A 115,343-nucleotide genomic window follows, 5' to 3' on the forward strand; every position below is an offset into this window, starting at 1 on the left:
AGTGTCGCCGTCCTCGCCGAGTGTATAGCCGCAGGGGAACACCACGCGCCCCACATCGCCATGAAGCTCGTACGGCTGCTCCGGGCCAAAGAGCCAAGAGTCGCCGCGAAGCTTGCAGATGTTTGGATGCTCGAGGTCGAACAGCGCTAACCCTACTCGATAGAGGACGCCAGCTCCGTTGAATCGAACACCGTGGTAAAACACGAGCCAGCCCTTATCGGTTTCGATGGGTGGACAAGCGAGGCCAATGCGGTTCGCATCCCACCAGGCACCTCGCCTCGCGGGAAGCAAAATCTCGTGCGAACCCCAGTTGGTGAGGTCAGGCGATCGAGCAAGCCAAATTCCCGCTGGGCCATCGGAGATGGGACGATGGAGGAGAACGTAGTTCCCGTCAAAGCTGCGCGGGAAAAGGGCGGCGTTCTTGTCTTCCGGCTGCATGATCAGGCCGCCGTATTCAAAAGATTCGAAGTCCTTGGTCCAGGCGATGGCCACGCCGGGGCCGCTACGGGTGTAAGCCGTATAGGTGATGAAGTAAAGGTCATGCTCTGGCATGAACACGATCCTCGGATCCTCCAATCCCCAAAGTTCTTCTGGTCGCTTGTCCGGGTCGGGGTACAAGGTCGGCTCGGGGGCAATCTCCCAGCCGTCGATGCCATTCTTCGACTTGGCCACGACTAGATGCGAAATGCCGCGGAAGTCCTCGGCGCGGCACAAAAGAAGGGTCGTTCCGTCTTTGAGAGTCGTCGCGGCAGGATTGAACACCGTGTGGACAGGATAGGGCCAATCGCGCGCCGTCAAAATCGGGTTCTTCTCGCAACGTTCGACAAGACTAAAACGTGATGCCATTACATCAGCCTCACAGTGGCGGGATCAAGTTGGGCGATGGGTTGATGAATTCCAGCCAGTTTCATCTCCTCGCAGGCCGTAAGGTAGGCCAGTGTGGACTCCGCACCCTGATTCAGATTGACCGAACTGGGCTGCAAGCCGTCATAGCAAGCGCCGGTCTGTTGATCGCAAAGAGGAATTCCCAGACGGTTCTCCCCAAAAAACCAGTCGAAACACTTCCAGGCGCGATTGCGCCAGATTTCGTCTCTCGTGGCTCGAAAGGCAGCTAGACAGGCCGATATCATGCTTCCTACCTCAACCGGCTGCTGGTCGAACTCCGGTCGCTCTCCGTCCCGTTGGTAGACCTGGTCGCACCCGATAGGATCAAAGAATGTGCCGCCATCCTGTATGTTCCAAAGCCATTCGAGGCTCTCGATCGCATCGTCTTGCATCTGCCGGAGCCCAAGGATTCGGCTGGCGGCCAGATAGCCATTGGCTAGGGTCGCGTTGCAATAGCTCAGGTAGGGTTCAAACCACGGCCAGTCTCGCCTGTAATGCTCCTTTCGACTGTTGGAGAGCCGCTCAGCTCCCGTTTCTGCGAGGAGTTGTAGATTGGAAGTGAATTCTTCTCGACCGAAAAGCTGCTCGATTCCGAGCAAGCCAAAGGCGAGCGACCGCGGGCTAAGCCAAGATTCCATCGATGAAACGGTCTCCCCAAATAGCTTCATCGCGCACTCCCGATGGCTGCGTTGACTACATCGAGCGGCGAAACCAGCTAGGCACCAGAGGGCTCGACCTTGGCTGTCCTCCGAACCCTCCTGCTCGACCCATTGAGACTCGTACGAAAAGAAGTTTCGAAACTTTCCGGTCTGTGGACTCAGTGCGTAAGCAACGAACGCCAAATAGGTGCACGCGAGATCGGCGAGACCGATTGGCGGCAGATCGTTAGCCTCGACGATGAGTCCCGTAAGAAGTAGGGCCCGGCAGTTATCGTCGAGGCAGTAGCCTTCGGAGTACCGCGGCACCGAGAAATAGGCGTGTTGAATCAGGCCGGTGTCATCGGTCATCCGCCGCAGGTGGATCAGACTTAGTTCGGGAATGGTTTCCTTAATCATCGGAGTCATGTCTCTGATCCGCCGGACGGGTCTTGGCTGTGGCACCTCGATTTTGTCGAGAATGGTGTGGTACTTCGCTCCCACGGCCGGCCAATGCATCGAACGTCCAAAGGCGAGCGCCCTCTGTTGGATTTCAATTCGCCTTTCGTCGTTGCAAATGAGATCGGAAATGGCTTCCGCAATAGCCTCCGAGTTCTCCCAGGGAATGAGGATGCCCCTTCCCTCGGACAATATCTCCTCGGCATACCAATAGGGCGTCGAAACGATCGCCTTTCCGGCCGTCAAAGCGTAGGCTAGCGTGCCCGACGTAATTTGCTCGCGCCTTGTATAAGGAGTCACATAGATATCGGCTCGACGTAAGTAGTCAATCAATTCGCCGTGTGTTAGAAAACGATCGACGAATTCCACTGCGTGACCAATTTCCAGTTCATCGACCAGGCTGTGCAAGCCACGTCGATAGGCTTCGCCTTGTTGAGCCTTGACTTGCGGATGGGTGGCACCAACAATGAGATATCGAGTCTTTGGCGATCGGCGCAGGATGTCAGGCATTGCTCGAATCACGTGCTCGATGCCTTTGTCCGGCGAAAGCAGCCCGAAGGTCATCAGGCAGGGCTCTTCCAGGGTCGGGGAAAGAGCCTCAGTGGCTTCCGGTGCGCCGTGGTGGATCATGGCAATCTTTTGTTTGTCTACACCGTAGACTTCCGCAAGCATTTGGATCGCTCGCTTGCTCATCACGACAAGCTTGGCGGCACGGCGAACCAGAGACTGCATAACGATCCTTTGTTCGCTGGTTGGGCTGTCCAAGACCGTATGAAGAGTCACCACGATTGGCTTTTCGACTCCGTCCAACGCGTCTAGTAAGTAACTTCCTGCCGGCCCCCCGTAAATTCCGAACTCATGTTGAACGCATATTTTGTCAACTTCGCTTGAGCCAAGGTAGCTCGCTGCTTTGCAGTAATCACCCTGCTCATGTTTCCGAATTGTCTGAAAAACCTCGGGAGGAAACCCCACTGGATTTGCGCCGTCGTCAACGGCCAGTACCTTAAGTCGGACGTCGCTGCGCTGAGGCTCCATTGCGTCGAATAGGTTCTTCGCGAAGGTCGAAATTCCACACTGAATGGGCACATAGTTGCTCAGAAAGGCAATTGTTTGTTGAGTAGGACATTTAATCATCGTGACTTCCAATCAGGTGCCTTCGCGGCGTGGTCCGTACCCTTGAGGACGTCCTTCAGTGTGGAGAGATCACTTCTCTAGGTCTTGGGCCCGACCTTACAGGCTGTGAAGAGCTAGGTCCAAAGGAGCTTGATTCCGTAGCTGGAAGACCTCTTCGTTGGTCCCAATGGACCCATTTTTCAGAATGCCACAACGGGGGGCAAGTCGAAGACGCCCTGAATAGTACGGACGATCAATCGTCCAGGAGACCTTGAAATGCATGCGATTCAAGACATGAATTCCCTTTACGTAGAGAGCATTCGGGACCTCTACAACGCCGAAAACCAACTCGTGCGCGCCCTTCCAAAGATGGAGGATGCCGCAACCGACCCCCACCTGAAAGAAGGTTTCCGCAACCATCTGCACGAAACCCGAAATCAAATGACAAGGCTCGAATCGATCTGTCGCGACCTTGGCGTCCGTCCGGGAGGTCACGTTTGTCGGGCAATGGACGGGCTAATCCGAGAATGTGACGAACTCATCGACACCGTCACCGAGCCTTCGGTCCTTGACGCCGGTCTCGTGGGTGCGGCCCAGAAGGTCGAACACTACGAAATATCTGGCTATGGAACCGCGCGCGAGTTCGCTCGCCTCCTCGGTTACAACGAGCATATTGGCATGCTCCAAGAGACCCTCGACGAGGAATCGTCAACCGACTCGAAGCTAACCCAGATCGCCGAAAACTATGTCAATCGGCAGGCGGCAACGACCGCCGGATCGCGTTAGCCTCAACCCCCCGAGCCCCGTTTGCCCCGGGGCTCACCCAGATCACATTAGACGCAACGATAATAATCTATCGGTGCCGCTTCATTTTGTCCACCCTTCCTTGGGCCCAGCTAGACACATCCTCAATGGAGACAAACTGATCGTCTTTGCCCAACGCCATACCTTTAACGCCCATTTCACTTAGATCGTGCGCCATCGCTGGAGCCATTTGCGCGAGCCGAATCGTGACATCGTATTTTGAGACACCTTGTGCACCCAATCCAGCTTTGTGCATGATCATGGTATGAAGCCACGGGGATAGGACCTTTTTATGAGTCATCTGATCGTCAAGGCATGTACCCAAAAAGCGGCGTGTTTGGGCTGGGGCCGAATAAGTGAACGCCGCTACTGAAAGGGAGGGCGAAGTATCAGCGCCTTCAGACGATATGCCAACGAGGTGTGTCTGATCCCCCAAAAAATAGGAGCGAACTCTTAGGATATTTGACGTGTCAATGCCAGATTGCAATTGCTCTTCTCGAGGAATCGTTGAAAGAACCTTCGAAGGATCATTAGAGAATAATCGGTCACCAATATCACTGCTCAAGCTTGGCTTATGACGGATCAGGACAACGAGTAGTGAGATAACCGATAGAGATGCAATTGAAATGATGAGAGTTCGTTTCATGATAGGGCTTGAAGGTCCACCAAAATTGGCGGACCGATGATGCGTTAGTAGCAACCTGCGCCTGAATCGCAGTTGTAACCGACGTAGGGTCCCCACGAAAGGGCATAGTTTCGGTACCTTCCTGTGCCACCGGCGGCACATTGCCATTCTTCTACCGAATAGTCGGCACACGATGTAGTTGACGAATTTTCGGAACAACACTCGGGATCAATGGTCTTGATCTTTGTGCCGTAAACGCTACAGGCCAAGAGAGCTTGGCAGTTGTTATAGTTGTGGCCAGCAACAATAGGGGCCGAGATATAGGGGGCCGCCATAGCATATCCCGCCAATAATCCCCCCACAATCGATAGGATTAGATGTTTCTTTTTCATGTTGGTACTAATTTTGGGGCATTACTCACCCCAAAAGCGAGGAGTATTTGGGTTGCCTGTGTTGATCTTTGTCAGAAGGCTACCACCTAAGGAAACCGCTAGGCCACGATGCATAGCGTATATATCATTGGTTTCGGTTCCAGGGAAATCGCAGTTCGTGTCGTAAACTAGCGGAATATTCTGTCCGAGATTCTGTAGTCCTTTCAACCAAGTATCTTCGTCATAGGGTCGGTATGTAAGCCACCAAACCGTCGGGACTCCATCATGAATCCTCTCTCCGCAAGGGCTGTTCTTGCTTGAAGGAGGCAGAGAACGGACTGCGAAGTCAAGGGAATTAGTTGCGGACAAACACGGCAACCCCATTTGGCAAGGCATTCCTTCGGTCACGGAAGCATCTTGGTCAGCCTGGTAAAGCGAAATAGCAATATAGTGTTGATGAAGATTTTGTCCGGCCGCACTTACTTTTGAACTGATCATAGCTGACTTGAAGACCGGATATGAAATAGCAGAAATTACGGATACGATGCTTAAGCATACGAGTAGCTCTACGAGAGTCATCCCCTTGTGGATAAGTCTCATTTTGATCCTCCAAAACCATTTATGGGAATAGCACCTATCAGATGTTCTGTAACGATACCCTTGGAATTCACTAAAAACAGTTGTGGCGACGCGAAAAGTAGATTGGGTGTATTGCTTGCGTCTGAGGCAAAATATGAAGGTGTAATATCGGCCTTAGCGAAGTCACGAAATGAAGACAAGTCAATACTGGAAGGAGCCAAGAGAAGTTTCGCGTAGCCATATTCTCTGGATACTTTCGACAAATGATGAAGGTCAACTTTGTTGCAAGCTGAGCAACCTGTTGAGTAAAGAATAGCCAAACCATTACTTTGTTTCAAAAGGTCTTGCATCTGAGGGGACAATGAAAGCCGCTTGTTGACGATGTTTGGCATCTTTGTAGCTAACGCCGGAGTGGATATACATTGGTCGGTGTTACATCCGCTCCATACACGTCGAGAAATAAGCGCCCCAATGGGCAGAAGCGATACAAATGCAATAATACAGATAACCCCAAGTGCATCGGAAAAGCCTCGACTCTCGTACTTCATGACGTCATTATACAATGATGGATACAAAAGTGGTGATATTTGTATCACATCCTATGAAAAACTTGATGCAATTATGAATTCAGGCCGAAATGCCGGTCATCAAACATAATAATGGGACAATGCTTTAGAGAAATCACGTTAAGGAATTAGCCTCAGCCTTATACTGATTTTCGAAGAAGTGGTGCGAGTGTGGGCGATGGGTCGTTTGGTAAATTGTCAGGCGATGATTAGAGTCGCGCCTTTAATTGGCCCACCAGCGTTGGCTCTTGTTCGATGCTCTTCGTCGCCTGGATCGCTTGCAGGCAAGCCAGAAGCAGAACGAGTCCGACCCATTGCCCGATCTGAAGCGTCGAAGGACTGCTGATCAGCCCCAAAACAAGAGCGGTGACCGGAAAGGCTAGCTCGGCCAAGGCGGCTAAGGACGCCGGTGTTCGCTTAAGGCCCAAATAATACAGTGTCATCCCCAACGCGTCGGGCAGGAGGACGATCAGCGCGATCGGCCACAAACCGTCCACCGAGACATGCGCCCCTGCCGGGGCCGGAACCCCGAAGTTCGCCAGCACGAGGAACGGCAATGCGATGATGAATCGCCAGCCCGCCATGACCGGCGGAGAAAGGTCCTTGATCGCGGCTCGGCCGACGACCGTACAGGTCCCCCAGATCGTCGCCGCGCCAAGTGCAAGCAAAATCGAAGCAAGCTGAGGCGACTCAAACGCCGATTCAATCCCGGCAAACCCAAATGCCAGCAGGTACGTCGCCACCAAAGCCAAGACAAACAGAGGCCAAAACAACGGCTTGCGCTTCTCCTTCAGCGCCACTCCCGCCAGCGCGACGGCCACGACTGGTTGCACCTTCTGAAGCAGGATCGTCAGGAGTGGCGATCCCAAACGGTACGCCTCGGTCAGCATGATGGTGGCGAGCGCCGAGCCGAAGACGGCAATGAAAAGGATTCCAAGCCAATTCTTGAACGAGAGCCCCGTCCATTCTGCCCTTCTTAGAGCGAGAAACGGGATGAAGATGATGGCCAGAGCAAGGTGCTCGAAGAGGACGATCTGGATCGAAGAGATTCCCGCCGCATGCGCCTTCGGCCGCAAGACCAAATCCGACGCCCACAACATGGCCGCCAGCGAGACGAGCGGCCACCCAGTTCGTCTCGCATCGGAATCCATCTTCTTCAATTATGAATCAGGACCTATCGTGAGGGGCAGAGTAAAGATCAAACCCGCCGATAGATCGCTTCGACCGCCCATTCTCTCTGCCCCGACGGTTCGATATTCACCATCCGTAGAACCAAATTCCCGTCCTCCGAAGTCAACTCGATCTCCCACCCGAATGGCTCCGAATCCTCCCAAGTGTAGTGCCCAAGGCACGTGACCTTGGCGTCCGAAACCATGCCCGTTAGGTGCAGAACGCTCGAATTCTGGTGCCAAGAATCGCTCCATCCCATCGACGCCGTCCCCTTCTCCCCGTCGCAGGTGAGAAGAATGAACCCGCTCTGCGCCTCGCCTTCATATGTCCACGAATAGTCGATCTTGGCGTAAGCCTCGCTCGTTCCCAACGTCAATTCCAGCGTGGACTCGCAAGACAGCAATCGCGGATTCTCTGGTGGCCACGGCAGATTCAATCGCGACGAACCGTTCCACATTCCCACCAACGGCTGAACAAAACTTGGAAGCGACATGTCAGCACTATACTCCGACCCCAGTTGCTGCCTCCAAACATCGGCAAGATTTAACTCAAGCCGGGGGTATCTTGTCGATTGTGGATTCCACGCGGTTCGAGAAACTGGTGAATGAGCACAAGGACGCCGTCTACCGGCAGATGGTACGCGTCTGCAACCACCGCGAAGACGCTGAAGACGCTCTCGCGACTGCTCTCATGCAGGCGTTTCGAGCTTACGACAAGCTCGAATCCGATGAAGCATTCCGAACCTGGCTCGCCACCATCGGCCGACGCGTCTGCTCACGAATGCGCTCTCATTCTGGCATCCAAACCGCCTTCGAATACGCCGAGGAGCACGACTTGGTCGCTGACAATAAGTCCGAATTCGAGCTCGCCGTCCTCAAAGGGTGCGTGAAGGACGCCGTCAACGAACTCCCCGAGATCTACAAGGACATCTACCAAAAGTGCGAGATTGAGGAAAAAACCGTTATTGAAGCCGCCGAGGAACTGGGAATCACCCACAACGCCGCCAAATCCCGCCTGCTAAGGGCCCGGGTCATCGTTCGCGAGAAGCTCGACCAGTCCGTCTGCGCCGCCTGAATCGAAACCGACGAAACACGTCTCTTATCCAATAATGGGTTGGCTCGCAACACTTTTCATGGGATTCGTTCTCGGTCTCCTCGGCGGAGGCGGAGGAATCCTCACCGTACCAATTCTCGTCGGCTTTTTCGGCCTTACCGCCACTGAAGCGACCGGCAGTTCGCTCTTCGTGGTCGGCCTCACCAGCACCATCGGCGCGGGCATGGGCGTCGCCAAAAAGCAGACCGAAGTCGGACCCGCCATTCTCCTCGCGATTCCGTCGATGATCGGCGCGTTAGCGTCCCGGCGGTTCCTGGTGCCCATGATTCCCAATCCCATCCTGGGTGTCACCAAAGATCAATTTCTGCTCGGCGCGTTCTCGGTCCTCATGATCGTCGTGGGTATCCGCATGTTCATGAAGAAGAAGGAAGGTCACGAGCCCAAACACAACCCGATCCTCGTGGTCATCTACGGTCTGATGATCGGCGTCCTCAGCGGCACGCTAGGCGCAGGTGGCGGCTTCCTCATCCTGCCCGTCCTCACCCTCCTGCTGGGTGTCGAAATGGAAAAAGCCATCCCAACCTCGCTCCTTGTCATCTGCATCCAGTCTCTCGGTGGCTTTTTGGGCGAACTCGGCAAGCCCATCGATTGGAAGCTCCTGCTGTCCATCGCGTTCGTCGCGCTCTTCGGTATGGGCATCGGCCTCACGCTTCGCGAGCGCGCCCCGCGCAAGACCCTCCAGCTTGCCTTCGCCTACATGGTTTTCGCCGTCGCGGCCTGGATGATCTTTCGCACGGTTTCCATGAATCATTCCCCCGCCGGAGTGGCTCTCCATAGGTAATGATGAACAAATCCATCAACGTAAAGGAGCTTAACGACATGATTCAAAGTCGAGAGCCGATTCAACTCGTCGATGTCCGATCGCCGGGAGAATATGCCTCGGGCCACGTGCCCCACGCGATCAACATTCCGTTGGAACAGTTGGAGGCTCGCTTCGGCGACTTCACCACCGGCCAGGTCGCCGTGCTGTGCCAAAGTGGCCGACGGGCGGGAATGGCTTGCGAAATCCTTGAGAGCCACCACGATGGACTTCTGCTCGTCGAAGGCGGAACTCAGGCCTGGATGGATGCCGGCCTTCCGACCGTCTGCTCGGTTTCGAACAAGTGGTCGTTGGAGCGTCAAGTCCGCCTTGGCGCGGGCCTCATGGTCCTCGTCGGCACCATTCTCGCAACCCTCGGCTACTCCGCGTGGATCTATCTCGCGATGTTCGTTGGCGCCGGCCTCACCTTCGCTGGCCTCACCAACATTTGCGGAATGGCTCTGCTTCTGGCAAAACTGCCATGGAATCGTCCCTCGCGAAAGCCCCTACAACCCACCCAAAAGTCATACTAACAACAAAAGGACACCATGATTATTCGAAATTTCTACGATGAAAAGCTGGCCCAGGCGAGTTATCTGGTCGGCTGTGCGGCGACCGGCGAAGCGATCGTGATCGACCCGCTCCGCGACATCGAGCAATATATCGCGATGGCTAATGCGCAGAACCTGCGCATCACTGCCGTCACCGAAACGCATATCCACGCCGACTTTCTCTCCGGCACCCGCGAACTCTCGGCCGCGACTGGCGCAACCATGTACCTCAGCGACGAAGGCGACGACCTCTGGAAGTACGCCTTTGCCGACGACCCCAAGGCAGTCCTCATGAAGGATGGCTTTGTCATCAAAGTCGGCAATCTGACCCTGAAGGCCATCCATACGCCCGGTCATACCCCGGAGCACATGTCCTATCTCCTCACCGACCATCCGGCGGGCGAGACGCCGCACTCTTTCTTCACCGGCGACTTCGTCTTCATCGGCGATGTCGGACGTCCCGACCTCCTTGAGCGAGCCGCGAACTTCGTGGGCACCATGGAGAAGGGCGCACGGGTCCTATACGGTTCGTTGCAAAAGATCAAAGACCTGCCCGACTCCCTGCTGGTTTGGCCCGCCCACGGTGCCGGATCGGCGTGCGGAAAGTCGCTTGGTGGCAGTCCGGTTTCCTCGCTCGGCTACGAGCGAAAGACCAACTGGGCCTTCCAAATCAATAGCGAAGAGAAGTTCGTCGACGAAGTCCTCAGCGGCCAGCCCGAGCCTCCTTACTACTTCAAAGAGATGAAGCGGCTCAACAAGATCGGCCCGACTGTCCTCGGCTCCATGCCGAACGTACCCGCCAAGCAGGTCGCCGAAGGTCCACTCATCGACGTACGCAGCGCGGCTACCGTGCGCGGCAACTACTACCAAGGTTCCCTCGCCATCCCCAGCGGCAAAGGCCTCACCAACTGGGCCGGTTGGTTGCTCAAGTACGACGAACCGGTCACGCTGATTGCCGATTCCCAAGCGCAAGCTAACCAAGCTGCCCGCGACATGGCCACGATCGGCCTCGACGTTGTCGCCGGATGGATCGACCCAGTCGATCTCGATGCGTCGAAGTTTGCGCCGTTCGAAGAAACCACTTGCCAATCGCTCGATGGAACCGAAATCGTGCTCGACGTCCGCGGCATCAACGAGTGGCGCAACGGCCACGTCAACAGTTCAATGCACATTCCGCTTGGCTACCTTCGCGAGCGGCTGAACGAGTTGCCGCGCGATCGCAAGATCGTCGTCCACTGTGCCTCTGGCGGACGCTCGCCCATCGGCGTCTCTATCCTCAAGCAGGCCGGGTTCGAGCATGTCGCCGAAATCGCCGGTGGCATCACCGATATCACGCTCCGCTGTCCCACGTCCGTGGTTACCGCGTAGCGCTCCTCGGAACCTCTCCAAAAGGGCCGGATAACCTCCGGCCCTCCCTTTTTGTCGCATTTGGGACCTTGGTCCATTTCCGAACGCCCACTGCGTGTATCGGCGTGGAAGGTATTGTCGCCCACCAAAAGTCGGCGGCAATTTGCAAAGGAGAGTTCAAATGCTACATTACGCAGTCGTGTTTTTCATCATCGCGGTCATCGCGGCGATCTTCGGCTTTGGCGGCATCGCCGGTGCTGCGACCTCCATGGCGCAGCTTCTATTCGTGATCTTCTTGATCGGATTCGTGATCTCGCTTCTTCTCGGCCGACGCCGAACCATCTAAGTGGTGCAACCCTACTTACCCTCTCCTAATTTTCATCAGGAAATTGGGAGAGGGTGGCTCCTGACTTAAGTCAGGAGCCGGGTGAGGGTTATCCGCTAGAGCCCAAGGGATCCCCATGATTTTTCGGACACCTCGTAGGTTAAACTCACATCCATATGAAAGTTGGCGTGATCATGGGAAGCAAGAGCGACTGGCCGACCATGGTCGCCGCCGTCGAAATCCTCGACGAGTTCGGCATTGAGAACGAATCAGAGGTCGTTTCCGCCCACCGCACGCCCGAGCGCATGGTCGAATACGCCAAAACCGCTCGTGACCGAGGCATCTCGGTCATCATCGCCGGTGCGGGCGGCGCGGCCCACCTTCCTGGCATGATCGCCAGTCTCACCACGCTCCCCGTCATCGGCGTTCCCGTGCAGTCCAAAGCCCTCAGCGGCGTGGACTCCCTCTACTCCATCGTCCAAATGCCCGCCGGAATCCCCGTCGCGACCGTCGCCATCGGCAACGCCAAAAACGCCGGACTCCTCGCCATCCAAATCCTGGGCGCGACCGACCCCAAAATCGCCGAAAAGCTCGAAAAGTATCGCGAGGACCTGAAGTCAGACGTCCATCAAATGAACCAAGAACTCAAAGGTGAGATATGATCGCAACGTTAGCCATCGCCCTCTGCCAACCCCAACTCGCCAACTATCGCCTGATCGGCCGCTTTTGGCCAGAAGACGGAAGCTACACCTGCGAGTGGCCCGGCTCGGCTGTGCAATTTGCCACGGAATCCTCGAAAGTAACGGTTCATCTAAAGGCTTCGACCCCGAACGACCGTTGGCAGGTCCAGGTCGACGGCAAGCCCACCGAGGTTCTCAAACTCGACCCCAAGCTGGAGGACTACACGATCAATCTCCCCTCGTCGTCCAAGCATCTGGTAACCCTCGTCCGCCGCACCGAGTGCTTCTCGGGCGAGACCACTTGGAAGGGCGTCGATAACAACAACGTTCCCGCCCCGCACGGCCCAAGTCGTAAGATCGAGATCATAGGCGACTCAATTTCCGCTGGCTACGGCGTTGATGGCAAGAACCACGACGAACATTACAGTTTCGACACCGCCAATGCCTACCTCGCCTATGGCTGGGTAGCGGCCCGCATGGTCAAAGCCGACTGCACCATTGTCGCCTGGTCTGGCCGCAAAATGTGGCCAGACAATACCATTCCGTCCATCTACGACTACGTCTTGCCCAACGCCAAGAAGGGCATGACCGACCACCCCGACGACACCTCGACTCAAGCCGTTTTGATCAATTTGGCTACCAACGACTTTGGCCCAGGCATCCCCGACAAGACTAAATGGTGTGGCGCTTATGTCGATTTCACGCGCAAGGTCCGCTCTCGCTTCCCCAAGGCGCACATCTACCTCGCTACCGGAAGCATGATGACCGACACTTGGCCACCCAACGCCAAACACCTGACGACGCTTAAGGAATACCTCGACTCGATCAAAGCGACGCTCAATGACTCCAAGGTGCACCGAATCGATTTCGATCCCCAAAATGAACAAGTCGACGGCATCGGCGCTGACTGGCATCCGAACCAAAACACCCAAAGAAAGATGGGTGAACGCTTCGCCGCCGCGCTGAAGAAAGACTTGGGCTGGTAGGGCAAACTCCGCAACCCAATCCCAAATTCCGACCCACCAAGATGCCCCGTGAGGGTCCGAGTAATCCCTTGCTTGAGGCGAGAAGCTCGACTAGCGCTACATTCCCATCTCACATCTCCGATCTGCCGACAAACAAGGATGCCCCTTGGGGAAGGGCCCGGTGAGGAACGAACCGGGGCATTGCCTTAAGCCAGAGCCTCAAGCCGAAACCCTCAAACTCGAATCCAAAAACCTAATCCTCTACTTCGCCCGAGGCTCAACTCAATACGCCGACAAACAAGGATGCCCCTTGGAGAAGGGGCCGGTGAACAACGTGAACCGGGGGATAGCCTTAGGCCGGAGCCTCAAGCCTAAATCCCGAAGCCCGAACCCTAAAACCCATTTCTCTACTTCGCCCGAGGCTCAACTCAATACGCCGACAAACAAGGATGCCCCTTGGAGAAGGGAGGGTCCACGGAGTGGAGGGTGAACAACGTGAACCGGGGGATAGCCTTAAGCCGGAGCCTCAAGCCGAAACCCTCAAACTCGAATCCAAAAACCTAATCCTCTACTTCGCCCGAGGCTCAACACCCAACAAATTCTTCACCATAAAGTCCCAGAACCGCCGCCGCGCATACGGGCTTCCGACCGCCCCGTGCCCGTTGTTCATCACCGGCACGAACTCGAAGTCCTTGCCTGCCTTCTCCAACGCATCGATGACCTGATACGTGCTCGCCGGATCAACGTTCGTATCTTCCTCGCCAACCATCATCAACAATTTGCCTGTCAGGTTCTTCGCCAGCGTCCGGCCCGACTGCGCTTCGTATTCCGGCCCGATCGGCCAGCCCATCCACTGCTCGTTCCACCACAGCTTGTCCATCCGGTTGTCGTAGCATCCGCAGTCTGTCATCGCCGCCTTGTAAAATTCGCCGTGCGTCAGTATCGCGTCCAGCGCATTCTGGCCACCCGCCGACGTCCCATAGATGCCAACTCGGGTTAGATCCATCTGCGTCCACTTCTTTGCCGCCGCCTGCATCCACAGAATTCGGTCCGGCAGTCCCGCGTCCACCAGGTTCTTATAACAAACATCATGGAAGGCTTTACCGCGGTTATTGGTTCCCATTCCGTCTATGCGAACCACGATGAATCCCAGCTCGGCAACTGCCATTCCACCGGCGTACGTGTGGAACGTTTTCGGCACGAACGAGCCTTGCGGACCCGCGTAGATGTCCTCAATCACCGGATATTTCTTGCTCGGATCGAAGTTTGTCGGAAGGTACACGAGCCCCCAGATATCCGTCTTGCCGTCTCGCGCCTTCGCCACAAACCGTTGAGGAATCTTAAAGCCCGCCTTTGTCAGCGCTGAAATATCAGCCTGCTCGACATCGACCAATTTCTTGCCTGTCGAGGCATCTCGAACCTCAAAGGTCGGTGCCAGATCGACCCGCGAATACGTGTCGAAAATCACCCGATGATCTGGCGAAAACTCGACCGAGTGCGTCCCATCCGCCGCCGTCAAACGCACAAATCCCGTTCCGTCGAAGTTCACTCGGCAGAAGTGCAGATGATAGGGGTCCTCGCCCGCCGTCTGCCCGCTCGCCATGAACCAAATCACCTTCTTGTCGGTGTCCACCTCCACCACTTGCCGCATCACCCAATCGCCCTTCGTAATCGGCGTCGTGGTTCCGCTATCCAGATCGGCCATGTACAGTTGGCTCCAGCCCGATCGTTCGCTTTGCCAGATCGCATGGTGATGGTCTGGTAGGATTTGGTAAAAGGTCTTGTTCGTCCAGTCGATGAACGTCTTGGCTTCTTCCGTCGCTAAAGCCCGTGCCTTGCCTGATGCCGCATTGACCCCCACAAGCCGCATCACTTGGTGTCCACGTTGGTTGTACCGAAACACGAACTCGTCGTTCGTCAGCCAATCCTCGCCGTCCACGTCGTACGGATTGTTGTACAGATCCTCGGCGACCGGCGTCAGCTTGGCTGCCGCCACATCCAAAATCCGAAGGTGCGGTTTCGCCATCCGGTCGCCCGGCTTCAGATACTGCTGAGTCATCAGCCGAGGCTGAAATTGGTCCTTCGGCGTCGTCACCACGATGTTCAGCGGGTGAGACTCCTCCGGCTCGGTTTGGTAAAGAGCCGCATGCTTCGAGTCCGGCGACCACCAAACCCGTCCGCCGTACGCATTCGACTTGCTTCCGTCGGTCGAAAGCGGCTTCTCCTCGTTCGAGTCGGCATTCACCAGGTACGCGTTACTGTCCCGAAACACGACTCGCCACTTGCCGTCCGGCGACTCCCCACCTCGCTGTCGGCGCGGCGTAAACGGCACGCGCTTTCCGTCCAAAATCGCAACTCCCGCCTTTGCCTCCGCTCCGTAAATCGCCAATCGCGTGCCGTCCGGTTTCGAAACCAACCACAGGTGGCCCACAAACGTATTGCTTTCCCAGTCTCCGCCCGCCTCTAGCCGCTTGTACTCAACCGCGCGTCCTTCCGACAGCCACGAGATCACCAAGGTCTCATTCGACTGGTTCAAGAATCGAATCGAAGTCTGATCCCCGCCCCCATCGATGCGTGGCGGTTGCTCCGGCGGATACGCCTTCAACCCGCCCGCTTTGATGTCCAGCGGCGCCTCCTTAAACTCGTACGTCTTCAGGTCGATTTGGTAGGTCTTCTGCCCAATCTGGACATCAAGCTTGTTCATATCGGGCGAAAAGTCGAGCCGTGTGAACGGCAGTTGGTCCGCCGCGACCGTCCGACCCGTGATCTTCGAAACCACCCCCGCCACTTTCGCATGGTCGAAAGCCGGAGCCTTTTTGCCCGAGAGCGGATCGACGAGCAGGAACGTCTTCCCACCCCCTTCCTCCTGGCGAACATACCAAAACTTGCTGGTATTGCCTATCCAAGTCGGCGAAATCCTCTCGTTTCGAACCAATCCCCGGAACTGCTCGCGAAAGCCGTTCGCCCGGTCATAGTCCGCCTGCGTCCCCTGGCCAAGCGCGAGGGACGACCCCAACAAAAATACGGGCATCGTTAAAAGGATCAAGCTTGAACGATTCATGAATCCCATTACACCACAGCCACTTTCTCTCTGGCTACGCAGAGCCCTATTTCTAATGGCCTTCGCGGGTATGCTCAACTCAAACAACGGATTCCGTCTGATCAGCCCGAGCACCCATCCTAGTGGTCAGAGGGTTTCCGGTCGAAGGAACCAATGATTAACAGTTTCGATACGAAGAAAACGCTCGAATCCGGCGGCAAATCCTACACCTACTATTCGCTCAAAGCCCTCGAAATGAAGGGCTTTCGTATTAGTAGGCTTCCGTACTCCCTTCGAATCCTGCTCGAAAACCTCCTCCGATCGGAAGACAACAAGTCCGTCTTTAGGCAGGACATCGAGGCAATGGCCTCTTGGAACGCCAAGGCCGAACCCAGCAAAGAGATTTCCTTCACTCCCGCGCGGGTCATCCTCCAGGACTTTACCGGCGTCCCCTGCGTGGTCGATCTCGCCGCCATGCGCGATGCCATGTCCAACCTCGGCGGTGATCCCAAAAAGATCAACCCGCTCCAGCCGGTCGAGCTGGTCATCGACCACTCCGTACAGGTCGACGCCTATGGTGCCGAGGCCGCCTTGCTCATCAATCGGGACCTTGAGTTCGAACGTAACCAAGAGCGATACGAATTCCTCAAGTGGGGCCAAAAGGCGCTGGCCAACTTCCGCGTCGTCCCGCCCAACACTGGCATCGTCCACCAGGTCAACCTCGAAAACCTGGCCCGCGTAACCTTTGTCAATCCCGAAAACGTCGCCTACCCGGATACCCTCGTCGGCACCGATAGCCACACCACCATGATCAACGGCCTGGGCGTCCTCGGCTGGGGTGTCGGCGGAATCGAGGCCGAAGCCGCCATGCTCGGCCAGCCCGTCACCATGCTCATCCCGCAGGTCATCGGCTTCAAGCTCACCGGCAAGCTTTCCGAGGGCGCAACCGCCACCGACCTCGTTCTGACCGTCACCGAAATGCTCCGCAAGAAGGGCGTCGTCGGTAAGTTCGTTGAGTACTTCGGCCCGGGCCTCGCCTCCATGCCGCTCGCCGACCGCGCCACCATCGCCAACATGGCCCCCGAATACGGCGCAACCTGTGGCATCTTCCCGGTCGACGCCGAATCGCTCCGCTACATGCGCCTCACCGGCCGTACCGAAGAGCAGATCACCCTCACCGAGGCTTACTACAAGGCGCAGGGCCTCTTCTGGGAGCCTGGTCAAGCCGACCCCGAGTTCACCGACGTCCTCGAACTTGACCTCGGATCCGTTCAGCCGAGCGTCGCTGGTCCGAAGCGTCCGCAGGATCGCCTCCTCCTCAACCAGATTCGAGACAACTTCAACACGACTTTCAAGGATCAACTCGCCCCCGAGCCGGCCAAGAGCTTTGCTGGTGGTGTCGCCGTCCTCGAAGCCCCGACGGAGACCGAGAAGAAGGCGAACGCCGCCGTGGATGACGTCCACAACGGCGCGGTCGTCCTCGCCGCCATCACGTCGTGTACCAACACCTCCAACCCGTCCGTGCTCCTCGCCGCCGGTTTGGTTGCCAAGAAGGCGGTCGAGAAGGGCTTAATGACGAAGCCATGGGTGAAGACTTCGCTCGCTCCGGGTTCGCGCGTCGCGGGTGACATCTACACTCAGGCGGGCCTCATGCCTTACATGGAAGCCCTCAACTTCTTTATCGTCGGCTACGGCTGTACGACCTGTATTGGCAACTCCGGCCCGCTTCCTGCCGCCATCAGCAAGAAGGTCAACGACGATAATCTCGTCGTTTGCTCCGTCCTCTCCGGCAACCGAAACTTCGAGGGCCGCATCGGACCGGACATCAAAGCCAACTATCTGATGTCGCCCCCGCTCGTCGTTGCCTACGCCCTTGCGGGAACCGTCAACATCGACCTCTACAATGATCCGCTCGGTAACGACAAGGATGGCAACCCGGTCTTCCTCAAAGACATCTGGCCGACGCAAGCCGAAGTCGCCGAGGCTGTCGCTGGAGCCGTCAATACCGGCCTCTTCGACCGCCACTATGCCGACGTCTTCAAGGGCGACGAAAAGTGGCAAGCAATCAGCGTCACCGGAGCCGACCGGTTTAGCTGGGACGAAGCCTCGACCTACATCAAAAACCCGCCCTACTTCGAAGGCATGTCCGCCGAAGCGCCAACCACCGTCCCCGACCTCCACGAAATGAAGGTTATCGCCCTCCTCGGCGACTCGGTGACCACCGACCACATCTCACCGGCCGGTTCGATCAAGGCCAACTCCCCCGGCGGTCAGTTCCTGATCGATCGCGGCGTCGATCCCAAGATGTTCAACAGCTACGGCTCCCGTCGAGGCAACGATGACGTCATGGTTCGTGGCACTTTCGCCAATATCCGTCTCCGCAACCAGCTCGCACCTGGCACTGAGGGTGGCTACACGACCTATCTTCCGACCGGCGAAGTCGAGTTCATCTACGATGCCGCTATGAAGTACAAAGCGTCGGGCACGCCGCTCCTCGTCATCGCAGGCAAGGAATACGGAACCGGTTCCAGCCGTGACTGGGCAGCCAAAGGCACCTTCATGCTCGGCATCAAGGCCGTCCTCGCCGAGTCCTTCGAGCGCATCCACCGCTCCAACCTCGTCGGCATGGGCGTCCTGCCGCTGGAGTTCACCGATGGCCAAAGCGCCGCCAGCCTCGGCCTCGACGGTCACGAGACTTACGACCTCGAAAACCTCGCTCAATCCGTCGCTAGCGAGTTCAAAGATGGCAAAACCCTCACCCTCAAGGCGACCAGCAAAGATGGCTCCACAAAGAGCATTAAGGTCAAGGTTCGCATCGATACGCCGCAGGAAGTTCAGTACTATGTCAATGGTGGAATCCTGCAGTTTGTCCTCCGCCAACTGCTGAACAGCTAACAAGAAGGGACGTCCGAGCCAATCGGGCGCCCCTTTTACTAAATTCTTGTTCCCCTTAAACCCTCAAAGGTTCTAAAATCAAAGTTCTAGCGAGGTTTAGTGGGATGAACTACTTTGTAATTGGAAACGACGGGCAGAAGTACGGACCTGCCGACATAGCGACCCTGAATCAATGGGCGCAGGAAGGTCGACTCACTCCGACCACCATGCTTGAGGATGCCGCCACCGGCCAGCAGACCATGGCATCCCAGATGCCTGGAATCAGTTTTCCGGTCGCCGCGCCCGGAGCGCCGTCCTATGGCCCAACCTATCAAGCTGGCAACTTCACGCCTGGCGGCATGATGGACGATGGCAGCGGCGACATCACGAAGGTCTGGATTTTCTCGGTACTCGCCATCATCCCTTGTTGTCCCCTTATCTTCGGTATTCTCGCCATCGTTTTTGCCAGTAATGCTCAAAAGAAAGGGCACCCTCAGGGCCAGACGGCCATGATCATTGCGGTGGTTGCGCTAATAGTCGGTATTGGCATAACTACCGGAGTTAATCTGTTCGGTTTTCGCGGTTTCCGGTAAGGTGTTTGTGCCCTCTCTGAATGATCGAATGGCTAAGAGGGGGAAATTCCTTTATCAAGAATCTCAAGGCAAATGCAGTACTACCTAGTCGACCCATCTGGACAAAGATATGGCCCTGCCGACTTGGCAACCCTTAACCAATGGGCTCAGACCAATAGGTTGCTTCCCACGTCTATCCTTATCCATGCCGCAACGGGCCAGCAAGTCGCGGCATCCCAAGTCCCAGGTCTGTACTTTCCGATGCAGGGTGGCAATCCAGGCCCACATCAGCCATATCAAACCTACCCTCGCGCCGATGTTGCATCGGCTGGGCAGGGCGAACTGACTGCCGCGTGGGTCCTTGGCGGAATAGGCCTTCCCATATCGCTCTTCTTCGGTCTTTGTTGCCCTATCATATCGGCCCTGAACGTCTTTTCAATTCTCGGAATCATTCTCGCCCACCGTTCCAAGCAACTAGGCAATTTGAGAACGTCAGGTGCGATGTGGCTTTCGATCGTGGGAGTCGCAATTGGTCCAATTGCGACCGTAGTGATCCTCGCCTTAGCGGCCGCCACACCAAACAATTAGCCAATGCAATTCTACGTCGTCGACGAATCCGGACAACGATACGGTCCTGCCGACTTCATGACACTGAACCAGTGGGCCCAACAGGGGCGCATCCTTCCCCACACCGTCCTCGAAGAAGTCGGAACCGGTCGCCAAACAACCGCCGCTCAACTCCAGGGCCTTACTATCCCCAACGAAAACGCCTACCGGTCGCCCTACCAAACCAGCCCTAACGTCTACCCCCGCATCGTCGAATCCCAAGCCGACAAGCTGGCTGGATGGGCCAAAGCCCTCGGAATTTGCGGGCTACTATGCTGCCCCATCTTTTCGGTCATCGGAATCTTCGTCGGCATTGCCGCCCATACCCAGGGTTCAACCAAGGCCCGGGGACCCATCATCCTCTGCGTCGTCACCCTTCTCATTTCCATCCTCGGTTTTGTGCTTTACCAAGTAGCCGTCCAAAGCCTGATGAATTCCATGTAGCCGATCCGTCACGAACGCAATTCGATCATTACTTTAGTCAAACCCGAATCGGCTTCAATCCGGTTAAATAACCGTATATGTTTCTTCCTCTGACGTTAGGGGCCATCCTTTCTGCGCCAATTCAGCACCAACAGATCTCTCCCGGCAAGCCGATGAGCCAGTGGCCGATTTCCAAAGTCGTTCCCCTCAACCCACAGGAAAAGCACTTCAAGAAGCTCGTCCAGCTCACGTTTGGCGGTCAAAACGCCGAAGCCTATTGGAGCCTCGACGGCAAAAAGCTCACTTACCAAACCCTTCAGCCCGAGTATCCCGACGAGCAAATCTTCACGATGAACATCGACGGAAGTCACAAAAAGCTCATCTCGACCGGCAAGGGCCGCTGCACCTGTAGCTACTTCTCGCCCGACGGTCGCTACGTCTATTTCAGCTCCACCCACGAAAAGAACGAGGGCCCGCAAAAAGCCGTAGACCACAGCAAAGGCTACGTCTGGATGGTCAATCCTGACTTCAACATGTACCGCCGCAATCTCCGCACTAACAAGCTGGAGACCGTCTACCAAACCGACGGCTACGTCGCCGAAACCACCATCGACCCCAAGGGCAAATACCTCACGTTCACGAGCGACAAGGACGGAGACCTCGAAATCTACCGCTCCGATATGAACGGCAAAAACGTCAAGCGCCTCACCTATCACCCCGGCTACGACGGCGGACCTTTCGTGAGTTGGGACGGCAAAAAGATCGTCTACCGCCGCGACGTCATCTCAACCCCCGACGAGCTCGCCGACTATCAATCGCTCCTCAAAGACCATCTCGTCCGCCCCACCAAGTTGGAAATCTGGATCATGACCGCGGACGGCAAATACAACCACCAAGTCACCAACCTTGGCGGCGCATCCTTCGCCCCGTTCCTCATGCCCGATGGCAAGCGAATCATATTCTGCTCAAACTTCGAAGACCCCAAGGGACGCGAGTTCGATCTCTACATGATCAACACCGACGGCACCCACCTGGAGCGAGTGACCTACACCGGCGATTTCGACGGCTTCCCGATGCTCACCAAAGATGGCAAGAAATTGGTCTTCTGCTCGAACCGATACGGCTCAGTCCCCCACGAAACCAACATCTTCGTCGCCGACTGGAAAGACTGAAGGTTAATGACGTCGAAAGACCGATCCCAAAGGGATTGAGACCTAATTTCCTCTCCTCCTAGGAGAGGACGTTGCCGCGACGAAGGAGCTTGTCGTTGGACCCCGCCGAAGGGAATTAGAGCAAAGCGGAGCCGGGGCACCAGGTGCGGTAGAGAATGAAGATGCTCCACCATCGCACTCAAATCGACCAAATCATAGTGACGTCCAAAGACCGATCCCGGAGGGTCGCAGACCATAGCCCGGGGTGCTTGCCACCCCGGGAAAGTCCCGTAACAAGAAAGAGTCCAAGGAGTCCCGAGAATCGGGACGACCAAAAACCCCTGGCCATAGGGCCTAAAACTTTGAGCAACGACAAACCCAATTTCCTCTCCTCCTAGGAGAGGACCTTCGCGCGACGATAGGAGCTAGCGAAGAGGTGAGGTAGGGAGCACTTCGCTCTCCAAGCTCAATTACGAACCCCAATCGCCTTTAACGCCTCGACAATCTGCGCCCGCGCCGCCTCCGGCAAGGTCTTCATCGTGTAGCTTGCCTTCGGCTTCGCCGGAACATCCAATTCGGTCTCATACTCCTTCTCCCCCAACCGGAAAACCGCCGTCAGCGTATGCTTCTCCTCCATCTGAAACGTCTGGCTTTCTTTCAGCGAACCGTCCTTCAGCCGCCCCGCCACCTCCAAATAACCGACCGGATCCGAGTCCCCATCCAGATAGTAGATGTACTGATCCTCCTGTCGCGCCCCAATCGAAATGCCCTCAATCCCGTTCGGCATGCTCAGCCGCGCCGGACAAGCAGCCGGGTCGGGCAAATTCAGCGGGCTCAACTGGTTCAGGGCGCCAGACCAAACCAAGTCAGCAAGGTACTTCTGAGACCGTTCGGGCAGGCTCGCCGATGGAATCCAACCGCCTTTCAGGCAATAGTCCAACTGCTCCTTCGACAGTGGCCCGAGAACCGCCGTTGGCGAGCCGTAATCGAACCCATTCGGAATGTACGCCTCGTTCGGAACCCCATACGCAAATACCGACGCATAGTAGTAGATGTCGATCTGATGCAGTTTCGCGAGGAGCGTGTCGTGATCACTGGCCGCGCTCGACCGTGCCAAATCCTGCACTAGCTGTCGATCCAGCCGCCAAGTCCGGTTTTCCAGGGGATTCTTCGGTCGCCCCAAAACCCATCCGTCCTCATCCACCCGCGTCATGCCAATTGGTGCCGCATCGTCCCCCACTTTCACCACAAAGTTCGCTGGCCGGTAGAGCGCCTTGTCTTCCTCCAAACTCACCAGCAGCGGCTTCGAAACCGAATGCGCAAAGTCTATCCAGCACGGCCCCTCCACAATGCCAAGAGGGTCGGTCGTCACCGCGTTCTCCATCACCTTCGCTCCTTCCAAAAACAGAGGCGACTTCCGCAATCCCACCAACTGGTCCTCCTCAAAGGTTCGAATCAATCGCGCCCGAAACTGAAGCCGATCCTGCAATTCCTTCGACAACGGAAACGCCTCCCCCTCGATTTTCAGGTTCAACAAAGCAAAGAATCCGCCCAGCGCTCCCCCAACCGACTCCCAGTTTTTGTCGAAATAGACCGCATTCAGGCACGGCACGTCTACCAGTCTCGTGAATGAAAAGACGACATGCTCCGTCCGCTGCGTATCCGTAGCTTGCATCGATCGCGAAAGCTCGACTTCACGCTGGAACTGCTCCAATGGTCCGGAGAGGTCAATCTTAAGCGGAATCTGACCCGGCAAGCCGTTCACCGCATACTCGCTATAGTCGGGTGCCAACCCATCAAACGAAAACATCGAAGGCTTCAAAAGCGAAGCCAGATTCTCCACAAATCGGTAATCCGGTGACCGCATCCGCAACTCCCTCCGCCGCGCCGAACTCCAAACACCTTCGCCCGTCCTCCGATGAGAGTCCTTGAAGTCCTGCCAGTACTGCTCGGCCTCGCCCGCCGTCCACTCCGCTTTGGGTGCCTTCGCCTTCAGCCCGTCCAGCTCCATCTGGATGATGGTCTGCCGCGCCTGCCGGTTCCAGTCCTTCTCCTCTTGCTGTTGCTTGCCCGATTGCCCCAGCCACCATCCATCCTCCTTATGGCTCCATTCGGCATGGAGAACCGTGGCCAACCGAGCCTTAACCGCCTCAACCGACTGGTTCGAAAACGATGCCGCCAGCACCTCGTTCTTCAAAAAAGGTGGACAATGAAACTCCTCCCCTGCCTGCCGGGAAAGCTCTTTCAGAAACAACTCTAAACGCACACCTGGATTTTCGATGGTAATTGTTGAACCCACCAGTGCGAAAATTGCTAGTCCGACCACAGGCACATTCTACGACGGCAAGATCAAACCACCAATAGGGAGCTAGTTAGAATTGCCACCGCCCCTTCGCTTGATCTCTTCCAAGACCATGTTCTTGAGGTTCTGCGGTAACGACTTCCAAGAGTACTCCGTCGAACCGATGGTTGGCGGGTCGGTGTAGATTTGTTCGTCGGTCCCCTTTCCACTAAAGAAGGTCAGATGAAGAACTCTCCAAGTGCCTGCCTTCACAAAAGGCACATTCAAATCGGACTTGTCTTCCAACATTTCTTGGACCAGTCGTGCGATCGCCCGGATGTCCATTTGTTGCCCTTGACCGCTAGCAGTGTCAAGCACAACAAAAGCTGGCTCCTTCGCCCATTGTGCCTGGTAATACATGCCCGCGAGTCCATGAGGAAAGAATAGTGGTGACCAATTCTGAGCATAACCCTTCTCGTCGCCGACAGGTAGTAGAGATTCTCGATATGCCATATGCAGATACTTTAGAGCGTCGTTTGGTAGTGAGCTTACAGGCAGAACTCCAGAGATGGGGTTTGGACGGACTTCGGCCTTCCATGCCGACCAAAAGGCCGCAGTCGACCAGAGATCTGTCGTCGCTGTGAAGTCGTACTTAGCCAGGTCCGTCCCCAAGGGAGTGCTCCCATAAATTGTAAAGTCTTGCCTAACCTCGACTGCGTCCAGTTGTTGTTCGATTGTTGGTGAGGTGTTTCCTTCGAAATCTGCCAAGACCTGAATCTTAGATCGATCGAAGCGGCTGAATCGATTGTACAAGGGGTCAACTGGACGTCCGAGAACCCAGCCGTCTCGGTCACACCGCACCATTCCCGGACAAACTTCGGATTGCTTGAGCGTTGGTACGTAGAGTCCAATGGTCGTATTGGAGCCCAAGTCTTCGAGGCTGGCCAGCACCGGCTGATGGACGCTCTTTGCAAAATCCAACCAGCATGGCCCGACCAGCAGAGATAAGGGGTCGATGGTCACAGCGTGCCGGAGAACCTGGCGCGCCTTCTTGAGGCTTTGCTCCACCTCGGGTGGCCCCTTGCTTTCTTGCCAAGGCGACTTTCTGAGGGTAACCATTTTCTTGGTTTGGTCCGATATTTGAAAGTCCTCGCCGACGGCTTGAGTTCGCCTGCGGAGGACGGCAGTTGTCCAGAATCGCTGAAAATCACCCTTTCCGTTGTAAAGAGCTACATCGATGCGAGGGAAGGGTTGGTTCGAACTAGTTAAGTTGAGGAATACTCCGTCATCCCACATATCAAACGTAGCGCCAGACTGGACGAAGAACGAAAGTGCTTCTTCTCGCTTAAATTGATCTAGCAGAGGAAGAAACTTGTCGCCTAAGTTGATTGTTTGCGGTTGGTTACCAACTGAATAGATATTGAAGTCAAGACCGAGAGAGTCTAGAGGAAATGTAGAGGGCTCCAGTTGCGAAAGAATGGCCATGCTGAGACGGGCTTGAGGTCCTAGATTCACAATTCGGAAGGTACTTCCTTTGGGGAGCGTCCCCTTCTTCCGACGTTCACTCTCGACAACTTTCTGACGGTCAAAATCTTCGGCGTCTGCGGTGGTCCACTCTTTAGTCGGGGCCGCTTTCTTAACCGCGTCAAGGAGAGTTTGAAGATTGCGACGTCGCAACTCTCGGTGCCCCCGCACCTCACTTTTCTTCTGCTCGTCGGTTTGGCTGAGCCACCATGTTTCGCCCTTCTTTTCCCAAGTAGCGTTGAGCACGAAGGCCAACTGTGACTTGACCGTCTCCAAAGGCTGATCCTCAAAGGCGGCGACGATCACCTCATTCTTCAGGATCACAGGACAAGCAAAATCTTGTCCCGAGACCCGCGAGAGGTCTCGCAGAAACAATTCCAACCGCTCGCCCGGTGTTTGGAAGCTAACCACGTTCTGAAAGAATCCGGCCAGAAGCAGAGCCGTCAACATCTATCAGCATTGTACGGAAAAGGTGCCGTTTTGGTTAAAGGAAAAGCCCGCCGTCCACCGTCAGGCACTGACCAGTGACGTACGCCGCATCCGCCGAGGCCAGAAATAGCACGGCCGGTGCGATGTCTTCCGGCTTGCCCAGTCGCCCTGCCGGAGCCTTTTTCACAACCTCGTCGCGAAACTCTTCAGGGAGTGCTTCCGTCATATCGCTCTCGATAAATCCGGGCGCAACCGCATTGCACGTGATCCCTCGCGAGCCCAATTCCTTCGCCACCGACATCGTGATCCCCAACAGGCCCGCCTTCGAGGCCGAATAGTTCACCTGCCCCGCCCCGCCGTGCAATCCGATCACACTCGTGATGTTCACGATGCGCCCATATCGCGCCTTCATCATCGGCTTAGCCACGGTCTTGATGCAGTTGAAAGCGCCCTTCAGGTTGACGTCCACAACTCGATCCCAGTCTTCCTCTTTCATGCGAAGCATCAGCGTGTCCCGCGTAATTCCCGCATTGTTAACCAACACGCTCGGCGTCCCCAGGTCCGCGATCACGGCCTCAAACAAAGCCTCCACCGACTCGACCGAACTCACGTCGCAGGCATATCCCTTTGCCCCGCCGCCGATCTCCACCGCCGTCGCGCTCGCCCCGTTCTCGGTCGTCGCCACGCAAGCAACCTTCGCCCCCTCGGCCGCAAACGCGGCGGCGAGAGCCTTCCCAATCCCCCGACTGGCTCCGGTAACGACAACGACTTGATCCTGAAAACGCATCAGGGAAAATGTTACCGTTTCCTCGCCAACCGAACGACGTTGAAGTCATTGATGCGGGCTAAGACTTTTCGTCAGGAATGACATAGCTCTTCCCGTCCAAAACCCCGGCTTCAAAAAGCTCCAGTACTGCCGGAATTAGCACGACTAGCTGTTCGATAACTGTGAAGAGAGGAACAAGGGTGACAACCGCAAGTTTTCGTTTCGCGATATTCTGCTGAAATCGAAGGTTCTTGTCGACCGTCAAGAAAACAGCGAATTGTCCGTCTTCTGCGGCACTCAATAACTTGCCGTTGGTTAAATCTTCCCAACCAAGCTCTTTTGTATGAAGCACCTCATGACCAGGCAGGTGATTCTTGAGACGGATGTCAACGCAATGATCAAGAAGAATTCGCATCAGCTAGCGAGTTTTAAGCCCAAAATCTGTCGAAGCTGATTCTGTTCATACTTGAGAACAGCCTCAGCTTGTTCGCGGGTGACCCCCGGATAGCCTTCAAGAAAGAATTCGATCGTGTGATGACAAATCAATGCGTCGAGGAGAGCTTCCACCGGCACCCTTGTTCCGACAAAGCGAACCGCCCCACTTAAAGTGTCGGGGCTACTGGTCAGAATGTCCTGCAGTTCGGAAGGAATTTCCATTGCTCTATGGATGATTGTACGTCAACCAAGCTTTTATTACGTACCGGAGCCAAATCGTGTCCCAAATCTAAAGCCTGAGCCAAACCAATCTCGCAATGGGTAGAGGCTGATTTGGGGGATGCGAGCGTCCCGCTCGCAAAATCTAAGAGTCAAAGGGCAACGTTCACCTGCAACAGGTATAGCCTAGAGTCCCTTCCTCCCCGGGGAGGAAGGGTGCAGGGATGGAGGGGAAAGCGAGTCCCTTGGCCGACAAGGCTTAGCCACAACAGACTCGAATTCGCTCTCTTCATAGGGATGGAGGGGACAAAATAACCCTACAACATCCCGACAACTGCATCCGCATACCGCTCGCTCGCGCCCACATTCGCCGCCACCAGCGCCTTCGCCGCCGAAGACATCCGCTCTCGCCGCGAAGAATCCTCCAACAACTCTCGAATCGACGAAGCCAGCGAAGCCGCGTCCGCACAAACCACCGACGCCCCCGCCTGAACCGACGCCGCCGAGACGTCCCGAAAATTGAACATGTTCGGCCCGTGCAGCACCGGCTTACCCATCGCCAGGGGCTGAATCAGGTTTTGCCCCCCAAGCCGATCAAATCCCCCGCCGATCACCACTACGTCCGCAATTGAATAAACCGAGCCCAACTCGCCAAACGTGTCCAGCACCAGATACTCGCCCGTCTCGCCTTTCGACCGTTGCCCGACCCGCACCTCCGAGGATCGAGAACGCACCAGGTTCACAATCCGCTCCGCTGTCTCCACGTGTCGCGGCGCGTGTACAAACACCACATCCTTCAACTCGAAGAATGCAGAAACCACCAACTCCTCCTCCATCTCCGATCGCGTCGATCCCACCACCACGACTGGCTTGCCCGCCTCGATCCCCAGCTTCTCCCGCCAGTCATCCGTCACCGACGTCACGACGTTCGCTGCTTCGTCAAACTTCGTGTTCCCAAACACCTCGACCCTCGAAGCCCCGAGCGACTCAAACCGCTCGGCGTCCACCGCCGACTGCACCAGGCAGCGATCGACATCCTTAAACAGTGCCCGATAGAACGGCTTTACCCGCACCGAATTCCGATACGCGCGGTCGCTCATCCGCCCGTTCACCACCAATACCTTCGCGTCGAACACCTTCGCCGCCCACAAAAAGTTCATCCACAGCTCGGTCTCCATGATCACAACCACCGATGGTCGCACCCGTTGCATCGCCCGCAGAGTGAACTTCGGAACGTCGATCGGCATGTAAACCACGTAGTCGAACGGCGGCATCTCCATGTCCTTCGCCGTCTGGTACCCGCTGCTCGTCGTCACGCTCAGCACGATCTCGCAATTTGGCGCCAGCCGACGAAGCTCTCGCAAAAACGGCCGCGCTGCCACCACCTCGCCCACCGATACCGCATGAACCCAGATTCGTTCCTTGTCCTTGGGCTTGGCCGGAATCGCATCCGTATAGTTCCCGCTGCGCTCGCGCCAGTTCGGCGCTTCCTTCCGCCGCCGCGCCCGAAGCAACATCCACGGAACCCAAATCGGGCTCAGCAAGGTGAGAACGAGGTTGTAAAGGATGAACATCAGGCCAAATCCGGCTCTTTTCCGACGATCTTCACAAACGCCTCGACGTACTTCTCGCGCGTCTTCGAGACCACGCCCGCAGGCAAAAGCGGTCCGGGCGGAGTTTTGTCCCAACCCGACGTCTCCAAATAGTCCCGCACAAACTGCTTGTCAAAGCTTGGCTGGCTCTTGCCCGGGCTGTAAAGCGAGGAATCCCAATACCGCGAGCTATCCGGCGTGAGCGCCTCGTCGATCAAAATGATTCCCTCTTCCGACTCCCCAAACTCAAACTTCGTATCCGCCAAAATCAAGCCCTTCGATGCCGCGTGCGCCGCCGCCGCCGCGTAAAGCTGAAGCGTCCAATCTCGCAGGAGGTTCGCCACCTCCGAGCCCAACAGGTCCACCACTTTCTGAAAACTGATGTTTTCGTCGTGTCCCTCTTCCGCCTTCGTCGCGGGCGAAAAAATCGGCTCGGGCAACCGCGAGGAGTCCAGCAGACCTTCTTCCAAGTGGAACCCATGAATGTTCCCGCCCTGCGCCTTGTACTCCTTAAACAGCGACCCGCACAGGTAACCCCGCGCCACGCATTCAACCGGGATCGTCCGCGCCTTCTTCGCCACCATCGACCGCCCGTTCAGGGCAAAAACGGGCGAAGGTAGTCGGCTTTGGATATCCGCCGACGCAATCGAAATCATATGGTTCGGGCAAATATCGTGCAGTTTTTCGAACCAGAACGCGCTCATCTGGTTGAGAATGCACCCCTTCTGCGGAATCCCGTTCTCCATCACCGCGTCGAACGCCGAAATTCGGTCCGTCGCCACGATCAGAACCTCCGATCCAAGGTCATAAACGTCTCGGACCTTTCCGGTGCGCGGAGCCGCCAAGCCAGGCACCGATGAATGAAGAAGTTCCTGCATATCCCTAAAGCTTACTTCCCGACCTCTTCGCCGCCATCTCCAGAACAGGCAAAACCGGCCCCGGTACCAAAACGCTCACGTCGCCACCGAGTTTCGCCACCTCGCGTACGACCGAAGAACTCAGATAGCTATATTCCCACCGCGTCATCAGGAACACCGAATCCACCTCGGGATTCAGCTTTCGATTGACCATTGCGATCTGAAATTCATACTCAAAATCCGCCACCGCCCGTAGGCCGCGTACGATCGACTTCGCCCCCTTTGCCTTCGCAAAGTCCACCAACAACCCCTCGAAGGCTTCGACCGTCACGTTCTTGTATGGCTGCGAGATCTCCTCCAGCACCGACACCCGCTCCTCAATGGTCAAAAGCGGCTCCTTTGACGAGTTCTTGCCCACCGCCACAATCACATGGTCGAACAGAGCATGAGCCCGCTCGATCAGGTCGGCATGACCAAAGGTGGGCGGATCAAAGGTGCCCGGATAGATCGCGACGAGTTTCATTTCAGCGTGACTTTATTGTGAGGCAAAGAGCCGATCAAACTATAGCGCAACCCGTGTACTCTCGGCGAAACTAGCACTCCGTCGACCCCAAAATACAGCGGTACTCGCGGCACTTCCTGCAACATCAGGCTCTCCGCCTGCAGATAAAGCGACTCTCGTTTGGCCGGGTCGCGCTCCACGTCCGCCGCCGCACACAGCTTGTCGAACTGGGGATTGCTCCAAAAGTCATAGTTCGCCGGCGCACCCGTCGTCAGCAACATGCTCAAAAAGTTCTGCGGGTCGAGGTAGTCGCCGTACCACGAAAGGAACACGCACCCAAGTTCGCCGCGGTTCCGCGCCTTCAAGAGTGCGCCCCACTCCAGCGCCCGAGGCTTCGCTGTTAAGCCGAGGTTCTGCTTCAAGTCGTTAGCGACCTGCTCGGCAATGAACTTGGCATCCGTGTTGTCCGCCCGAATCGTGAGTTCAAAAGGTGGAATCGCCGATCCCGTCTTATACGGGGACATCGCCAATTCCTTCTTTGCCGCGTCCACATCAAACGGCAATGGACCCTCGCTCGGCTTGCCATCCAAAATCCCTTCGGGTAACCATCGCGTCGCCAGCGGCACGCCCTTCAAAATCTCGTCCGCGATCCGCTTTCGGTCGATCGCCATCATGATCGCTCGGCGCACATGCCGATCTCGAAACGGCGCAAACGCCTTCTCGCCTAACAGCAGGTAGAACACGGCTGGCCGCTTGATCATCTGGAACTGGTCCTTAAACTTCGGGTCGTCTTGAACCTTCTTCCAGTCCTGCTTCTCCAGCGTCACCATGTCGCTCTGGTGGTCTTCGTACATGATTAGCCGCGTCGATGGGTCCTTTACGATGTTCCGGTCGATCCCGTCGATCTGCGCCTTGTCGCCGTAATAGTCGTCGAACCGCTTCATCTGCAGACGCTGGTCCGGCTGGTAGCTGGAAATCAGGAACGGTCCGGTCCCGATCGCTTGCTTCACGTCCGCCACTTCTTTTCGCCCTAACGACGAGGGGAGAATGTCGCAACACGGGTAAGTCAGCTTGCCCAAAAAGTACGGTCGCGGTTTGTCAATCCGAACCTCGACCGTATGTTCGTCGAGGACTTTCACGCCCGTTAAGTCGTCCGTTTTGCCCGCCGCAAAATCCTTGGCTCCAACGATGTCCCCGAGGTACGTATCCGCGATCGGAGAGTTCACGTCGCGGCACAGCGACCGCTCCCAAGAAGCTTTGACGTCCTTGGCCGTCACCGGCGAACCGTCGTGAAACTTCGCCTGTCGAACCGTGAACGTGTACGTCGTCCCATCTTCCGAAACCTTCCAGTCCGAAGCCAAAACCCCGACGATCTTGTTATTTTCGTCGTAGTTCACCAGCGGCTCGTACACGTTGTTCAGCACGTCCATCGTGTCGATGTCCTGAACCTTGGCTGGGTCGAGCGTCGTCGGGTTATTGCTCAGGCAGTAGCGGAGGATGTTCTCCGATCCGGCGGTCTTCCGTTCCGAGAACCCGGGGCCGGACCCGCACCCCCAAAGACTCAATACGAGGCCCAAGCCAATTAGCCACCGGGATTTCATGCTTAACATTTTGACGAATCTCGCCATAATGAAACTTACATGGTCCGCTCGCTTGCACTCTTGATCGGCCTATCTGTGGCCGGATTTGCCTCCGCCGACATCGTCGGTCCATGGCAGGGCATCGCCGTCCTCGGCCCCAGCAACGTCGCCCAATCTCTGGATAGCGAAGGCCAGGTCAAACTGCAGATCAGCAAGGCGTTCCTCAAGTCTCTCAGCTATCAGTTCGTGTTCAAAAACGACAAATCGTTTGCGAGCACGACGAAGGGTGAAGACATCGCTCCCCGAGCCGGAAAAGGCAAGTGGCAGATGGTCGGCAACGCGGTCACCGTCACGTTCACCGAGGAAAACGGCACCAAACAGGATCGAACCCTCAAAGGGACCGTCACTCCCGATGGCAAGAAGATCGTCTTCGTGGTCGATGGCAAAGCCGGAATGCCCGCCACCAAACTGATCTTTAAGAAGATCGAACCCGTTGCGGCGCAAAGCACTGGACGTTAAGCGTCTTCGCCACCAAAACGCTCGAAAAATCCAGCGTCCCAAACTGCGGCTCCAGTCCCGCAATCTCAAGGTTATCGACCGCGCCATCGGCAACCATGTAAGGCTCGTGGTGAACCTGCGCCGTGGTCAAAGCCTCCCCGCCCGAATACAGCCGGTATCGCTCCACTAGCCAAAACTCAAACGTCTCCGGCGTCGCCTCGCGCCACTCGCCCGTCCGCCTCGCCTCCACGGCATAGCTTTGTAGCTCCGACATCGAAAAAGGTAGGTTTGGCAAAAGCTGAAACCCCCTCCGACGCCCTTCATACCGGTACGCATCTCCTGACATCGAGGCGTGAAAATACGGCAATCGGAACGCCAATCGCGCAAACAAGCACGCCAAATACCGCGCCGCCTCCAGCGAAAAGAACCACACGCCCGGTCCGTGCTCAGGGTGTGTCACATACGTTCGCAAGTTCGTCTCGTGAAAGGCGCTCAGCCAGGGTATGGCTGGAAACCACGGCGGCCGGATGCTCGACATCGAAAACGGCACGAAACCCAGCCATGCCGACCCATCGAATTCCTCCACCGTCAACGACGACGGCACCAAAGCCTGGAGCCGCTCCACCGGCACCCGCGCGTGCAGAAACACCAGGTCGTGCCAGGTCTGAAGCATCGCTGGACGTTCGTTCGGATGCTCCCGATTAAGAAGCAAACCGGCCCAATCCGCCGAACCTCCTAGCCGCGACTTTTCCTGCATCCTTATGTCATCCTCAGTCGTACCCGAAGGTATCTACGTTCCTATGAAAAGAATTCTCATCAGTCTGCCGATCCTTGCCCTGTCGATGGCCGCACTTGCCGTCGACGTCACCGGCAAATACAATGGCAAGCTCAGCATCGACGCCACTGCTATGAAGAAGGGCATGGTCTCGAAGGCCGCTAAAGGCACCGATGCCGAGAAGAAGCAGGCTCAGCAAATCGTAACCGCCATCGATCAGCAGGTCAAGGCCGCCAACGCCTCTGTCCTCAAGCTCGAACTCAAAAAAGGCGGCACCCTCACCTTGGTCCAAACCATTGCCGGCAAAACCGAGACCGACAGCGGAAAGTGGACCCTCAAAGGCGATACGATCACCCTCAGTAACCTGACGTCCAAAGGCGGCGGCCCCAAGACCATCACGGGCAAGGTTTCCAAAGACGGCAAAACCCTCTCCTTCAGCCTCGATGAGGAAATGAAGAAGCAAGGTGCCGCGATGGGCGCACCAGCCCCAACCGGCTCCCTCACCTTCAAGAAAGCCTAGGCGTACGCTCAAGGAAATTCAGCCCATTGGGGGCACAGGCGTCTCGCCTGTGTAAGTGCTTTCTTCTCCTAATTTGAGGCACCACAAAGGATCCTCAAATCGTGGATGGGGTGAGGTCCAAGACAAAAGTAGGACCCAGAACCTGCACTACGACCTGCCTTCGCATGAACCGCAAATGAGGTTCGGAATCGGGGCGAAGCCACTGGGAGGGTGGGCATCCTGCCCACCAAGAAAGATCAAGAGAGTTCATCTCTATTGGGGCATAGGCGTCACTTGTGGAAGGGTGTCTCCAGACGAGTGTCAGGGGACGGGTGAGGGCCAAGGCAAAGTTCGGACCCAGAACTTGCACTTCGACCTACTGTTGCAGGAACCGAGCTCCTAAAGCAGGCAAACGCCTTCATTTTCCGACTGACATAGGACTGTAAGCCCGTTCTAACTTAGCCAAGTCCTGCGAGCCGAGAATCGGCTCGCAGGACTGGGTTAGAACCCGTAACCGCAAAAGTCCTAGGAGTCCCGACAATCGGGACGACTCGGGCGAAGCCCTTCCACAGGCTCGCCCGAATGAGGACCATTTTCGCCACTCTACGCGTTCGACATATTGTCGAGCGGAGCGCGAGTCTTCCACTCTCCTCTCGTAAAGTCCGGGAAGTCCATCGACCGACCCCGGTTCGCCACCGATGCTTCGCTCAGCGGACCAACCACCGACCACGCGCAACCGTCATAAACGTCCTGATCCAGCGGCAGCCCGTTGCGGTAGCAATAAATGATCCGCCACAGCATCAAGAAGTCCATGCCGCCGTGTCCGCCATTCTTCTTGGCCTCCTGACCCATGCGCACAAAAAGCGGATGCTCGTGCTGTTCGTACCACGGCTGAAGGTCGCCGCCTTCCTTCCACTCCTCCACGCCGTCGCCGACGTGCGCCTCAAAGCCCGTCCGGTCGGGGTACCCACCCCACGCGCCCTTCGTGCCCTGCAAAAAGTTCAATCGCGAATACGGCCGTGGCAACTGCTCGTCCCACTGAACCATGATCGTTCGCCCCTTCTTGGTCTTGATCACGCTCGTGTTCATGTCGCCGCACTTGAACTTCAGCGACCTCCGCTCGTGTCCCTCGGGGAACTTCGCCTGTGCATAAATCTCTCGGCTAAGCGGCATCGACCCGATCGACACCATATAGTCGAACGCATCGCCCCGATTGATGTCCATGTACTGCGCGATCGGCCCCAGTCCGTGCGTCGGATACAAATTCCCGTTCCGCTTAACGTAATGGTACGTTCGCCACGACCCCGTCCCGTGCTCGATCTCAAACATCTGGCTCCGAAGATCGTGAATGTATGCCCCCTCTCCATGGATCAAGTCGCCAAACACGCCCTTTCGCACCATGTTCAGCACCAACAGCTCCTCGCGGCCGTAGCACACGTTCTCCATCATCATGCAGTTCCGCTGAGTCCGTTCTGCCGTGTCCACCAGCTTCCAGCAGTCCTCCAGCGTGTACGCAATGGGAACTTCGCAACAAACGTGCTTGCCCGAGTTCATCGTATCGACCGCCATCCGAACGTGCTCTTCCCACGGCGTCGCAATGAACACCACGTCGATGTCCTTGCGCTCCAGCATCCTCTTGTAGTCGTCTTTATCCTTGCCAAAAGCCAGCGGCGTCGGACGGCCATGCTTCACCACGTTGTCCACGCTTCGCTGAAGCGTCGGCAAATGGTCGTCGCAGATCGCGATGATGTCGACCCCGTCGATGTTGCACAGTTGGCTGACGTGGCCCGAACCCCGAGCCCCCACGCCAATGAACGCCACGCGAACTCGCTCCATTGGCGGAACAACCAGTCCCGCCACCGACTTGGAGCCCTTCGGTCGTGCCCGTTGGCTCGTCATCGAACCCATTCCCAAAACGTTGGTGGCCGCCAAACTTGCACCCGTTGCACCGGCGGCGAGCAGAAAATCGCGTCGCTTCACCCCCTCATTTTGACCACATTCAGTCCTTTAGGTTCAACTGACACGCGAAACGATTTTCCAATCCGGGCTGCACTGGTAAGATGTCAAACGTTTGCCGTGACGGACTCGCCGCTGACTCCCCTCATCAGAACCGAAAAGCTCGACGTCGTCTTGGGCGGTGTCCCTATCTTGACCGGCATCGATTTCGACATCCTTCCCGGTGAAGTCCACGCTATCACGGGCGAAAATGGCGCGGGTAAATCCACCCTTGCGAAAGTCATCGCCGGCATCTATCAGCCAGCGGGAGGAAGCCTCTTCCTCGACGGCCAAATGATCTCCATCAAGTCCCCTGGCGACGCCATCCACCGCGGCATCGCTCTCATCCACCAAGAACCGCTGATCTTCCCCGACCTCGACGTCGCCTCCAACATCTTCGTCGGACGCCTCCCCAAGAAAGGTCCCATCGCCGACCACGCCGAGGCCGCCCGTCGCACCAACGAAATCTTGACCGAACTCGGCGCGAACTTCGACGCCAAAGCCGAAGTCGGTCGCCTCTCCATCGCCCAACAGCAGATGGTCGAGCTCGCCACCGCCATGTCCGAAGACGCCCGCGTCTGGATTTTCGACGAAACCACCGCCTCTCTCACGCCCAAGGAGGTCGCCGAACTCTTCAAAATCATCCGCAGGTTGAAGGAAAAAGGCTGTGCCATCGCCATCGTCACCCACCACCTCAACCAGGTCTTCGAAATCGCCGACCGCATCACCGTGCTCCGCGATGGCCGCAAGGTTGCCGAGAAGCAAACCGCCGAAGTTGACCACCGCCAACTCGTCAACCTCATGGTCGGTCGCGACATCTCCCACGAGCGCATGCCGCGCTCGAACCAGCCGCTTCCCGACCCCTACCTTGTCCTCCAAGACCTCACCGGCCCCGGCTACCACAACGTCTCGCTGAACGTTCGCCGAACCGAAATCGTCGGTATCGCCGGCCTCGTCGGCGCGGGACGAACCGAGGTCGCCCGCTCGCTCTTCGGCATCACCCACGCCACCGATGGGGCAATTCTCGTCGATGGCCAAACTGTCCGCGTCGCCAACCCCTGCCACGCCCAAAGCATCGGTTTCGCGCTCGTCCCCGAAGACCGCCAAAAGCACGCCCTCTTCCCCGACCTCAGCATCCAATTCAATACCTCGGCCAACATCTTGCGCCAATCCTCCAAAGCCGGTTGGATCAATTCCAAAGCCACCAAAACCAAGTCGCTGGCCATCCTCGAATCCTTCCGCACCGTCTTCAAACACCTCGAACAGCCCATCCGCCAACTCTCCGGCGGCAACCAGCAAAAGACCATCATCGGCCGTTGGCTCCTCGCTGAACCCGACTTTCTCATCCTCGATGAGCCCACCCGCGGCGTCGATGTCGGCGCTCGCCGAGAAGTCCACCAGTTCCTGCGCGACCAAGCCGAATCCGGCAAGGCCGTTCTCGTCATCTCCAGCGATCTCCCCGAGCTTCTCACCCTCACCGACCGCATCTACGTGATGCGCCAGGGCACCATCGTCGGCGAGGTCCAAACCGAAAGCGCCACCGAGGAATCGCTGATGGCCCTCGCCTTCGGAGGGGCCGCATGAAGCGCGAATTCGGGCTCGTCATCGTCCTCATCGTCCTCTTCGGCGTCTGTCACTGGGCCCAGCCCCGCTTCACCGACCCGCGAAACCTCAACAGCATCCTCCTCTGGATGCCCCTCCTCCTTGTCGCCGCCGTCGGACAATTTCCTGTCATCGTCGCTCGCGGCATCGACATCTCCATCGGCTCCATCCTCGGACTCTCTGCGATCTCGGTCGGCGTCCTCCTGAAGTCCAATCCCCACCTACCAGTGCCTGCGCTCTTCGTCATTGGAGCCCTGGTCGGTCTGCTTCTCGGTTGCCTCAACGGCCTCGTCATCGCCTTCGGTAAGGTGCCCGCCGTTGTCGCCACCATCGGCACCCTCACTGCCTTTCGCGGACTGACGTTTGTCCTCAGTCAAGGCGAGCAGGTCAACTCGACCGCCGTCCCCGACTCGCTTACCAAGCTCGCCAGCAAAGGCATCGACATCGGCCAGGTCACCCTCTCGTGGCTCCTCGTCATCGGCCTCCTCGTCGCCGCCATCGCCTGGTTCGCCGCCCGATACCTCCAGTTCTATCGCGACATCTTCGCCTACGGAAGCAACCCCGATGCCGCCTACCTTCGCGGCATCTCGCCCAAGACCGTTCAAATGATCGGCTACGGCGCGTCCGGTCTCCTCTCCGGCGTCGCGGGCACGATGTACCTTGCCCGATTTGGCACCGCCAATCCCGGCTCGGTCGGCTCCGGTTTCGAACTCATCGTCATCGCCGCCGTCGCCATCGGCGGGGTCAAAATCACCGGTGGCTCCGGCTCCATCCCCGGCGTCATTCTCGGCTGTCTCCTCCTTGCCTCCATCAATGTCGCCCTTGTCGTCCTCGGCATCGACGCCAACTGGCAAACCCTCGTCTACGGCGCGACCATCCTCATCGCTCTCATCATCGACACCCTTTCGAACCGGAGGCGAGCCCTCGCATGAAGCGCCCCGAGTGGATTCCCGCCATCCTCACCATCGCTGTGGTCGTGTTCTTCGCCGCGATCTCGCCCGACTTCCGCGATTTCCGCTACCTGCTTTCCAACACGTCCCTCTACGCCGAAACCGGCCTCCTCGCCATCGGCATGACCCTCATCATCATCTCGGGCAACATCGATCTCTCTGTCGGCTCGTCCGTCGTGCTCACCGCCTGCCTGGTCGCCAAATTCTCGTCCGAGGGCACTCCGCTACCGGTCTCCGTCCTCTTTGCCCTTATCATCGGCACCCTGCTCGGCACCATCAACGGCCTGCTGATCACCCTCGCAAAGCTCCCATCCTTCCTCGTCACCCTCGCCACCATGGCTCTCTTCCGCGGCGCAGCCGAGGCAATCATGGGTCCCGCCAGTGCCAAAGTCCCCCACGCACTCAAAGGAATCGATCGGCCCGATCTCTTCGGCCTGCCCTACCCTCTGCTCATCTTCCTCGTCGTGCTCGCCATCGTCGGCATCGTCCTCCATCGAATGATCCTCGGTCGATGGCTCTTTGGCATTGGCACCAACGCCGAGGCCGCCCGCTACACCGGATTCCCGGTCAACAAGGCCACCATTTCCGCTTTCGCCATCACCGGGCTCCTCGTCGGTATCGCCGCCCTCATCCTCGATTCCCGCCTCGGCGTCGCCCGCAACGACCTCGCGAAAGGCTACGAACTCGAAGCAATCACCATCGTTGTCGCGGGAGGAACCGCCATCTCCGGCGGCAAAGGCACGATGCTTGGTACCCTTTTGTCCTGGCTCCTGCTCTACTTCACCAAGACCGGCATGGGCGTCAACAACGTCAAGCCCGAATATCAGCTCACTATCGTGGGCCTCATTCTCGTCCTTTCCGTCTTCGCTCAGAACGTTGCCGCCAGTTTTTCGAACACACGACAACCCAAACCAACTAAAATTCAGACAGGTTAATCAAAGATGATCCGTATTGCTCCCAATTTCATCCTAGCCGCCTCGGTTTTGGCCGCCCTCTTCGTCGCCGGCTGTAACGGTGGCTCCTCGACCGAGTCTTCGTCTGCCTCAACCAGCACCAGCGGTGGTGGAGGATCGAAGTTGAAAGTGGTCTTTATTCCCAAGGATGCCGCCAACCCCTACTTCAAGCAGGTTGATGCCGGTCTCCAAGACGCCGCAAAAGAATTCGGCTTTGACTATCAACAGCAGGGCCCCGCGACCGCCGACGCAACTTCCCAGCTAACCATTATCAAAGACCAGATTCAGCGCCACGTTGACGTCATCGTGCTCTCTGCCAACAGCCCAGATGCTCTCAACGAAGCCCTCGACGATGCCCGCGCGAAAGGCATTGTCGTAGTCACCGTCGACGCCGACCTGACCGGCAATGAGTCCCACCGCGACGTCGGCATTCTCCCCACTTCTCCCGAAAAGATTGGTCAAGGTCAGGTCGAACTCCTCGGCAAGGAGATGAACTACCAAGGCGATTTCGCCATCCTCAGCGCCACCACCGATGCCCCGAACCAGAACGCCTGGATCGCCATCATGAAGAAGACCCTCGAGGATCCCAAGTACGCCAAGATGAAGCTCGTTGACACCGTTTACGGCAACGACGAAGCCCAAAAGTCATCCACCGAAATGGAAGGTCTGCTCACCAAGTACCCGAACCTCAAAGGCGTCGTCTCTCCCACCTCGGTCGGCTTCGCCGCCGCCGCCCAAGTCCTCGAAAACTCGGGCATGTATCCGGGCGGGGCCAAGGCTGTTAACGGTGGCATTTACCTAACGGGCCTTAGTACGCCAAATCAGCTAAAGAAATTTGTCCAAAATGGGACCATCACCGCCTTCCAGCTTTGGCAACCCAAGGACATGGGCTACCTTGCTGGCTACCTCGGTACCGCCGCCAAAGAAAAGAAGATCGAACTCAAGTTCGGCGCGGAAGTAACCGGACCCAAGGGCGACAAACTCAAGCTCGACGACAAGGGTGTCGTTTTCGCCGGTGACCTTCTCACCTTCGACAAATCCAACATCGACAAATACGACTACTGATGCCAAATCCGAACTCGATCATCGCCAGCCTTTGGGATGCCTCCGCGGCTCCCACCGACCCGCTCGACCTCCTGGTCTATGCGTCCAACCTGCTAGGTTCCGACCCCCGAATCACCAACTTTGGGGGCGGCAACACCTCGTCCAAGGTGACCGCAACCGACCCGCTGACGGGTGAACCGGTCGAGGTTCTATGGGTCAAAGGCTCCGGCGGTGACCTCGGTTCGGCTAAGCGCGGCAACTTCGCCTCGCTCTACCAGTCGTCCGTCCTGCGGCTCGAACAGATCGTGAAGGATCGCGGACTCCACGAGGACGATGTCGTCGGCCTCTACCGCCACTGCATTTTCGACCTCAACCCCTCGGCCCCGTCCATCGATACACCGCTCCATGCGTTCGTGCCCTACGCCGCCGTATCCCACATGCACTCCGATTCGGTCATCGCGATCGCCGCATCCGAGAACTGCGAGGATCTGACGAAGCAAGCCTTCGGAGGCGAAATGGGCTTCCTGCCGTGGAAGCGCCCGGGCTTCGACCTCGGTCTCATGCTGCGCGACGTCATCGCCTCCAACCCCGGCATCAAAGGCGCGATGATGCAGTCCCACGGCTTCATCTGCTGGGCCGACACGTGGCAGGAGTGCTACGAACTCACCCTCAAATTCATCAACCAGGCCACCGAGTTCATCGAGAAAAACACCAAGAACGCGACGCCCTTCGGCCAGCTTGGCTCTCCGACCACTGACGTCCAACTCTCCGACCTGCTTCCGATTCTCCGCGGAAAGGTCGCATTCAATGGCAAGAAGCTCATCGCCTCCGTCGATCAGTCACCCGAGGTCCTCGAATACCTTTCCGGCTCCGAAATGGCGCGCCTAGCCCAACTCGGAACCTCGTGTCCCGACCACTTTCTTCGTACCAAAATCCGCCCTCTCGTGCTCACTCCCACACTGGATGAAGCCGAGATCGAAGCCGCCTTCGCCGCCTTCCGCGCCGACTACGAGGCCTACTACAATCGGTGCCGTCTCGACGACTCACCCGCGATGCGCAACCCGAATCCCAGCATCGTCCTCCTTCCCGGCCTCGGCATGGTCAGCTTTGGCAAAAACGCCCAAGAGGCGAGTGTCACCGGCGCGTTTTACAAAAACGCCATCGCCGTCATGCGCGGTGCCGAGCGGGTCAGCAAGTACGTCGCCCTCCCCGAGCAGGAGGCCTTCAACATCGAATACTGGCAGCTAGAAGAAGCCAAGCTCAAGCGCATGCCGCCCGAAAAGGAAATGTCGGGCCAAATCGCCGTCGTCACGGGTGGCGCGTCGGGCATCGGCAAAGCCACCGCCCGCAAGATGATCGGCCTGGGCGCTCACGTCGCCATCCTCGACATCAACGAAGACGGCCTCGCCAAAACCGCCGCCGAGCTACAAGCCTTGGCAACGTCCAAAAACGTCATCATCGGAATCCGATGTGATGTCACTAGCGCTGATTCTATCCGCGATGCCTGCGCCAAAGTCGTCGCGACCTACGGCGGCCTCGATGTCGTCGTCGCCAACGCAGGTAATGCCCGCCGAGGCTCGGTCGCCGACACATCGCCTGCCGACTACGAACTCCTCAGCAGTCTCCTCATGAAGGGTTATTTCGACACCCTCGGCGAGGCGATCAAGATCATGCTCCTGCAAAAAACCGGCGGGTCGTGCGTCGTCGTTGGCTCCAAAAATGGCGTGGCTGCGGGTAACAACGCCGCGCTTTACTCCGCCGCAAAAGCCTTCGAACTACACCTCATGCGCGTCACCGCGTCCGACTTCGCTAAGCACGGAATCCGGTGCAACGCGATCAACCCCGACGGCGTGGTCACCGACTCCGCTATCTGGTCCGCCGAGTGGAAGGAGCAGACCGCCAAAGCCCTCGGCATTAAGCCTGAAGAACTGGTCGAGCACTACGCCAAGCGGTCCCTCTTGGGCACCGTCGTCACCCCCGACGATTGCGCCGAAGCCATCTGCTGGCTCGGAAGCGACGCTCGCAGTAGCCGCACCACCGGGTGCGTCATCACCGTCGACGGCGGCAACAAGGAGGGCTTCCTACGGTAGGCGACGACGTCCACTTGATGCTGACCTGCCTCTGCGACGCCTTCTACGGCGGCGTGGGCATCGCCACCGTCAAGGTCCTGGAGCACGTCGGCTGTAAGGTTCATTTCGACGAGCGGCAGTCCTGCTGTGGACAGCCACCCTTCAACGCGGGTGACTGGAAGCATGCCCGCGAAATCGCCCGGCATTGCCAAAGCATCCTCTTCCGCGACGGCCAAGTCGTCGTTACTCCCAGCGCCTCATGCGCCGCCATGGTCCGCGAAGGGTATCACCTCCTCTTTTCCGACGAGGGTCCGCCGATGGCCTTTGAATTGTCCGAGTTTCTTACCAAGGAGAAAGGAATAATGGAATGGAAAACCACCATTCCGTACAAGAAACGGATCGCCTTCCATCGAGCGTGTCACGGCCGCGCCATCGGACTCACGAGCCAAGCCGAAAAGCTCATTGCCTCCATCCCCGGCGTCGAACTCGTCCCCATCGATAACGCGGAGCAGTGCTGTGGCTTCGGCGGAGCCTTTTGCGTCGGTGAACCTCACCTCTCAACCCAGATCGGACAGGCGAAGATCGACACGCTTCTTGCCGCTAAACCCGACGAAATCGTAAGCGGCGATATGGGATGCCTGATGCACCTCGGCGGAATGCTCAAACGCGCCGACAACCCCATCTCCATCCGCCACTATTCAGAGATTTTAGCGGAGACAATTCCATGCTAAACCCTCACTACAATGGGGAGCCTCTTTGCTGTACTTCCAAATTTGTGGCTCTTTCGAATGCCAATGACCGGTTGAGCTCTAAAGATCAAACTTCTGGATTCTGCCAACCCGATCCCGGAGGGATCGCAGATGGTAGCCAGGGTGTCGAAGACCCCTGGATAGCCCCCGATACCGAAAAGGTCCAAGCCCGAAGGGCCCGGTCGTTACGACCGCAAGATCAACGGTACGGATTATCTGATCGACCTAACACCTACGCCCCCCTATCGCCTACACCTACCACCTTCCAACTTTCGACCAACGCAGGGCTGAAGGCCCGTTCTAACTTAGCCCAGTCTGGAGAGCCGAGAATCGGCTCGGAGGGCTGGGTAGGCACCATGGCCAGAAGAAGTCCAAGGAGCGAAGTCGAAGACCCCGCCGAGCTTGCGAGGGAAATGGAGCGAAGCGGAATCGGGGCGACCCGGCGATTATCGCCGCCTCTCCAACCAAATGACGACGCCGCCAATCCCGATCCCAGAGGGATCGCAGATGGTAGCCAGGGTGTCGAAGACCCCTGGATAGCCCCCGATACCGAAAAAGTCCAAGCCCTTAGGGCCCGGTCGTTACGACCGCAAGAAAACGCCACCAACGGAGGCCCCAAATGAGCACGCGCGTCGACCAATACGCCGAAAACATCCCCCAAACCACGGCTCGCAACGTCCAAAACGCCTCCGCCGCGAAAACCGCCTCGCGAACAACCGCCCTCGCCGGACTCTTCCGCGACCCCGGCCGGGCCCAAGACTACGCCGCCGCCACAAAATCCTACGTCTTGGACAATTTGGGAGCCCTTCTTCGCGAATTTGAGGAAAAATGTATCCAAAACGGCGTCCAGGTCCACTGGGCCGAAGACGCCGCCGAGGCCCGCCAAATCGTCCTCGACATCTGCAAATCCGCGGCCCCCGCTGGATGCCCCATCGTCAAAGCCAAATCGATGGCCACCGAGGAAATCCACCTCAATCACGCCCTCGAAGACGCAGGCTATCACCCCATCGAAACCGATCTCGGCGAATTCGTCGTCCAAATCGACGACGACGTGCCTACCCACATCGTCACCCCGATCATCCACAAGAACCGCAACGAGATTTCCAAAAGCTTCGTTCGCGAACACCTCGGCCCCGAAACCACCGTTCCCGAGGAGCTAGCTGGCCAAGCCCGTCAATACCTCCGTTCCAAATTCCGCGAAGCCCCCATCGGCATCAGCGGAGTCAACTTCGGCATCGCCGAAACCGGACGACTCGTTCTTGTCGAAAACGAAGGTAACAGCCGACTTTCGACCACCGCTACCGATACCCACATCGCGGTAATGGGGCTCGAAAAACTTCTCCCGATCGAGGCCGATCTCGCCGTATTCCTCCCCCTCCTTGCCGGATCTGCTACTGGCCAGCGCATCACCACTTACACCCATTTCATCTCGGGTCCCCGCAAAGAAGACGAGGCCGACGGCCCCCAATCCGTCCATGTCGTCATCCTCGACAACGGCCGGAGCAAGATCATGGCTGGCCCCTACCGAGACATCCTTCGCTGTATTCGGTGCGGCGCATGCCTCAACGTCTGCCCCGTCTATCGCCGCGTAGGCGGCCACGGCTACAAGCATGTCTATAGCGGCCCGCTTGGCGCCGTCCTTGCGCCGGGACTCGAAGGCGTCGAAGCCTATGGAGACCTCGCCAAAGCCTCGTCGCTCTGTGGCGCGTGCGAAGAAGTCTGCCCGGTACGGATTCCCATTCCCCGCATGTTGCTCCAGCTTCGCGATGAATCCGTGAGGAAGAAGGTTGTCAAAGACGCGGTGCCCTGGTCGCTCTACTCGATCGGCACTCGGAGCTCCTTCTTGTGGCGAGCCGGACTCACCATGCTCCCGATGGCCTCGCATGCGCCCCATCCGCTCAAGAGTCAGTGGACTTCCAGCCGAGACCTGCCCGAGCCCAACGAAGAATCTTTCCGGAGGTGGTGGCATGGCCGGGAGTCGTGATCGTATCCTCGACCGTCTTCCCGCCGCCGGGACTCCCAAGCCACAAATCGAGGTGGAGTCGGCCTTCGTAGGTGAGGACTTTTGGGCCGCCTTCGAAGCCCAACTGAACGCCCTCGGCGGACGCATCATCGACCGGGACGAACTCGCGCAATTCGGTCAACAACGAACATTGGTCGAAGAAGCCGCAACTCTGATCCTCGATTCACTCGGCATCAAAATCGACAATAATCCCGCCACCTGGGACGTTGCCGTGGGAATTTCCGTCGCTGACTTCGCCATCGCCGAAACCGGAAGCCTAGCCGTCTCCGCCGGACCCCGAAAGCTCCGCTTGTCGAGCCTCGTCCCTCCCGTCAATGTCATGCTTGTCAACAAGAAGTCTATCGTGGCCAAACTGTCCGATGCGATTCCGCTCATCTCGTCTCGCTCATCCGCCCTCATCACTGGCCCCAGCCGCACCGCCGACATCGAAGGCATCTTGGTCCGAGGCGTCCACGGCCCCGGAGAACTTTTGGTCTACGTCTTTGAGTAGTCCAATTCATGCCATGAAGGTCAAAGACAATCTTGCCGAAATTTTAGCGAACAGACTTGCGGGAACCCAAATCCAACCATCCTATTCCCATTACCAAATCGCCGGATTCCACCAACCCAATCCCGGAGGGATCACAGATGGTAGCCAGGGTGTCGAAGACCCCTGGATAGCCCCCGAAACCGAAGAAGTCCGAGCCCGCAGGTCCCGGTCGTTACGACCGCAGGACCAAAGTTACGAATCGTCCATCGCATCAGAGGGACTCAAAACCTTCACGCCCCTTGCACCCGCGCCTACCACCTTCCAGCCATTGACCAACGCAGGGCTGAAGGCCCGTATTAACTTAGCCCAGGTCGTAGTTCCGCAGGAACGGAGGCCTGGGTTGGGGTTCGTAACCGACAAAGTCCAAGGAGTCCCGAAAATGGGGACGACCCGGCGACTATCGCCGCCAAAACGTGACCAAATGGTGACGACATGACAACTTCACTCGCCGTCGACATTGGAGCCGAAAGCGGGCGGGTCGTCGCCGGCGCCCTCGCCAACGACAAACTCACCATCCACGAAATCGCGCGCTTCCCCAACACGCCGATCAACTTGGACGGCTCGCTTCGCTGGAATATCCAGGAGCTCATCGCCAGCGTCCGCCAAGGCATCGACGCCTATTCCGGATCATTCCGATCGGTCGGCGTTGACACCTGGGGCGTCGATTACGTCCTGCTGGACAAAAACCAAAACCTGGTCGAACAACCCTACCACTACCGCGACCAACGAACCGACGGCAAAATGGACGAGGTTGACAAAATCATCCCTCTCTCCGAAATTTACGCTGAAACCGGAATCCAATTCCTACCTTTTAACACCATATTTCAGCTATTTTCAGTACCAAAAAATACATTCAGCCAAACTCAAAGCCTTCTCACTATTCCTGACTACATCCTCCACCAACTCTCCCGCGAAAGGCAGATTGTCGGCGAATACACCAACGCCACCACTACCCAACTCCTCAATGCCCGCACGAAAAATTGGTCAAAAAAACTTCTCGATGCCCTCGAAATTCCGTGCCAAATTGTGCCAAAAATCGTCGAGCCCGGCACCAACTTGGGCCCTCTCCAATCCAGCTCCGCCCAACTGATTGCCCCCGCGTGTCACGACACCGGGTCCGCCGTCGTCGCCATCCCCAGCGCCTCGCCAAACGTCGCCTGGATCAGCTCTGGAACCTGGTCGATCCTGGGCATCGAGTCCCAAGAACCAATCATCAGCGACGAAACCTACCGCCTCAACTACACCAACGAGGGCGGTGTCTGCGGCACCGTCCGGTTCTGCAAAAACGTGATGGGTCTCTGGATCCTCCAGGAATGCCGCCGCCAATGGGACAACGCCGGCTACGCCCAGCTCATGGCCGAAGCCCAATCGGCCAACTCGGTCGGCTCGTGGATCGATCCTGACGACAAACGCTTCCTCCCTCCCGGCGACATGCCAACCCGAGTCCTCGACTTCCTCCGCGAAACCAATCAACAAACCCCAGCCACCCGAGGCGAGATGACCCGCCTAATCCTCGAAAGCCTTGCGCTCAAGTATCAAGTGCTGATCGACCAACTTGAAAACCTGCTTCAACGAAAGCTCGAAGCAATCCATATCTTCGGTGGCGGCTCGCAGAACACCCTGCTCAACCAACTCACCGCCAACGCCACCAATCGTCCCGTCATCGCCGGTCCCGTTGAGGCCACCGCGATCGGCAACCTGCTGATGCAAAAAATTGCTATCGGCGAAATCCCCTGCCTTGCCGATGCCCGCGCCATCGTCCGTAACTCGTTCGATTGCTCCACGTTCGAACCTGGCGACGAAGTTCTTTGGTCTGAGAATCACCTTCGCTTCCAACGTTTGACCCGGACTAGCTAACCAACAACTGATTCCCAGATTGCCGCAGATATTCGGGCGATCAGCCCAAACCCATTCTCCTCACGCTCAATTCCCCGCGTCATCACGGACAGAATAAGCGGACGACGACCATCCGACAAAAGAATGCCGAAATCATGAAAGTGGCGGTCGATCCAACCCGTTTTGTGGGCAACGCGAACGTTTTTCGGTAGAAGCGCGGGAAGACCGGTATTGAATTCCTGCCCTAACAGCACATCAATCATCCCGCGAGAGGCTTCGGGCGAAATGAATTGACCTTCCGCCAAGCAACGAAGAATCTGGGTCATGCCTCGGGCCGTTGCCACGTTGTTGAGGCCAGCCGCATGGGCCCGATTATCCTCCGGTCCCCGAAGAACCAGAAGGTCACCGGCCCCCAACTTTTTCATCGTCTCTGTAACCGAAGATGCTGAGACCAGTTCGATGAGGAGATTTGTGGCCAGATTGCTACTCCGAACGATCATCAGGCGGTTCAATTCTCGCAAGGAGACGCGCTGGCCCATCCGATCGTAAAGGCTTTGTTCGGCATCGTCCTCTCGACTCACCGAAAAGAAGGAGCCGTCGGCGATGCTAACGAAGGAGTTCCGAACAACGATCTCTCGGCCCAGCGAAAATCGACCTTCATGCGCCTGACGGAAGAGTTCCATCATCAAGCAAACCTTCATGGTGCTGGCGGGGTGGAAGGGCACATCTGCGTTCAGGAAGAGTTCTTGTCCGGTTTCCAAATCCACCGTTGCCACGCCGACACATTCGGCTCCCGTTTGGTCGATCAGTTGCTCGATTTTTGTCGCAAGGCTATTCATAGGTAAAACCTTGCAAGACCGAATAAGGTAGGGCCACCGAGGCCAGATAGCCGCCGTTTTGGTAGTGGTTCAAGGTGGGATTGAAGCATTCCCAAGGGCGATCGCCGCCTTTTCGCAAGTGAGCGATATAGTCCTTGAATGCTCGTTTCGCTAGCTTCAGGTCAACCCGAGCCAGCGCCGCAATCAGCCAGCCGGCAGGAGTGTGCCAGTAGGCTCCGTTCTGGTAGATGCCTTTCGGAGTCAGAGCCTTTTCCCATGCCGACTTTTCGGAAAAGTCGTGATCGGTCGGAACGTGTCGCACGGCCGAATCGATGGTGATGGTGCCTCGGACATAACTGTCGGCTACTCGCTCGAAGACAGCCTGATCACTGACCGCGCCCAGGTTTAGGGCCAACAAGGTGCCCCAAACATCCGGCTGGCCCGAGCCGACGCCAGTTGACGCGTACAACCACCCATCAGACTTTAGGAACACATCTCGAATGGAAGCTAGAAGCTTTGTAACGACGGTCGCGTACTTGGCGTCACCAGTGAGCTCCGACAGTTCGGTCGCCGCCCGAAATCGCAGGAGCGATGGATAGAGCAACATTCCCGAGAGCGTGACTGAATCGCAGAAGCCGAACCCAACGGCCCGAAGCGCCTCGCGAGTGACGACCAACTCCGATTTTGGATCGTAGGCAGGGCTGAAGAAGGCGAGTTCCAAACGCGAGCGAAGCGAGTAGTTGCCGATGAATCGTTGGAGGAAGTTCCGATCCTTCTTCTGTTTCGCCAAAAGCCAGGCAATGTGAACAAACTCGTAATGGTCATCCACCGGCGGATACGTTCCGAAGGGCTCACCTCCCTGGTCCTCGCCGGACGAGTAAGTTCCGGGGTAGTAGACCGGCTTGCCGTCGAAGTTGATGTGGTCAGGAATGCAGTAGGGAGGCAAAACCGCACCGCTCTTCAGGTAGCGGCGATTCGCCCCGTTTTGGCAACGAGCAATAAGCAAGAGATGATCTTCGATCTCCTGCGTTGGCATCAGCCCGGAGTCTGCCGCCATCGAGAAGTCGCGAATCCAAAATGCCGGATAGCCGAGGCGTCCAGGCGTAACCAACGCAAAGCCGCACGTGTTCTCGATCGGCCACCCTTTTGGACCGTGCGATCCTGGAGGGACTCGGGAACCTTCGAGAGTTGTTAAGACCAGATTACGAAGAAACTCCTCGTCGGTCTCGATGCTCGGTCCGAGCTTCGTCGCGAGCAGGGCTCCGCCCGACATCGACAGAAAGTCACGCCGCGAATAGCCGCTCATCCTAGGGGATTATAGACCCGGGCGGCTCGCCAGATTTGCCTTGACCAACGCTCCGAACGACGGCGAAGGCTTGTACTCCCACCCACGCTGAAGTAGGCACGGGCCGGCGGCGGGATGAAGATCCCAGGCCGTCCAGTTGCACTTGCGGGTATCCCACTCCTTGAGCATCCTTTCAACCCACGGGTTCGGGTCGTTGACCTTGTCGCCGCGATTCTCCGATCCAAACTCGCTCATGATGATAGGAATGGTGGGGAGGGCGGCGTCTAGTTTCTCCAAGTACTTCTCGATGGAATCGCCTTTGATGGGATAGTCGTGGCAGGCGTAAACCACGCCCTGACCGCCTTTGCTGTCCTTTAGTTGGAATCCCTTGAGGAAACCTGAAAGATCATAGGCCCAGTCGAGGCCGCCCGCGATAACGAGATTGCGAGCGCCCACCGACCGGACTGCGTCCAATAACCCCTGCATGCCCGGTGTCTGATACGTCACAGGCTTAAATTGTCCCTGCCGCGCGCCTGGTCCCTTTGTTTCTTCGACCGTGCCTCCGTTGCGCCAAATCTCCCAACTGACATCGTGCGGTTCGTTGTAGAGATCGAAGAAGACGGCCGGGTTATTTCGGTACGTTTTGGCACAGTCTTTCCAAAAATCCAGCGTGTACATATCGGGCATTTGATGCTGGCCGATGTTCTTTCCCCACTCACCTGCGTTGTTCCAGTGCATGTCGAGCATGACGTAGCAACTGTTCGATGAACACCAATCGACCACCTGTTTGACGAGGGCGCGATAAGCGACGCCGTCGTCCTTTTGCTCGGGCGCTTTCCCGAACCAGCGGTCCTGGGAGAGCGGCAGCCGGATGTGATTGACCTTCCAATCATTGACCGCAACTTTGACGGTGTCGAGGATGTGGCCCTCGCCGTCCGAAGACCATTCAAGACTGGCGCAGTTGACCCCTCGTAAAATGACGGGTTTTCCTTTGTCATTGAGAATTTGATTCCCCTTGACGTGAAGCGGTGGGAGTTTGGGTACCTTGGCCTGGGTTGGCGAGGCGAACAGCAACGGTGCTAGCGAACAGAGAAGGAGACTCATCATCGAACCTCAAACGGGCAATTTTACGGGCATTGTAACACAAACCTTAACGTTTGATCTACCGATATATCATCAATTTTCTTGAATTCCAGTCAAGCAAGAAAAGCCATGAACGCGATACACTATGTATAAGTAGGTCTTTGTGAAGATAGGGTTCGTTCTTCTGGGTACAGCGCTCGTGGTTCCATTCATATGTTTGGGGCTGAAGCACGAGTCGTCGGCGGCCCGAGTGGACCTGCGAAGCCAAAACGTCGCCGTTCGCGTTTCTATCGTGAAGGTGAGTGCCTGGGACCGATGGACCGGCGCGACCTCAAGCGACACCAGCGATGGAGCCGACAACCGATCAGCGATCGGGGTGGATGGCGAAGCGCCCGACACTCGCATTGGCACCATCACGGTTTCGACCTTGGGCAAGGTCTACACGTTGCCTGCCAACATGGTTCGCGACTGCTTTACGCCGCGGCAGACCAACAACGGTTGGACGATCCGCCGAGGAAACGATGGGGTCTACGTCGGCACCATGACGGGTATTGGCCTGGGCCGAACGCTCGTGTGGTGGGAGATCAGCGCCGACCGCAAGGTTCGACGATGGGTCTACCCAATGCAGGAGCACCGCGACTTGGCCTCGTTGCCCAAGCCGACCGACCAGCCGGTCGAAACTCAAAAGCTCCTTTCGTTCGACGAATAGTTCCATTCGCTCGGATAAGATGTTCCTATGCCGGAGTACCCGGACATCGAGCTCTATTTGACGCGCCTGCGCGAGCGGATCATCGACGAACCGCTGGAGAAGATTCAGTTCTTTAACGTGTTTGTGCTCCGCTCGGTCGGAATCCCGCCGAGTGAACTTGAGTGCCGTCTCGTGACCGACGTCTTTCGAATCGGCAAGCGAATCGTGATCGAGCTTCAGCAGGAACGATTCATTGTCATCCACCTGATGATTGCGGGTCGCCTGCAATGGCAGAGTCCGCCACCGCCCGAGAAACGAGCGAACGGCAAGATCATGCTGGCAGCCTTTCGCTTTCCCACCGGCCAGTTGAGCCTTATCGAACCGAGTTCGAAGAAGCGAGCGTCGATCTACTTGGTTCGCGGGAGAGAGGCGTTGGACGAGCACCGACGGGAGGGTTTGAACGTGTTCGAGGCGACATTGGACCAATTCAAGGAGAAGCTGTTGTCCGAAAACCGGACCCTGAAGCGGGCGCTGACCAACCCGTCGTGGTTCGATGGCATCGGCAATGCGTATTCGGATGAGATTCTGTTTGCCGCTAAATTGTCGCCACTCCGGCTTACGCGGAACCTGAAACCAGATGAGATCGAGCGTTTGTTCCACGCTTGTCGGGACACGCTGGCGTATTGGCGCGACCGACTGCAGGAACTGTATCCAGGGTTTCCACGATCGGGCGACGTGACCGCTTTTAGACCCGATTTTGCCACGCATGGACGTTATCGGAAGCCGTGCCCGGTCTGCGGTTCACCGATCCAGCATATCGTGTACGCCGAGAATGAGACGAACTATTGCGCGACGTGTCAGAACGAGGGGCGGTTGCTCGCGGATCGGTCGCTGTCGAGGTTGTTGAAGAGCGATTGGCCGAAGACGTTGGAGGACATGTTGGAGGGCAAAGCGGGTGAAGATTGATGGTTCGAATATTCTCACTTTTGGCACTTGAGACGTGGACGTTCTGGCGGCAATAATCGCCGGGTCGTCCCGATCCTCGGGACTCCTCGGACTTCCCTGTTTTCGTGTGCACACCCAGCCCTTGCGGACTGGGCTAAGTTAAAACGGGCTTACAGCCCTACCGGTCGTCGTGATTTGAGGGATTTACCTCGCTTCATTCATTTGAGGAAATGGTTCCTCGGAAGATCAGCCAGACCACGTAAATGTCAGGCCGGACGAAAAATCAACTTACAATACTCCTGATGGCGGATGAGCTTCGGGAGTTTTTGAAGATCGTCTTCGGCGTTACGCTGATCGCTATCCTATTTGGGACGCTTCTCGCTTTCGTGTCCATCGGAGTGTGTCCAGAGTACTTTTCGGAGCGAGGACGAGTCGTTATCTACTATAGCTCTCCAACTTCGCTTGCTATCCTATCGGGAATCCTGGATTGGTGGCGATACGGATTCTGCTGTGGAGTCGCACTCGCCATCGTTGCTCGCCTTGGGCGGCCCGAACCTGTGCGGGCTCGATCCGTCTTGAGCAAAACCGCACTCCTGGGTTGCGTCGGATTGATAGCGTCGGTCGGCCTCCTTTGGTATCTAAGTCGAAACCCAAACAACTACGATCCGCAGTGGGACGCAGACCCCCGTTATATGGCCGTCCTTATTTCCTATCTGGTCGGCCATGGGTTTTTTGTCTTGCTTGACATTGGGCTTGGCACGGTTATCATCGTCAAACGATTTAGAATCGGACCGAAGTCGCGCGCTGGCCTCTTAGACTCAGCATAGGCTGAGCTAGAACTTTTTTAGCCCTTTCGTTGCTCAGCCAACTTCGCTTCGATTCCGCTTTCGCGGAGGTCGCGGATGGGGTCGACGGGGACGCCCATTCGGGTTCGGACTTCGGCGAGGAGCGGACGGACGTCGGTTTCGAATGCATCGACCATGATTCGGTGGGCACCAAGCACGTCGCCGGCCGCTTGGGCGGCGGCGAGCGCCTTATAGTCCACGATCAGGGCTTTGGCGAGGGCGGTTTGACAGTTGAGGACGCTGAGGAGCATGGCTTCTAGCTTGGGCTCGATGTTGTGGCTCTGGTCGATCATGTAGGCCACGTCCTTGGCGAGCGATCCGGCCGAGACGAGTTCGGTGAAGATGACGAACAGTTCGAACGGATTGGTGCTCCCCACGATCAGATCGTCGTCAGCATAGTTGCGCGCATTGAAGTGAAAGCCGCCGAGGCAACCCTCGTCGAGGAGTTGGGCGACGATGTATGCGATGTTGGTGCCGGGGGCGTGATGGCCAGTGTCGACGAGGACCTGGGCTTGCGGCCCAAGGCGGCGGCAAAGCGCAAACGACGTTCCCCAATCGGCGATGTCGGTGTGGTAAAACGCGGGCTCGAAGAACTTGTATTCCAACAACATGCGGGAGTCTTGCGGAAGGTTCTTGTAAACTTTGGCGAGAGTCTCCAGCAAGTAGCCTTTGCGCCGACGGATCGAGTCTTGGCCAGCGTAGTTGGTGCCGTCGGCCAGCCACACGGAAAGGAGGTCGCTACCGGTGGCCCGCATGATGTCGCAACACTCGTGCATGTGCTCCACGGCTCGGTCGCGGACTTCGGCGGAAGGATGGCACAGGCTTCCCAGCATGTACATCTCTTCCTGGAAGACGTTGGGGTTGATGGCCCCAATTTGGACACCTTTGGACTGGGCGTACTGGCCTAGGGCGGACCAGTCGTCGACAAAGTCCCACGGGATGTGTAGAGCCACACTGGGGGCGATTCCGGAGAGTTTGTGGATGAGGGCGGCATCGTCGATCTTTTCGTGCACGTCGCGCGCGGCGGCGGGATTGGGAAAGACGCGGAAGCGGGTTCCGCTGTTTCCATAGCCCCAACTCGGGGTCTCGATATGCTGTTGCCGAAGCTGGGAAATCACCGCTTCGGTGTCTATACCCTTGGCGGAAAGGTTGGCGGCAAGCCCGTGGAACGCGTCACTCATCTTCGAATCAAACCTCTTGGAAGTATAGCTAGTCGGAGGGGTGATGGGCGGCCCGGCCAAAGCTAATACTCGGGCGTATCGCCAGCCTTCCACACGGCGGCGTACTTTCGAGCGGCCTTGGCTAACGCATCATCCGGGTATTCGCGGTTCAGACGAGTCATCAAACGAATTCCCTTCTTCAGCAGGCGGTCCTTGTCATCCTCCCAGAAAGAATTGAAACGGCTCAAGGTTTCGTAGGCGACGCCCGCGCTGTAGAGCGCCTTTGGTACCAATTTACTGTTGGGGTACCGACGCACGAGTTCCTCGCAATACTCGATCACATGGGCGTCGCACTCGTGTTCGAACGCACTTCGCATGGCTCTCTCTTGCGAAAGACCCTTGTTTATGAGAGTGTTCCAAAAAACGGAGTACGCATCGGTGCGCCCGCCTTGCCACAATCCAGCGCTGTAGTACATGAGAAGTCTTCGCTTCTTGGCATATTGGGCCATTGCGTACAAGGCTTCCGCGCGGGCTTTGGCCGTTGCGCCATGCAGGGACCGATTATGCAACGCCGCCATCGTTTTGACATCATCGAGAGGATCGATGTCATCCAACAAGTCCCGCTTAAAGTATTCGGCATTAGACTTGGACTGCGACATGTCGATTCCTTTTGCCATTCGCCACTCCTTGGGAAGACCCTCAAGGACCTCTTTGGCTTTGTCGAAGCGGTTGACGCGGAAGTAACGCATCGCCAGCGTGTAGCGGAGAGCGCCCCGCTCCGCACGGTTGGCGACGCGACTAATCTCCACTTTCAACTCCTCGGGCGACATCACCGAGTCGGCCACGAAGTATCGATCCTCGTCGTAGGCGATGTCGCGATAGAGTTCGTAAGCTCGCAACGCGCTTCCGTATTTCTCGTTAAGAAACGCGAGGTACTCACCCACGCTGTTGCGGATGTAATACTCTCGGCTGGTTCGATAGAGTTGGTCGAATAACCCCATCGCCTCGTGCGGTTGGCCGAGGCGCACTAGACAGGAAGCCTCTAGGTACCTTGCTCGCTCCGCAATATCACCCGGCGCGGTTTTGGCGACGCGAGCCATGGCCAGCGCGTGGCTATAGCGGCCTTGGTTGTACATCATTTGGCCAATGCGTCCGATGATGCCACGATTCGATCGTGCGTGTTCGTCGATGCTCGCTTCGGCAAAATCCAGGAGGTTCCGTTCTTGCATGGGCGTCAGAGTCGTGTCTTCAATGCGGAAATCAAGATAGGACTCGAGCAGTTGGGGCTCGCGGCGCAGGCGACGCTGAAGCTCTTTGGCGCTCTCCACATCCATGCCGACAAAAAGGATTTTTCGAATCTCGTGGGAGGCATTGTAGCGCGTGTGAGCGTCAGGAGCGATGCTTCGAATTCTGAGCCAATGAAGGATCGAATTGGCCTTCCCGTTATATTCCAGTGCGACTTCGGCCAAGTTCTGCTCGCCACGGATGGCTTGCCAGATCATCGAAGAGTGAGACTGTGTGACGTAGTGATCGATGGCCGCCACAATGTTCCGCTTGACGACTAGGCAATAGGCACCGCGTAGTCCTTCAATCGAGTCTCGAAAGCGAGTTTTTGGATATCTCTGGAGCAGTCGATCAAAGATGGCAAAGGAGATCTGACTTCCCTCGGGATCAAACTCGACATCAAAGTAGCTTCGACCGGCCATCACGAGGGCGGCTTCGGCGCGAGGGCTATTAGGATACTTGTCGGCTAGCGCGAGGAGGGCTCTCGCGGCGTTCTGGTGATCCGATTTTAGGTTTTCGCAGGCCAGGACGTATTCGATATGCGGTTTCAAGCGCGGATCAGCCTCGAGCGTTTTCAACTCAGTCAGGCAATCCGCCTTTTGGAGATCGGAACCGTATTCGATCAGGTAACGATCCCGTAGGTATATGGCATAACCCTTGGAGTTGGCCGTCAGTCCTTCCCGAATCAGCTCTCTCCGATCGGCGACGAACGACTGGATGCGAACGGCGTTCGTCGTCTTGGCGAACACATCGGCCGCCTCGCGAAACCTGCCTTGGACTTCGAGATGGCGGGCGTGATGGACCCTTTGCCGATAATCGTCATAGGTCGTCGACTGAGTTTGACTGTTCTCGAACGCCATGATTTTGAATCGTTCGGTGTCATCGAGCGAGTAGTCTTCCGCCTTGGGATAGTCGGCCGTTATGGAACCATCCCAGTCGTCTGTTGGCGTTACGGGCGGCACCTGGTCGAAGTACGAATTGACCCCACGACGAGCAGAAAAGCTCCAGTTATTGACCATCACCTCTTGGGGCACGCGGCCAAAGTCGATGACTTTGTCCTGATAAGTCCAGGCCGAGTTGAAGTGGACGGAATTATAGTTGGGGTAAATGCAGGCGACCAGTCCGGCGCCACTGAGGGCCAGGGCGACCCCTGCGGATAGCCAGATTTTGCGGAAACGCTTCATCTCCTTAGTAGTTGGGCGTCTCCTCGTCGGCAAAGACGTCGGCATACTTTGCCGCTGGCTTGGCTAATGGGTCGTGGGGATATTCGCGGACTACCTGGCGCATGTAGCGCGCGCCCACCTTGGAAAGCCGTGATTCGTTATCCCGCCAAAAGCCGTTGAACCGAGACAGCGATTCGGCGCAGATGCCAGCGGTGTAGAGCGCCTTCGGCATGTAAGAGCTATGGGGGCACCGGCGAATCAGCTCCTTGCAGAACTTTAACGTCTGAGCATCACATTCCTGGTCGAACGCGCTGTTGATCGCGATCTGCTGGAAGCGCCCCTTATTGATGGCGGGACTCCAGAACACGGGGTAGGCGCTGCTGCGGCCGCCCTTCCAAAGCCCCGGACTGTAGTACATGAGATTCCGCCGCTTATGGGAATACTGCACCAATCCGTACAAAGCTTTTGCTCTCGACTCTCGGGTTCTCGCCCGTTCGGCCTGTTTTCGGAATTTCTCCATCGTGGTCACATCGACCATCGGATCGATGACCTCCAAAGGAGTCTTTTGGTCATCATCCCACCTCTGACCGTAAACGTCGCGGTAGGTTGCTCCGGGAAGGCCTCGGTACAGTCGAAGCTCTTTCGGGAGGGAGAGGAGGGCGCGCTTGGCGTCTTCGTACCGTTCCTGCCGGAAGTATCGCATGGCCAACGAGTACTTCAGAATCGAGCGTTCCTTGTGGCTCGTCGCTCGCGGGATCAGGCGGGCCACCTGGGAGCAACTGAGTTCGGAATCGACCAAGAAGGCAATGTCATTTGCGTATCCCAATTCGCGATAGAGAGCATAGGCTCTCAGTGGATCGCCATACTTTTCGTGCAGAAAGGCGAGTTCTTCTTCAGCCGTCGATCCTAAGTAGGCCGGAACATTTGGCATCTTCACCAAGGTTTCGAAGGCTCGAATTGCCTCCTGGTGACGTCCCAGGCGGTCCAGCGAGCCACCTTCTATGAATCGGGCCTTGGCGTCGGATTCTCCGCCCTTGGCCCGGCGGGCGAAGCGGATCGACGTTTGGTAGCGTCCGACGCGGTAGGTTAGCTCGGCGAGTTGGGCGTAGAAGGTTTTGTCGAATCGGTTGAGGCGATCGACGCTGTCGGTGATGAACGTCAATAGACGCCGCTCATCCTTGGGGTCCATCTTGGTGTCCGAAAGTCGGTACTCCAAGTAAGCCTGGAGGAGGAGAGGATCACAGGCCACCTGACGGTTGAGCCTTTTCGCTTCATCCGCTTTCAGGCCATTGATCAAGTTATCGGCTCGGCGACTGACAGTCACTCGCGTGTACATGTCTCGCTGATAATGCCGCGATAGCAATAAGTGAGCGATGGCATTAGTGGTACGACCGCCGACCAGGGCGATCTGAGAGAGTTCGTATTCACCTTTGGCGGCTTCGTACGCTTGGGGTGAGTGGGCCTGGAAGATGTAATGGGTGACGGCAGTAAGGACATCGTTTTTCGTGAGGGCGTAGCCTCCGAGCCACCCTTCGGCCGCGGCGCGAAACCGACTCTTTGGATACTTGGTAGTCAACCATCGAAGGAGTTTGGTGCCGGGGTCCCACTTTGGCTTCTCCGTACTATCTTCCAGATTATGGCGAGCGGCCATGATCAGTGCGGCTTCGGCTCGGTGACTATGCGGGTGGTCGTTAGCAACCTTTAGATAAGCAGTTTCCGTGGGGCCAGCGTCAGCAAGTGCGTAGTCGATGTGCGCCTGAACTCGCGAATCAGCCTTCATTTTCTTGAGGTCATCGATGGCCGCTTTCTGTTGTTCATCGATGCCGAACTCGATGAGGTAACGGTCGCGCAGATACTGCGAATATCCCTTCGTCTTTGCGTTGACACCTTCTTCGAGAAGCTCTTGTCTGTCATTGGCAAAGGATTGCAGGGATAGGGCGGGGTTGAGCATCCGGTATGCCTTAACCGCTTCTTGGTATTTCCCGCGAACCTCAAGGTTTCGAGCGGCATGGACCTTGAGACGGTGTTGTCCCAAAGGGTCGTTAACATCATCACCATAAACCTCGTACCAATCGAGGCCTTCGGGCACTCCGATTTCGCTGAAGGTCTCGACGGTGGGCTTATGTATCTGGGCCACATCGGCGAGCCCATAACCGTAAGTCAGGCGATCTTCGGGGCTGCCCAACTCAGTGGCTGTGCCGACCCGAACAGCTTCGTTGTTCCAATCAGGCACGTTGTATTCCTGTGGAACTCGCCCAAAGTCCATCGCGCGTCCGTCGTCGCCCCAGTCTCCGTGGCGAAAGTGCACTGAGAAAGGGTTGGTGAGAACACAAGCTGATAAGTATCCGGCCATCATGAGGCCGCCTAAAATTCCGATCCGTCGGAAAAGAACGCTCCGTCTAGTTGTCAAAGAGAACCCCCGTTCCGCTCCTGATCAGGGCTTCCGGAGTTTGGGTTTCCTGGGATGAAAACCCGGATTGGCAGCGAATACGCGATCTGATTGTAACACGGACTTGACCGGAATTCAGCAAGCGAATTGGTCCGCAGTAAATTTTTTGTCCGGGGAACATAAACCCTTTGCGAATGTGCAGAATATTGGCGCGGTTCAGAGGGGCTTCCACTTCGGATTTTTCGTCGCGGCCGAAGGCATACGAGACGCTGTCGAAGTCTCGGAGGCGAATGTCGCCAAAGCCGGATTTGTCGAATTGCAGGCGGATATCGACGGCGTCGGGAGCGACGAATGACGAGCCGGTTCCGACGTTCTCGGCTTCCAGATAGACGTCCACGGGAATGTCCTTTCGGCTACTTTCGACGGTTTCGAGGGCGTCCTGACTCGATGAGACTTTGACGCTGAGCTTGGGGACGACCTCCTGTTTGTTAAAAGTCCTGACGATCGAATCGAGAGGAACGGTGAATGACGAGCCAGGCTCGGGCATGCGGTAGATGACCACGCCTTGGCATCCGTCGCCGCGCTCTTCGTCGACGATTTGAAGGGCCTTGGCGGTGACGTCGGGCGATGGGACGTTGTAGACGAGGGTGTAGCCGAGCCCTTCGCCATTGAGGGCGGGGCGGACGGCTTTGAACTTGAGGATTTCTTCGCCGACCCAGTTTGAGGGTCCGGTGGCAGGCTTGCCGGTCGGGTCGCTCGCGTAGGCTTCGACGAGCTTGAAGGAGGGGTGGCGCAGGGCGTCCTGAGCTTCGAGTCCTCGGTAAGAGTTTCGCAAGTGGCCAGCCTCATCGTACAAGAAGGCGCGGCCATAGGCGGGGATTCCGATCCAATACGGACAATTCAGCCGCTCGGCTTTGGGGAGGCGGCGACGCAGATCGTCGGGGTCGAAGAGGGGCCGCGCCTTGTCGGGAGTGAGGCCAACTTCGCCTTCGTAGGCCTGGGGAATCATGAAATCGACCTCGCTGGAGAGGCGCTCGACGCCATTGGTGCCGAGCCAACTGAGGAGTCCGGTAAGGGAGAAGAAGAAGCCTTTTTGGCGAGCGAAGAGAGGGTTCGACTGGCGGATGCCGCGCACGAGATCAGCGTATTTGGGCAACAGTCGGGTGGGAATGTCGAAGTCGAGTTGGACGCCGATGACCTTGTCGCCGACCTTGCGAGCGGCTTCGACTTGGGCGGCGATGCGAGTCGAAATTTGGTTGGTGATGCGGTTGAGATCGTAGTCCTCGAAGTGGTGGATGACGCCGGCATCGGCGTTGAAGACCAGATGGATAGGCAGGCGATTGGAGCCCTGGGAGTACGACTGAGGGATGATCAGGACCATATTTTGGCCGTCACTGCTGAAGGTTCCGGCCCGAACGAAGATCTGCTTGACGTCGAGCTTTTTGAGGTCAGCCGCGTCCTGCTCGGAGAGCGAGTAGGGAGTTTGCCAGTACCAATAGGCGGTTTTGAGGGGCGTGGTCGGGTGGCGGTGACGTCGGAAATGCAACCAGAGCCCACCGACCAAGAGGACGGCGAGAACGGCCCACACCCAGCGCAGTTTCACAGACCTAGCTATTGTATGCTATTGTTCGAGCGATTCTTCGACGCTTTCGGATTTCGCCTTTTTCTGGCCCAATCGCTCGCGCATCCGGTTCTTGCTTTCGCCCGGTTTGGTCAGGCGGGCGAGGCGGTTGACGGACTCTTCCACCCGGGCCAGGCCCGCTCGGCTCCACCGGGAGACCAAGCGGTTGGTGAGGGCGAGAATGGCCAGGTAATAAGGCAGTACGTATAGCAATCCGGGTCCGGGCGTGTGGGTCTGTTTGAGGAAGACAGCGATGGCGATAGTGCCGAGGAAGCAGGCGAGGAAGGCGACGATCCAGGACACAGCGATGGTGCCGTCCTGCTGAACGGCGATGCGAAGGCGGGTCTTACCGTTCTTAGGCGTGGCGGAAAGGAAGATGGACGTGAAGTCGCTTCCGCCTTCCCATTCGCGGCTGGTGCCCATGTTGGCGATGGTCCCGGCCGAATTGTAGGATCGCCGAAGCTCGCTGACGGCCTCCTCCCAGGCGGCATCGTCGAACTCGCCGTCAATGGTGCGCTCAATCGTGCGCCGGGGGCGCCCACCCCAAAATGAGAACTTGGGTATTTCAGGCGGATCGACGGGCAGGGATTGAGCGGCGGATTGGACGTAGCGGGGATCGATGCCGATCTCGGCGGCCACTCGCTCGATGTCATCGAGTGAATAACCTTTCGATTGGGCATTGGGGTCCTGACCTTCGGCCTGCTCCTCGGCAGCTTTTTTCAGAATCCTTGTGAGCTCGTCATCGTCGTACCGCCGCTCGGCCATCTCTATTAGAGTTTAACGGATGGCCGGGCGGACGGGTTGCCTTTGAAGAGCAGGAGGAGGGTCGGTACGCTACTTAGAACTTAGAAATCTAGTTGGCGGCGCGGAGGGTTTCCATGTCGTACACGGCTCGGCTCGGGACTTCCTTATCGATGCGCTTGATGAGGCCACAGAGCACCTCGCCGACGCCGCACTCGATGAACTGGGTGACACCGTCGTTGATCATGTTGCGGACGCTGGCGGTCCAACGCACGGAGTCGCGAAGCTGTTGTTCGAGGAGGTCGTTCCACGTGCAAGGATTCTCGACAGGTTCGGCGGTGACATTGCTGTATACGGGTTTGCCGAATGCGAAATCGACGGTGGCGAGCGAACGGGCCATCTCTTTGGACGGCATGTTCATCAGCGGGCTATGGAACGCGCCACTGACGTTGAGGGGGAGGACCCGCTTGGCGCCAGCCTCGGTGAGCACCGGTCCGGCGGCGGCGACGGCTTCGACTTCGCCGGAAATGACGACTTGGCCGGGACAGTTGTCATTGGCGATAACGACCACGCCCGAGACCTGCTTAAGGGCTTCTTGGATCACGTCGGCGTCGAGACCGAGAACGGCGGCCATAGTGCCAGGGCGGGTTTTGCCGGCTTCGGCCATGACGTTGCCGCGCTTGCGTACCAGTGGAGCGCCGACTTCGAGCGGAATATTGCCAGCGCATACATGGGCGGCGTACTCGCCGATGGAATGTCCGGCGAAGACTTCGGCGCGATAGCCTTCGGTTTCGAGGGCTCGGTAGGCGGCGACGCCGCAGGTGAAGAGGGCGATTTGGGCGTTTTGGGTAGCGCGAAGGGTTTCTTCGTCACTTTCGAAACAGAGTTTAGCCACGTCGGTGTGGAGGCAGTCCGATACATGCTCGAAGACGTGTCTGGCGGCTTCGGAGCCTTCGTACAGGGACTGTCCCATGCCGGGCTTCTGCGAACCCTGGCCGGGAAAAATAGCGGCGATCATTTGTGAATGAGGGTACCACTCGTTGGCCGTCTTCGGGTATCTTTCACTACTGATATGACCGGCACCGTTCTACTCTAGCTTTTCGTCACTCCGCGCAATTCCCCGCGCCACGACCCCCAGCTAAAGAACGATGTTAGATATTCTCCGTATAAAGGACTTTCGTAACCTGTGGATTGGTCAGGCTATTTCGCGCATTGGCGACGCATTCTATTTCCTCGGCCCTATGTTCGTCATCAAGAAGGTTTTCAACGATGATGCGATGGTCGGGGCGGTAGGCGCCGTCGAGGCTTTACCCTATCTCCTGTTTGGAACGATTGGCGGCGCGATCGCTGATCGTATTGACCGTAAGAAGATCATGATCTGGTCGGACCTGCTGAGCGCAGTGTTTCTTCTGGTCTATCTTGGTTTTCTGATGAGCGTCGGCAGTCAACTGCCGAAATGGATCTTTTTCGTCGTAGGCTTTTCGCTCGCGTTCGTAAGGGTCTTCTTCTTTCCGGCGAAGAACGCGGCGATTCCGCGCTTGGTACCCGCCGAGAAGCTGTTTTCGGCCAACGCCCTAAGCGCGGCTACGGATCAGTTCATGTGGCTGATTGGCAACGTGCTCATGGTCGTGCTTGGCATGCTTGCCGACCGGATCGGCGTCATCCAGTTCCTCAAGGTTTTGGTACTGGTTAACGCAGTAACGTTCCTGTTCTCGGTGTACTTCTTGTACCTGTTGCCCGGCATCGAGATATTGCGAAGCGAGCATCACGAGGAAAAGCACCTGTTTACCGACGTGAAGGAAGGCATTGCGTACGCTAAGCGGGACCGGGTCATCGGTCTGTCGCTGTTGGCATCGTTCGGCCTCGGGTTGTTCATGTCTCCGTTCTTCGTGGTGTATTTGGCCACGAACATGGCGTGGTTCGGCAACCATGCGTCGCCACTGGCGTTTATCGAGACGTGCTTCATCATTGGCATGCTGTCGATGAGCTTCATCATCCCTCGATTGAAGGTGAAGAAGGCGGGCATGGCGTACGGATTGGGCCTGACGATCGCAGGCATTTGCGTACTGTTCATGGGCTTCTCGCCGATCTACGGTATGTATTGTCTGTGGAATCTGGTGTGCGGCTTTGCTATCGGCGGCGTGGACGTGCCGATGCGGACGTACCAGATGCTGAAGGTTCCGGACGAGTACCGAGGGCGAATCATGTCGCTCGGCCAGCTTATCTGGATGAGTGTTCAGCCGATCGGCATGTCGTTGGGCGGTCCGTTGCTCGGATGGCTTGGTATCGTAAAGATGCACGTCTTGATGGGTGCGGGATTTGCGACCACCGGCGCGGCGCCGTTGTTGGACAAGGAATTTCGCGAAGCGACGATCCCCGATCAACCGTCTCCTTCTGAGGATGTTGAATTCGTCCCAACGAATTTGAGCGAATACCCACTCGGGGCGTTGGAGACGGAAACGGAACCAGTATGACGGAAGGAAGAGTCGGCGTCGATGAAAGTGGCAAAGGGGACTTTTTTGGTCCCCTTGTCATCGCCGCCTGCTACGTGGGGCCCGAGCATCTCGCCGAGTTGGACGGCGTTAAGGATTCGAAGAAGCTGACCGACGCCCAGGCGATGAGATTGGCCGACGTGATCAAGCGAGCGTGCCCTCATAAAGTGTTGACGGTGATGCCGCCGAAGTACAACGAGCTTTACGCTAAGATTGGAAACCTCAACAAGTTGCTCGCGTGGGGTCATGCTCAAGCTATCGAAGAAGTCTTGATGCAGCAACCCGCTAAGACCGTCATCAGCGACCAGTTTCAGGCTGGCGGCAATATCGTGAAGTCAAAGCTCAAAGAGTTGGGACGACAAGCCGAGTTCATATCAAGAGTCCGAGCTGAATCCGATATTGCCGTTGCTGCCGCCTCGATACTTGCCCGGGCCGAGTTCCTGTGGCGACTGCGGCAGCTTTCGCAAGAGATTGGCATCGACCTGCCGAAGGGTGCGACGAACGTCATTCCCACCGGAAAGAAGGTGGTGGCTACCCATGGTCGCGATGCACTTGCCCGAGTGGCAAAAATGCATTTCAAAACCGCTCAGCAGGTTCTGGTAGACTAACTGCATCCTTTACGGAGGTGCATGACTCATGGAAAAAACCATCGTACGATCCCATAACGCACCTCGTCGTGTTGTCCTCTAGGTTAGGACCATTCCCAAAACACACACGTAAAGATGAATTTTCAACCGATCGTATCGGACCAAGATTGGTCCACTTATAGTCATATTCGAAACCGTTATCAGTGGTCTCACCCGTTTTCGGCGGACGAATGCAAGCAGTCCTATTTGGGACATGGAGTCCACCGGAAGCAGAGCGCCTGGCTGGGCAAGATTGGCGACGAAGTCAAAGTCGCCGTGATGACCTCCGAGGCTATGAACGCGTCAGATGGGCGACATTGGATCAGCGTTTTCGTCGATCCGTCTAACCCGGAAGTCCATGACCATGCCGTTACGGGACTCCGCGAAGCCCACCGAATTGTGGGCGAGTTTGGCGGCTCGCAAGTCATGATCGAGGCGAGGAGCGATTGTCCGGCGATGATTTCGGCACTCGACGAGTTGGGCTTCGAGAAGAGCCTAACCCTGCCTTGCTCGGCGATCGACGTCGCAAAGTCGGACTTCGAGAGTCAAGCGGGGGTTGTTTCTTTTGCGACCTTCTTTGCCGACCATCCGTCGGACGGCGTACGCCGTTTGTGGCGATGCGAAATGGATATAGCGGCGGACCTACCGTTGCCATTCCCCTTCGTCGAGACGCCGTTCGAGAAGTTTCAGGAGAGCATTCTGCAACCTCACGTCGACCTTGCGAGCAAGTTTTTGATGTTTGAGGATGGCGAGGTCAAGGGATTGACCCAGTTGTTTACCAACGAGGTCGACCCGAAGGTCGCCGTGACCGGCTTGACCGGTACGCGGCGAGAGTTCCGCCGTCAAGGGGTGGCGACTCGCCTGAAGCAACACTCGATCTCTTGGGCGAAGGAGCGCGGCGTCGAGCAGATCTTCACAGACAACGAGGAGAACAATCCGATGTTTCAGCTCAACCTGCAACTCGGGTTCCGGCGGGTGTTCGACTATGTGGTTTACTCAAAACCGTGCTGATCGAGACCCACTGCCATATCCATAACCCGGAGAACTTCGAAGACCCCGATGCGGTGGTTGAGGAGGCTCGACAGGCAGGAGTCGAGAAGATCGTGGTCGTGGGGTGCGAACCGAAAGACTGGCTAGTGGTTGAGGCTTTCATCGAGAAGCATGACGACGTGTACGGCATCTGTGGTTGGCATCCAAACTACACGGCCGAGTTCGACCCGATCGAACTACCGAAATTGATCCGCATTCTGAAGCACCCCAAGGTTTTGGCCTTGGGGGAGATCGGACTGGATTACCATTGGGACTATTCGCCGCCGATGATCCAGTTGGAGGCGCTGAAGGCTCAGTTGCGGCTGGCAGAGGAGATGACTCTGCCGGTGGTGTTCCATGCGCGGGAGGCGTATTCGGACCTCTTGGATGTTTTGGAAAAGGGTCCGCGGCTGAAGTACCTGTTCCACTGCTTTGCAGGGACGAAGGATGACGCCCGTCGGGCGTTGCGGCTCGGGTCGCTGTTTGGATGCGATGGCCCCATTACGTACAAGAAATCGGATGAGCTAAGGGAGGTCTTTGCGTTCATTCCGCCTCACAAGATCGTGCTGGAGACGGACAGTCCGTACATGTCACCTGAGCCGTTCCGAGGGAAGCGAAACACGCCTGCGAATCTTCCGATTATCAATCGGAAGTTGGCTGAGTTGCATGGGATGAGCGAGGACGAGATGGCGGCGCAGACGACTTTGAATGCGCGGGACTTTTTTGGGTTTTAAGTCCGGCTTTAGGGATCATCCACCCCGTCGCTTCGGCCACCCCTCCAATCTTTGGAGGGGAGCGTGGTTAATCGGATGGTTCGAAGGTTGTAGGCGTCTCTAGCTCCCAAATTCTAAGAGTTGTTCGTGTCTGGCGTGTTGGTGGAGGGCGTGGCGCTATTGGCGGCGGTGTTCGATGCGGCTGGTTTTGATCCGCCGAATGCCGGGCCGATGATGGAGTAGCCGATCAGCACGAACAAGAGGGGCAGGGCGATCCATTTGCCGATGAAAACGACGGCCTTTCCGAGGGGGGTGAGTTTGTACGCCATGCGTGCCTACCTCTCTATTGTATCCGCTTACTGGAGATCAACTCGAAAGAGTTCGCTCTGCTCGTTGGCGATGATGAGCGAGGTGGGAGAGTCCCAGCAGAGAGCTTCGCACTGCTTGGCATTCGTAAATTTGATCTGCTTGATCGGGTGGTGGAAGATGTCGCCGCCCTTGGTCATATCGAAAAGCCAGACGGATTGCTCCGGTGCTTGGGTGAGGAGGGCAAGCCGCTTGCCATCTGGTGAGATATCGGCGGCGGTGACCCACCCGCCCAGGTCGGTCTTGGTGTCGAGTTTTTTGAGCGTGTTGACGCCGCTATAGCTGGGCTTTTCCAGCGAGTAAATCGACGCGCCGGTGTCAGGTGATTTCTTCTTCTGGTTCTTGCGCCACTTGGTAATGAAGTACAGGCGACCCTTCGAAACCATCAACGATTCGCAGTCATAGCGCCACTCGGAGGTTGGGGTCTTGTCGGGGTAGGCGATGCGAATCTTCTTGACGTTAGCGACGGAGGTCACTTTGGTCGGGTCAGGCTCGGGCAGCACGTAGACGCATTGGTCTTTGCGGAAATTGAGGTTGTCACCGCAGTCGGAGACGTAAAGAGTCTTTCCTTCGATCGCGATGTCTTCCCAATCGAAATTGGTGGCCCCTTCCAGTTTGATACCCTCGTAGCTGGGCTGATTAGGCTGGATCAGAGTGCCATCCGGGTGGATGGCGAAGATTCGTGCGCTGTCGCCGCTGTCGTTGTGGACCCAGTACGTATTTTTGTATTGTCGGCTCTTGGCGATTCCGCTCAGTTCGTCGATCATCGGAGTCGCGACCTTGGCGATGGGTTGCAGGCTTTTCTGAAGGAAACAAAGGCAGAGCGCGGCGAGGACCATTAGGGCTATGATAACCCTATGATCGCTTCGATTGCTTGCTTGGCCCTGCTGGCCCAACAGCAGGACGGATTCCAGTTTCGGGTGTACGAAAACGACAAGATTAAGCCCGCGGAATTTGCCCAGCGGCGGCATGATTTGTTAGCCAAGCTACCGGCGGGGAATGTAACGGTTTTGGTAACGAATCCGCTTCATCAGCGGAGCAACGATACCGAATATCGCTTCCGGCCGAACTCGTATTTCTGGTACCTCACGGGATGTGAGGAAGGCGACTCAGCTTTAATTCTTGCTCCAGATGGGATCACGGTCGATGGCAAGAGTGTAAAGGAAGTGTTGTTTGTTCAGGACAAGAATCCGGGGGCCGAAACATGGACGGGCATCCTGATGGGCGCTCCGGTGGCGAAGGAGCTTTTGGGTATCGACGCGGTGGTTTCAAACAAGCGATTTGCTGAGGTGCTGAGCACTTTACACCCGGAATCGACGACGTTGGTGGATCGCCCCGAAGGCTTGTCGGGGACGGTCCAGAAAATGGTTGAGAGTTTCGATCAATGGTCTAAGGGGACAAAGGCAGATGCGACGGCGATCAAGACGCTGAACGTGATGCGGAGCGTTAAGTCGCCGGCGGAAATCGCGCTCACTTGGAAGTCCATCAACGCGACGGTGGAGGCGCATAAAGAGGCGTTGCGATCATGCGAACCGGGGATGCGGGAGTATGAGATTGCGTCGCTGGTGGAGTACATCTTTGCCCGGAATGGATGCGAGTCGGTGGCTTATGGCAGTATCGTCGGCTCGGGCGTAAACTCGTGCGTTCTGCACTACGTAGATGCGCGGAAGACGATCGAGAAAGGCGACTTTATTTGCATGGATGTGGGCGGCGAGTACCACGGGTACGCAAGCGATGTGACGCGAAGCTACCCAGCGAACGGCAAGTACACGCCGGAACAGCGGGCGATCTACGAGATTGTGCAGGAGGCGCAGGAAGCGGGCGTCAAAGCGTGTAAAGTCGGTGCAGCGTTTGGTGCGGCGGGGCAGGTGGCGAATCGGATTGTGGCGGACGGGCTGATGAAGCTTGGGATCATCAAGGAAGCTTCCGAGGTCCGACGGTACTTCATGCACGGGACGTCACACTATGTGGGCTTGGACGTGCACGACACGGGCGATTACGGTCCCTTGCGTAACGGTCAGATCATGACGGTCGAGCCGGGAATCTATATCAAGGAAGGCTCGCCGTGCGACAAGAAGTGGTGGAACATCGGCGTACGGATCGAGGATACGATTTTGGTGACCGATGCGGGTCCGGTTAACATGAGCGGAAGCAAGTTGCCGCGTTCGATTCCCGAGATCGAAAAGTTGATGTCCGAGACGGGGCTGGGCAACCGTCCTGAGGGGAAGGTTATTTCGGAAGCGTATAAGGGGTCGCTGAAATAACCTATAGTCCCATTCGGACGCGGTGCAGGAAGAGGCGAGCCTCTTCGCTGGGGCCGTCGAAGTCGATGCGGACAACCTCTTCGAGGTCGATGTAATGAATTCCATCTTCGATGCCGGACTTGTTGACCTCGAGCAATTCGATATGGTCGTCGGTGTAGTCCTTGATGAAGCCTAGAAATTGAACGTCGGCGGTGACGCTGACCATGATGCGGCTATTGCGGGCGTATCGAACGAGGTCGAGGAGCGTTTCGAAGGGGCCGACGGTGGTGGGGCGGACAGGAAATTCGGTTTGTCGCTGTCGCTCGTGAAGGAGCTTGATGGCGACGAGGTATTGGGTGCCGACGGCGAGGCGCACGATCTCATCGATCTGGCCCACGAACGAGCCGTTCGGGCGGCCTTTGCTGTCGATTAGGGCCAGCGAGTAATAGTCTTCGCTGACGGACAGGACGAAGCCGACTTCGAATTTGTCGGTGTCGTCGCGATCTTCGTAAACTTCGACGAGTTCTTCGGTCCCGACGTATTGCTTGAGAACCTCTCGGAAGCGGTCAACAGCGGCACTCATAGACTTATTCTGACTCACAAAAAAGCCAGGAAGTTTCTTCCTGGCTTTTTGAGCTTGTAAAGGTTCCGACTTATCGCTTTCGGCGTCGGGCGACGAGACCAAGAAGGCCAAGACCCATGACAGCGAAGGAAGCCGGTTCGGGGACGACAACGACGTTGTCGATGCCGAAGCCGTGATCGTTACCTGCGTCGTTGATGTCGGTGAAACGGAAGACGATTTCGTCTCCGTTGTCCCACGACAGACCTTCGCCGAAGAGCTCGACGACGGCGCGGACGCGAACCGAGTTAGCCGGGTCGTTGCCATCCAGCGCACCAGCCGTGGAGCCCGAAGTGGGGCCAAGGACGGTGTTGGTGAGAACCGGTGCCGACAGGTTGGTGAGGTTCGTATCGGTGGTCGACGTGGTCTGAATCCAGACGTGTCCGCTACCGTAACCGGTGCCAGTGTTAAAGTCGGACTGCGCGAACGAGTTGCCGGACTTAATGAGTTGGTAGGTCAGCGAAAGACCCTGCTGGTTGACGTTGCCGCCGTTTCGCCACTGTTCGAGGTCGAACTGAATGACCGCAATACCAGTGGACGTACCCGTGTTGTTGACCAATCGAGCACCGTAGGAGATGTTGCCAACGGTTCCCGACGAGGCGGTGCCAAGAGCTCGCTCGGTCGATCCGGCTGAGCCATAGCTGTAGTAACGACCCGTGTTTGACGAGCCATTGTCGCCAAAGATGTTGTAGTTCGATCCGGAACCACCGCTTTCGCCGTAGTACCAGCCGGGCAGGGTTGCTCCCGCGCCGTTGTTGAACTCGCCGCCGCCAGCGGTGAGAGCGGTGTTCGAGGCGGTGTTCGTCAGGCTATCGAAATTCTGTGTGTAGCCAGCGCCGAAGTCCGTAATGCTGATCGTCTGAGCGAAAGCACCGGATGCCGCTCCAATGCCCATCGCCAAAATGAGAAACTTTTTCATAAATTCCAAGCTCCAAGTCTTAATCCAAACACAACCACAGTGTCAGTCAGATCAAAGCGTTCCCATGCACCGCACAGAAACCCCACCAGTTTATGTGATTTCACTGATTCAATGCAAGGCGATTGAGCCGGTAAATATGCGGGCTTGTGTTAGGTTTTCACCATCGAAAACCTAACACTGAGCTTGAGGTTTGTCTTAGCGTCGTCGTCGGGCGACGATGCCAGCGAGGCCGATTCCAATGATCGCGAACGTGGCTGGTTCGGGCACCGGATTGACTCCACCCGGCGTTTGGTGAAGGACCTTTACGTCTTCGGGGAACGTGGCGTAGCCGCTGTTGGCCCAATCTTCCCAGTCCTCGTCTCGCGACGTGCCGTCGGGATGAGGTCCTCGGTAGGCGCTGTAGAATGCGACCTTGGTTTGGTCGAAGTCGGTGATGCCAGTCCCAGAGTTGACGTCGCCGACGATGACGCCATCGCCAGGGAGTCTCGAGAAGGCGTCGGGTGTAAAGGTACCGACGGTGCCATTCGTGTAGTTCAACAGGCCGTAGGTGATGTCACTGGCGCCGCCATCGGTCCAGCCCACGCCATCGATGATGGTTCCGAAGCCGTTGTCGAGAACTCCGTCATCATCGGTATCGTAGTCGGTGCCTTGCACGGGCGCGAAGCCCGAGGTCAGCAGGAATGAGTTCGAGCCGTTCTCCAGCGCGCCGCTGCTGCTCGTCGACTCGGTGTCGAGCGTCGTTTCGGCTTCGAGCGGGCTGACGCTATCGCCCCATCGGATCATGGCCAGCCCGTTGGAGCCGAGGCTCCCCAGGGTTGCCCCGAGGTCGACGACGACGTCGGCGGACCCAGCTCCGCCTCCGATGTCTCCTTCCATTGAAATAAAGTACATGCCGGCAAGGCTTGCCCCCGGGGTTCCCTTGATTTCCATGAATTCCCAGCCGCCGTCGGTACCCGAGGGGTTGACGAACAGCTCGTTGATCTGGAACTGTGAGAATGCAGAAGCGGACAAAAGCCCAAGCGCTACTAGTGATAGTTTTTTCATCGTTTCAAGCTCCATGAGGCGCAAAAAGGCCCCAAGTGTCTGTGAAGATTAAAAGCCCTCGCAGGACGCAAGGACTATCCAACCTAGTTTTTTGAGATCCGCGTGGCGGCTCTCAAAAGCGCTTATAAAATTCCGGGGTGCGGGGCCTTGGTCTTAGACCCCGCACGCTTGTCGGAACTTAGTTTCTGCGTCGTCGGCGAGACGCGAGGCCCACTAGGCCGATGCCAACAATGGCGAGCGATGCCGGTTCAGGGACGATTTCGATGCTGCGGAAGACCGTACCGGTGTCGGCGGTCGCGAGTTCAGCGAACGAGTTCGAGGTCGTTTCCAGCGTACCGTTATCGAAGGTGAATCCAACCAGCTTGTTCGCGTTAGCGATACCGAACACGGTCGTCTCCTGAACGCCGTTGTTGTTCCACGATCGAACAGCAATGCTTCGCAGGGCAGACGTTGTCGAAGGAAGAGCGATCGTTCGGAACAGCGAACCGTTCTTGTAGACCTGAAGTCCGCCGCCGTTTGCCGTCGATCGATCATCGGCCACAAGCGTATAGTCCGTTGAGTTCTCGTTATAGAACTCGAAGTCGTACGGGCTAGCCGTTCCAGTTCCGGTGCCACCAGTCAACTGGACGAGGGTTTCGGCGCCGGGTGTCACGCTGTAGATGCCGATACCAGCGTTGCCCGAAGCAGAGCCGGTCGAACCGTAGGTCGTACCGCCGACTTCCTTAATCACTCGGACGTTCTGCGTGGTACCCAATTCGGTGGAGGTGCCAGCCGTTGTGGTTCTCCAACCGCCATTCGGCGACGTAGCAGTTCCACCGGTCAGAACGGTCGTGCCGTCGGTTGTGTAGGCGGAGCGAATGTTGTTAGCGGAATAGACGCCCGCCTGGAGGTCGACGTAGTTGACGCCGCCGAGGCCGCCATTGGCAAAGTTGTCGTAAACGGCGACGCGTCGAGCGGTCGTCGTCGATGCGACGCTGGCAGTGCCGACAGTGGCGCTGTAACCACCAAGGGCAAGATAGTTCAGCGAAGCGTTCATTTGACCTTCAGAGGTAGCCGATCCCGAGAGGGTAAAGCCGCTTCCGAGTCCGAAAACCTTAGAATTCGAAGTTCCGTCGAAATTAAAACCAACCAAATCGACCGAGTTGGCCGCACTGGTGGTCCCGTTAACTCTGGCAACCACAAGAGAGTCGTAGGGGAAGAATCCCTGTCCAAAAGCCGTTGCGGTCGCCAAGACCCCAAGCGGCACAAGAATCAATTTGTTCATTTTTCCAAGCTCCAAGACAAGCCGAACCCCGGAACTCCTAGTTGGAATCCCCGCGCTCGGTAGAAAAAATTGTCTCATTGACTTGTTAAGGGGGATTTAAGCGGATGTTAAGAGTAGGTTCAAAATAGAGCCTTTTTCCGGAAACCCGCACAAATACTGGGTCGTTCTGGACCGGATAGACTCAGAGGTTTTTCGAAGAAAATGTAACGAAAGTACCATTTCGGCGCCAGGTTTCCGTTACTTATCGACACGGCAAAATCGCCTGGGAAGGTAGGTTTTCCAACCTAGGGAACAAAATTCTCTTGAACCTTTTCATTTCCTTGGTCCGTACACTATAATGAACACGCGACTGACCACCATCAGGAGGGAGTCCGGTCGTTACAAAAAAACTACACTTCAGGAGGTGTAAAGGAAAAAAGATATGAAGAAGATTATTGCTCTCGTTATGGTGCTCGGCGTTCTTGGTGGCGTGATGGCCGGTTGCAGTGGTGGCGGCGACGCCAACAGCACTTCGTCTGCTGCAGCAAACAACTAGTTCGTCTCGCATTTAGCGAACAAAAAGACCCGTTTCATTTGGAAACGGGTCTTTTTGTTTTAGCCCTTCCAGTCGCCGTGAAGGATCTTATCGGTGAGATCGCCATCGGATTCGACCGGACCGGCGAGAATGCAGTGCTTGATCTTGCCTTTGACCTTGACGACGGCGCTTGGCAGGATGACCGAGTCCTCGATCGACTCGCACTCGACGTGGGCCGCTTCTCCGACCACGACCTTGTCTTTGACCTTGCCTTCGACGGCAGAAGAGGCCGCGATTCGGTCTCGACCGTCGATGAGGAAGGCGCTGGTTTCGAGGAAGGAGTCGAGGGTGCCGGTATCGAACCACGCACCTTCGTATACGCCAGCAAGGACGAGCTTGCCTTCGTCGATGAGCATTTGGATGGCGTCGGTGATCTCATATTCGCCGCGGGCGGACGGCTGGAGCTTGGGGAAGATCTCCCAGATTTCAGGTCCGAAGAAGTAGAGCCCGGCCATGGCGAGGTTGGATTCCGGGTTCTTTGGTTTTTCGACGAGCTTGACGATACGGTCGCCCTCGACGTTGGCCACGCCGAAGCGGGACGGGTCTTCGACCGGCTTGACGAGGTTCAGGTTGGCGCATCCGCTTTCGACGAACCGCTGTTTGAGGGCGACGAAGCCATCGCTGTACATGGCGTCGCCCAGATAGAGCACAAACGGGTCGCCGTTAATGAAATCCTTCGCGAAACTGACGGCGTGGGCTAGGCCCTTCGGCTCAGGTTGGCGGATGTAGGTGAGGGACATGCCGAAGTGCGAGCCATCGCCCAGAGCCTGCTTCATCGCTTCTTCGTTTTCACCAACTACGACACCGATGTCCGTCACGCCGATCTCACGGAGCTTTTCGAAGGCGTAATCGAGGGTGATTCGGTTCGCCAACGGAAGGAGAGGCTTTGGAATGAGGTAGGTGATCGGGTAGAGCCGACTGCCCTTGCCGGCTGCGAGGATGAGGCCTTTCATTTTGCCTGTAAGAATACCGGTCAAGTGTGCTACGCTGAAGCTATGCCAAGGATTGGCACAGGGATTTTTGTCGCGTGCTTAACGGTCGCGATGACGGGGTGCAGGAAGCAGACCCCGGTAACGTTCACTCAGTGGGCGTCCAACGACCGTTCCACCGAGCTTGAGAACGCTGCTTTTACGCACTTGATTGCGGCGGGAAACGCTGTCGATAAGCAGGCTCAAATTGATGCCGGAACGGACAGCAAAGGTCGCCAATCCACTCCTCTGACCGAGCGAACGACGTTCTATCCACTCCAGAAAACGCAGGCGCTGAAACTCATTGGGAATTGGCGAAAGGCAGCGCTTCAGGCGGCGACGGAGATGACGACGTTCAACTATAAGCCGACCGGGTTGGACAATCCTCCGCGCTATCTCGCGGGCCTGCGCCTCATCGGGATGTCGATGCTATGGGATGCCGAGGACGGAGCCCGGAGTCAGGACTACGACAAAGCGATCACGGCCTGCGGGGACGCGACGCGGTTGGGATTCGCGCTGATGGGTGGCGGGGCGTATGAAGCGTCGCTGGGCGCATCACTGATCAACCAAGCCAGGCTTGACATCGTCAAGCACATGGGCGATCTGAGCGCCAAGCAGCTTGGCAACCTTGGTGCGGCGATCCAGAAGGCTTCGGCCAATCGTCCGCCGATGCAGGTTTCGGTGGAGAACGAGAAGGACAACATGCTGTTATCGCTCCAGCAGGCTCAGGACTTGTTTCAGGCGAAGAAGCTCGACGAGTTGCTGGCCAAAATGGGATCGAGCGCTAAGGACCAAATCGACCAACTCGACAATCTTGAGGACGAGCCTGAGAAGGCCAAGGACTTGTTCGATTGGATCGGCCGGGATATTTCCGTCCGGACCGAGTGGTACATGAAGAAGGTTCGGAACCCGCGGAAAGTTGGGTTGCCGCCGAAGTTGGAGGACCGACGTCAGTTTCGGATGATGTATCGGTATTTTGGAACGAACATCGAGAACCTCGTGCCGCTGTTACAGACGACTTATTGCCGCACCCAGTTGCTGGTGCTGGAGTGCTACCTGATGCAGAAGCAGAAGCTGAGAAAGGAGCTTCCAAAGTCCTTGAAGTCGTTCTCACGATCGGCGGTGCTCGATCCGTTTACAGGTGAGCCGTTCTACTACAAGGCGGGCGACACCAGCTACTTGCTGTATTCGGCTGGCGAGGATGGGATCGACAACGGTGGAGCGACGGATTCGAACTTCCGCAGTCCCGACCTGTTGCTCGAAAAAGGACAGCCTTAAACGGCGGCGGGCTCTTCTTCGACGGCGTTGGGGTCGGGAAGCCGCTTGAGGGCTTCGTGCGCGTTGGTCGGGTTTTCGATGACCTCGTCCTTCAGGACGCGTCCGTCGCGGAAGCGGATGATACGGTTACAGTGGTGGGCGACGTCTTCTTCGTGCGTGACGATGATAACAGTTTTGCCCTGTGCGTTGAGGTCTTGGAAGACGGCCATGATCTCCTCCGATGTGCGGGAGTCGAGGTTACCGGTCGGCTCATCGCCGAGGATCATGACGGGATTCGTGACGATAGCGCGGGCGATGGCCACGCGTTGTTGCTGACCGCCCGAGAGTTCGCTGGGTTTGTGGTCAAGACGCTGACCGAGGCCGACGCGTTCGAGGGCCTCTTTTGCCCGGGCTCCGCGGTCTTTGACTCCGGCGTACATCAGCGGTAGTTCGACATTTTTCTGGGCTGAGGTTCGCGGGAGGAGATTGAAGTTCTGAAAGACGAAGCCGATGTACTGGTTGCGGATTTCGGCAAGCTGATTGTCGTTCATGCGCGCGACGGGCTTGCCGTCGAGTTCGATTTCGCCACCGGTCGGCCGGTCGAGGCATCCGATGAGGTTCATGAAGGTGGATTTGCCGGAGCCGGACGGGCCCATAATGGCGACGAACTCGCCTTCGTTGATGGTGAGGTCAACGTTGCGCAGGGCGTGGACGACCTGATCGCCCATGGCGTAGCGCTTGCTGAGGCCATGAACCTGAACAACCGGCTTGGGCATTAGACGTCTTCTCCCGGCATCGGGAGTCCGGTGACTAGGCGAAGCTTGAGTTGGGAGATGAGCAGGTCGTAAGTCGCTTCGATGTAGTTGGATTCGGCGGTGACGAGGCTGACCTGGGCGGTGATGACGTCGATGAGGCTCGAAGCTCCGGCCTTTTGTGAGCCTTCAGCGGCATCAAAGTTGAGCCGTGCGGCCTTCAGGGCGAGATCGGCAGATTCTAGGGCCTGCTCGTTTTGGTGATAGGTCAGATAGGTCGCCTCGATTTCGCTTCGGGCGTCCTTCTCGGCCTGGCCGAGGCGGGCCTTGGCGCTCTCAACGCTAGCGCGGCCTTCTTGGACCATCGCCTTGCTCTTACCGCCATCGAAGAGCGGGTAGCTGAGCAGAAACGTCGTGTTGCGGTTTGAGCTTGCGGCGGGGCTGAATTGGCGGTTGTAGCTGAGATCGAGGGTCCAGGTGACACCGGCGTCAATCTCGGTTCCACGCAGACTTTGCACTTGAGAAGAGACACTCTTGCGTTGGGAGATCAGGTCGGGTCGGGTTTTGAGGCCAACATCAACGGCGTCGCCCATCGAGCCGGGGAGATCGGTCTGCTCGGCGAAGGTGACCGGCTCCAGGTCGGGGTTCGCGTAGTCGTTTTGGGCACCAATGATGGACTTGAGGGTCGCGGCGTTGGTGCTGGTGCGGTTTCGCGAGGTGATCGAGTTCACCTTGGCGTTGAGGGCGTCGGCTTCGGCCTGAAGAATCTCGCGTTGAGCGGCGTCGCCGAGGGTCACGCGAGCCTTGGTTTGGTCCAGAACCTTGTTGGCGCGGGCGAGTTGAGCGTCGGAAACCTTTTCGAGTTCTTGGGCGCGAAGCGTCTCGAGGAACTGGGAGACGACGTTGAAGATGATCTGGCGGAGGGTCTGCTCGGTGCTGGCGGTTTGAGCCGACACGCTTTCGCGGGCGGCTCTTAGCGAGGCGAGTCGCTGTCCGGCGTCGAGTACACGCCACGAGAGGGCGGCTTGCGTCGTCGTTTGGTCATACGACGACGTAGTGTTGCCGAACGAAGCGCTCGGGATTTCGCGGAGGCTGTTGGTGTACGTCACCGAAGGCGTGAGAGTTGGCAGGAAAGACGAATTCGCCTGCGTCTTGCGCGCTTTAGAGGCGACGAGATCCTCCATCGCAGCTTTCAGCGTTCCGTTGTTTTGCTTCGCCAGACGGATTGCGTCGTCCATCGTGAGCTTCTGAGCGAAGCACTGTCCGGCGAAGACGGCCACAATGCCGCAAATCGACAATTTCCTGAATATCATCCCTTTTCCCTTGATGAGCTACGTTACCACTAGTTTGAACGATTCCCGTTGGGGCGAGATGCCCAAACTATTCTCCCCAAATTAGATTTCTATTAGCGATAATCGTCTCTTCCCGATCCGGTCCCACCGATATGATCGCGACCGGAGTTTTGGTGTACTCGGCCATGAAATCCAGGTAGGCACGGGCCTCTTTGGGCAGGTCTTCGACGGTGCGCGCGGATCGAAGGTCGCCCTTCCAACCCGGCAGTTCGTGGTAGACCGGCTCGATTTTAGCCAAAACCTCGACGTCTCCGGGGAGGTAGTCGATTTCCTGACCTTCAAGTTTGTACTTGACCGCCACCTTAATCGTTTCAAAATCGCTGAGAATGTCCAACCGTGTAACGACGAGCCCGCTGAGCGAGTTTAGTCGGCACGAGTGGCGCAAGGCGACGAGGTCGAGCCATCCGATGCGGCGTCCGCGGCCAGTCGTAGTGCCGAACTCCTTGCCGATGGTGCGAATGTGGTCGCCGAGTTCGTCGGTGAGTTCGGTCGGGAACGGGCCGCTTCCGACGCGGGTGGTGTAGGTCTTGCAGACTCCGAGGACGGCGTCGATGTGACGCGGGCCGATGCCGGTGCCGAGGCAGGCGCCGCCAGCGACGGGGTGCGAAGACGTCACATACGGATAGGTGCCCGAGTCGAGGTCGAGAAACGTGCCTTGCGCGCCTTCGAGAAGGACCTTTTCGCCGGCTTCGACAGCTTCGGCTACGAGGGCTTCGGTGTCGCGCACGAAAGGTCGGAGCCGTTCCGCGTAGGCGGAATATTCGGCGAGGAGGTCGTCGTAACCAATCGGATCCTTGCCGAAGAGCGATAGGTAGCGGTTCTTAACTTCGAGGACTTCCTTCAGTCGCTCGGGGAATCGGTTGGGATCGACGAACTCGCCCATGCGGATGCCGATGCGGGCAACCTTGTCTTGGTAAGCGGGGCCGATGCCTCGGCTAGTGGTGCCGATCTTGTTGTGGCCGCGAGCTTCCTCTTCCAGCGAGTCGAGCATGCGATGGTAGGGAAAGACGACGTGGGCGGCGCTGGAGATGATCAGCTCGCCGAGGTCGGACTGCTGGGCATTGGTGCGGTCCCACTCTTCCAACAAACCCTTGGGGCAGACCACCATGCCCGATCCGACGAGGGCTTTGGTGCCCTTATGCAAGATTCCGGCGGGAATGAGGTGGAATTTGAATTCTTTTCCGTTGGCGATGACGGTGTGCCCGGCATTATTTCCGCCAGCAAAGCGGACCACCAAGCTAGCTTGGCTCCCCAGAACGTCTACGAGTTTCCCTTTGGCTTCGTCGCCCCACTGGGCGCCCACGATCACGAGTGTTGGCATGGTTTTCTCCTAACTGTGCGTCAGCCTAACGCAAAGAAAAGCCGACGCATCCCTTGTCGAGGATCCGCCGGCTTTCCCGTTGAGCCTTCTCCCAACGTTAAAGGATTATAGCCGATTTCGCTAAAAAGGGGAACCTCAGACCCAGGTGGAGGCTCGCCGGAAGTGCTTGTAGCTGACCGGACGACGGATGTTGGCGAAAACGAAATCCGGCCAACCGGCCATAAAATCGAGTTCGTAGTCGTCGGGCGGCGAAATCAGCACGAGGGGGATGGCTTTGGCCTTGGCGTGGTCCATCTTGGCGTGGGCGAACTTTTCGTAGCCGGCGATCTTGTGCGGCTCGTCGAGGGTGGCAAGGAGGTCGACAAAGATCAGATCAGCATCGGCGGCGGCATCGAGGGCCGGTTCCCACTCGGAAAATGCCTCGAACGTGTCACTTGGATGAAAGCCCTCTTTGGCCTCATTTTGCATGTCCTGGTCCTTTGTAATTAAGACGAATTTCATCCTTCCCCGCGAATATACATGATTAACGGTGTGTGAACAAGTCTTGTTCATTCTGAAAACTCTTGAAATCTTGGGAATGGTAGGATAGTATGTGTACGTAGTACTTACGGGGAAGACCGATGAGTTCAAGTGCGACTGACCCTAGTGAGCGCAGCGCGGCGTCAACTCAGGACATCGAAAGATTCGAAAAAATGATCGAGATGAGCTCCAAGCGAGCTTATCGCATGGCGTATGAACTGACGCGAAATGCGTCGGACGCCGAAGACCTGGTCCAAGAGACCTACCTTAAAGCGTGGAAGGGGTTCGACTCCTATGCAGTAGACAAGCCCTTCCTGAACTGGCTTCTGCGGATTATGCAGAGAGCCTATCTCGATTCGCGCCGACGGGCCAACCCGATCCGCAAAGCCGAGTCGCTACAAGGAATCGCCCAAACCCTCGATGGAGAGATTCAGGAATTGGCGATTGCCGACCCGTCGCCGATTGCGTCGGACGAAATTTTGTTTGAAGAGTATCGGGCTCAGCTTGGGCAATCGCTTTCGCGAATTCCCGAGATTTATGCCACGGCGATCCGACAGTGCGATCTGGAAGGGCTTTCCTACCACGAGATTGCGGAGATGCAGAATACGACGATCGGGACGGTGCGCTCGCGCATCCACCGCGGTCGGAAGCTGCTTCGGGGTGCAATCTTGAAAGGCGATTACCAGTTTTCGCCGGATCAGATGAAGAACCGGTAAATCCTCCCGACAATATCCATTGTCATGCAGGGGATTTCCGGTCAGGCATCTGCCGTTAACAGTACGATTGCCGCTCAGGGGGCGAACGCTTCGACGTCGACCCAGGCCACGCTTTTGAAGAAAGCCCTGCAAGGTCAGAAGACCGAAGCTGCCCAGTTGCTCCAGATGCTGGAGGGTAAGGGCAAGATTGTGGATATTAGAGCTTAGGCTTCAGGATTCAGGCTTCAGGATTCAGGATTCAGGAGACTGGGACTTGATCAGGGCGGTTAGCATCTTCGCCACCTCTTGAAGTCGCTCCAAGAGCGCATCACTGTTCTCAAGATAGCCGAAGTGACCGGACATCTCAACCAGAGTTTCAAGTTCTCGGACGGAACCTAACGAGATGTAGAGAAAGCGCACGAAGTCAGGCTTTGAGCTTCGGCCATGCCCTTCAGCGATGTTTGTTGGCACAGATACTGCCGACCTTCGAATTTGAGCGACCATTCCGTACCGCTCGTCCTCAGGGAACGTCCTTGTGGCGTCGTGAAGGTCATAGCAGACATCTCTGGCTTTCTGCCAAACCATCAGGTCACGAAAGTCTGATCGCCGCACAGGAATTCATTCTACTGAATCCTGAAGCCTGAATCCCGAAGCCTCCCGTTATCGGGAACCATTCGGACTCGCCACGGGTACACTATTACGCAGTGAGCGAGAAGAAGCCGGTTACTCCGACGAAGAATTCATGGCTTAAGAACACCTACTTTTGGATAGCCGCCGTGCTCTTCATCCTGGGTGTCGTGGGCCTCATCGGCGGGGACCCTGTCATCCGCGATCCGGGCCAACGCCATGAAGACAAGCTCTGGGCGATCTATTTTGCTGCCAGCGTCGTGATGTTGGTGAACGGTCTCATTTCTCACAAGATTTGGCTTTCGTCGTTTCCGGAAATCTCGCTCAACGATAAGGATTCCAACTAATGGTACTGTGCTCGTGCGGAAAGCCGATCGATAAGGTGCCGGACTGGCTTCAGTCGGCTAAAGTCGAATTCGTTTGTAACAACTGCCCCAATCGCCAACTGAAGAACATCGCATTCGTAGATTTGGATGCGGGTTTGAAGAACCCCGGTAAGCCGATCGACGGCGACGAAGAAGAGTTTCACGGGGAAGAAGAGGAAGACGCGGAGTAAATTACTCCCCCAGATGTGACTAAGGCGGGCACTCATCGTGCACCGCCTTTTTCTATTCGCAAAGACCGCCTCACTGGCGATCATAAATCGCTCGGCTACGCCGTTCGCGCAAAGACCCGATTGGGTCGGGAAGTCATCAGGAGGATCCTATCGGGGCTCACTCCCAGCCCTTCTTCACACCGATTTTTGATGGTGTTTTCTGACCATGTGCTGGTCTGCGGCACAGTTACCTGCACCTTCAGTTCTTCTCTTTCGAGACTCGCAATGGCGTTCAGAACACCTTCTTGGAGTTTGAGAAACTCCTCGATTTTCTTTAGCTCTGTCCCATTCATAATCAATAACCCTTACAGTTATCATTGGTATGACGTTCCAATGCGCCTAGGGTTTAGTGCGATGGGCCTAAATTTCTTATATCTCGTTAAACTTCGATGATCGAAGCGACGATCAGCGGCCTTAACTTGCCTCGTTTCGCCATGAATTTGCGGACGATGGCGGTGGCATCGGTTTTGATGCGGTTGAGGTCCTTGATTTCGTTCGGCGTGAGAGCGGCGAGGGCATCGATCATGAGGTCATGGGCGTCTTCCAGCAGGCCCTTGGGACCGTGGAAGCCCTTCGAGAGTAGGCTAGGGTCACCGACGATCTCGCCGTGGGTGGTGTCGATGGCGATGGAGAGGATGATGAGGCCATCGTTGGCGACGTTGTAGCGGTCGCGCAGGACTTCTTCCGAGACGCCGGGGGTGCCGCTGTTATCGACGAGGACGCGCCCGGTGGGTACGGCATCGCCAAGTGAGGCGGAACTATCGTCGATTTGAAGCGGAATGCCAGCTTCCAGTGTGAAGATTCGGTGATCCGGGTAGCCCATGTCCAGTGCGATTTGGCTGTAGAGGAACTGGTGGCGGGGTTCTCCGTGGACCGGCGCGATGTAGAACGGCCGGGTGAGGTTGATCATCATCTTCAACTCCTCTTGGTAGGCGTGGCCGCTGACGTGGATGGGATACGGGGCGTCGTAGATGACGCGGCAACCTTGGAGGAAGAGGCGGTTGATGGTTCGCCAGATGGCACCCTCGTTGCCGGGAATGGGGCGCGCCGAATAGATGAGGGTGTCCCCTTCTTGAATCTGAAGTCGACCGTATTCGCCCTTGCTCATCTGCACGAGGGCGCTGAGCGGCTCGCCTTGGGAGCCAGTCGTGAGAATGGCGACCTCTTCGGGCGGAAGGCTTTTGGCTTCGTCGAGGGTGATCGAGGTTCCATGCGGAATTCGGACGTAGCCGAGGCTTTGGCAGATGTCGAGGTTGCGCTCCATCGACCGGCCGACGACGGCGACCTTTCGTCCCGTCTCCTTGGCGACTTCGTACACCTGTTGCATGCGGTGGATGTTGGAGGCGAAGGTGGTGAGGAGCACGCGGCCCGGGGCTTCGTTGAAGACCTTTCGGAGGCCGTCGGAGACGATGCGCTCGCTAGGTCCCCAACCTGGACGTTCGACGTTGGTGGAGTCGGAGAGGAGGAGGACCACGCCTTCCTCGCCGAGTTCGCCGAAGCGCTTAAGGTCAGCGAGCTTGCCGTCAATGGGGGTGAAATCGAACTTGAAGTCGCCCGTAAAGATGATGTAGCCGTGTTCGGTATTGATGGCGAGCGAGCAGTTCTCGGGGATCGAGTGGGTGACGCGGATCGGCTCGACGGTCAGCTTGCCTGCCTTGATGATCTCGCCGGGTTTCACGATGCGGAATTCGATCTTCTTGTGGGGCAGGCGCTCGTCCATTTTGTGGCGGATGAGGGCATGGGTGAATTCGGTGCAGTAGACCGGGCAGGTGATCTCGCCGAGCAGGTACGGCAGGCCGCCTACGTGGTCTTCGTGGGCGTGGGTTAAGAAGACGCCGCGGACTTTGTCTTTGTTCTCGATGAGGTACGTGAAGTCGGGAACGACGATGTCGATACCCAGCATTTCCTCATTTGGAAAGGACAGGCCGCAGTCGATGACGACGATGTCGTCGTCCTGCTGGACGAGACTACAGTTCTTTCCGATTTCCCCAACGCCACCTAACGCGATAACGCGAACAAGACTCACCCGGAGAGGGTACCCGGTTGGTTGGCGAATCCAACCTGCGCGATGGGTCCGCTGGTCGTTCTCTCGCTTTCCGAATGAAGGTATCAAGGATTGCATTTAGGAGCCGCCATGATGGTCGGATGCCTACCGGAGGGCTTCGCTTCCTGATGAAGGTATCAAGGATTGCATTTAGGAGCCGCCATGATGGTCGGATGCCTACCGGAGGGCTTCGCTTCCTGTAGTCGCTCCGACCACCCGGCTATTGTTTGCGACCACTTCGTGGCCGGTTCCTAGATCGCATTCATCCGAAGTCGATTAGCGAAGGAGAACGGACGACATGGGATAATTCAACCGTGCTTCAGAATCTGCTCGCTATGCTTCAAGACTGCCCGTTGATCGTGTCGGCGCAGGCGAGCGAGGGGGCGGCAGTGGACGACCCGGAGACGTTGTTCCGGCTGGCCAAGACCTCGGTGGACCAGGGTGTGCAGGTGGTGCGCCTGCAGGGTGCCGAAAACATTCGGCATATCAAGGACCGGATCGGGGTTCCGGTGATCGGGTTGATCAAGAAGAGCTTTCCAGGTTCGGATGTCTATATCACGCCGACGGCGCAGGAAGTTCGGCGGCTGATCGCGCTGGGTTGCCAGATCATCGCGCTAGATGCCACTCCGCGGCCGCGGCCGGATGGATCGAGCTTGGATCATCTGGTGGGCTTGATCCAGGACGCCGGGTGCCTGGCGATGGCGGATTGTGACTCGCCCGAGGCGGTCGACTACGCGTTTGAGTGCGATGTGGACTTGGTGGGGACGACGCTGGCAGGCTACACCGGCGCGAGGCCGATGACCGACGGGCCGGACTTTGACCTCGTGCGCTATGCCTGCGGAAAAACGGCGAAGGGGCGGCGCAAGGCGATCATCGCTGAGGGACGATATTCACAGCGATGGCAGGTCGAAGCGGCGCTGAACATCGGCGCGCATGGCGTGGTGGTGGGCGGCGCGATCAACGATCCATTGAAGCAGACTCGGGCTATGATGCCGACTGGTCGAGCCCATGAGCGCGTGTTGGCGGTCGATTTGGGAGGGACCTGGATCCGGTATGGGCTGTTTGAGGACGGGCGACTGGTCGAAGCTGAAAAGGTGGAGCGTTCAGCGGGGCGTGACGAGCGGGTTGCAGCAATTCGACAGCGGGCGAAGGAATTGAAAGTTCAGCGGATCGGCGTCGGGACGGGCGGAACCGTCGATCCTAAGACGGGCGAAGTGTGGGAGGCGAAGGAGATCATCCCCGACCATACGGGAACGGTTTTGTCTTTTGACACTTTGGGGGTGCCGACGGTCGCGCTAAACGACGGATTGGCGACATCGTGGGGGCACGCTTGCCACCCAGACTTGGCGGGCAAACGGGTTGCGACTCTCGCTTTGGGGACTGGCGTAGGGGCTGGATTCGTGGCGGAAGGAAAGATTTTCTGCGGCCCTCGGGGTGAGTACCTTCGGGTGAACGATTTGTATTTACCGGACGGATCGACGGTGGAAGAGGTTTTGGGCGGAGCGGCATTGACGGATCAACCGAGCGACGAGCAGAAAGTTAAGGCCGTATCGGCGTTTCGATACGCGGTGAAGTACCTGCGGTCCGCCTATTTTCCTGATGCGATCGTGGTTTGCGGTGGCGTTGGTTTATCCGACTGGCTTCGAGCTGAGGTCGAAACCTGCGGGTGCTTGCCCTCGCCAAACGGCGAGAATGCGGGTTTGATCGGGGCGTACCACGCGGCTTATTACCGTTAGTCCTGAGTTTCGGGATCGTAGAGGCATCGCCCGTGGTTGCGGAGGACTTCTTCTTCACCGAGGATTTGGCCCTCGGGTGAGACCTTTTGGCGGCAGATTCGATTCTGACGAACCCAGACATCGCCTTCTTTCGAAAAATGGTGGTCGCGTTCGACGACCTGATAGCGCCAGGATGGGTCCGTGGGAGACTGGATTTGACCTTTCAAGTTTCCGTCCTCGATGACGAGCGAAATGCGGACGGGGAAATCGTGCGGATTGCGAATTTTGAGGTCGGCGTAAGGGTAGAAGACGGTCGCGCCGCATCCAAACGGGACACTTCGGCCGTGATCGGGAAAGAGGTCGAGGCCGTGACGGTGGCGCTCGACAAGGTCCAGTCCACTCTCGATGGCGAGCAGGGCGAGAAGATTCGAGACCGAACAGCAACCACCGCCGACGCCTTCAGCTTCCCGTCCCGAGCGCAGTTCCAGCCCTTCCACAAAGCCTCTTAGCTTGATCGGGAGTCCGACCAGCTTGTGGTAGGAAACGGATTGGCCGGGGGCGAGGGTGACGCCGTCGATGCGGCCCGCGGCGAGCGCGACGTTGACCTCTTTGCCGCACTGGAGTCGTTCATTGGAGATGGTTGCCGAACGACGCAGAGGGGTTCGGCGCTCGCAAAGGACGATGGGGAACGGGTTGGAACGGGCGGTCGAACAGGATCGCCAACCCCACGCACACTTTGGCCATCGCAAGGCGCGAACCAGGAAGATTTTTGCGGAGGTGGCGACGGACATCTGCCAAACCAAATTATAGAGCCGATTTCGGGGAAATCTTAGTTGGGTTTGCCGGTTTGGCAGAACTTGACGGCCATAGCATAAGCATCATTCGACGGCATGTGTCCGCCGGCGTACTCGTAAAGGTAGACCGGATTGGCGCCCGCGTAGGTTTTGACTGGACTGCCGGAGCCGCCGGAACATTTATTGTGGGTGGCCAGCGTGTCGCCGAACTTTTCGACGGAAGCGGGAGGAACAAGGCGGTCGTTGGTGCCGGTCGTGAGGAAGGTTGGCCTTTGCGGCGCGCCGTTGAGAGGGAGCAGGGTCCCACCATTCATGCCGACGAAACGAGCGAAGCATTTGCCCATTTCTTTGAGGACGACCCAAGCAAAGACGCTTCCATTCGAGTGTCCGATGTAGTAGCGGTGGGTGGAGTCGGCTCCATTTTGGTCGCCCCATTTGACGAGGGCCTGGACAAAATGGAGGTCGCGGTCGGCGTATTGGCCGGGCATGATTTGCCACGTGTTCTTGCCGTTGAGGCCGATGTTGCGGCCGCCGAGGCGGATGGATCGCTCCTGCTTCAGGGGAGCGGGAATGCCTTCGGCATAGACGACGATGGCGCTCTGGTCAAGTTCGTGAATGTGGAACTGGCGAACCGCGGCACGGGCATTGCCTCCGAGCCCGTGGAACACGAAATAGATTGCTGGCTTTTTGGCCCCCGATGATGAGGGTCGAAACACAATGGCGGATCGAGTCTGTCCATCCACGTTGACGGAGATCGATTCACCCCACGTTTGCGCACCGAGGGCACAAAAAAGCCATCCGGAGATCATCAATCTGTGACAACGCCGGTTTGCTCCGGGAGTTCATTTCTGGGGCAAAAGTACTGAAAAATCGTGCGAAGGGCACGAAGGGGCAAAATGGTATCCTCTAGGTTCGCCATGCCTGAGTTTTTGCTCGAAGTCGGATGTGAAGAGCTTCCCGCCTCCTTTGTCGAAAAGGCCTATACGGACCTTGCCGCTACGCTGTCCAAAGAGCTCGAAGGCTTGGGTTTGAAGAATTCGGAGCCGGTGGCGATGGGAACGCCGCGGCGACTGATCGTCAGCTTTCCCGACCTGAAGGCACGGCAGGAGGACGCGACCAAGGAACAGCGCGGCCCCTCGCTTCAGGCGGCTTTCGGGGCGGATGGCGCTCCGACCGGGGCTCTGCTCGGGTTCTGCAAGTCGCAGGGCATCTCGCCCGAAGACCTGCGTAAGGATGAGCAGTATGTGTGGGTGACGAAGCACATTCCGGGCCGCGAGACGGCCGAAGTGTTGGCCGAGATCCTGCCCAAAATCATCCTTGGATTGAACTTCGAAAAGTCGATGCGATGGGGCTCGTCGAAGGTTCGTTTCGCGCGTCCGATCCGGTGGGTTCTGGCGTCGCTGGGTGGCGAGTTGGTTTCGTTCGATGTCGAGGATTTGCCGAGTGGGCTTACCAGTCGCGGACATCGCTTTTACGCGCCTCAGCCGTTCGAGGCAAAGACATTCAACGAACTCATCACCAAGCTCAGAGCTTCGTTTGTTGAGCCTGATGTTGAAATGCGCCGGGATTCGATTCTGGTCGAAACAAAATCCGTGGCCGAAGGTGAGCCCGAGATCACCGAGGACCTGCTGGACGAAAATGCCTTCCTCTGCGAATGGCCGACGGCGATCCGCGGAACCTTCCCGGAATCGTTCCTAGAACTCCCAGAACCGGTCTTGGTGACGGCAATGGCCAAGCATGAGCGCATGTTCCCGGTGCGGGACAAGCTCGGCAAACTGACCAACGCCTTCGTGTTCGTCCGAAATTCGGGCGAAGATGAGACGGTTCGACGCGGGTGCGAATGGGTGCTCGGCGCTCGGTTCAACGATGCCCGATTCTTTTTTGAGCAGGATCAAAAGCTTCGGCCCGTTGACTTCCTGGAGAAGACGAAAGACATCCTTTTTCAAGCCCAGCTTGGGACCATGCGACAGCGGGCGGATCGCCTTTCGAGCTTGTGCGCAGAAATAGCGTCCACGGCGGGGGCGAGTAGCGACGAGATGGATTTGGCCGAGTTGGCCGGTCGATTCGCCAAGTTCGATTTGTCGACCGGCTTGGTCAGCGAATTAAGCTCTTTGCAGGGCGTCATCGGGGCGGAGTACTTGCGCATGAGTCGCGGCAACGAAGTCGTCGCGACCGCCATCGGACGGCAATATTCGGTTCCTTCTAGCCCATTGCAGACGGTCGAGGATCGAATTTCCGGCTACCTCATCATCGCCGATCAGTTGGACAAATTAGCTGGTTACCTCGGACTTGGCTTGGAGCCAACCGGATCGTCGGACCCTTACGGTCTGCGAAAAGCGGTCACGACCCTGATCCGAGTGGCGGAGAATTGGGTCGGCGAGTTGCCGTCCTACGTGACGCTCCTCAATCACGCATTCGAAGAGTATGCAGGTCAGGGATTTGACCTTGACCAAGAAAAGGCGAGCGCCTCGCTCAAGAGCATTTTTGAGGGTCGGTACATCGCGTTGTTCGACCAGTATCCGAACGACGTCATCAACGCCGCCATGCTCTCGAACGACCTCAGAGCCCTCATGTCTCCGCAGTCCGTGGTGTTCCGCCTGAATTTGATTTCGGACCTCAAGCAAAGCGGAAACTTCGTTCAGACCGCTTCTCGTCCGATCAATATCGTCTCGGCGGCCCAGAAGAAGGGCATCCAGTGGGCGAACCCGAAAGATATCGATGGCGCAAAGCTGGACTCGGTGGAAGGCGCTATGTTGCTGAAGCGGCTAGAAGCGCCGTTCGAAATGGCCAACTTGAAAGAGCATCTCTTGAGCCTGGCTGATCCAATCAATGCCTTCTTCGATAACACGATGGTCCTCGCCGAAGACGAAGGCCTTCGATTCCAAAGGCTCGGCTTGGCCAATGCGGCGGCGAAACAACTGTTGCTCGCAGGCGATTTCACGAAGCTGGAGGGCTGACCCGGGTGATCCGCGAAGCCATTCAATTCTTCGAGACCGAGATCAAGCCGAATGCGTTTGCCATCGACCACGATACCAAGGCGATGGCGGCGGCGTTCGAGGGGCTGAAGAAGAACGGCTTTATGGGCCTCAAGCGGCCCGAGGCGTACGGCGGTCCGGCGATGGCGGAGCCAGATTTTCGACGATTTCAGGAGGAGATCGCGCGGTATTCGGGGGCGTTGGCGTTCCTACAGACCCAGCACCAGTCGGCGGTGAGCCTGCTGAATAAGCAGGGGAGCGAGAAGATCAAGACGGAGTACCTGCCGAAGATGCACGACGAGAAGATGGTCGGGCTGGGATTCTCACAGTTGCGGCGGGCGGGCGACCCGATCTGCCGAGCCAAAGTGGTGGACGGCGGGTTCGTCATCGACGGGTTTGTGCCGTGGATCACGGGTAAGGGGTACTTCCACGAATACATCATCGGAGCGACGATGTCGAACGGGCAAGCGCTCTTCGGTATGGTGCCGCTGAAGAACCTGAAGGGGCAGACGCTGAGCAAGCCGATGAAGCTGGCGGCGATGGAGGCGGCGAACACGGTTTCGGCCCAGATGGAGGGCTACTTCCTGCCCAACCGCAAGGTGGCGTTCATCAAGGATAAGGATTGGATGCGGGCTAACGATGCGTTCAACATCACGCTCCAGGGGCATTTTGCCATCGGATGCGCGCTGGCGGGCATCGACGTGGTGCGAGAGAACGGGGCGAAGCGGGGCTTGACCTTCCTGACGAGGGCGGCGAGCGACCTGGAAAAGGAACTGCACGACTGCCGACAAGCGTTGGTGGAGTCGCAGAAGGACTTTGGCGAGGACACGGCGCCGGATCGGCTGAAGAAGCGGGCTTGGGCGATCGACCTGATGATGCGGTGCGCGCAGGCGGCGGTCACGAGCAGTAGCGGGGCGGCGAACTCGGCGTCGCATCCGGCCAATCGGGTCTTGCGGGAAGCAATCGTGTTTAGCGTGTCGGCGCAGACGTCGGCGATCATGGAGGCGACGATGGATCGCCTGGTCAACCTAAGGTAGTTCGTTTGCCAAGGCAAACACGAGCGGGGCGTTCCAGTTGATGGCGACCTCGTTCACGCGATAGTTTTCCCAATTGTCTTCCCATTGCTTGGCGGGTGGAGTCTTGCCGTTGTCGGCATTGGGTCCACCAACGAGCAATCCAGGGAAGGGCTTGCTCAGTCCGAGCGAGCGGCTCGGGCGGTGGTGGGGGTTCATCGCCGACTGCGTGCCGACCTGAGTGACGAAGCTGGTGGCGAAGGTGTTGCGGCCGAAAAGGTAGTGCAGGCAGTCGAGCGCGGCCTGTTTGTACTCGGGGCGAGGGGCTATGTGGTCGGCGACTTGGAGCATCAGGGCATAGTTGGCGACGACCGAGTTACTGCCCCAGTAGTATTCCTTCGCGGTGAGGGGCATCAGATAGGCGTTGTCTTTGACGCGGCGAACGATCTCTTTGGCGGCCTTTGCGAGGTCGACCCGAACCCTTGTTTGGTAAGTCTTGTCGGCGATTTTGGGGTCGGTCATCGCAAAGGTCATGAGGGCCATCGGCCGGACTTGGGGCCAGCCTGGAGGGTTGCCGGACGTGATGGTGTCGGGCCACGCTTTGGCGAGTTCGAGAAACGCCTTTTGGTATTCGGCCGCACCCGTGGTGCGGAAAAGTTCTGCGGCGGCCCAAAGGCGTTCGTCGCGAGCGTCGCCGTCGCCATATCCACCGGTCGAAATACCCTTGGGGTTGCGAGTGAACAGTTCGTCGGGGTGAGCCTGCGCCCAGGCAAAGCCCTTCTTGGCGGCGGCTAGGCACTTGGTTGCGTAGGCGGAGTCGTACGGTTTGAACACGCGAGCGGCGATGGCGGCAACGGCGGCAAGGTCGGCGGTCGCGGTGGTGTTTTTGAACTCGCCGTGACCGGTGCCAACGACCAAAACCGGCGCTTTGTCCTGGTCGGGGGCGATGAATCCGCTGAAATTCGCAGTGGTGGCTTTGTGCCATGCGCCGCCGTCGGTGTCCTGCATCTTGAGCATCCAGTCGAGGTTCCACTTGACCTCGCTCAGGAAGTCGGGCCGCTTGGATTTGCCGGTCTCGGGGATGTTGAGCTTGACCTTCACGAGCTTCTTGGCGTTCATTTCGTACGCCCAGAGCAGGGTGCCGGTGGTGATGCCGGAGTTGACCACGTATCGGCCGTAGTCGCCGGCGTCGTACCAGCCGCCGGTGACGTCGCGCGTGCCGGTTTTGCCGCTCGAGGGGTCGTACTGGGCGAGGGCGGTATGGCCAGCTTTGAAGTGGTACTGAGGAAAATCGGGCGCGAGGTTAACGTCGATGCCCGAGCGTTGGCCGTAATAGCTTCGGATGGCGAGGCGGAAGGCGTGGGCAAAGACATCGTTGCCGACCTTGAATGGGGCGCTGTCACCGATGCCGGGAATAGAAACGACGTAAGTTCCGGGCTTGGTCAGCTTGGAAAAGTCGATTTGCTGGATGTCGTCGCCGGTGTCGGGGTCTTTGATCGAGTTACCGATCGGGGCCTTCATGACGGTCTTATCCTGACCGGCGACATGAATAAACGCAAAGCCACTGCTAAACGTCGTGAGAATGCCGATTTTGGTTTCGCTCGGTAGGTAGCCGACCTGACAGACCTTGATGGCCGGATTGAAGGTCATGCGGGAAACCAGCGCCAGTGCAAGCAGACCGCTCATGCCTCAGTCTGGCCCTAACGGGCCAGACCTGTCAACACGTTACTTATTCGTGCCATTGGCAGACGCCGGAGCGTCGGTGGCGCCACCCCGGGTGGCGCCACCGCCTCCAAGGCCGCCGCCACCGTTGCGACGAAGACCCTGATCGTTGCCGCCTCCTCCGCCTAAGCCGGGTTGGAACTGAGGTCGAGGCAGGTTGGTTTGACCTTCGACCTTCATGGTTTCGATCTTGATCTTGTAGATCGTGTCGCCAGCGGCGGCGAAAAGGTAGGCGCCCGATGTGGTCATGCTGGTGACGCCGGGCTGCATGCGCATTCCCTGACCTGGGAAGCCTTGTCCTTGGCCCGGGAACCCTTGTCCGCCGGGAAAGCCCTGCCCGCCTTGGGGTGGGAACGGAGGCTGACCCTGCTGGGCATTGTTAGGACCAGCGGCTTGAGCTTGGGTATGAACGGTCGACAATGTATATGGCAACGAGGCGAGGATCGCGCCAAGCGCGAAAGCGGCGAATACGGAAGACTTTGCTTTCATGTCGCCATTATAGCGATCTACCAGTTCTTAGAAAAGTATTAGATTGTTCGACACGAAACAGGGCATCCTTGTGTATCATGCGCTTTCGGGGTTTATGAATCGTCGCGTTTTGTCCACCTTTATCCTGCTTTTAGGGGTCTTTTCGACGTCGTTCGCGCAGATTAAAGAGTCGTCGGACGGCTTCGTTGGCAGGCGGGAACATAACCTTCTGCACTTATTGTCGGATAACTTCGGCTTTCCCGACACGGAGATGATCGCGGGCGAGGCGACGGTGAGCGTGCTGGTCGAGGGTCCGAAGTTGACAATTTTGGCGGTGGGTCCGATCAAGGGCGATGCAAAATCCTATGCGAATGCCCTCGAAACTTGGAGAGTCCAAAGCCATTTGGGAGGCCAGGTCGAGTACTCGCAAGAGGACGACTGCGCATCGGCCCAGTTGGTGGTATCGAACGGCGGGTTTGGGAAGATGGAGGCGACTCTTGCCTTTAATCTCGGCGATTTGACGAAGGCGGTCGAGAAGATCGAGCCGAAAACCTCGGTGGCCCTACTTGCACCGAGATACACGCAGTTCAATATCAATGCGCCCCCGGACTACACAAGTTCGAACGGCACACGCTACTGGAACGTTTCGAAGAGCGGCATCAGCGGCGACCTGATTTCGACGCTGACCGTGCCGGGTTGGGTCGTGCCCGCTTTGATCGCTTGGTTTACGCTTCCGATCTTAGGTCTTGCGGTCAGCTTTGCCATCGGCTTTACCATTGCCAGGAACCAGAATCTACCGATCGCCCAGAGGCGGAAGGCGTACGGCAGCTGGGTGATGAAGGGCACATTTGGAACGCTCGGCTTGCATGCGGTGTTGGTGGTTTTGACCCTTCCGACGAAAGCATTGGAGCCAGTCAGCCAGATGTGGTTCGGCCTCCGCTTCACCCAGGTCGGGCTTATGATCGTGCCGTTTTTCGCAATCGGGCCGATGATCGCTCTGCCGATGCTGAACAAGACCGAGCAGAAACTACTTGGTCCAACGGAGGAGGAGAAGGCGCAAAAGGAGGATTTCAGCGAGTACGACGCATCAGCCGAAGACAAAGCGGCGATCAAGACCGGCGCCTGGAAGGTTTTCGCGGTCAAGATGGTGCCGTTGGCGGTGGTCTTTCCACTTGTCTTCCTCGTCAATTTGCCGCGAACCAGCCCCTACTATTTCGCCCAGCGAATGGCGTTCCCGACTGCTCTTTTTGCTAGTTTGATTCTTGGCCTAGTGCTTCAGGCGACGACTAAGAAGAAGAGTCAGGCCACCAACCAACGGTTCGACCACCTGGTAGGCCGGGTCGAACAACGGGCCCAATCGATCGGGGATCGGATGAGCGTTTCAGTGCCGAAGGTCCGAGTGACTCCGCTCCTTCAAGGGCCATATGGGGCGGCGATCAGCTCGAATCAGTTGATGGTGACTCCGGCGATGGCGGATCGTTTCTCCGACGACGAGCTAGACTTCATTCTCGCCCATGAGTTAGCTCACAAGAAAGCGAAGCATGTTCCAAAGAGATTGTTCATGGCTTTCGCCATCGCCTTCATCCCGATGCTCTTTTTTGTGGCATTGATGTCAGGAAAGTCGTTCGGCGTCAATATAAGCCCCACCTTCTACCTGAGCCCTTTTCTCATCATCTTTGTCGCGATGGTTGCGGGTAGGCCACTCATTAGTTCTAGCTACCAGAAGAATGAATTCGCAGTCGATGAGGCGGCAGTGCGACTATTACGAAACAAGGACGCGGCGATTTCGGCGCTGACCAAGGTTGCGCGGCAGAACGGATTGCCGGGTTTCAACGATGTGGATTTTATGCAATCTCACCCCGCCATGGCGAAGCGCATCGAACGGATACGCGCATTGGCGATTTAGTTTAAACTGGGGCCATGCTGTCCCTCTGTCTTGCCCTGCAAATGGCCGTCAAGCCAAACGTCATCTACATCATGGTCGATGACCTGGGGTACGGCGAGCTGGGGTGCTATGGGCAGAAGAAGATTCTGACGCCGAATGTCGATCGGCTGGCGGCGGAGGGGATGAAGTTCACCCAGTTCTATGCGCCGAGCCCGGTATGCGCCCCGACGCGATGCTCGCTGTTGACGGGCAAGCACCAGGGGCATGCGGCGATCCGTGGCAACAAAGAGACGGGCGGGTTCGGCCCAAACGATCCCGAAGGGCAGTTCCCGTTGCCAAAGTCGGAAACGACTATCGCGGAAGTCCTGAAGAAGTCGGGCTACCGAACGGGCATCGTGGGCAAGTGGGGCCTGGGCGGCCCCGACCCGGGCGACACGCCGATGGACCACGGCTTCGACTTTTTCTATGGCTTCTTGTGCCAGCGCCGGGCGCACAACAGCTTCCCGCCGTACCTTTGGAAGAACCACCAGCCGGACCTCCTGGGCAACCCGATCTACAACGCCCACCAAAAGGCGACATCGGTTCCCGAGGACCTGGAGGAGTACAACAAGCTGTACGGCGGCAAGACGTATGCCGGAACGAAGTTCCTGGAGAACTGCATCGACTTCATCAAGTCCTCTAAAGGCAAGCCGTTCTTCTTGTACTTCGCTCCGACCGCGCCACACGTGGCGCTTCAGGCTCCGGTGGACTGGATCGAAAAGTATCCGAAGTCGTGGGACCCCAAGCCGTATCTGGGCGAGAAAGGCTATCTGCCAACCCCTCGCCCTCGCGCAACCTACGCGGCGATGATTTCCTACTTGGACTTCACGGTAGGTGAGATTCGCAAGGAACTTGAGAAAGACGGCTTGGATAAGAACACTTTGATCATCTTCACCTCGGATAACGGAGCGACCTTTGCGGGCGGCGTGGATCGTGACTTCTTCCAGTCAAACGGCGTTTATCGAGACGGAAAGATGAGCCTGTACGAGGGTGGGTACCGTGAGCCGTTCATTGCGTGGTATCCGTCGATGATCAGGCCGGGGACCCAATGTGATGTGCCGTTCGCGGGGTACGACTCGCTGGTTTCGATCGCCGATTTCTGCGGGGCAAAGGCTCCGCGGACCGACGGCGTCAGCTACGTGCCCGAGTTCACGGGGCAGGCGGCGAAGAAGCGGGAGTATCTGTACTTTGAGTATCCCGAAGCGAACTCGATGCGGGCGGTGGTGTTTGGGCGGATGAAGGCGATTCAGCCGAATCTGATCAAGAAGCCCGACCTAATCGAGGTCTACGACCTGGTCGCCGATCCGTCGGAGACGTACGATTTGGCGGCCTCGCGGCCCGACATCGTGAAGCGGGCGAAGGAAGTCTTTGCCAAGGAGCACATTCCAAACAAAGACTTCCCTCTGCCGGGCGTGGACCATTAGGGCCGGATGTTCGAACTCTTCGGTTGAACTTGGCCGATGAAGGTCATAGTCGGCATTTCGGATTTTTTGACTTTGTAGATGACGTTGCCGACGGCGGCGTACACATATTGGTCGTCGTTGCTGAGGGCCATGATGGGCAGGTCGCCGGAGCCGCTAGAGCCGGACGAACCGGCGCTTTGGCTGGCGCGGGCGAGCTGGCTGGCCATGTCGAAAGCCGAGGAGTTCTTGGCACTCGAACTGGACGAGTATTGACTGCTACTGGCTTGGGCGGAGCTATGGGCTCCGTTGGAATCCGAATGCGAGTTGGAGTTGGTCGTCGTTTGGGCGTTCGCCTTCCCTAGGCTCAGGGTGTAGGGCAGACTGGCGATCGCGGCACCGCAAACGAAGATGCCGACGGATTTGACTGGTAGTTTCATGGAGTCACCTGGACGAAATGTAACACTGGTTTGGTCGACAAAGTCTGATCGTTTGTGTGGAAGTCTTGGTCGTTGCATTTTGGTTGCCTGCTATCCCCCGGTTCCTTCTTCACCGGCCCCTTCGCCAAGGGGCATCGCATTTGGTCGTCGGCGCATCCGAATATTTATCCATCTATCTAAAAGGGGCACGGCAACCCTTCGGCCGCATGAATTCTTGAAATCTTCTACCAGGCCTTCGGCCTTCGCTAAGAAACGACGGCCCTTTGGGCCTGATGCTGTCCACCACCAGAGCTAACAGGTGCGCTCCAAAGCCCAAGTTGCCCCATGGCGAACCGGGGGATAGTTGGCCTCCCCTAATCTCGGACGGACTTGACCCAGTCGAGGACTTCGTCTTTGAAATCGGGGTTCCATTTGGCCCCTTCGTAGTTGACGTACCGCTCGAACAGATTGTGGGCTGAGGTGTAGCAACTGAACGGCGAGACGAAGTGGGGGAACTCGAACGTGATGATCTTCTCCGCGATTTGGGCCGCGGTCTCCAGTTTGAAGCGGAGGTAGCGCCAGTCGGCAGGGGGAAACTTGATGGGCATATCACGGTCGAAGGTTTCGAGATTGGACCAAATCGTGACGCCGTACTTCTTGCCGAGTTTGGCGATGCCTTCGATGAACTTGGGCAGCTCTTCGTAGTGGACTTGGCCGTCTTGGAAGGCGCAGATGTCGAAGCTCTGGTTGGTTTCGGCGAAGATTCGGTCCCAGTGGTCGAAGCTCTCTTCGAGGGCAAGCGCGTTCTCGCCGGACTGCTTGGCCCCCTGTGGGTACGGAGAGATCAGGACTGGGAGATCGGCCTTGCTTTTGCAGTGCTGGCCGATGTGGTTGTGGATTTCGATGATGTGGGCGTCGTTTTTGCCCGTCTCGTGGGTGAGGTACCAGCCGGCGAAGCTCTTGTGGTGGCCGTAGCGGGCGTGGGCCTCGTCGATGAAGGCTTTGTTGATATCGACCTCGGTCCACCAGGTCCGCCGCCACCAATAGAAGCCCGAATCGTAGGTGCCGAAGTAGAGTTTGAGGTCAAATTCGTCGGCCAGCGAATAGAACATTTCGCCGATGTCGTCGTACACGGGCAGGAGGTTCTGGATTACCTGGCTGGGGTAGATGCACTTGTTTTTGTATCCGGCGCGGATGATGATGAGGGTGTCGAGGCCGATTCGGGAGTAGAGTTCGAACTCGCGTCGCCAATGCCGCTCGGTCCAGTTCTGACTGGGGATATCGTGCGTGATCTCGTCAAGAAAAGTCCCGGTGATTCGGGGCAGCGTTGGCATGCGGGAATTTTACCGATGAAAGAGGGCCATGTGGATTGCGCGAATTCATTCGCGCTTTGGCGAGTCGAGATTCATCTCGACCTAGACCGGCAGAGAGATAAATCTCTCAGTCGAAAGCACCGATTAATCGGCGCACTCCGAAGTGCAAGGACCTCATAAGAAGGGCACTCTTATTTCAACCGATTGCGACGAGCGATGTCGCGGAAGACGAGAAGAATGACAGCCGCCGGGATGAAGCAACAGCATCCCAAAGTCTGCATTGACCAAAACAGGATGAAAGTTTGGGCTCGTGACCAGATCGTCGAATTCGCCAGTCTTTCCTTGGGGATCGGCGGGACGTCGGTGAATCCGGCCCAAAGATCGCCACCAGTATCCGGATGGATTCCCTTGGCCACCTGCCGGTCGATCCAGTCCTGCCGCTTCTGCTGAAATTCTTGCCCGTTTCTTAACAGTTCACGAATGACGCTACTGTCGGCGCCGTGAGTTGTACTTTGGGCTCGGATTGGATATTTATCGACCATTTCTTGGGCTGAATATCCGTTCTGATCGGCGATGAATCGCAGTTTTTGCTTGCAAAGACTCGCAAATTGACCTTCCTCCGGCACAAGCTCTGCCATAGCTTGAATGAGAACGGGCATGTTCCATGCGGCCCCAAGTACCATCATGCCGCCGATGCCGTAGCGCAGCTTTTTATGATCGAGATGGTCGCGATCGGCAATGGCGATGAGGTCCGTGGTAAAGTCTCGCTCCCAGTCCTCTTGTTTCCCCGCCTGAATCATGGCCCGTATGCAGGCTAGCTGGGCAAACTCCCGCCCGAAGTGGGCGTTGGGATTGATCTCCAGCGCCTTCTTGATGTGCTTTTCGGCTTCCACGGCGTCGGTGACATCGCCCGGTTTATGACCTCGAATCCAGCGGACGATAAGGAAGGTCCCCTCGTTCGCCTCGGTGCTGTAGAGTTGGAGTTTCGGCGCGCCGGTGAGGTGCTTTCGTTTCTCGCGAATCCACTTGAGGGCGAGGTCGCCTTCCCCGATTCGATCGTAGGCGACGGAAAGGTTGTCGTACGCCTCTAGGTCGTTGGGATTCTTGGTGAGATTCTTCTTCTGAATCTCGATCCGCTTCACGTAGTAGCTTTCCGTGTAAAGCGTGAATCGGCCGATGATGGCGTTGGTGATGTCGAGGTTGTCGCGAAGCTCGGTGAGGTAGGTGTCCGAGTCGTTGTAGCAGGCGAAAGTCGACACCGAGAGGAAAAGACAAGCGAGAAACGCGAACCCCCTCATTTTTCTCAAAATCCCTGCTGGATGAAGCGACGACGTCGATAGATGTAGTAGGAAATCGGAAGACCGATGATGATACCGGTGAGGAGACAATGTCCCAATTCGTAGCGGAATTCGTCCTTCTGCCACCACTCTTTATGCCGAATGACGACAAATTCTGAGGTCGGTACTTCAGCAATGTCGGTAAATCCAACCCAGAAGTCAGGATTGGTGTCGGGGTGTTTGCCCTTTTTGATCTGGGATAGAATCCATTCTTCTCGATGTTCTTGGAACTCATCGCCGTTTGCAATGAGCTTGAATAGTACTCCCAGCTCCTGCCCATTGGCCCGCTTTACTTTGACGAGGGGGTATTCGTTCTTGTCCCACCCGGGAATGATGTTTGCAAGACGAAACGTGCACAGATTAACGACCTTGGTGTCTTCAGGAACGAGATTCGCCATGGCTTGGATCATCGGCGGCATGTTCCAGGCCGCGCCAAGAACCATCATTCCGGCGATCCCAAATCGGAGTTTGCGGCGGTCGATGTGGTCGCGATCGGCTATCTTGATCAACGTATCGCAAAACGCGGCTTTCCAATTCTCCTGCTTGCCGCATTCGATCATGGCGCGAATGCTGTAAAGCTGGGCGAACTCGCGCCCGAAGTGGGCGTTCGGATTGATTTTGAGGGCCTTTTCAATGTGCTTTTCGGCTTCGACGGCGTCGGTGATGTCGCCGGGTTTGTGGCCACGAATCCAGCGGACGATGAGGAAAGTCCCTTCGTTTGCCTCGGTGCTGTACAACTGCTGGTTGGGCGCATTGGCCAGATGCTTGCGCTTCTCGTGAATCCACTTGAGGGCGCTTTCGCCGTCGCAGATTCGGTCGTAGGCGACGGAGATGTTGTCGTAAGCCTCCAGGTTGGTCGGGTCTTTCTGGAGAATGGCCTTCTGGATTTCGATACGACGCCGATAGTACGCGGCGGGGTAGAGCGTGAATCGGCCAATGATCGCCTTGGTCACGTCGAGGTTGTCGCGAAGCTCGGTTAGATTGGTATCGACATCGTTGTAGCAGGCCCAGCTCGAAGCGGCCGTGGCCAGAAAAGCAAATACCCCTAAGCCTTTCATGTTGAACCTTTAACGAGCTTGACGTATAACGAACACGAGAAATGTCGCTGAGGGTTCATTGAGCGGCGAAATCTCAGCGAGACGGGTCTCGCAGTCCAAAGCTCAAACAGGTTTGAGCACTCCCAAAAAAAGGCTACCCTGGCCCTTCGTACAGGAAAATGGAGTCGGCCTGTAAGCCGGATTCTGTATTTGTGTGACGATTTATCTGCGCGGCCAACCCGGAGAGTCGTCGGGCCGAGTCATCCTCTCCCTATTTGGCCTTGCTTCTGGTGGGGTTTGCCCGCTCGCTGGTTACCCAAGTCGAGCCGTGAGCTCTTACCTCACGATTTCACCCTTGCTCTTTCAAGCGGTTTGTTTCTGTTGCACTTTCCGTCGGGTCACCCCGCCCCCCGTTGCCGAGGGCACCATGCCCTGCGAAGTCCGGACTTTCCTCTCCCGTATGACCAGGAGCCGTCACCCGGCCAACTCCGTTAAGGATTATGACAGTTGCTGAGTGCGGCGCAGCGAGACAGGTCTCGCAGGGGAAAGCAAATGCAGGCATTTGCACTCCGAAAGAAGCGGTCATCACCTTACTTGAGTTTTCTTTCTGCCAACTGCTGACTGCCAACTGTAAACTAGGTGTCTTGCAAGTCCTCTCCTTCGGCCGAATCTCGTATCAAGATGCCCTTCAAATCCAGCTCGCGAAGGTTACCGAAGTGCAGGAGGGGGGCGAGGACACGCTGTTTCTGCTCGAACACGAGCCGGTGATGACGCTTGGCGCGAGCTTCCACGAGGAGAATCTGCTTCACCCGGTCGATTGGTACCAAGAAAAGGGCATCCACGTGACGAAAACCGACCGCGGCGGCGACATCACCTACCATGGACCGGGACAGCTTGTGGCGTATCCGATCTTCGATGTGAAGCGGCACGGACAAGACCTCCACCGATGGATGCGCGACCTCGAAGAATCGGTCATTCTCGCCATGCGGAGCTTCGGACTAGACGGTGTTCGGCTGGATGTCAATAGCGGCGTTTGGGTGGGTGGCAACAAGATCTGCGCGATCGGAATCAAGATCAAACGGTGGGTTTCGATGCACGGCATCGCGATCAACTGCAACAACGATCTTTCGCCGTTTTCGAGCATTGTGCCGTGCGGGATTCGCTCGCACGGAGTAACCTCGCTGACGCGAGAACTGGGACGTGAGGTGACGGTGGACGTGTTTGCGCCCAAGCTGGTCGAGGGATTTCGAGAGGTGTTTGGATGAAGCTGGAGAGATTTCCTGGTTGTGCCGGGGTAGACGAGGCAGGACGAGGGCCGCTGGCCGGTCCGGTCGTGGCGGCGGCGGTGATTCTGCCGGAAGGCGTCGAGATTCGGGGCCTCAACGATTCCAAGAAGCTTTCGCGGGAACAGCGCGAGGCGCTTGAGCCGGAAATTCTGACCAAAGCGATTTGGTCGATCTGCTTCGTGGATAACCGAGAGATCGATGAGTTGAACATCCTCTGGGCAAGCATGGCGGCAATGAAGCGCGCCGTCGAAGGGCTCTCGCAAGCTCCGAGCGGAATTTATGTCGACGGTAATCGGGTTCCGCCTGGTCTGACCGCCGAAGCGGTGGTCAAAGGGGACGGTAAGGTCGCCGAAATCGCGGCGGCATCGATCCTTGCCAAGACGGCCCGCGACCGGTACATGGTGGAAATTGACGTTCAATATCCGCAGTACGGGTTTGCCAAGCACTTTGGCTATCCGACGCCAGAACACCTAGAGGCGCTCCGACAACATGGTCCGTGCGATCTGCATCGGCAGAGCTACGGCCCGGTTCAACAGTTGGCGCAGGCGAGCCTTTTCTAGGGATCGAGCGAGACGTGGATCAGATCGTTTCGGCGGAGAATGGCGAACGAAAGTTGGTGATCACCCGACCAAACAAAGGTTCCCGCACCGAGGTTTTGAAGATCGTAATCTCCCTTCATCGCATCCTCGGCCTTGGCCAATCCGCCGACTGCGTATACGTAGGCGTGGGTTGCCTGCCCCTGGAATCCGGCGACCGCTACGTACTTGCCGTCGGGACTAACGGAGAACGTCTCGGGAATGGACATAAACGGCCCGATCTCAGCGACGCCCTTGTCCTCGACGTAGAGCAAGGGCTTGCTACGGCGTGGCTGGAAAAGAAGGATCAGCTTGCCGTTGATGAATTTGGCTTGCTTGTATAGGTCGGTGACGCCGCCGAGACCGACCACATCTTCGTACGCCATGAGTCCTCGATCAGAAAGGTAGAGGTACGGCTTCTTGCCGTTGAGGCCGCACATCACCCACCGCAAGCTATCGTCGCTGTACGTGAGGCCACTTTGAATTTGCAGGCCCTCGATTGGCTGTTCGTCGATGACGTATTGGTAGCGTTGGGTATTGATCTGGTTGACGACTTCGGTGAACTCGGTCCGAAAGGCGAAGTGCTTGCCGTCGGGCGAGAACTGCGGGTCACCGTAGACATGCCCGTGGACCTTGGCGGTTTGGCCCTTGAAGACCATGGTGTCGTCGATGGCGAGAGCGGCGAAGCCTCCGTTGTTAGGTGCGATGTAGACCTGCAAAACTCGCTCGCGCGGGACCCGCTTTCCGCCTTTGTACACGATGTAGTCGCGCGACGAGGGGCTATTGTCGTCCTTCGGCGCGTCCTTGTCCTTCTTGATCTTCTCGCTGGTGCGCATATAGAAGAGCAGTCCGTCGTCGCTGAAGTCCAGCTTTTCGATCTTTTCGAACCAATCGGTGGTCTCGTCGGGTGTGACCAGGCGAGCGTGCTCGTCGTTGCGCTCTATCCAACAGATGGGGCCGTGGATCCCGCCGCGGAAAACGCTACTGGGTGGAGCTTCGGTGTCCTTGGGAACGCCATCGAGAATCAGTTTCGGCGCTTCATCCTTTTTGATCTGAGCCAGCATGCCCCACTGCTTGCTGTCGCCCGAGAAGGTGGGTACGCCAGTTCCCACGTAGGGACCGTAGGATTTCCCGTCGACAATGACCTTGCCGTCTTTGGTAGTGTAGGAGTAGCGCTCCAGGTTGGGCGAGAGGACGATGGAGCTTGCGACATACTGTCCCTTTTTCAAGCTGAACAGTTTCTTTTCGACTATTTTTCCGTCGCCCCAAAGGATCGAATTTGCTAAGATCGCCGCCAGAACCATAATGTGATGGGAGCCCGATGAACTCGAAAGTTGAAACCGGACGAACGGCCGAAGACCGCGCGGCAAGCTACCTTTTGAGTTTGGGCTACACCATTATCACTCGGAATTACCGGATTCGTGGAGGAGAAATCGACTTGATCGCGCTCGATGGCGAGGTTCTGGTGTTCGTCGAAGTTCGGTGGCGCACCGACGACATGGGCGATGAAACGATCGGGCCGAAAAAGGCGGAAGCGCTTCGGCGAACGATGCGATCGTACATGGATGAAATGGGAGAGGAGAGAGATTTCCGGTGCGATTTGATCGCCCTGAGCCCACGAGACCTGCGACATCATCCAGATTTCCTCAGTTCATAGTTGCCATTTGAGGCCCGCTACGTCCAATAATTCGTTGTGCGAGCGATCGTATCGTTTATTTTTGCCATTGCGACAGCGTTGTGCCTGGCCCAGTTCAAGGTTGACGAACAGCATATTCCTATCGTCCAATCTCGCCGTCGAGCGCTGATCATCGGGGCAAGCCAATACGAGCACTTGGGGGCCCTGCATTATTCAACAAGTGATGCCAAGCGGTTTCGCGATGCCTTAGAACGGGGATTTCGCTTCACGGATGACTCGATCCGGTTTCTGTCCGACGAGGGCGAGGCCGAAAAGCCGACCTCGAAAAACATTCTGTCCGCCCTTCAGGATTTGCTGGCCGACCCGGTTTTGGATAAGGGCGACCTATTCATTCTCTATTTCAGCGGACATGGAATGGGGACGCCGCATGGTGACTATTTGTGCGCCACGGATTCGACTCCACAAGACGTGGAGAAGACAGGTTTGCCCGTTCGCGAGGTCATTCAAAAGCTCGTCGACGCCCAGTTGCGGAATGTTGTGATCATCGCCGATGCCTGCCGCGCGGGCGACAAAAACGACTTTGGCAGCGAACTTTACGGCTTGGCCAAGAAGGCCAATCTGGCGGTGCTTTTGGGTTGCGAGCCGGGGCAGAAGTCGTACGAGTCAAGCCGAATTCATTCGGGGGTATTTACCTACTTCCTCCTGCGCGCCATGGCCGACCCGGCCAATCGAACCGCGTCCGGGGGCCTGTGGACCAGTCGCATCAGCGATAGCATCGCCAACGGCGTTTATGAGTTCACTAGACCGGACTATGGCGACAATGCCCAACGTCCGATGGGTTTTGCCGATCCGACAAGTGACGTTCTGCTCGCGAAGTTTTTGGATGCGAAGCAGTCCACCCAGCTATCCAAGGGCGATGTCGACCTCAAGCAAGTTTCGAATCCGAAAAAGATAGCCGACGAAATCCGAGCCACGGTCGAACCGCTCTTCGATGGCCACGACTACGAGGCCATCCTCGACCTTTGCAAGCAAGCGCTTTCCCTCGATCCGACCAACATGTATTGCGCCTACTATGCGACCGTAGCGACGCCGTACCTCGGTCGAAGCGGCGAACAGGAAAAGTACTGCGACATGCTGAAGCGGTCGAAAGATCCTTACTTTTACAACCTCGGCTTCGTTCAGTCAGACAGTCGCATGACGGCGGTCGATGACCGGACCAAATCACTTCGCGCCTACTGGGAGTCGTCACCTAAGGACGAGGTCACGGCCCTGATCGTGTGGGGCAAGGCGCGTGAGTTTGCGCCGCTGACCTCGCTCCGAGAACTGCTTCAGATGATGATGCCGGACCTGAAAGATGGGCGGCTCAAGTCGTTTTTTGCCGGAGAAATTGCCTTTACCAAGAACGAGCTTGCGAAGTCGTTGGAGCTCTACCGAGCTGCGTTAAAGCAACCGGAGACCGTACCGAGTCTTTCGGACGACGTCCTCACCGTCATCCAGTTCCCAATCCTTCGGCTCTTGAACCGGAACGAAGAACTCAAAACGATGATTGAAGCGCTCCTGAAAAAGGACGACGTCAGCCCGATCATCGCGGTAACCGGAGCGGCGAACCTGCGGGCGATCGGCGAGCGAAAAGAGGCGGTGGAGACAATCAAGAAGCTGCTCAATCGTTCCCACCTGTCGGAAATGGAGGTGATCTTGTCAGCTCAAATCATTGGCGCGAACCTAATCGAAGTCGCCGATGAATTGGAGTTGCAGGTGCTCGATCAGCCCTACAGTTGGAGAATCCGCACAGCGGCTGCAATTGCGGTCGGGATGCGGGACAAGGATGCCAACGCGACGGCGAAAGCCTTCGAGGCGGCAGAGCGCTACTGTGACGACGAACTTGAAGTCATATCGCTCACTTATAAGATTGAAAATGCGGTCCTGGAAGACGGAACCCAGAACTTCGGCATCGATCCCAGCTCCTTGATGGAGACCTACGACTTGTTCCGAATGCTGTACTTCAACCAAGCAGATCGGATCGGAACCGATTGGGAGAAGTGGGCCGAACTGGGTCAACTGGGAGCGGAGACGCTTCAGGGACCGGCGACCATGCGCCTGATGCGAAAGTATATCAAGGACTTTGCCTCGGCGCCCGATATGGGTACCGACTTCTACTTGACGCTGTTCCAACTGGCGACATCGGTGGAGGACGACGACCTGGTGAAGTTCGCCACGAGTCGACAGGTGTTTGTCGAACCCGACTCATCGGACATGCGAGTGATGTATGCCGCTTACCTGATTTCTCGCGGAAAGGACGCCGAAGCGTTCACGGTCGCGGCCACGGTGAAGGGTGGTTCGGAGACGAACGCGATTGTGAAACGGGCGATCGAAGTGGTGCGAAAGGGGCGGTCGGGCGATGTCGGGGCGATGAAGCAGTTCTTGTCCGAGAAGTTCGAAAACAACGAAGCCGGTATCGCGGCGAGGGGCATCGTGGCCCTTACAATGTGTGATCTGGGCCATGGCGAGGAAGCCCTGGACGTGCTGGCTACTCTGGCCAATATTCACGGGTCGATGGTTAGCTCGGTTTCGCTCCGGTGCGAACAGCAATACCTGAAGCTGCTGAAGAAGCAGGGCAAAACGGCGGAAGCCGACGACCTGATGTACGAACTCCTGAAGGTCAATCAGACGTCACCAGCCGTCACCGAGATGTTCTTCGGAACCAAGGCGGACATCGGGAACTACGTGGGCACAACTGAGGCGGAAACTTCCTGGATTTCTGACGAAGAATTTGACAGCCAGAACCCGACTCACACCAAAAATTACTTGACCTGTGCGGTTGGTGACGGGCACATCAAAGTGACGGTGGCGACTGATGGTGCGGTGACTGGGTACATCGACGTGAAGAACGGCGAGCGGTTCGAGATCGCGGGAAGAGTGGATGCGAACGGCAACCTTCGAGGCGAGGCGAAAAGCGCAACTCACCGATTCGACCTGACCGCAAAAATGGTCAGCAACGCCTATCGCAAGTCGGAGACGTTCAAGAAATCGCACGTGGGGCAGTCGTTCCAGTTCTTCAATGAGAAGGGCCTGGTCACGCAGTGGATGCTTCCGGCCGATGTGCTCAACCCCGGCGGAGGCGGATAATTTCGAGGATGGGGACCACGAAGGCCAGCGAAAGGACAAAGTAGCCGAAGCCGACCTTCAGCTTCGAGCCGTCGATGCGTTGGCGTAGGTGCGAGCCGATGACCATGCCCGTGGCCGCCATCGCCATGATTCCGGCGATAAAGCCCCAAGGCATGTTGGGGTGATTCAAGTACTGGGCGGTGAATGCACAGGAAGTGATCATCACCACGCTGCACAGCGTGGTGCCTACGGCGTTCTTCATCTCCAGGCCAAAGAAGAGGGTCAGGGTAGGAACGATGATGAACCCTCCGCCGATGCCGAACACGCCGCTGAAAACGCCAATCAGGGCACCGAACCCAAGCCCCGCCATTGGGTGAGGATTCTCCGGCGGCTGAATCTTCTTGCTTCGGATCATGGTGACGCCGGCTCCCACTAAAAGGAGAGCGAAGGCGAACATCATCGCCGACTTTCGCGGGAGGCCGAACATCATTTCGGGCAGAGCGGGAAGGATGAACTTGCGGGAAAGAAAGGAAATGATGGCGGTCGGGATGCCGAATTCCAGCGCCTTTTTGAAATCGATCGACCTGTGCTTTGCGGCAATGACGGTGCCGACCCCGCTGACAAGCACGCTGATGGGTAGGGCGTAGCCGGTCGCCTCGTCGAAGGTTTTGCCCAGCATATATACCAGGATTGGCACCACGATGATCGCGCCTCCGGCCCCGATCAAACCGAAGGTTACCCCGGTCATCAGGATCAAAATGTAGGCGAGAACGTGCATTGGCTGGGGCCGAAGGGCCGCACCAGCATACGACATTTAACAGTACCTTTTGTTAGGTTCAACTGAAGCGACGGTAAAATAGCTAGGCTTATGCATTCCTGTCTTTCTTGGAGGGCGCTTTCGCTTGCTTGTGGCTTCGGGTTGACCTCTACGGCTTTGTCCCAGCTTCGCATGGCGACGTGGAACATCACTAACTATTCCAGTGGCCGCACCAGCGCTTTCCAGACCGCACTTTTTTCGTCGTTCGAGGGTCGGAGCTTTAATCCCGACGTGCTCGTCGTTCAGGAACTTCAAGGCACGACCGGTGTCAACAACTTCCTTAATCTACTGAACAGCGCTCCGGGCCAATCGGGCCAGTGGGCGGTTGGCACGCCGTACCTTTCGACGGGCGACACCGATAGCGCAATGTTCTATCGAAAATCGAAGGTTGACTTCATCGGTCTTTCGAACATCACCGGCGATCCGCGGGACACGCAGCGATACGACTTCCGGCTGAAGGGATACGACGCCAGCAGTACGGTTAACCCCGAGATCAGCTACTACTCGTCGCACCTTAAGGCGGGTTCGACGTCGGACGACAAGGCGCGACGGCTGACGGAAACCACGAATATCCGTAACGACGCGGCCTCGCTTCCGGCGGGCCGAAACTTCATGATCGGCGGAGACTTCAACATTCAAAGCTCGGCCGAGACCAGCTATCAGAAGCTGATTGATACGTCGGTTTCGAACGGTCGATTCTACGATCCGATCAACACGTCGTACACCAGCGGTGGAAGCACCATCACCTGGAACAACAACAGCGCGTACCGCTTTGTCCACACGCAGGATCCTTACGGGGCAGGCGGGCTGGATGACCGATTCGACTTCATCCTGACCGGCAATTCGCTTCGCGATGGCAAAGGGCTGGAGTACATCGGATCGACGACACAAGCGTATAGCAACACCACCTGGAACGACCCTAACCATAGCTACCGCGTTTGGGGCAACGATGGGACCAGCTTTAACAGCACTCTGACCACCACCGGCAACACGATGGTGGGTTCGACCATCGCCCAGGCGCTGATCGACTCGGTTGGCAACAGCAACCCGAACAACACGGGCGGCCACCTACCGGTTTTCCTCGACCTGAAGGTTCCGGCCGACCTGGCCGCGAACAAGACGGCGATCGACTTCGGTACCCAAATGATCAACACGTCGATCTTCGAGACCGTGACGGTTTCGAATGCAGTCGATGCGGCGATTTGGGGTTCGGTTGGCGTGCAGGACCTGACCTACTCGTGCTCGATTACTGGCTCCGGCTTCTTTGCTCCGGGCGGGACGTTCACGCTGGGTGCGGGCGAGAGCTTCACCAACCACTTCCAGTTGGACACGTCGACGACCGGCAGCAAGAGCGCGCTCTTGACGATCACGGATACCGCGACCGGCCAACAGCGATTCGTGAATCTGAGCGGTGTGGTGATGGTTCCCGAGCCGAGCAGCGTGGCTGCGCTAGGCCTCGGTTTGGTGGTTCTCCTGCGACGCCGCAAGAAGAAGTAACAAACTCGGTATTCTATCTGCTAAATGAAGAAGCTTTGGGGCGGGGCATTTAGGGAGTCCACCGCCGATCTGGTGGATCGTTTCGGCCAAACGATCCACACCGATCTTAACTTTTGGCAAGAAGACATCATCGGCAGCGTCGCCCACGCCCGGATGCTCGGCGAGACCGGCATCATCACCAAGGCCGAGGCACAAACGCTGATCGATGGGTTGGAAAAGATCCACGAGGACGGCCCCGAAGCTCTGAAGATGGATGTCGAAGACATCCATACCGCTATCGAAATGCGGCTTTTCGAGTTGGTCGGCGACGTAGCGGGCAAGCTCCACACCGCCCGAAGCCGAAACGACCAGGTCGCCACGGCGGCTCGGCTGATGCTCCACAACGAACTGCTGATCGTCCTCGATCTCATCAAGGACCTGCAGGGCGAACTTCTGAAGCAGGGCGAGCAGTATAAAGACACGATCATGCCGGGCTACACGCACCAACAGCACGCCCAGCCGATCACCCTTGGCTTCTATCTGATGGCGCACTTTTGGGCGCTCCAACGTCACGGCCATCGAGCCGAGCAGTTGTTCCAGTTGGCGAACTACTCGCCACTTGGTGCGGCGGCGCTGGCGGGCACCGGATTCCCGATCGACCGACACATGACGAGCGAAGAGCTTGGCTTCACGTCCCCGATCCCCAATGCCCTCGATGCGACGAGTGACCGCTCGTTCATCTTGGACGCTCTGCACGTTTGCGCGCTCATCATGATCGACCTCAGCCGCATTTCGCAGGAGTTGGTTCTGTATAGCGGCCGAGAGTTCGGCTTCGTGAAATTGGCGGACTCGGTCACGACGGGTTCGTCGATCATGCCGCAAAAGCGCAATCCGGACATGGCCGAGCTGATCCGCGGACGTACGGGCCGCGTGATTGCAAACTGGGTCACGCTCGCGACGGTCATGAAGGGCCTGCCGCTGGGATACAACCGCGACACGCAGGAAGACAAGCCGCCGCTCTTCGATTCGCTGGGCAAGGTCAAGGATTCGCTGAAGCTGATTCTGCTTCAACTGGAGTCGTGCGACTGGCAGTTGGAGGCGATGAAGAAGGCGACGACCGGCGACTTTTCGACGGCGACCGATCTGGCCGACTACTTGGCGGCTTCGGGAATCCCGTTCCGCACCGCCCACGAGATGGTGGGCAAGGTCGTCGTGGGTTGCAACGAACGAGGTATCACGCTGGAAGACCTCGACGAAGCGACGCTGAAGGCGATCGCGCCGGAGATTCCGTCGGAAGCGTTGAATGTGCTCAAGCCCGAAGGCTCGGTCCAGCGACGGGAGTCGTTTGGTGGTCCGGGACCAAAGGCGATGCAGGTTCAGCTTGCGCGGGCGCAGGAACTCATTGACGAGCGCGGATTCTGCAATATCGCTTAAAGGCCGAGGCGCACGCGGTTGAGAAACATGCGGGATTCCTCGTCGGGTCCACCGTATGTGAGGCGCATGACGTCTTCGATGGGGAAGACGCGGCGACCGTCCTCGTAGCCAAGGAAGCTGATCTCTTCAAGTTCGACGTGGTCGTCGGAGTAGGCGCGGACATAGCCGTACATAACCGAACCATCTTCGGTGTGGACGCCACAAAGGATGTTCTTCGAGGCGACAAATGCCAGGAGCTTTTCCATCTCCAGGCTATCGGGAGCGCCGTGTGAGTGGCCGTTGGTGCGCTTCTGCCGTTCGAGCAGTAGTTGAACCGCCTGCATATACTGGGTGCCGTACTGGACCCTCAGCACCTTGTCCAGCGTGCCGACGAACGAGCCCCAGTTTTGGCCATAGCGGTCGATGCGTTCCAGGCGGAACGAGTCGCCGTCGATTTCGCGCACAAATCCGACTTCGAAGGAGTCCGGTTCATAGTGCACTCCGCACAGCTCTTCCCGCTCGTTGCAGTCGAAAAGAACTTGGCGAATTCGCTCGAAGAGTTCGGACACGCAGAGGTTGTACCCTCAATTTGGGATGCGGTAGACGCAGGAAGAATGCGTTCAGAACGGAAGTGGAAAATCCTGGTACCGAATGGCAGTACTTAACTACTTATTAAGAGTCATTGCTAGCGCATGGGGCGGGATATTTTTTGGCCCTTTGGTGAATAGGGAACCAGATTCAATTTAGGCTGGTATCTTTACCGGTAGTGTCCACGGGAAATCCCTACATCGAATTTCGAGACGTTTCCGTGTCTTATCGGAAGCATGCAGAGGCGGTAGCCCAATGCAATCTCGTTATCGAAGAGGGAGAATTTGTGTTCCTGGTGGGCAAAACGGGAGCGGGAAAAAGCACCCTGCTCAAGCTGATTTCCCGCGAAGTTGCGCCGAATGCCGGGCGAGTGGTGGTAGCGGGAAAAGAGATCAATAAACAGCTTCCGCTGACGATTCCTAGGCTGCGCCGCAAGATGGGCATCGTGCCGCAGGACTTCGCCCTTCTGCCCAAAAAGACGGTCGCCGAGAACATCGCTTACGCCAGCCGCGCGGCGGGCAAGACCAAGCGGCAGACGCGCCGTCGAATGGCGTTCATCTTGTTCGGAATCCACCTCGACCACAAGATGAACAGCTTCCCGGACGAGCTTTCGGGCGGTGAACGGCAGAGGGTGGCGATCGGACGGGCGCTGATCAACGATCCTCCGCTGTTGTTGGCGGATGAGCCAACCGGTAACCTTGACCCCGAGCACTCGATGGAGGTCATGCAACTCCTGATGAACCTCAACGAGCGCGGGACGACGGTCGTGGTCGCCAGCCACGACATGATGGTGGTGGAGAAGCTTGGTAAGCGGATCATCCGCTTGGATCAAGGTCGCGTTGTTTCGGACACGAAGTTCCCCGAAATGGGTCAAGACGAGCCGCCGACCGATGAGATTGAAGAGCCGGTCGAAGAAGTCGCGGCCGGGGAAGCGAGCGAACCAGCGATCGTCGGAGAGCCTGTAACGGAAGAAGAAATCGGAGCCGTTGAAGAGCCCGGTGATCCCGAAGAGGAGTCGTCCGCCGATGTTTGATCGCCTAACCTTTATCCTTGGCGAGACCTTGGTTTCCATCCGCCGAAACTTCGGCATGGTCATCCTCGGAATCCTCACTGTGTCGGTTTGTCTGTACATCACCGGCGGCCTGACGCTGACGTATCGGAGTATCCTGACATACGGTCAAGGATTGACCGGACGGTTCGAGATGCGGGTTTATCTCCAGGACGGGACCTCGAAATACCAGATTTCCGACATCGCGAAGCAGATTCGCGCGATGGACGGCGTTGCTACCGTCAACTGGATTCCCAAGGACCTCGCCTGGGAGAAAATGAAGCGCGAAAATCCCGAACTGACGCGCGATCTTAACAACGTTCTGCCCGACGCCTACAAGGTCGTTTTAACTGACCTGAGCAAGGGCGACGCCATCGCCAAAACGATTCAAGCGATCCCCCAAGTTGAGCCGGGCGGCGTGCGGTATCTCCGCAACGCCCAGAAGCAGGTCGATGACCTCTTACGCTTTTTGAAATGGATCGGCCTTGTGGCCGGGGGCCTGCTGGCGCTGATTTCTGGCGTCCTGATCTTCACCGTCGTTCGCCTGACGGCCATGTCGCGCCGCCTGGAACTGCGCATCATGAACCTCGTGGGGGCCAGCTACGCCACGATCTACACGCCTCTGATGCTTGAGGGCGTCTTCCAGGGCCTGGTCGGTGGATTGGCGGCTAGCCTTTTGCTCCAACTCTCGTACCACGAACTCGCGAGGGTGGTACACGGCTACGAATTTCTGGCGGAGCTTCCGCCATTTCCCGGCAATCAGGTCATGGTGGCCTGCTCGATCGCTGGCGGGACCTACGGGCTGATCTGCTCGCTCCTGGCCCTCGTCAGCCTCCAAAGGAGAATCGCATGAGAAAAGGACTACTCATTTGCGCACTCGCGCTGGTCGTCGTCCCCGTGGCGACCCTCGGACAGAAGTCGCTCAAAACACTCAAGAGGGGATTGGAAGACGTTCAGCGTTCCAAGCGCTCGGCCCAGAAGAAACTGAAGCAGACTAAGGCGAATATCGTCGATGTCAAGGCTCAGATGAGCCAATTGGAGGATCGCATGCAGAAGGCGTCCGACAACCTGGAAGATACGAAATCCCGCCTGGAGCGCGAGCGCGAACAACAGGCGACCTTGACCAAGGAATTGGCGGCGGCCCAGGCGAAGGTGAAGGAGAAGCGGGTCGAAGTTGAGCGGCGAGTACGCTCGCTCTACATGGAAGGCAAGCCCAATGTGCTGGAGTTCGTGTTCGGGTCGCAAAGCTCGGCAGATCTTGCCACGCGAGAGTTCATCGCTACGCGGGTGAAGAAAGCCGACCACAAGTTGTTTGAAGACTTCCGCGACGACCGCGACGATGCGCAGAAGAAGAAGAAGGAACAGGACCAGGTGGTGCGCCAGGTGGCCTCGCTTCAGCAGGAGCAGGTTCAACGCCAGCACGAATTGGAGAGTACGCAGAAGGCGAAGGAGAGCTATCTCAACGGCCTGGAAAGCAAGAAGGTCGATTTGCAGGAGGCTCTGGATCAACTCGATTCCGACTCCGAAGCGATTCAAAGCGAAATTCGAGCCGCGATGGCTCGCGCCAAAGCCGAGGAAGCACGCCGTCGAGCCGAGGCGAAGAAGCAGGGCAAGCCCTACGTTCCACCACCCAAGAGCAAGGGTGGGTTGGTTCGCCCCACGGGCGGGCCGATCACCAGTGGCTTTGGCCAGCGATACCACCCGATTTTGCACTACACGCGGCTCCATGCCGGCATCGACTTTGGCGGCGGCTACGGCGCGGCAGTATATTCGGCAGGAACCGGAACGGTTATCGCCGCGGGCACGCGAGGCGGCTACGGAAACTGCATCGTGATCGACCATGGCAACGGCATGTCGACTCTGTACGGCCATCTTTCGAGGATCATGGTTTCCGCCGGTCAAACCGTCGGCAGTCACCAGAGAATCGGGTCGATCGGCTCGTCGGGATTGGCGACTGGCCCCCACCTTCACTTCGAAGTCCGTATCAACGGCTCGCCGGTGAATCCGCTCCGATACTTGTAAAGCCAGTATTTATACGAGGCTCCTGGCAATTCTAACAGGGAATCACCTCCTTGGTCTCCGCTCATGGATGGGCGGTTGCGTGGGAATTCATGGATCGATTCAGCTTAGCCCGTCGGTGGGCGTTCCTTTTGGCGTGCCTGTGTCTCGGCGTCGCCGCGTTGGCCTTTGGCGCTCGCCACAAGAGCCTGTCTCGGCTTCAGGCCGGGCTCGAAGGCGTGCGTAAGAGTTCCGTCGCGGCCCAGGACCGAATCGATGCTTTGGACGAGCGAGAGGCTGGCCTCATGGACAAGGTGGAAGCGTCGAAGTCGTTCGTCAAGGTGCACGAGAGTCTGGCCACCGTCAAGAAGGCCGTTGAAAAGGCAAGATCGGTTCGCGATCTTCGCAAGAAACTGACGAGCCTATATGACCATGGTCACACGAAGGCGCTCGCTTTGATCATCGATGGCGACGTCCGACAAGGACTCTCCGAGGTCACATCCAAGCAGGAAGTTCTTGATGCCATCGAAAAGGCCGATGACTACAGCCCAAAGACGATTCCGCTTGCAAATGCCGAGCTGAAGAAGATCCGCTACGAGCGAGATGCGCTTCAGAAAAAGCTGGACAAGTGCGCCGTCGATGAGCGATCGATCCTGGCCGAAATGAAGGTGGTCAAAGACCTTGGATTGGGAGATATCGAATTCATTCGACCAGTGCCGGGCAAGGTCACGAGCCCGTTCGGCGAGCGCCTGCACCCGCTGGAACACACGGATAAGCCCCACGAAGGCGTCGATCTGCGGGGTGGCATCGGCGATCCGGTCAAGGTCGCCGCTTCGGGCAAGGTCATCTTCACCGGCGTCCAGCGCGGCTACGGAAACATCATCGTTGTCCAGCACAACGACACGTATGAGACGGCCTATGGTCACCTCTCGGAAATCGACGTCGAGGTCGGCGATACCGTCGAGCAGGGTGATGTGATCGGTAAGGTGGGCGCGACTGGTCGTGTGACCGGCCCCCATCTTCACTTTGAAATTCGTGTGAATGGCGAACCGGTGGACCCGCTTCCCTACCTTTAATGCCGCCGGACAAAAGTAAACTGTCGTCATTAAAGATATGGCGACGACTCTTTTTGACAAGGTTTGGGATCGACACAAGGTTGCGGATTTACCGGGCGGCGGCACGCTACTCTACATCGACCGACACCTCGTCCACGAAGTGACGTCGCCGCAGGCGTTCGATGGTCTGCGCGAGAAAAACCGTCCGGTGCGCCGACCTGACTTGACCTTCGCCACCGCCGACCACAACGTTCCGACCGATGGCCGAGCGATCGATGAATCGACGCTGAGCGGCAAACAGCTTGCCGCCCTCTCTCGAAACGCGAAGGAGTTCGGCGTGCCACTTTTCGGCTATGGCCACGCGAAGCAAGGCATCGTCCACATCATCGGCCCTCAGCTTGGCATCACGCTTCCCGGCCTCACTATCGTTTGTGGCGACAGCCACACATCCACTCATGGCGCGTTCGGCGCGCTCGCATTCGGCATTGGCACCACCGAGGTTGAGCACGTTCTGGCGACGCAGACCCTGCGCAGTTCGGCAAAGCCGAAGTCGCTCGGTATTCGGGTTGACGGCAAACTGGGCTTCGGCGTCACGGCAAAGGACGTCATCCTCGCGATCATCCGCAAGCTGGGTGCGAGCGGTGGAACCGGCTACGTGGCCGAATACTATGGTCCGGCGATCGAAAACCTGGGGATGAGTGGCCGCATGACAATCTGCAACATGAGCATCGAGATGGGCGCTCGGGCGGGCATGATCGCCCCCGACGACATCGCATTCGAATACATTCAGGCCGAAGACCGTCCGTTTGCACCAAAGGGTGCCGACTT

The 115,343-nt window shown here is 57.4% G+C and carries 103 protein-coding genes, 1 other RNA gene and 1 pseudogene (2 of these 105 running past the window's edge); 52 read left to right on the forward strand and 53 right to left on the reverse strand.

Going from position 1 to position 115,343, the window contains the following annotated elements; all coding sequences use genetic code 11:
* Together GC165_02330 and GC165_02335 are read right to left on the reverse strand one after the other, a co-directional pair.
* On the reverse strand, positions 1–846 hold the 5' portion of the coding sequence (locus tag GC165_02330; GenBank protein MBI1331695.1) for a glycosidase. The gene continues 162 nt to the left of window position 1, outside the view; the window shows 846 of its 1,008 coding nt (coding positions 1–846); its start codon is at positions 844–846; its stop codon lies off the left edge, out of view.
* A complete protein-coding gene (locus GC165_02335) occupies positions 846–3,113 on the reverse strand; it encodes a glycosyltransferase (GenBank protein MBI1331696.1) in 2,268 nt (755 codons plus the stop codon). The genes GC165_02330 and GC165_02335 overlap by 1 nt, the downstream gene beginning before the upstream one ends.
* Positions 3,114–3,368: 255 nt before the next feature.
* Here GC165_02335 and GC165_02340 point away from each other — a divergent pair, with 255 nt between their 5' ends.
* A complete protein-coding gene (locus GC165_02340) occupies positions 3,369–3,878 on the forward strand; it encodes a DUF892 family protein (protein ID MBI1331697.1) in 510 nt (169 codons plus the stop codon).
* Between the two features lie 67 nt (positions 3,879–3,945).
* Here GC165_02340 and GC165_02345 read toward each other — a convergent pair whose 3' ends face one another.
* The 5 genes from GC165_02345 to GC165_02365 all read right to left on the reverse strand — a co-directional run bounded on the left by GC165_02345 (position 3,946) and on the right by GC165_02365 (position 7,700).
* A complete protein-coding gene (locus GC165_02345; GenBank protein ID MBI1331698.1) occupies positions 3,946–4,542 on the reverse strand; it encodes a hypothetical protein in 597 nt (198 codons plus the stop codon).
* A gap of 392 nt (positions 4,543–4,934) precedes the next feature.
* Positions 4,935–5,492: a prepilin-type N-terminal cleavage/methylation domain-containing protein gene (locus GC165_02350; protein MBI1331699.1), complete on the reverse strand. Its 558-nt coding sequence runs from the start codon at positions 5,490–5,492 to the stop codon at positions 4,935–4,937.
* The gene (locus tag GC165_02355; protein MBI1331700.1) at positions 5,489–6,019 is read right to left on the reverse strand and encodes a hypothetical protein; all 531 of its coding nucleotides are present in this window, start codon (positions 6,017–6,019) and stop codon (positions 5,489–5,491) included. The genes GC165_02350 and GC165_02355 overlap by 4 nt, the downstream gene beginning before the upstream one ends.
* Positions 6,020–6,246: 227 nt before the next feature.
* Positions 6,247–7,188, reverse strand: coding sequence for an EamA family transporter (locus GC165_02360; GenBank protein ID MBI1331701.1), 942 nt, complete (start codon positions 7,186–7,188; stop codon positions 6,247–6,249).
* 47 nt (positions 7,189–7,235) lie between these two features.
* Positions 7,236–7,700 (reverse strand): DUF1579 domain-containing protein, encoded by a 465-nt coding sequence (locus tag GC165_02365; GenBank protein MBI1331702.1) that lies wholly within the window; start codon positions 7,698–7,700, stop codon positions 7,236–7,238.
* Positions 7,701–7,771: 71 nt separating this feature from the next.
* Here GC165_02365 and GC165_02370 point away from each other — a divergent pair, with 71 nt between their 5' ends.
* The 7 genes from GC165_02370 to GC165_02400 all read left to right on the forward strand — a co-directional run bounded on the left by GC165_02370 (position 7,772) and on the right by GC165_02400 (position 13,008).
* A complete protein-coding gene (locus GC165_02370) occupies positions 7,772–8,281 on the forward strand; it encodes a sigma-70 family RNA polymerase sigma factor (protein MBI1331703.1) in 510 nt (169 codons plus the stop codon).
* Positions 8,282–8,315: 34 nt separating this feature from the next.
* A complete protein-coding gene (locus tag GC165_02375; GenBank protein MBI1331704.1) occupies positions 8,316–9,101 on the forward strand; it encodes a TSUP family transporter in 786 nt (261 codons plus the stop codon).
* Positions 9,101–9,652, forward strand: coding sequence for a DUF2892 domain-containing protein (locus GC165_02380; protein MBI1331705.1), 552 nt, complete (start codon positions 9,101–9,103; stop codon positions 9,650–9,652). Before GC165_02375 ends, GC165_02380 begins: the two co-directional genes overlap by 1 nt.
* Before the next feature lie 15 nt (positions 9,653–9,667).
* Positions 9,668–11,038 (forward strand): MBL fold metallo-hydrolase, encoded by a 1,371-nt coding sequence (locus GC165_02385; GenBank protein ID MBI1331706.1) that lies wholly within the window; start codon positions 9,668–9,670, stop codon positions 11,036–11,038.
* A 160-nt stretch (positions 11,039–11,198) separates the two neighbouring features.
* On the forward strand, positions 11,199–11,363 hold the full coding sequence (locus tag GC165_02390) for a DUF1328 domain-containing protein (protein ID MBI1331707.1): 165 nt from the start codon (positions 11,199–11,201) through the stop codon (positions 11,361–11,363).
* 155 nt (positions 11,364–11,518) lie between these two features.
* The gene (purE, locus tag GC165_02395) at positions 11,519–12,004 is read left to right on the forward strand and encodes a 5-(carboxyamino)imidazole ribonucleotide mutase (protein ID MBI1331708.1); all 486 of its coding nucleotides are present in this window, start codon (positions 11,519–11,521) and stop codon (positions 12,002–12,004) included.
* Entirely contained in the window at positions 12,001–13,008 is a 1,008-nt protein-coding gene (locus tag GC165_02400; protein MBI1331709.1) for a hypothetical protein, read from the forward strand. The genes purE and GC165_02400 overlap by 4 nt, the downstream gene beginning before the upstream one ends.
* A 547-nt stretch (positions 13,009–13,555) precedes the next feature.
* Here GC165_02400 and GC165_02405 read toward each other — a convergent pair.
* Entirely contained in the window at positions 13,556–16,057 is a 2,502-nt protein-coding gene (locus GC165_02405) for a prolyl oligopeptidase family serine peptidase (protein MBI1331710.1), read from the reverse strand.
* Positions 16,058–16,201: 144 nt separating this feature from the next.
* Between GC165_02405 and acnA the strand changes: the two genes are divergently transcribed.
* The 4 genes from acnA (at position 16,202) to GC165_02425 (ending at position 21,674) form a co-directional block, all read left to right on the forward strand.
* Entirely contained in the window at positions 16,202–18,922 is a 2,721-nt protein-coding gene (gene acnA, locus GC165_02410; GenBank protein MBI1331711.1) for an aconitate hydratase AcnA, read from the forward strand.
* A gap of 104 nt (positions 18,923–19,026) precedes the next feature.
* Entirely contained in the window at positions 19,027–19,494 is a 468-nt protein-coding gene (locus tag GC165_02415) for a hypothetical protein (GenBank protein ID MBI1331712.1), read from the forward strand.
* Between the two features lie 570 nt (positions 19,495–20,064).
* A complete protein-coding gene (locus GC165_02420) occupies positions 20,065–20,523 on the forward strand; it encodes a hypothetical protein (protein ID MBI1331713.1) in 459 nt (152 codons plus the stop codon).
* A 77-nt stretch (positions 20,524–20,600) separates the two neighbouring features.
* On the forward strand, positions 20,601–21,674 hold the full coding sequence (locus GC165_02425) for a hypothetical protein (GenBank protein ID MBI1331714.1): 1,074 nt from the start codon (positions 20,601–20,603) through the stop codon (positions 21,672–21,674).
* A gap of 445 nt (positions 21,675–22,119) precedes the next feature.
* Here GC165_02425 and GC165_02430 read toward each other — a convergent pair whose 3' ends face one another.
* The 9 genes from GC165_02430 to GC165_02470 form a co-directional block, all read right to left on the reverse strand.
* On the reverse strand, positions 22,120–23,919 hold the full coding sequence (locus GC165_02430; GenBank protein MBI1331715.1) for a hypothetical protein: 1,800 nt from the start codon (positions 23,917–23,919) through the stop codon (positions 22,120–22,122).
* Positions 23,920–24,021: 102 nt separating this feature from the next.
* Entirely contained in the window at positions 24,022–25,908 is a 1,887-nt protein-coding gene (locus GC165_02435) for a hypothetical protein (GenBank protein MBI1331716.1), read from the reverse strand.
* A gap of 34 nt (positions 25,909–25,942) precedes the next feature.
* Positions 25,943–26,674 (reverse strand): 3-oxoacyl-[acyl-carrier-protein] reductase, encoded by a 732-nt coding sequence (gene fabG / locus GC165_02440; GenBank protein ID MBI1331717.1) that lies wholly within the window; start codon positions 26,672–26,674, stop codon positions 25,943–25,945.
* 58 nt (positions 26,675–26,732) lie between these two features.
* Positions 26,733–27,068, reverse strand: a complete 336-nt coding sequence (locus GC165_02445) for a hypothetical protein (protein MBI1331718.1) — start codon at positions 27,066–27,068, stop codon at positions 26,733–26,735.
* Positions 27,068–27,310 (reverse strand): DUF433 domain-containing protein, encoded by a 243-nt coding sequence (locus GC165_02450; GenBank protein ID MBI1331719.1) that lies wholly within the window; start codon positions 27,308–27,310, stop codon positions 27,068–27,070. Before GC165_02450 ends, GC165_02445 begins: the two co-directional genes overlap by 1 nt.
* A gap of 314 nt (positions 27,311–27,624) precedes the next feature.
* Positions 27,625–28,881, reverse strand: a complete 1,257-nt coding sequence (locus GC165_02455) for a glycosyltransferase (GenBank protein MBI1331720.1) — start codon at positions 28,879–28,881, stop codon at positions 27,625–27,627.
* Positions 28,881–29,777 (reverse strand): phosphoribosylaminoimidazolesuccinocarboxamide synthase, encoded by an 897-nt coding sequence (locus GC165_02460; GenBank protein ID MBI1331721.1) that lies wholly within the window; start codon positions 29,775–29,777, stop codon positions 28,881–28,883. The genes GC165_02455 and GC165_02460 overlap by 1 nt, the downstream gene beginning before the upstream one ends.
* 4 nt (positions 29,778–29,781) lie before the next feature.
* On the reverse strand, positions 29,782–30,279 hold the full coding sequence (gene coaD / locus GC165_02465; GenBank protein ID MBI1331722.1) for a pantetheine-phosphate adenylyltransferase: 498 nt from the start codon (positions 30,277–30,279) through the stop codon (positions 29,782–29,784).
* Positions 30,276–31,886: a hypothetical protein gene (locus GC165_02470; protein ID MBI1331723.1), complete on the reverse strand. Its 1,611-nt coding sequence runs from the start codon at positions 31,884–31,886 to the stop codon at positions 30,276–30,278. Before GC165_02470 ends, coaD begins: the two co-directional genes overlap by 4 nt.
* 12 nt (positions 31,887–31,898) lie before the next feature.
* Here GC165_02470 and GC165_02475 point away from each other — a divergent pair, with 12 nt between their 5' ends.
* Positions 31,899–32,357, forward strand: a complete 459-nt coding sequence (locus GC165_02475) for a hypothetical protein (protein ID MBI1331724.1) — start codon at positions 31,899–31,901, stop codon at positions 32,355–32,357.
* Here the strand turns inward: GC165_02475 and GC165_02480 are convergent.
* Positions 32,314–33,009, reverse strand: coding sequence for a DUF2071 domain-containing protein (locus GC165_02480; protein ID MBI1331725.1), 696 nt, complete (start codon positions 33,007–33,009; stop codon positions 32,314–32,316). The genes GC165_02475 and GC165_02480 overlap by 44 nt on opposite strands.
* A 127-nt stretch (positions 33,010–33,136) precedes the next feature.
* Here GC165_02480 and GC165_02485 point away from each other — a divergent pair, with 127 nt between their 5' ends.
* Positions 33,137–33,631, forward strand: coding sequence for a hypothetical protein (locus tag GC165_02485; GenBank protein MBI1331726.1), 495 nt, complete (start codon positions 33,137–33,139; stop codon positions 33,629–33,631).
* A 582-nt stretch (positions 33,632–34,213) separates the two neighbouring features.
* Here the strand turns inward: GC165_02485 and GC165_02490 are convergent.
* Positions 34,214–35,518, reverse strand: coding sequence for an alpha-N-acetylgalactosaminidase (locus GC165_02490; protein ID MBI1331727.1), 1,305 nt, complete (start codon positions 35,516–35,518; stop codon positions 34,214–34,216).
* Between GC165_02490 and GC165_02495 the strand changes: the two genes are divergently transcribed.
* From GC165_02495 to GC165_02535, 9 genes are all read left to right on the forward strand, one after another.
* Positions 35,498–37,189, forward strand: coding sequence for an ATP-binding cassette domain-containing protein (locus GC165_02495; protein MBI1331728.1), 1,692 nt, complete (start codon positions 35,498–35,500; stop codon positions 37,187–37,189). The two genes, GC165_02490 and GC165_02495, sit on opposite strands and share 21 nt — an antisense overlap.
* Positions 37,186–38,139 carry an ABC transporter permease gene (locus GC165_02500; GenBank protein ID MBI1331729.1) on the forward strand — a complete coding sequence of 318 codons (954 nt, stop codon included), beginning with the start codon at positions 37,186–37,188 and terminating at the stop codon, positions 38,137–38,139. The genes GC165_02495 and GC165_02500 overlap by 4 nt, the downstream gene beginning before the upstream one ends.
* The gene (locus GC165_02505; GenBank protein ID MBI1331730.1) at positions 38,136–39,092 is read left to right on the forward strand and encodes a hypothetical protein; all 957 of its coding nucleotides are present in this window, start codon (positions 38,136–38,138) and stop codon (positions 39,090–39,092) included. Before GC165_02500 ends, GC165_02505 begins: the two co-directional genes overlap by 4 nt.
* Before the next feature lie 6 nt (positions 39,093–39,098).
* On the forward strand, positions 39,099–40,175 hold the full coding sequence (locus tag GC165_02510) for a substrate-binding domain-containing protein (GenBank protein ID MBI1331731.1): 1,077 nt from the start codon (positions 39,099–39,101) through the stop codon (positions 40,173–40,175).
* Positions 40,175–42,244 carry a bifunctional rhamnulose-1-phosphate aldolase/short-chain dehydrogenase gene (locus GC165_02515; protein ID MBI1331732.1) on the forward strand — a complete coding sequence of 690 codons (2,070 nt, stop codon included), beginning with the start codon at positions 40,175–40,177 and terminating at the stop codon, positions 42,242–42,244. Before GC165_02510 ends, GC165_02515 begins: the two co-directional genes overlap by 1 nt.
* Positions 42,245–42,258: 14 nt before the next feature.
* Entirely contained in the window at positions 42,259–42,954 is a 696-nt protein-coding gene (locus GC165_02520) for a (Fe-S)-binding protein (GenBank protein MBI1331733.1), read from the forward strand.
* 637 nt (positions 42,955–43,591) lie between these two features.
* Positions 43,592–44,956 carry an iron-sulfur cluster-binding protein gene (locus GC165_02525; GenBank protein MBI1331734.1) on the forward strand — a complete coding sequence of 455 codons (1,365 nt, stop codon included), beginning with the start codon at positions 43,592–43,594 and terminating at the stop codon, positions 44,954–44,956.
* Complete coding sequence (locus GC165_02530; protein ID MBI1331735.1) at positions 44,856–45,485, forward strand: hypothetical protein; 630 nt, start codon at positions 44,856–44,858, stop codon at positions 45,483–45,485. Before GC165_02525 ends, GC165_02530 begins: the two co-directional genes overlap by 101 nt.
* Before the next feature lie 471 nt (positions 45,486–45,956).
* Positions 45,957–47,381 carry a rhamnulokinase gene (locus tag GC165_02535; GenBank protein MBI1331736.1) on the forward strand — a complete coding sequence of 475 codons (1,425 nt, stop codon included), beginning with the start codon at positions 45,957–45,959 and terminating at the stop codon, positions 47,379–47,381.
* Here GC165_02535 and GC165_02540 read toward each other — a convergent pair.
* The 3 genes from GC165_02540 to GC165_02550 are packed head-to-tail and all read right to left on the reverse strand — an operon-like array spanning position 47,378 to position 50,570.
* Positions 47,378–48,199 (reverse strand): serine hydrolase, encoded by an 822-nt coding sequence (locus GC165_02540; protein ID MBI1331737.1) that lies wholly within the window; start codon positions 48,197–48,199, stop codon positions 47,378–47,380. The genes GC165_02535 and GC165_02540 overlap by 4 nt on opposite strands.
* On the reverse strand, positions 48,192–49,484 hold the full coding sequence (locus tag GC165_02545; GenBank protein MBI1331738.1) for a hypothetical protein: 1,293 nt from the start codon (positions 49,482–49,484) through the stop codon (positions 48,192–48,194). The genes GC165_02540 and GC165_02545 overlap by 8 nt, the downstream gene beginning before the upstream one ends.
* Positions 49,485–49,493: 9 nt before the next feature.
* Positions 49,494–50,570: a cellulase family glycosylhydrolase gene (locus GC165_02550; GenBank protein ID MBI1331739.1), complete on the reverse strand. Its 1,077-nt coding sequence runs from the start codon at positions 50,568–50,570 to the stop codon at positions 49,494–49,496.
* 175 nt (positions 50,571–50,745) lie between these two features.
* Between GC165_02550 and GC165_02555 the strand changes: the two genes are divergently transcribed.
* From GC165_02555 to GC165_02565, 3 genes are all read left to right on the forward strand, one after another.
* A complete protein-coding gene (locus GC165_02555; protein MBI1331740.1) occupies positions 50,746–51,255 on the forward strand; it encodes a hypothetical protein in 510 nt (169 codons plus the stop codon).
* 27 nt (positions 51,256–51,282) lie between these two features.
* A complete protein-coding gene (locus GC165_02560; GenBank protein ID MBI1331741.1) occupies positions 51,283–52,200 on the forward strand; it encodes a formamidopyrimidine-DNA glycosylase in 918 nt (305 codons plus the stop codon).
* Positions 52,201–52,481: 281 nt separating this feature from the next.
* Entirely contained in the window at positions 52,482–53,006 is a 525-nt protein-coding gene (locus GC165_02565; GenBank protein ID MBI1331742.1) for a hypothetical protein, read from the forward strand.
* A gap of 17 nt (positions 53,007–53,023) precedes the next feature.
* Here GC165_02565 and rhaI read toward each other — a convergent pair whose 3' ends face one another.
* The 6 genes from rhaI to fabD all read right to left on the reverse strand — a co-directional run bounded on the left by rhaI (position 53,024) and on the right by fabD (position 62,400).
* Complete coding sequence (gene rhaI, locus GC165_02570; GenBank protein ID MBI1331743.1) at positions 53,024–54,157, reverse strand: L-rhamnose isomerase; 1,134 nt, start codon at positions 54,155–54,157, stop codon at positions 53,024–53,026.
* A 110-nt stretch (positions 54,158–54,267) separates the two neighbouring features.
* Complete coding sequence (locus GC165_02575) at positions 54,268–56,652, reverse strand: hypothetical protein (protein ID MBI1331744.1); 2,385 nt, start codon at positions 56,650–56,652, stop codon at positions 54,268–54,270.
* 4 nt (positions 56,653–56,656) lie between these two features.
* A complete protein-coding gene (locus tag GC165_02580; protein MBI1331745.1) occupies positions 56,657–58,939 on the reverse strand; it encodes a hypothetical protein in 2,283 nt (760 codons plus the stop codon).
* Between the two features lie 91 nt (positions 58,940–59,030).
* Positions 59,031–60,623 carry a DUF3142 domain-containing protein gene (locus GC165_02585; GenBank protein MBI1331746.1) on the reverse strand — a complete coding sequence of 531 codons (1,593 nt, stop codon included), beginning with the start codon at positions 60,621–60,623 and terminating at the stop codon, positions 59,031–59,033.
* Between the two features lie 18 nt (positions 60,624–60,641).
* Positions 60,642–61,406, reverse strand: coding sequence for a hypothetical protein (locus GC165_02590; GenBank protein MBI1331747.1), 765 nt, complete (start codon positions 61,404–61,406; stop codon positions 60,642–60,644).
* 88 nt (positions 61,407–61,494) lie between these two features.
* Positions 61,495–62,400 carry an ACP S-malonyltransferase gene (gene fabD / locus GC165_02595; protein ID MBI1331748.1) on the reverse strand — a complete coding sequence of 302 codons (906 nt, stop codon included), beginning with the start codon at positions 62,398–62,400 and terminating at the stop codon, positions 61,495–61,497.
* 130 nt (positions 62,401–62,530) lie between these two features.
* On the opposite strand from fabD, the gene GC165_02600 reads away from it, so the two are divergent.
* The 4 genes from GC165_02600 to GC165_02615 all read left to right on the forward strand — a co-directional run bounded on the left by GC165_02600 (position 62,531) and on the right by GC165_02615 (position 66,263).
* Positions 62,531–63,856, forward strand: a complete 1,326-nt coding sequence (locus GC165_02600; protein MBI1331749.1) for an MFS transporter — start codon at positions 62,531–62,533, stop codon at positions 63,854–63,856.
* Positions 63,853–64,482: a ribonuclease HIII gene (gene rnhC, locus GC165_02605; protein MBI1331750.1), complete on the forward strand. Its 630-nt coding sequence runs from the start codon at positions 63,853–63,855 to the stop codon at positions 64,480–64,482. The genes GC165_02600 and rnhC overlap by 4 nt, the downstream gene beginning before the upstream one ends.
* 114 nt (positions 64,483–64,596) lie before the next feature.
* Positions 64,597–65,511, forward strand: coding sequence for a GNAT family N-acetyltransferase (locus GC165_02610; protein ID MBI1331751.1), 915 nt, complete (start codon positions 64,597–64,599; stop codon positions 65,509–65,511).
* Complete coding sequence (locus tag GC165_02615) at positions 65,382–66,263, forward strand: YchF/TatD family DNA exonuclease (GenBank protein ID MBI1331752.1); 882 nt, start codon at positions 65,382–65,384, stop codon at positions 66,261–66,263. The genes GC165_02610 and GC165_02615 overlap by 130 nt, the downstream gene beginning before the upstream one ends.
* Positions 66,264–66,376: 113 nt before the next feature.
* Here GC165_02615 and GC165_02620 read toward each other — a convergent pair whose 3' ends face one another.
* A complete protein-coding gene (locus GC165_02620; protein ID MBI1331753.1) occupies positions 66,377–66,571 on the reverse strand; it encodes a hypothetical protein in 195 nt (64 codons plus the stop codon).
* A gap of 27 nt (positions 66,572–66,598) precedes the next feature.
* Positions 66,599–67,447, reverse strand: coding sequence for a hypothetical protein (locus tag GC165_02625; GenBank protein ID MBI1331754.1), 849 nt, complete (start codon positions 67,445–67,447; stop codon positions 66,599–66,601).
* 18 nt (positions 67,448–67,465) lie between these two features.
* Here GC165_02625 and GC165_02630 point away from each other — a divergent pair, with 18 nt between their 5' ends.
* Positions 67,466–68,872: a M24 family metallopeptidase gene (locus GC165_02630; protein ID MBI1331755.1), complete on the forward strand. Its 1,407-nt coding sequence runs from the start codon at positions 67,466–67,468 to the stop codon at positions 68,870–68,872.
* Position 68,873: 1 nt separating this feature from the next.
* On the opposite strand, the gene GC165_02635 is transcribed toward GC165_02630, so the two are convergent.
* From GC165_02635 to GC165_02655, 5 genes are all read right to left on the reverse strand, one after another.
* Positions 68,874–69,434, reverse strand: coding sequence for a hypothetical protein (locus tag GC165_02635; GenBank protein ID MBI1331756.1), 561 nt, complete (start codon positions 69,432–69,434; stop codon positions 68,874–68,876).
* Positions 69,435–69,504: 70 nt separating this feature from the next.
* On the reverse strand, positions 69,505–70,389 hold the full coding sequence (locus tag GC165_02640; protein ID MBI1331757.1) for a PEP-CTERM sorting domain-containing protein: 885 nt from the start codon (positions 70,387–70,389) through the stop codon (positions 69,505–69,507).
* Positions 70,390–70,584: 195 nt separating this feature from the next.
* Positions 70,585–71,448, reverse strand: coding sequence for a PEP-CTERM sorting domain-containing protein (locus GC165_02645; GenBank protein ID MBI1331758.1), 864 nt, complete (start codon positions 71,446–71,448; stop codon positions 70,585–70,587).
* A 163-nt stretch (positions 71,449–71,611) separates the two neighbouring features.
* Positions 71,612–72,775, reverse strand: coding sequence for a PEP-CTERM sorting domain-containing protein (locus GC165_02650; protein ID MBI1331759.1), 1,164 nt, complete (start codon positions 72,773–72,775; stop codon positions 71,612–71,614).
* Between the two features lie 516 nt (positions 72,776–73,291).
* Positions 73,292–74,224: an NTP transferase domain-containing protein gene (locus GC165_02655; GenBank protein ID MBI1331760.1), complete on the reverse strand. Its 933-nt coding sequence runs from the start codon at positions 74,222–74,224 to the stop codon at positions 73,292–73,294.
* Positions 74,225–74,266: 42 nt separating this feature from the next.
* Here GC165_02655 and GC165_02660 point away from each other — a divergent pair, with 42 nt between their 5' ends.
* Positions 74,267–75,517, forward strand: coding sequence for a hypothetical protein (locus GC165_02660; GenBank protein ID MBI1331761.1), 1,251 nt, complete (start codon positions 74,267–74,269; stop codon positions 75,515–75,517).
* Here the strand turns inward: GC165_02660 and GC165_02665 are convergent.
* From GC165_02665 to GC165_02680, 4 genes are all read right to left on the reverse strand, one after another.
* The gene (locus tag GC165_02665; protein MBI1331762.1) at positions 75,514–76,272 is read right to left on the reverse strand and encodes an ATP-binding cassette domain-containing protein; all 759 of its coding nucleotides are present in this window, start codon (positions 76,270–76,272) and stop codon (positions 75,514–75,516) included. The genes GC165_02660 and GC165_02665 overlap by 4 nt on opposite strands.
* Positions 76,272–77,561 (reverse strand): hypothetical protein, encoded by a 1,290-nt coding sequence (locus tag GC165_02670; protein MBI1331763.1) that lies wholly within the window; start codon positions 77,559–77,561, stop codon positions 76,272–76,274. Before GC165_02670 ends, GC165_02665 begins: the two co-directional genes overlap by 1 nt.
* Before the next feature lie 67 nt (positions 77,562–77,628).
* A complete protein-coding gene (locus GC165_02675; GenBank protein ID MBI1331764.1) occupies positions 77,629–78,921 on the reverse strand; it encodes an adenylosuccinate synthase in 1,293 nt (430 codons plus the stop codon).
* A 135-nt stretch (positions 78,922–79,056) separates the two neighbouring features.
* A complete protein-coding gene (locus GC165_02680; protein ID MBI1331765.1) occupies positions 79,057–79,422 on the reverse strand; it encodes a hypothetical protein in 366 nt (121 codons plus the stop codon).
* 119 nt (positions 79,423–79,541) lie between these two features.
* Between GC165_02680 and GC165_02685 the strand changes: the two genes are divergently transcribed.
* Both GC165_02685 and GC165_02690 read left to right on the forward strand, forming a co-directional pair.
* Complete coding sequence (locus GC165_02685) at positions 79,542–80,156, forward strand: sigma-70 family RNA polymerase sigma factor (protein ID MBI1331766.1); 615 nt, start codon at positions 79,542–79,544, stop codon at positions 80,154–80,156.
* 24 nt (positions 80,157–80,180) lie between these two features.
* Positions 80,181–80,363 carry a hypothetical protein gene (locus GC165_02690; GenBank protein MBI1331767.1) on the forward strand — a complete coding sequence of 61 codons (183 nt, stop codon included), beginning with the start codon at positions 80,181–80,183 and terminating at the stop codon, positions 80,361–80,363.
* Between the two features lie 24 nt (positions 80,364–80,387).
* Here the strand turns inward: GC165_02690 and GC165_02695 are convergent, their stop codons facing one another.
* A complete protein-coding gene (locus tag GC165_02695) occupies positions 80,388–80,720 on the reverse strand; it encodes a four helix bundle protein (GenBank protein ID MBI1331768.1) in 333 nt (110 codons plus the stop codon).
* A gap of 119 nt (positions 80,721–80,839) precedes the next feature.
* On the opposite strand from GC165_02695, the gene GC165_02700 reads away from it, so the two are divergent.
* A complete protein-coding gene (locus tag GC165_02700) occupies positions 80,840–81,109 on the forward strand; it encodes a hypothetical protein (GenBank protein ID MBI1331769.1) in 270 nt (89 codons plus the stop codon).
* The gene (locus tag GC165_02705; GenBank protein ID MBI1331770.1) at positions 81,109–81,318 is read left to right on the forward strand and encodes a hypothetical protein; all 210 of its coding nucleotides are present in this window, start codon (positions 81,109–81,111) and stop codon (positions 81,316–81,318) included. Before GC165_02700 ends, GC165_02705 begins: the two co-directional genes overlap by 1 nt.
* A gap of 418 nt (positions 81,319–81,736) precedes the next feature.
* On the opposite strand, the gene GC165_02710 is transcribed toward GC165_02705, so the two are convergent.
* A complete protein-coding gene (locus GC165_02710) occupies positions 81,737–83,479 on the reverse strand; it encodes an RNase J family beta-CASP ribonuclease (protein ID MBI1331771.1) in 1,743 nt (580 codons plus the stop codon).
* Positions 83,480–83,715: 236 nt separating this feature from the next.
* Between GC165_02710 and GC165_02715 the strand changes: the two genes are divergently transcribed.
* Entirely contained in the window at positions 83,716–85,137 is a 1,422-nt protein-coding gene (locus GC165_02715) for an ROK family protein (protein ID MBI1331772.1), read from the forward strand.
* Here GC165_02715 and GC165_02720 read toward each other — a convergent pair.
* Entirely contained in the window at positions 85,134–85,907 is a 774-nt protein-coding gene (locus tag GC165_02720; GenBank protein MBI1331773.1) for a vancomycin resistance protein, read from the reverse strand. The two genes, GC165_02715 and GC165_02720, sit on opposite strands and share 4 nt — an antisense overlap.
* A 38-nt stretch (positions 85,908–85,945) precedes the next feature.
* The gene (locus GC165_02725) at positions 85,946–86,719 is read right to left on the reverse strand and encodes a hypothetical protein (protein MBI1331774.1); all 774 of its coding nucleotides are present in this window, start codon (positions 86,717–86,719) and stop codon (positions 85,946–85,948) included.
* A gap of 87 nt (positions 86,720–86,806) precedes the next feature.
* Between GC165_02725 and glyS the strand changes: the two genes are divergently transcribed.
* Positions 86,807–88,867 (forward strand): glycine--tRNA ligase subunit beta, encoded by a 2,061-nt coding sequence (gene glyS / locus GC165_02730; GenBank protein MBI1331775.1) that lies wholly within the window; start codon positions 86,807–86,809, stop codon positions 88,865–88,867.
* 5 nt (positions 88,868–88,872) lie between these two features.
* Positions 88,873–89,922, forward strand: a complete 1,050-nt coding sequence (locus GC165_02735) for an acyl-CoA dehydrogenase (GenBank protein ID MBI1331776.1) — start codon at positions 88,873–88,875, stop codon at positions 89,920–89,922.
* On the opposite strand, the gene GC165_02740 is transcribed toward GC165_02735, so the two are convergent.
* On the reverse strand, positions 89,914–91,584 hold the full coding sequence (locus GC165_02740) for a glycosyl hydrolase family 5 (GenBank protein ID MBI1331777.1): 1,671 nt from the start codon (positions 91,582–91,584) through the stop codon (positions 89,914–89,916). The two genes, GC165_02735 and GC165_02740, sit on opposite strands and share 9 nt — an antisense overlap.
* A 309-nt stretch (positions 91,585–91,893) precedes the next feature.
* Positions 91,894–91,962, reverse strand: a pseudogene (locus tag GC165_02745) (transporter).
* Positions 91,963–92,203: 241 nt separating this feature from the next.
* Between GC165_02745 and GC165_02750 the strand changes: the two are divergent.
* Together GC165_02750 and GC165_02755 are read left to right on the forward strand one after the other, a co-directional pair.
* Positions 92,204–93,994, forward strand: a complete 1,791-nt coding sequence (locus tag GC165_02750) for a M48 family metalloprotease (GenBank protein ID MBI1331778.1) — start codon at positions 92,204–92,206, stop codon at positions 93,992–93,994.
* 14 nt (positions 93,995–94,008) lie between these two features.
* Positions 94,009–95,436, forward strand: coding sequence for a sulfatase-like hydrolase/transferase (locus GC165_02755; GenBank protein ID MBI1331779.1), 1,428 nt, complete (start codon positions 94,009–94,011; stop codon positions 95,434–95,436).
* On the opposite strand, the gene GC165_02760 is transcribed toward GC165_02755, so the two are convergent.
* The 5 genes from GC165_02760 to rnpB form a co-directional block, all read right to left on the reverse strand.
* A complete protein-coding gene (locus GC165_02760) occupies positions 95,433–95,852 on the reverse strand; it encodes a hypothetical protein (protein MBI1331780.1) in 420 nt (139 codons plus the stop codon). The genes GC165_02755 and GC165_02760 overlap by 4 nt on opposite strands.
* Before the next feature lie 353 nt (positions 95,853–96,205).
* Positions 96,206–97,165, reverse strand: coding sequence for a DUF4434 domain-containing protein (locus GC165_02765; GenBank protein MBI1331781.1), 960 nt, complete (start codon positions 97,163–97,165; stop codon positions 96,206–96,208).
* 170 nt (positions 97,166–97,335) lie between these two features.
* Positions 97,336–98,442: a hypothetical protein gene (locus GC165_02770; GenBank protein ID MBI1331782.1), complete on the reverse strand. Its 1,107-nt coding sequence runs from the start codon at positions 98,440–98,442 to the stop codon at positions 97,336–97,338.
* A 5-nt stretch (positions 98,443–98,447) separates the two neighbouring features.
* Positions 98,448–99,539 carry a hypothetical protein gene (locus tag GC165_02775; GenBank protein MBI1331783.1) on the reverse strand — a complete coding sequence of 364 codons (1,092 nt, stop codon included), beginning with the start codon at positions 99,537–99,539 and terminating at the stop codon, positions 98,448–98,450.
* A gap of 156 nt (positions 99,540–99,695) precedes the next feature.
* Positions 99,696–100,008: RNase P RNA component class A (gene rnpB, locus GC165_02780), an RNA gene on the reverse strand.
* A gap of 10 nt (positions 100,009–100,018) precedes the next feature.
* Between rnpB and lipB the strand changes: the two genes are divergently transcribed.
* Both lipB and GC165_02790 read left to right on the forward strand, forming a co-directional pair.
* On the forward strand, positions 100,019–100,783 hold the full coding sequence (gene lipB, locus GC165_02785; protein MBI1331784.1) for a lipoyl(octanoyl) transferase LipB: 765 nt from the start codon (positions 100,019–100,021) through the stop codon (positions 100,781–100,783).
* A complete protein-coding gene (locus GC165_02790; protein ID MBI1331785.1) occupies positions 100,780–101,364 on the forward strand; it encodes a ribonuclease HII in 585 nt (194 codons plus the stop codon). Before lipB ends, GC165_02790 begins: the two co-directional genes overlap by 4 nt.
* On the opposite strand, the gene GC165_02795 is transcribed toward GC165_02790, so the two are convergent.
* Complete coding sequence (locus tag GC165_02795) at positions 101,361–102,608, reverse strand: hypothetical protein (GenBank protein MBI1331786.1); 1,248 nt, start codon at positions 102,606–102,608, stop codon at positions 101,361–101,363. The genes GC165_02790 and GC165_02795 overlap by 4 nt on opposite strands.
* 92 nt (positions 102,609–102,700) lie before the next feature.
* Between GC165_02795 and GC165_02800 the strand changes: the two genes are divergently transcribed.
* Both GC165_02800 and GC165_02805 read left to right on the forward strand, forming a co-directional pair.
* Positions 102,701–103,036, forward strand: a complete 336-nt coding sequence (locus tag GC165_02800; GenBank protein ID MBI1331787.1) for a YraN family protein — start codon at positions 102,701–102,703, stop codon at positions 103,034–103,036.
* 36 nt (positions 103,037–103,072) lie between these two features.
* On the forward strand, positions 103,073–106,141 hold the full coding sequence (locus tag GC165_02805) for a hypothetical protein (GenBank protein MBI1331788.1): 3,069 nt from the start codon (positions 103,073–103,075) through the stop codon (positions 106,139–106,141).
* Here the strand turns inward: GC165_02805 and GC165_02810 are convergent.
* Complete coding sequence (locus GC165_02810) at positions 106,119–106,934, reverse strand: TSUP family transporter (GenBank protein MBI1331789.1); 816 nt, start codon at positions 106,932–106,934, stop codon at positions 106,119–106,121. The two genes, GC165_02805 and GC165_02810, sit on opposite strands and share 23 nt — an antisense overlap.
* A 54-nt stretch (positions 106,935–106,988) precedes the next feature.
* On the opposite strand from GC165_02810, the gene GC165_02815 reads away from it, so the two are divergent.
* Both GC165_02815 and argH read left to right on the forward strand, forming a co-directional pair.
* The gene (locus GC165_02815) at positions 106,989–108,434 is read left to right on the forward strand and encodes a PEP-CTERM sorting domain-containing protein (GenBank protein MBI1331790.1); all 1,446 of its coding nucleotides are present in this window, start codon (positions 106,989–106,991) and stop codon (positions 108,432–108,434) included.
* Between the two features lie 24 nt (positions 108,435–108,458).
* Positions 108,459–109,847, forward strand: a complete 1,389-nt coding sequence (argH, locus tag GC165_02820; GenBank protein MBI1331791.1) for an argininosuccinate lyase — start codon at positions 108,459–108,461, stop codon at positions 109,845–109,847.
* On the opposite strand, the gene GC165_02825 is transcribed toward argH, so the two are convergent.
* Positions 109,844–110,395: a hypothetical protein gene (locus GC165_02825; GenBank protein MBI1331792.1), complete on the reverse strand. Its 552-nt coding sequence runs from the start codon at positions 110,393–110,395 to the stop codon at positions 109,844–109,846. The genes argH and GC165_02825 overlap by 4 nt on opposite strands.
* A 218-nt stretch (positions 110,396–110,613) precedes the next feature.
* Between GC165_02825 and GC165_02830 the strand changes: the two genes are divergently transcribed.
* The 5 genes from GC165_02830 to leuC all read left to right on the forward strand — a co-directional run.
* Positions 110,614–111,447, forward strand: a complete 834-nt coding sequence (locus GC165_02830) for an ATP-binding cassette domain-containing protein (GenBank protein MBI1331793.1) — start codon at positions 110,614–110,616, stop codon at positions 111,445–111,447.
* A complete protein-coding gene (locus GC165_02835) occupies positions 111,440–112,315 on the forward strand; it encodes an FtsX-like permease family protein (protein MBI1331794.1) in 876 nt (291 codons plus the stop codon). The genes GC165_02830 and GC165_02835 overlap by 8 nt, the downstream gene beginning before the upstream one ends.
* A gap of 173 nt (positions 112,316–112,488) precedes the next feature.
* A complete protein-coding gene (locus tag GC165_02840) occupies positions 112,489–113,484 on the forward strand; it encodes a peptidoglycan DD-metalloendopeptidase family protein (GenBank protein ID MBI1331795.1) in 996 nt (331 codons plus the stop codon).
* 89 nt (positions 113,485–113,573) lie between these two features.
* Positions 113,574–114,536: a peptidoglycan DD-metalloendopeptidase family protein gene (locus GC165_02845; protein ID MBI1331796.1), complete on the forward strand. Its 963-nt coding sequence runs from the start codon at positions 113,574–113,576 to the stop codon at positions 114,534–114,536.
* Positions 114,537–114,573: 37 nt separating this feature from the next.
* A protein-coding gene (gene leuC / locus GC165_02850) for a 3-isopropylmalate dehydratase large subunit (GenBank protein ID MBI1331797.1) crosses the window boundary here: on the forward strand, positions 114,574–115,343 show its 5' portion. The gene runs 619 nt beyond the window's last position; only the first 770 of its 1,389 coding nucleotides appear in the window; its start codon is at positions 114,574–114,576; its stop codon lies beyond the right edge, outside the window.

Source organism: Armatimonadota bacterium (assembly GCA_016125185.1).
GTDB lineage: Bacteria > Armatimonadota > Fimbriimonadia > Fimbriimonadales > Fimbriimonadaceae > Fimbriimonas.

Bases quoted from the DNA above. Each gene is read 5' to 3' on its own strand.
- GC165_02645 (MBI1331758.1), bottom strand. From the start codon at position 71,448: ATGGAGCTTGAAACGATGAAAAAACTATCACTAGTAGCGCTTGGGCTT.
- GC165_02435 (MBI1331716.1), bottom strand. From the start codon at position 25,908: ATGTTGACGGCTCTGCTTCTGGCCGGATTCTTTCAGAACGTGGTTAGC.
- GC165_02390 (MBI1331707.1), top strand. From the start codon at position 11,199: ATGCTACATTACGCAGTCGTGTTTTTCATCATCGCGGTCATCGCGGCG.
- GC165_02450 (MBI1331719.1), bottom strand. From the start codon at position 27,310: ATGGAAATTCCTTCCGAACTGCAGGACATTCTGACCAGTAGCCCCGAC.
- GC165_02575 (MBI1331744.1), bottom strand. From the start codon at position 56,652: ATGAAGCGTTTCCGCAAAATCTGGCTATCCGCAGGGGTCGCCCTGGCC.
- GC165_02415 (MBI1331712.1), top strand. From the start codon at position 19,027: ATGAACTACTTTGTAATTGGAAACGACGGGCAGAAGTACGGACCTGCC.
- acnA (MBI1331711.1), top strand. From the start codon at position 16,202: ATGATTAACAGTTTCGATACGAAGAAAACGCTCGAATCCGGCGGCAAA.
- GC165_02690 (MBI1331767.1), top strand. From the start codon at position 80,181: ATGCAGGGGATTTCCGGTCAGGCATCTGCCGTTAACAGTACGATTGCC.
- GC165_02425 (MBI1331714.1), top strand. From the start codon at position 20,601: ATGTTTCTTCCTCTGACGTTAGGGGCCATCCTTTCTGCGCCAATTCAG.
- GC165_02720 (MBI1331773.1), bottom strand. From the start codon at position 85,907: ATGTCCGTCGCCACCTCCGCAAAAATCTTCCTGGTTCGCGCCTTGCGA.
- GC165_02635 (MBI1331756.1), bottom strand. From the start codon at position 69,434: ATGAGTGCCGCTGTTGACCGCTTCCGAGAGGTTCTCAAGCAATACGTC.
- GC165_02705 (MBI1331770.1), top strand. From the start codon at position 81,109: ATGGTACTGTGCTCGTGCGGAAAGCCGATCGATAAGGTGCCGGACTGG.
- GC165_02505 (MBI1331730.1), top strand. From the start codon at position 38,136: ATGAAGCGCCCCGAGTGGATTCCCGCCATCCTCACCATCGCTGTGGTC.
- GC165_02335 (MBI1331696.1), bottom strand. From the start codon at position 3,113: ATGATTAAATGTCCTACTCAACAAACAATTGCCTTTCTGAGCAACTAT.
- fabG (MBI1331717.1), bottom strand. From the start codon at position 26,674: ATGCGTTTTCAGGATCAAGTCGTTGTCGTTACCGGAGCCAGTCGGGGG.
- GC165_02815 (MBI1331790.1), top strand. From the start codon at position 106,989: ATGCATTCCTGTCTTTCTTGGAGGGCGCTTTCGCTTGCTTGTGGCTTC.
- GC165_02535 (MBI1331736.1), top strand. From the start codon at position 45,957: ATGACAACTTCACTCGCCGTCGACATTGGAGCCGAAAGCGGGCGGGTC.
- GC165_02665 (MBI1331762.1), bottom strand. From the start codon at position 76,272: ATGCCCAAGCCGGTTGTTCAGGTTCATGGCCTCAGCAAGCGCTACGCC.
- GC165_02515 (MBI1331732.1), top strand. From the start codon at position 40,175: ATGCCAAATCCGAACTCGATCATCGCCAGCCTTTGGGATGCCTCCGCG.
- GC165_02710 (MBI1331771.1), bottom strand. From the start codon at position 83,479: ATGCAATCCTTGATACCTTCATTCGGAAAGCGAGAGAACGACCAGCGG.
- GC165_02455 (MBI1331720.1), bottom strand. From the start codon at position 28,881: ATGTTCATCCTTTACAACCTCGTTCTCACCTTGCTGAGCCCGATTTGG.
- GC165_02640 (MBI1331757.1), bottom strand. From the start codon at position 70,389: ATGAAAAAGTTTCTCATTTTGGCGATGGGCATTGGAGCGGCATCCGGT.
- GC165_02630 (MBI1331755.1), top strand. From the start codon at position 67,466: ATGATCGCTTCGATTGCTTGCTTGGCCCTGCTGGCCCAACAGCAGGAC.
- GC165_02775 (MBI1331783.1), bottom strand. From the start codon at position 99,539: ATGAAAGGCTTAGGGGTATTTGCTTTTCTGGCCACGGCCGCTTCGAGC.
- fabD (MBI1331748.1), bottom strand. From the start codon at position 62,400: ATGATCGCCGCTATTTTTCCCGGCCAGGGTTCGCAGAAGCCCGGCATG.
- GC165_02835 (MBI1331794.1), top strand. From the start codon at position 111,440: ATGTTTGATCGCCTAACCTTTATCCTTGGCGAGACCTTGGTTTCCATC.
- GC165_02340 (MBI1331697.1), top strand. From the start codon at position 3,369: ATGCATGCGATTCAAGACATGAATTCCCTTTACGTAGAGAGCATTCGG.
- GC165_02620 (MBI1331753.1), bottom strand. From the start codon at position 66,571: ATGGCGTACAAACTCACCCCCCTCGGAAAGGCCGTCGTTTTCATCGGC.
- GC165_02460 (MBI1331721.1), bottom strand. From the start codon at position 29,777: ATGCAGGAACTTCTTCATTCATCGGTGCCTGGCTTGGCGGCTCCGCGC.
- GC165_02800 (MBI1331787.1), top strand. From the start codon at position 102,701: ATGAACTCGAAAGTTGAAACCGGACGAACGGCCGAAGACCGCGCGGCA.
- GC165_02625 (MBI1331754.1), bottom strand. From the start codon at position 67,447: ATGGTCCTCGCCGCGCTCTGCCTTTGTTTCCTTCAGAAAAGCCTGCAA.
- GC165_02695 (MBI1331768.1), bottom strand. From the start codon at position 80,720: ATGGTTTGGCAGAAAGCCAGAGATGTCTGCTATGACCTTCACGACGCC.
- GC165_02365 (MBI1331702.1), bottom strand. From the start codon at position 7,700: ATGTCGCTTCCAAGTTTTGTTCAGCCGTTGGTGGGAATGTGGAACGGT.
- GC165_02750 (MBI1331778.1), top strand. From the start codon at position 92,204: ATGAATCGTCGCGTTTTGTCCACCTTTATCCTGCTTTTAGGGGTCTTT.
- GC165_02740 (MBI1331777.1), bottom strand. From the start codon at position 91,584: ATGAGCGGTCTGCTTGCACTGGCGCTGGTTTCCCGCATGACCTTCAAT.
- GC165_02660 (MBI1331761.1), top strand. From the start codon at position 74,267: ATGCCAAGGATTGGCACAGGGATTTTTGTCGCGTGCTTAACGGTCGCG.
- GC165_02840 (MBI1331795.1), top strand. From the start codon at position 112,489: ATGAGCCAATTGGAGGATCGCATGCAGAAGGCGTCCGACAACCTGGAA.
- GC165_02560 (MBI1331741.1), top strand. From the start codon at position 51,283: ATGCCGGAGTACCCGGACATCGAGCTCTATTTGACGCGCCTGCGCGAG.
- GC165_02345 (MBI1331698.1), bottom strand. From the start codon at position 4,542: ATGAAACGAACTCTCATCATTTCAATTGCATCTCTATCGGTTATCTCA.
- GC165_02670 (MBI1331763.1), bottom strand. From the start codon at position 77,561: ATGATATTCAGGAAATTGTCGATTTGCGGCATTGTGGCCGTCTTCGCC.
- GC165_02655 (MBI1331760.1), bottom strand. From the start codon at position 74,224: ATGAAAGGCCTCATCCTCGCAGCCGGCAAGGGCAGTCGGCTCTACCCG.
- purE (MBI1331708.1), top strand. From the start codon at position 11,519: ATGAAAGTTGGCGTGATCATGGGAAGCAAGAGCGACTGGCCGACCATG.
- GC165_02610 (MBI1331751.1), top strand. From the start codon at position 64,597: ATGAATTTTCAACCGATCGTATCGGACCAAGATTGGTCCACTTATAGT.
- rnhC (MBI1331750.1), top strand. From the start codon at position 63,853: ATGACGGAAGGAAGAGTCGGCGTCGATGAAAGTGGCAAAGGGGACTTT.
- GC165_02550 (MBI1331739.1), bottom strand. From the start codon at position 50,570: ATGATGAGTCTCCTTCTCTGTTCGCTAGCACCGTTGCTGTTCGCCTCG.
- GC165_02565 (MBI1331742.1), top strand. From the start codon at position 52,482: ATGGCGGATGAGCTTCGGGAGTTTTTGAAGATCGTCTTCGGCGTTACG.
- GC165_02525 (MBI1331734.1), top strand. From the start codon at position 43,592: ATGAGCACGCGCGTCGACCAATACGCCGAAAACATCCCCCAAACCACG.
- GC165_02480 (MBI1331725.1), bottom strand. From the start codon at position 33,009: ATGCTTCAGACCTGGCACGACCTGGTGTTTCTGCACGCGCGGGTGCCG.
- GC165_02790 (MBI1331785.1), top strand. From the start codon at position 100,780: ATGAAGCTGGAGAGATTTCCTGGTTGTGCCGGGGTAGACGAGGCAGGA.
- GC165_02500 (MBI1331729.1), top strand. From the start codon at position 37,186: ATGAAGCGCGAATTCGGGCTCGTCATCGTCCTCATCGTCCTCTTCGGC.
- GC165_02405 (MBI1331710.1), bottom strand. From the start codon at position 16,057: ATGGGATTCATGAATCGTTCAAGCTTGATCCTTTTAACGATGCCCGTA.
- GC165_02420 (MBI1331713.1), top strand. From the start codon at position 20,065: ATGCAATTCTACGTCGTCGACGAATCCGGACAACGATACGGTCCTGCC.
- GC165_02685 (MBI1331766.1), top strand. From the start codon at position 79,542: ATGAGTTCAAGTGCGACTGACCCTAGTGAGCGCAGCGCGGCGTCAACT.
- GC165_02385 (MBI1331706.1), top strand. From the start codon at position 9,668: ATGATTATTCGAAATTTCTACGATGAAAAGCTGGCCCAGGCGAGTTAT.
- glyS (MBI1331775.1), top strand. From the start codon at position 86,807: ATGGTATCCTCTAGGTTCGCCATGCCTGAGTTTTTGCTCGAAGTCGGA.
- GC165_02540 (MBI1331737.1), bottom strand. From the start codon at position 48,199: ATGAATAGCCTTGCGACAAAAATCGAGCAACTGATCGACCAAACGGGA.
- GC165_02770 (MBI1331782.1), bottom strand. From the start codon at position 98,442: ATGAGGGGGTTCGCGTTTCTCGCTTGTCTTTTCCTCTCGGTGTCGACT.
- lipB (MBI1331784.1), top strand. From the start codon at position 100,019: ATGACAGTTGCTGAGTGCGGCGCAGCGAGACAGGTCTCGCAGGGGAAA.
- GC165_02725 (MBI1331774.1), bottom strand. From the start codon at position 86,719: ATGATCTCCGGATGGCTTTTTTGTGCCCTCGGTGCGCAAACGTGGGGT.
- GC165_02350 (MBI1331699.1), bottom strand. From the start codon at position 5,492: ATGAGACTTATCCACAAGGGGATGACTCTCGTAGAGCTACTCGTATGC.
- GC165_02475 (MBI1331724.1), top strand. From the start codon at position 31,899: ATGGTCCGCTCGCTTGCACTCTTGATCGGCCTATCTGTGGCCGGATTT.
- GC165_02530 (MBI1331735.1), top strand. From the start codon at position 44,856: ATGCGCCCCATCCGCTCAAGAGTCAGTGGACTTCCAGCCGAGACCTGC.
- GC165_02760 (MBI1331780.1), bottom strand. From the start codon at position 95,852: ATGAAACTACCAGTCAAATCCGTCGGCATCTTCGTTTGCGGTGCCGCG.
- GC165_02845 (MBI1331796.1), top strand. From the start codon at position 113,574: ATGGATCGATTCAGCTTAGCCCGTCGGTGGGCGTTCCTTTTGGCGTGC.
- GC165_02400 (MBI1331709.1), top strand. From the start codon at position 12,001: ATGATCGCAACGTTAGCCATCGCCCTCTGCCAACCCCAACTCGCCAAC.
- argH (MBI1331791.1), top strand. From the start codon at position 108,459: ATGAAGAAGCTTTGGGGCGGGGCATTTAGGGAGTCCACCGCCGATCTG.
- GC165_02765 (MBI1331781.1), bottom strand. From the start codon at position 97,165: ATGCCAACGCTGCCCCGAATCACCGGGACTTTTCTTGACGAGATCACG.
- GC165_02675 (MBI1331764.1), bottom strand. From the start codon at position 78,921: ATGCCAACACTCGTGATCGTGGGCGCCCAGTGGGGCGACGAAGCCAAA.
- GC165_02650 (MBI1331759.1), bottom strand. From the start codon at position 72,775: ATGAGACAATTTTTTCTACCGAGCGCGGGGATTCCAACTAGGAGTTCC.
- GC165_02600 (MBI1331749.1), top strand. From the start codon at position 62,531: ATGTTAGATATTCTCCGTATAAAGGACTTTCGTAACCTGTGGATTGGT.
- GC165_02445 (MBI1331718.1), bottom strand. From the start codon at position 27,068: ATGCGAATTCTTCTTGATCATTGCGTTGACATCCGTCTCAAGAATCAC.
- GC165_02490 (MBI1331727.1), bottom strand. From the start codon at position 35,518: ATGGGTTCGATGACGAGCCAACGGGCACGACCGAAGGGCTCCAAGTCG.
- GC165_02380 (MBI1331705.1), top strand. From the start codon at position 9,101: ATGATGAACAAATCCATCAACGTAAAGGAGCTTAACGACATGATTCAA.
- GC165_02590 (MBI1331747.1), bottom strand. From the start codon at position 61,406: ATGGCCGAGCGGCGGTACGACGATGACGAGCTCACAAGGATTCTGAAA.
- GC165_02810 (MBI1331789.1), bottom strand. From the start codon at position 106,934: ATGTCGTATGCTGGTGCGGCCCTTCGGCCCCAGCCAATGCACGTTCTC.
- GC165_02360 (MBI1331701.1), bottom strand. From the start codon at position 7,188: ATGGATTCCGATGCGAGACGAACTGGGTGGCCGCTCGTCTCGCTGGCG.
- GC165_02375 (MBI1331704.1), top strand. From the start codon at position 8,316: ATGGGTTGGCTCGCAACACTTTTCATGGGATTCGTTCTCGGTCTCCTC.
- GC165_02545 (MBI1331738.1), bottom strand. From the start codon at position 49,484: ATGAGCGGCTATTCGCGGCGTGACTTTCTGTCGATGTCGGGCGGAGCC.
- coaD (MBI1331722.1), bottom strand. From the start codon at position 30,279: ATGAAACTCGTCGCGATCTATCCGGGCACCTTTGATCCGCCCACCTTT.
- GC165_02680 (MBI1331765.1), bottom strand. From the start codon at position 79,422: ATGAAATTCGTCTTAATTACAAAGGACCAGGACATGCAAAATGAGGCC.
- GC165_02470 (MBI1331723.1), bottom strand. From the start codon at position 31,886: ATGGCGAGATTCGTCAAAATGTTAAGCATGAAATCCCGGTGGCTAATT.
- GC165_02510 (MBI1331731.1), top strand. From the start codon at position 39,099: ATGATCCGTATTGCTCCCAATTTCATCCTAGCCGCCTCGGTTTTGGCC.
- GC165_02485 (MBI1331726.1), top strand. From the start codon at position 33,137: ATGAAAAGAATTCTCATCAGTCTGCCGATCCTTGCCCTGTCGATGGCC.
- GC165_02755 (MBI1331779.1), top strand. From the start codon at position 94,009: ATGCTGTCCCTCTGTCTTGCCCTGCAAATGGCCGTCAAGCCAAACGTC.
- GC165_02355 (MBI1331700.1), bottom strand. From the start codon at position 6,019: ATGAAGTACGAGAGTCGAGGCTTTTCCGATGCACTTGGGGTTATCTGT.